Source organism: Pseudarthrobacter sp. 10T415 (assembly GCF_056394175.1).
In genome coordinates this window covers 451,592-566,934 of the sequence record NZ_JBFTHJ010000001.1, presented here as the reverse complement: position 1 = coordinate 566,934, position 115,343 = coordinate 451,592, and the positions used below count along the sequence as shown (strand labels likewise).

Sequence of the window (115,343 nt, the reverse complement as noted above, 5' to 3'; positions counted from 1 at the left end):
CCCGGGTGGTAGAGATGACCGGCATGCCCGAGCTCATCGCGCTGCTGCACAGCTTCGTCGGACTGGCCGCGGTGCTCGTTGGCTGGAACGGCCACCTTCAAGCCCCGGACCTGACCGGAGCCCTTAAGGACGTCCACCACGCCGAAGTGTTCATCGGCGTCTTCATCGGAGCGGTCACCTTCACCGGCTCCATCGTGGCGTTCCTGAAACTGTCGGCCCGGATGAAATCATCACCGCTGATGCTGCCCGGCAAGAACGCCATCAACCTCGGCGCCCTCGCCGTGTTCGTCGCATTGACCGTCTGGTACGTCAATGACTCCCAGCTCTGGCTCCTGGTGGTTGTTACGGTGCTTGCCCTCGGACTGGGGTGGCAGTTGGTGGCCTCAATCGGCGGCGGCGACATGCCCGTCGTCGTGTCCATGCTCAACAGCTACTCCGGCTGGGCCGCGGCCGCGGCAGGCTTCCTGCTGAACAATGACCTGCTGATCATCACCGGTGCACTGGTTGGTTCCTCCGGCGCCTACTTGTCCTACATCATGTGCAAGGCCATGAACCGGTCCTTCATCTCCGTGATCGCCGGCGGCTTCGGCATCGCCGCCCCCGCCAGCAAAGGAGACACAGACCAGGGAGAGCACCGTGAAATTACGGCCGAGGCAACAGCCGAAATGCTCACCAACGCCTCGTCAGTCGTGATCACCCCCGGCTACGGCATGGCAGTCGCCCAGGCCCAATACCCCGTGGCCGAACTCGCACACCAATTGCGCGAACGGGGCGTGAACGTCCGGTTCGGAATCCACCCCGTCGCCGGACGCCTGCCCGGGCACATGAACGTCCTCCTTGCCGAAGCCAAGGTCCCCTACGACATTGTGTTGGAAATGGACGAAATCAATGACGACCTCGACAGCACCTCCGTGGTCCTGGTCATCGGCGCCAACGACACCGTCAACCCCGCCGCTGCAGAAGACCCCGGCAGCCCCATCGCGGGAATGCCCGTCCTCAAAGTGTGGGAAGCCGAAAATGTCGTCGTGTTCAAACGCTCCATGGCCGCAGGCTACGCCGGAGTCCAGAACCCACTGTTCTACCGTGACAACTCCCAAATGCTCTTCGGCGACGCCAAACAACGCGTCGAAGACATCCTCAAAGCCTTCTAGTTCCCCAGCCCTCTTCTTCCGCGGGAATGTCCTCGACCGGGATCTGGTCCGGGCACCTGCTCTCACCACCTATGGACCGAGATGAGAGACGATGATTCTGCACCGCTTATTTCGCACCAGCAGTCCGATCAACGGGACACCATCGAATGAGCCGGAGCCGGTGCTCAAGACTGAACAAGCACCGTCGCAGCCAGCGAGTTTTATCGACGAGATTATTGCGTCATCGTGGGTAGGACTTCACTACAGGCATGAGTTTTTGCTCCATCACAAGCACGAACTTTTGGAACACCACCATGCGGTGTATCGAACTAAGACCTGACCTGTCGGCGCCAAATCACTCCGCGGCGGCGACCCCGAGGTCCGAGGCATGGCCGCTGATGGTGCGGGCGAGGTCGATGTCGCGGCTGGTAATCCCGCCGACATCGTGGCTTGAGAGAGTGACGCTGACCTCCAGGTAAGTGAGCGTGAGGTCGGGATGGTGGTTGGCCTCCTCGGCGGAGGCGCCAATGCGGTTGACGAACTCCAGGCCGGTCGAGAACTTTCGGGTCCTGAAGGTGGCGGTGAGGGCGTCACCGGTCAGGTGCCAGCCGGTGAGTCCGGCTTCGGCAAGCTCGGCGGTGGACAGCTTCCGTTGGGGATCAGTCATAGTGACATCATGGCTCCGAAAGCCCCCCGTGGGCTACCGCTGGAGGAACCGCGGGAAGGCGGTGGACGCACCGACTTTATCGAGGACGACGGCGGGAGTCATCCTCCCGCCGTCGTAAGCCCTACGGCTTTCTCCCCAGAACGGTTAGCGCGGCGCTCAGCCCCGAAGCTTGGAATGCTCGCCCAGTCGGTGCCATGAGCGGTTGTGGTAGACCAGAGCGTCGCCGGGTTCGCCCGCCTGGACGTCACGCATCACGCGGGATTCCAGGGCGTGAACGGCGACGATGGTGGAGGTCCCCACCTCCATGCGGTTGATGACGGCGCAGCGCACCCAGGCGCGGACATCGTCATACACCGCTTCACCGGTTTCAAGGGCCGACCAGCGGTGCGTCTGGTCAAAGCGGTCGACGCCGGGGGTCGCTCCAAACTTCGCCAAGCCGACGTCGTGCGCGTCCAGCAGGTGCACCACGACCGTTTCGGCGCGTGAAAGAACCTCGGACGCAGAGGACAGCGCCGAGACCGAGAAAATCAGCAGCGGAGGTTCCGCACTCACTGAAACCACCGACGATACTGTCAGCGCCACCGGTCCTTCGCCGGCATCAGCCGTGACGACAGCGACACCTCCCGGATGGCCACGGAACAGTGCTTTGAATTCGTCGGCCGAGAGGGAGGATGGCACGCTTTGCTTCGGAGCCTCGAGCCACGTGTCTGCCGGGTAGGCGTGAAACATCGTTATGACGCCCTGGGGGCGGAGCGGGCGAGTTCCTCCCGAACGATGCTCGTACCTGCGCTGAGAGCACTCAGCTTGGCCAGTGCGACGTCCCGGGGAAACGGTGCCATGCCGCAGTTGGAGCTGGGGATGAGCTTGTCCGCATCGACGAACTGCAGGGCCTTGCGGAGGGTGTCGGCGACCTCCTCCGGGGTCTCGATGGTCTCGCTTGCAACGTCGATTGCCCCGAGCATGACCTTCTTGCCGCGCAGGAGCTCGATGAGGTCCATGGGCACGTGGGAGTTCTGGGATTCCAGAGAGATGATGTCGATGCTGGACCTCTGAAGCAGCGGGAACGTTTCTTCATACTGCCGCCACTGGGAGCCGAGCGTCGCCTTCCAGTCATTATTTGCCTTGATCCCGTAGCCGTAGCAGATATGCACGGCGGTCTCCGCGCGCAGCCCTTCCGCTGCTCTCTCAAGCGCAGCCACGCCCCAGTCCTTGACCTCATCGAGGAAGACATTGAACGCGGGCTCGTCGAACTGGATGATGTCCACGCCGGCCGCCTCCAGTTCTTTTGCCTCCTGGTTGAGGATCGTGGCGAACTCCCAGGCCAGCTTCTCGCGGCTCTTGTAGTGGTCATCGTAAAGCGTGTCCACCATCGTCATTGGGCCGGGAAGCGTCCATTTGATCGGCTTGTCGGTGGTTGCGCGGAGGAACTTTGCGTCTTCCACGAATACCGGCCGCTCGCGGTGCACCGGCCCGACGACGGTCGGTACGCTGGCGTCATAGCGATCGCGGATGCGCACAGTCTTGCGCTGTTCAAAGTCGACCCCGCTGAGATTCTCGATGAAGGTCGTGACGAAGTGCTGGCGGGTTTGCTCGCCGTCGCTGACGATGTCGATGCCGCGCCGGCTCTGCTCGTGGATTGCGATGCGCAGCGCATCCTCTTTCCCCTCGCGCAGCGCATCTCCCTCCAGCTTCCACGGGGACCAAAGAGTCTCAGGCTGTGCGAGCCACGATGGTTTCGGCAAGCTACCGACAACGGTGGTGGGCAAGAGTGTGTTCATGATTGACGATTCTCCGTGGGTCAGTTGACGAGGGCGGGGTAGTTGGCGGTCCACTGGTCCAATAGATCCTTGTGGGGCGTGATGAAGTGCTCCTCCGTGTACTTCGCCTGTGTGATCGCAAGCTGGCTGCGCTCGACGCGGTCGTAAGCGATCTGGGTCCGCGAGTAATCCTGCTCGCCCAGGCTCGGCTGGTAGACGACGGCGGCGGCGGAGTTCGCGTTGTAGACCTCCGGGCGGTAGATCTTCTGGAACGTCTCCATGGTGCTGATCGTGCCGATCAGCTGCAGGTTGGAGTAGTCATTGAGCAGGTCGCCGCGGAAATAGAAGGCGAGCGGCGCAACGCTGCCTCGGGGCATGAAGTAGCGGACCTTCAGCCCCATCTTTGCGAAGTACGCGTCCGTCAGCGAGAAGTCGTCCTGCTGGTACTCGACGCCCAGGACCGGGTGACGGTTCCCCGTGCGCTGGTACGTTTTGCTCGTGGAGACGCTGATACAGACCACTGGCGGCTGCGGGAAGCGTTCCTGGCATTCCGGGGAATCGAGGAAGTGCTGGAACAGTTTGCCGTGAAGATCGCCGAAGTCCTCGGGAACGGTGGGCTTGCCGGAATCACCTGCTGCGGCCGGCAGTACGACGCTGAAGTCAAAGTCACGGACGTAGGAGGAGAAATTGTTCCCCACAATCCCCTGGTGGCGGACCCCGTTCAGCAGGTCGACGATCTGGATGTCGAGAACCTCGAACAGGGGGAACTGCTGATCCGTACCTTCCGCGGTGAACTGTATCTGCACGGAGACGATATTAAGCTCGAGCGTGTAGCGGTCCCGGTCCGGGTTGTCCCAGTCTGCGAGATCGTTGAAGCGGCGCCGCATCATGGTCAAGGCGTTGCGGAGGTTCTCCTGGCGGTGCTCGCCCCGTGCGAGGTTGGCGAAATTCGTGGTGATCCTGGAGCCTTCCGACGGGGAATAGTCCTCGTCGAAGCGGGTGGTGGTGATCTTGAAGGTAAAGTCGTCTGCCATGCGCTGCCAATCCGTTGTTGATGGGCCGGAGACGGCCTTCCAGAAGGGGACGTCTCCATGGTGCAACCTTTCAGGGGGTATCGGGTAACTAGGCGCTACTATGCGTTCATATAGACTTTGCCTATGGCACAGCTATCCAGCGGACTGACCCTGCAGCAGCTCCGCTACTTTATTGAAGTTGCAGCTGAGGGATCGATCTCCGCGGCTGCCGATCTTCTCTACGTAGCACAGCCAACAATGTCCGCAGCGATGAAGGACCTTGAGGCCCGGGTGGGCCGTGCGCTCCTGGTTCGCTCCGCCCGCGGGGTCACCCTCACCGCCGACGGGGTAGAGTTCCTCGGCTATGCGAGGCAGGTCGTGGAGCAGTTCGCTCTCCTCGAGCAGCGCTACCTTGGCAGGCCACCGAGGCGGCGTCTGCTCGGGGTCTCAACGCAGCACTACTCGTTCGCGGTGGACGCCTTCGTCCGGATGGTCAAGGCCAGTGAGGTGGCCGAATACGAGTTCTCGCTCCGGGAGTCCCGCACTTGGGACATCATTGAGGATGTCCGGACGCTCCGCAGCGAGTTAGGCATCCTCTACCGGAACGATTTCAACCGGAAGATCATCGACAAGCTGCTTCGGGAATCCGGGCTTGCGTTCACACCGCTTTTCCTCGCCGATCCGCACATTTTCATTTCACGGAACCACCCGCTCGCCTCAAAAGAGCGTGCAACTCTCGCCGATCTCGCCGGCTTGCCGCGGCTTACCTTCGATCAGGGTGCGAACAACTCCTTTTACTTCGCCGAGGAGATTCTCTCAACCCTGTCCAGCAAACAGGAGATCCGGGTCTCTGACCGTGCGACAATTTTCAACCTCATGATCGGGCTCCACGGATACACAATCTCGACCGGCATTATCAGCGGGCAGCTCGACCCTTTGATCGTTGCCATCCCGCTCGACGTTGACGAACGCATCGAGATCGGCTGGATCGGCCACGCTGCGATTCCGCTCACCGACCAAGCGCAGAGCTACCTCAGGGAATTGCGGGCCGTCGTCGCTGAGTTCGGCGTAGCGCTAATCGACTGACTGCAGTCGAGCGGGCGGGTCTTATCCTCCAGTGATTGACGTAGCTGTTGCAGCCAAGCAAGTTTGCTGTTGTCACTCCGTACTTATTGCATCCTGAGGTTGTTTTGGTGGGCGGTGCTTTCTAGCTCTGCATCACCCAGGCAGAGCACGACGCCATGGTCGGCATCTTGAAAGGCTGTCAGTAAGCGGGTTTGAACAAGTGGCCAAAGTCAGGTTGGCTACTCAAGAAGACTACGAACCTCCTGTACTGGATCGGGGGCCCAGACATGGCAGACCGCCTGAAGTTTCGCCGATGATTGGCTGGAGAACGCGGCCGACCCGTCGTGAAGTGTGGGGGACCGTCCTCATCATCGCAGCGGCTTTCTGCGCTTGGGCGTACCAAGCCATCTACGACGAATACCGAGCTGGTGCCAGGGAGAAGCTGCTCCTCTACGTTGGCTTCCCTGGGCACTCCATCGCTTCGTGGTTTCTGGTGGTGGCAATCCTCTGCGGGGCTGTCGGGCTGTCCTCGCTTCTGCCGGCGTTGATCAGGCGCATCCCAAGAAAGGTCCCACGGCGGGTCGTAGGCTGGGCCGCGGGCGTCGCTGGTGTCGCCTGCGTGCCGTACTTCGGCCTCATGCTTCTTTTCTCCGGCCTTGGCGCGTTGGGGGTCAGCGACACCATGAAGATCACGGCAGCCGACGGACGGTCAGTTCTTGTCACGCAGGACGGTTTCGACGGTGATGCCGTCGACATCTACACCGAATACGACGCCCACCACTACAAGTGGATCCGCAGCGCACCCGAACTCTCCGGAGGGCCACGGGTGAAGGACCAGCACTGCCAACTGAACGATGCCATCACCGGCCTGCAACTCACCTGTGGGGTCCACACCTTGGTTCTGGACTCGACCAGGCAGTGACGGCCGCGCGAAGGGTGACCATGCAGGTATCCCCGTCCCGGCGTTGGCCGCGGCTGTAGCCGGACACATAGAATGCGAATGCTGTCCCCGATAGAAAGACCCTCGTGAAGCAGAGTATTTTCACCCGCGTCGCCCAGCTCGCCAAGGCTAACCTGAACGCCCTCTTGGACTCGGCTGAGGATCCCCAGAAGTTGCTTGACCAGATGGTCCGTGACTACTCGAACAACATCCGCGAGGCAGAGGCCGCGGTCGCGCAGACGATCGGCAACCTCCGGATGGCTGAAGACGACCACAACCGGGCCGTGAACGAAGCCAACTCTTGGGGCAGCAAGGCGATCGCTGCGTCCCGCAAGGCTGACGAGTTCCGGGCTGCCGGCAACAGCGGTGATGCGGACAAGTTCGATGCCCTTGCCCGGCTGGCTCTTCAGCGGCAGATGGCCGCCGAAACCACCGCCCAGGCCCAAGCGCCGGGCCTGGCCGCGCAGAACGAGGTCGTCGACAAACTCAAGAGCGGCCTGGACCAGATGCGTGGCAAGCTCGGGGAGCTGACCGCCAAGCGCAACGAGCTGGTCAACCGGGCGCGGGTCGCCGCCACCCAATCCCAAGTCAACGACGCCCTCAAGGCCCTGGACACCGGGGACCCGACGTCGGCCATTGGCCGGTACGAGGAGAACATCCGCCGCCAGGAAGCCACCGTCCGCGGCCAGCAGGAAATCGCCGCCTCTTCCCTGGACGCCCAGTTCGCCTCCCTTGAAGACCTCGGCGAGCAGACCGAAGTGGAAGCCCGCCTCGCCGCACTCAAATCCATGGACCGGAAGGCCGTCGACGGCTAAAGGAAACTACCGGGTTGTTCAAAGCGATCAAGTATGGGGAACTGGCCCGACCGCCGGAAGTCACGTCCAACGAAGACCATTCCGACGATGTAGACTCGTCCGCCGCAGGCCGATAGCCACCGGATCGGACTCTCGAAGACTGCTGCCTGCTGAAACGGAAAGATGAGCATCGCGGGGGAGTAGACCTGCTGGGTCGCGAGTCCTTTCCAGGGGCAGCACCGAGAGGCATCGCAGCTTTTGACCTGAGCCTATGGGGGCGTGTGCGGGGCGATACGCTCTGGGCGGATTGCCGACCCGAAAAGTGCAGGACTGTGCGCCACTCGCTGGCTATCCCGTCGTGCCGTTCCCGCGAGAATTCAGTTTCAGGCGCAACCTGGCAACGATCGCAGGCAGGCGCTCGAAAGGCTCTGGGGTCGACAACTCGAAGATTGCCTGGGCGATGAGGTCCCGGTCATTGGCATCGAACCTGATGTCATCCAGTGACTGGACCGTCTGGGCCCATTCCTCGAGGGAGGCATCGTCCAGGTCTCCGGCGACGTAGCGTGCCAACACGTGCTGGAGGTGGTGGACTGTGAGGATGACGGGCCTGACGCCAGTTCGGCCGCTGCCGGCAATGCTGCTCCGTACGCCGGTGAGGGGCTGACTAAACGCCACCAGATCCTTCAGGGCCGCTTCACGGCGGCCCATCCGTCTCCGCCGCACGAGGGCTCCGATTATCCGGTACAGGAAATAGAGGATGAGGAGGGCTGACATGGCTCCTACTATCGTGGCGGCCGGCCGTCCGATGACAGGACCACTTTCACAGAAGCTTTCCCCGTAGCCGGGCACGTAATCGACGCAGCGGCCAACCTCCATGAGGGACCACGGGAGCACGAAGAATGTCACCACAAGAATGCCCACTGCCCAGGGCCACGCTTCGCTCCAGGGCCACGACGGCTCTTTGCCCCGTTTCACCCTTATACGTCCAAGGTGGGGTTGGCGCCCCTTCTACTGGAGGTCCAGCGGACAATTGCCCAGGTTGCCGCCGAGAGCAGAACGACGACCATTCGGGTTTCCGTGCCGTTAGGGGCCATCCCGAGTAACTCCAGAACGTAGGAAATTGTAAAGACTGCGACAATCATCCCGGTGATGGCGCCGAGCCAGGCACGTGCGCTCATCGCTCGTCTCCGCTGGTGAACTCGACCTGGCTCTTCTGCTCCCGCCGCCCGTCCGCTTGGAGGATACCGTCACGTACAGCGGCGCGGATGACACTGTAGAGGACGTAGAAGAAGACGGCCGCAATGACCACAGTCAGGACCAGGCTGTCGAGGGGCATCATGCTGATCCTTTCTCGGGCCAATTCATTTGCACGTTGGTGGCGGCCTCCCGCAGCTTTGTGCCGTCCAGGACGACGGAGGTCTCCGGGAGCCCAAAGTCGAGCCACTGCGCCAGGAGACGCAGTTCTCCGGCGGGAGGCAGGGGCCATATCCACAGGTTGCCCGTCCCGGTCAGTTCATCCTCCCCACCGCCACCGCCGCCATTGTTCAGGACGATCGTTGGAGGCTCTGGTTCCTTCTCATTGCCTCGGAATCCGTAGGGGCTATGAAGCCCACTGCTGGCCTTGGACCCGTCGGGGAGCTCGATGCCGAACATCAGGCCCGTCGTTCGGGTCTGGCCGCGGAGAGGGCCGGGGCCGAACTGGAAGAACATGGAGTGCAGCGCAGACCAGTCCTCGTCGTCCTGCTCTCCGCGCCGGATGAGCCAGGACAAGCTGACGGAGCAGCCCGTGGAGAACACTTCCGCACTGCGAACAGCCATGACAAGGCTCGGACTGCGGTGCAGAAACCTGCCCAAGTGCACGGCCGCGGGCAGCTCGTAGTAGGTGGGTGGCCCCATCCACGGAGGCGGTTCGTGCCGGGTTGACCGCGGCCGGGGCTCAGAATGGGGAACGGGGAAGCTCTGGAAAAATGTCAACGGAACCCTCTTTGCTGCACTGGCTGCGACCGACCAGCGGAGCAGCGGTCTGAGCCGCTCTGGATCCCCCAATCCGTCCTTACCGGCCCAGTCTAGCGGGGGCCCCGCAAGGACCGTCAGGACACGTCCGGTGCCTGCGCGGTGTTCGTCAGAGGACGGGAGCGTGATAGAGAGCTTATGGCCTCAACGGTGAGGATGGGGGCTACTCGGCGACCGGACAGGGGGGACGATGCCCTGAACAACTTCCCGAACGGGCCACCCTGCTGCCCGGCTACATCGAGTCGCTCACCCTGACGGGTTCACCGCCGTCGTGCGCTTCGAAAAGCCGGCACTCCGTTTAGACGCCCTTCACCGGGAGCTTGATAGTCCGTGTCCGGAAGCGTCAGCCATCTTCTGGTATGAGCCAAGCGTTGCCGAATTTCTGCGCAGGACCCGCTAAAGCACCACGGCTCACTGCTCATAAATGAATGAGGACAACCCGGCGTTGTCCCTGTGGGCAGGATGCTCCATCAGCTGACCTTTATACGGCATGAAGAAGAAGGCATCCAGGGGCGGCAGACTTTCAGCAGCCGGCCCGGGGCATGCCCGTTGGTCTTTTCCCGAACGCCCCTCACGGGGGTTCTGCGCCAATCCCCAGACTCGAATCGTGACGCACGTCCTGTGCGTCATGCTTGCCGGGCGGTTGTTGTAATCTATCTCTTGAATTCCGGCTCAGCAGGGGGGCTGGCTCCCGTCGCGTCGAATGGTCCTTGTTTGTCATCCCATGTTTCCCTGGGCGAGAGTGCGTCCAGTAACCTTCCGCACCATGCTTTTCTTGACTGCCCCACGGGACTGGTCGAATACTCCTTCGCCGATGACCGGTTTCACTGGTCTGACGGGCTTTACCGGATCTACGGCTATGAGCGCGGGGACGTCGTTCCGTCAATGGAGATGGCGCTGGCCCATATTGAGCCTGAGGACCGGGAAGCGGTCCAGGCATACTGGGATCATGTGTCGTCCCATGGTGGCCCTTCCTCGATTTACATCTCCATCCGGGACCGTAAAGATCGGCAGCACAAGCTGCTCTTGACAGCGGACTATATCCTCGACGGCAGCACACCGGTGGGCGTTTGGGGCGCGGTAGCTGACATTACGCAGTCCATCCATACCGACCGGCACCAGCTCGCCACCGAAGCCGTGGCCGCATCGGCGCTTAATCGGGACTTCATCGAGCAAGCCAAGGGCATCCTCATGGGAAAAACCGGGATCAGCGCGGACAGAGCATACGAGCTGATGAACCAAATGAGTCAGGACAAGAACCTGAAGGTACATGCCATCGCCCGGGAAATCATAAACCGGGCAACCAGCCCCGGTGGCGACCCAACAGCTGAGAGAGCAGACGAATAGCCCCTGGGCCGCTTTCAGACGCGTGATGACTGACGGCTCTACTCCGTTGTGAAGTTCAGTCCCAGCGCTATTCCTCATCGGTTGTGCACTTACCCTTAGCCGCCATCGCAATTCTCTCAGCTGAAAGTTTGGCACGAGCGATACGCCTGGACAGGTGAGAAGCACAAGACGGGGATCCGCGCCCTGCACACATGTCAGTCAAGCCCAGCAGGTTCGCCCTTTACATGCACGGGCCAGCAAACCGCCCGCAGCAAGCGGGAAACCGACCGCCCACCGCAGGCGATGAAGTGGTGTCGACTTTTATGCGGGCAGTGGGATGTGCGGGTATTCCCGCTGCCGGTGCTGGAACTGCAGCACGTCCTGGTTCAGGACCACGCCGTCGCGGATTTCGATCGCACGGCTGATGGTCTCGTTTTCCGTCCACGCTGTAGGGCCGGTGATCACGGTTTCCAGGAAGGGCAGCAGTGCTTCGCTGATCTCCCAGCTGGAGGATTTCCAGAGGTATGAGGGGCTGTGGTCCACCGCGTAGTAATCGATGTGGTCACCAACGGTGAACATCGGTTCGGCGAAGGTGGTGGTTTTCGCCCAGCTGAAGCCCATACCTTCATCGCAGGAAACATCCACGATCAGGCTTCCGGGCCGGAAAGCGTCCAGGTCCTCGGCCCGCAGGTACGTCAGGGGTGCGTTGGGGTTTTGCAGGGTGCAGTTGACCACGATGTCACTGGCGGCGAGGAAGGGCGCCAGTGGGACCCGCCCTCGTTCAGTGATGACCTCGCTGAGGAAGGGTGCTTTGGGGTCGTGATCGAACTGGACGATCCGAACGGAATGGATGGGCGAGCCCACGGCGGCGATGCCGCGGTTGGTCAGGACCTGGACGTCATGGATGCCGTGGGCGTTGAGGGCCGTGACGGCGCCTCGGGCTGTTGCGCCGAAGCCGATGACGACGGCGCTGAGTCGCGGGCCATAGTCTCCAGTGGAGCCGGTCAGGGCCAGGGAGTGCAGCACGGAGCAGTAGCCCGCCAGTTCGTTGTTCTTGTGGAAGACGTGCAGCCCGAATCCGCCATCGCTGGCCCAGTGGTTCATCGCCTCGAAAGCAATCAGCGTGAGTTTCTTGTCGATCGCCAGCTGGGTAATGGCCCGGTCTTGGACGCAGTGCGGCCAACCCCAGAGGACCTGACCGTCATGGAGTTCGGCGAGGTCTTCGGGCTGCGGCTTGGGCAGGAGGACGATGTCGGCCTCCTCCAACAGTTGAGCCCGCGGGGCGATGCGGCCCACGAGTGGTGCCAGGTGGGAGTCCGGCAGGCCGAAACGCTCGCCGTAACCTTCCTCGAATATCAGGTGCTGCCGGATTTCGGGGTCGATCCGGCTCAGGTGAAGCGGGTGAATCGGCAGGCGCCGTTCGTCAGGTTTTCGGGTGCCGGACAGGACGCCGAGGCTTAGGTAACCGGTCATGCCGGTCACTTCCTGGTGGGGCTGGTCGACTTGGCGGTGGCCTTGTCCCCGGATGAGGGGGGTGCCGCCGCGGCCTTTTTGTCGGCGCGCTTTTCCTTGATGGTTTTTGCGGACTTCTTGGATGCTGTTTGGCGGGGGGATTTGTCAGCCATGATTGCTCCTGTAGCGGAACCGAGAGGTTCCTGACTTCGAACGATACAGGTACCGGCCTAACCCGCCCTCGGAGCCGCCGAGCGGATCCCGAAGTGTGGGCCGATTGTGGAAGGTGTGGCGGCAGGATGGGTCACGAATGCGTCGTCCCTGCAGTGGCTCCCGGGTGGCTGGCCTGCCGGGTAGCGGCCAGGGACGCATGGCTTAGATGACCGCCAGGGCGCCCTTGGAGCTTTCCACAAGAACGGTGGTGGAGGCGGGAAGATGCCTGACCTCGCCGTCGATTTGGCAGGGAACGGCGTCCCGTGTGGCGAAGGCGTATCGGCTGACGCTTGGTTGGTTCCCGAGTCCCAGGGTAACGGCCCGAAGGGTCATCAGGGCCATCTTCCAGCGGCCGGAGTGAGGTAGCGTCACGACCTCGAATCGGCCGTCATCGGGGCCGACGGACTCGCTGACTGTCCCATACTTTGCCATCCGCGAAATGTTGGCCAGTATCAGGCTGTCCAATCGGGCGGTGGCCCCGTCTGCCCGGACGAGCTCGAACGGACTTAGGTGCGTGAGCGTGCGTGCCACGGACACGAGTTCGAGGATTTTGCCCTTTCCGCCGCTCTCGATGCCGATTGCCATCAGCGGCGTAAGCCCGAAGCCGATATACGAGTGGGCGTAGTGGACCTGTTCACGCTGACCATCCCCAAAGGTAATGCGCAGCAGGTCGATGTGACGGACCGGGTCGTTCCGGACAGCCTCCGTCAGTGGCCTGTCAGGCATGCTGCGGTGGTGGTCGTTGGCGTTACCTGCCGCGACGACGGTGCACACAGCTTTGTTGCCTGGAACGTCCATCACCCCATTGACGACCTCGTTGTACCCGCCGTCGCCGCTGACTGAAACAATGAGCGGGGACCCTGTGGCCGCGGCGGACCGTGCGAGGTCCCGTGCGTGCCCCGCAAAGCCGGTGGGCAGCACATCCACCTGCAGATCCGGTATGCCAGCAGCAAGCTCCCGTTGCAGGTCGGTGATCCTGGCGGTCATGCCGGCCTTGCCCGGGTTGAAGACCAACACGGCCCTGTCAAAGCGGTCTGCAGGTTGCCTGCCGCGGTAGCTCGCTGTCATCGCGATTCGCAGCTATCGACTGGCCAAGTCGTCTGCTACGCGGCGAAGGTCCTGGACCCACCCGGTCGAACGGCTGGGCGCTCCCGAATTGGCTTCAAAGTTGCCAAGCGCTTCGGCAATGCACTCCAGTGCTTCCGAGATATTGGCCTTGACCGCTACATAGCCTTCTTCCGAGCGGGGGTCGGAAGAAGCCGAAGCCAATAGTTCCGCTCCGGACTTGATGACCAGCGAAGCCTCATATTCGTTCACCCCTGCACCTCGTGGCTTTCCTCGTGTTGGACGTGCCGATACTGCTCGTCAGCACAACCATACAGCTGCGGTACCAGGCCGGGTTGATCGCCCGCATCGCCATGAAATGCCGTGTTCGAAGGGCCCCTGGTGAAGCGATGAGCGACCTGATTATCCGGGCGAGTTCCTCGGCGGAGGGTTCGACGGCGTCGGCTGCTTTCAGGAGCGCGGCGGACCGGGCGTCGTGGCCCAGGGCAGCCCACGCTGGATGGGCGGCGACGGCTGCTTCGTGGGCTCTTTCAGGTAGTCGGGATCGTGGTTATTGCGTCATCCACGGCACATTGGGGTGGGTCTGAGTAGGAGTCTGCGCCCGCTGGCGGGATCGCCTGACGCATCGGCTGGTCATTTGCTGAACACGATCGAGTCGAAGACGGCGCGTGCCTCTCTTGTCAGGTCAGGATTGATCGATTCGTGGAATTGGACCACCCAAAGCACTCCGCGCTGGCCGTTCATGTCGACCACCCGGTAGGTTTCGCGTTCAGCGGCGCTCGAGTACCAGCGTGTGCATTCGTGGGAGAGTGATGAGTGGATGCAGAACTTGCCGCGGTCGCAGGCTGTGATGTCCACGTCGCCCTTGACGGCGTGGTCGAACTCCACGCCGGAGTAACCGCCCAACATGACCCTGACGGGGGGAGTGCTTGCCGTTGACGTCTGCGCCGTGATCGCGTCAACGAAGACATCAGGCGACGGACCGACCTCGACGAGCGCGTCCAGCCACGCGCATGAGTCCGTCGGCACATATTTGCCGGGCCACCAACCCACGAAGACCCCCCATTCATCCGGGTGATTCGGGTCGTCCTTGGCCAGACCTTCGCCGTCGGTGCTGGAGAACCCGTGACAATGAAGAGTTGCACGCGGATCATTGACCCGAGGGCCCCACAGCATCACCATCAAAACGATGAGGGCGATGCTGCCGCTGCAAAACCTTCAGAGCTGGACACGCTGCCGGAACTGCCGCGGAGTTTCACCCGCGTCGTTGAGAAAATGCCTGTTGAAGTTGGACAGATTCGAGAAACCGACCTCGTAGCAGATCTCGGAAACAGCCTTGTCACTGTGCTCCAGGAGCCGCCTGGCATGGGCCAGCCGGAGTTTTCTGACAAGGTCGCTGAAGTTCTGGCCCGTGGCGCGTTTGAAGTACTTCGAAAAGGTCGGCTCTGTCATACCCACCAGTTCCGCGGCCTCGGACATCTTCACGCTGCCGGCATGGTTGCTGAAGACGTACTCCAGGACAATGTCCACAACCGCAGCCGCCTGCCCGTCGAGCTGGGGCCGGAACCAATCGTCGGCAAGGTAGCGTCGTTCATTTTGCGGGGCCCGGGCCAGCACCACAAAGAGTTCCATCAGGTGGCCCAGCCGCGCCAGCCCGGCGCTGGCCCCCATCGCCTCGATCGAAGCGGCCGCCGCCGCCGCGGAGGGTCCCAGAAATTCGATTCCCCGCTGGGATTGCTCGAGCAGGGGCTTCACCTCGGCCATTTCAGGGACCAGTTCAGCCGTCTGTTCCACCCATTTTCCGTCGAACTGGATCACTGCGTCCCTGTTCTCCAGCACTTCGCCGGCTTCGAGGTCGCTGACCCAGTCGTGCGGCAGCCCGGATCCGACGAGAGACACATGGCCTGCCTCGAACGTGCCGATGTGGTCTCCCACAATGAACTTGCCTGTGCCTTTGCGGATCAGGTGGATTTCGTACTCGGGGTGGTAGTTCCAGCGTGCCACTGGACTGGGATAGCTGTGCTCCACCCACCGCACCGAGTGTTTGGGATCGGGTGGAACTATCTCACGGTTGGCGCGCATGCCCAGCAGCCGCTCGGCCAGCCGGGCGGCGGCTCCATCGGCAGTGTTCGCGGCAGTCATGGTGGTTCTCCGTACCATCGGGCGCCTATGCATTCTGGACGCATTTTCCAAGGTCCTTCCCCAGAGTAGCGCGATACACGTCAAGCACGGCAGAAAATTAGTATCAGAAAGCGGCAACCAGGACGCTAGTTGTGCCTCGCATCACGGGCCTACCCTTGAGGTACTTCAACGGCCCAATCCGATCCCGATGGACCGCCCACGTTTAGCCGACGCCCCTGCGCAGCAGTGAAGGTATTTCGGCTCCGCACCTCCCCGAAGAACAAAGGAGTCCTTAATGCGCCCGAAAACGCGCGCCGTAATCCTGTCAGCCGGAGTCCTCTGCATGGCCATGAGCGTCTCGGCCTGTGCAGGTGCCGGCGGGGGCAACTCCGCCGGAGACCCGAAAAGCATCAGCGTCCTGATGGTGAACAACCCCCAGATGGAGGACCTGCAGAGGCTCACCGCAGAAAACTTCACTAAGGAAACCGGAATCCGGGTCAACTACACCATCCTGCCGGAGAACGATGTCCGGGCTAAGATCAGCCAGGAGTTCTCCAGCCAGGCGGGACAGTACGATGTTGCCTCGCTGTCCAACTACGAGATCCCGTTCTACTCGGCCAATGGATGGCTCGCCCCGCTGGACGACGTCGCTGCCGATCCTGGCTTTGAGCAGGACGACATCCTGCCCGCCTACACCGCGTCCCTGACCGGTGAGGACGGCAAGCTTTACGGCGAACCGTTCTACGGCGAGTCCTCCTTCCTGATGTACCGCAAGGACATCCTGGACGCCAAGGGCCTGACCATGCCTGCCAAGCCCACCTGGGATGAGGTCGCCGCCATCGCCGCTAAGGTGGACGGCGCAACTCCTGGCATGAAAGGCATCTGCCTCCGCGGCCAACCGGGCTGGGGCCAGGTCTTCGCACCGCTGACCACCGTGGTGAACACCTTCGGCGGGACCTGGTTCGACAAGGACTGGAACGCGCAGGTCAACTCCCCGGAGTTCACCGAAGCAGTCGAGTTTTACACCACGCTGGTCCGCGAGCACGGCGAAGCCGGTGCCGCGCAGGCCGGGTTCACCGAGTGCCTGAACAACATGAGCCAGAGCAAAACCGCAATGTGGTACGACGCAACATCGGCCGCCGGCGCCCTCGAAGCCGAGGACTCCCCGGTGAAGGGCAAGATCGGCTATGCCCAGGCACCCGTGAAGGAAACCAAGTCCTCCGGCTGGCTCTGGACCTGGTCGTGGGCCATGCAGGCCGCGTCCAGGAAACAGGACGCTGCAGAAAAATTCATCGCCTGGGCCAGCTCCAAGGACTACGAAGCCCTGGTGGCGGACAAGCTCGGCTGGGCCAAGGTCCCATCCGGCAAGCGCATCTCCACTTACGAGAACACCGAATTCCAGAAGGCGGCGCCGTTCTTCGAAGCCGAGCGCTTCGCCATCGAGAACGCCGATCCCAAGAACCCCGGTGCCCAGGAACGCCCCGCCGTCGGCATCCAGTTCGTGGGCATCCCCGAATTCGCAGCCCTGGGCACCAACGTCTCCCAAGGCGTGAGCTCCGCCATCGCAGGCCAAGGGTCTGTGGCTGACGCGCTGGCCAAGGGTCAGCAAGCCGCCCAAAAAGTCGGCGACAAGTACAAGCAGCCTTAACCGAACCGCAGGAGAACATCATGACTACCGCAACGGCGCGCATCTCCCGCCCGGGACACACCGCAGCCAAACCATCCCGCAACGCCAGGTCACGTGAACGCGCCCTGGCCTGGGCACGGCGTGCACCACTGCTCCCGGCCCTGCTCTTCCTCATCATCGTCACCCAACTCCCATTCGTGGTGACGCTGATCATCTCGTTCTTGAACTGGAACAGCCTCAGCCCGGACAAGACCGCCTTCGCCGGCCTGGAAAACTACGCCACAGTCCTCACCGATCCCGACCTGCGCCAGGCAATCTTCACCACCATCCTCCTCACTGTTTCCGTGGTGCTCATCAGCCTGCTCATCGGACTCGGCCTGGCCCTGCTGCTGGATAAGAAGTTCATGGGCCGCGGCCTGGCCCGCACCCTGCTGATCGCCCCTTTCCTGGTGGTCCCCGTGGCCGCGGCCCTGATCTGGAAGCACGCCCTGCTCAACCCCACCTACGGCCTCATCAACGGCATCCTGACCTGGGTCTGGTCGCTGTTCGGCATCACAGCGGCGCCGCAGCTGGACCTGCTTTCACAGGCACCGATGATGGCTGTGATCCTTTCCCTGGTGTGGCAGTGGACACCCTTCATGATGCTCATCCTCCTTGCAGGACTGCAGTCCCGCCCCATGGACACTGTGGAAGCAGCCCAGATGGACGGCGCCACACCCTGGGCGATCTTCCGCCACCTGACCCTGCCCCACCTGCGCCAGTACCTGGAACTCGGCGGGCTGCTCGGCGCGATCTACATCGTGCAGAACTTCGACGCCGTCTTCACCCTCACTGCCGGGGGACTGGGCACCGCGAACCTGCCCTACGCCATCTACCAGACGTTCTACTTCGCCAACGAATACGGCCTGGCTTCCGCCGCCGGCGTCGTGGTGGTCATCGGCACCATCATCGTGGCCACCTTCGCACTTCGCACCGTCTTTTCACTCTTCAAGAAGGAGGCAGCACGATGAGCACCCTCACCCCCGCCGCACCGCAGAACACACCACCGGGTCCCACCGCACTCAACACCGGCCGTACCCGCCGTCGGGGCAAGGCACGCATGGACCCCACCCGCAACAACACCGCCGCCGGCATCGCCGCCTGGCTGCTGGCCCTCCTCTTCGCCGTCCCGGTCCTGTGGATGGTCCTCACCTCGTTCCACTCCGAGACCGACGCCGCCACCAACCCGCCGTCTGTCGCCGCGAATCTCACCCTGGACGCGTACCGGGAGTTCTTCGGCGAAACCTCCGGCGTCAGCCCGTGGCCGTCGTTGATCAACTCCGCCACTGCCTCGATCCTGTCCACGGTCCTGGTGCTGCTCCTGGCCTTCCCGGCCGCTTACGCGCTCTCGATCCGGCCGGTGAAGAAGTGGACCGACGTAATGTTCTTCTTCCTCTCCACCAAAATGATGCCGGTCGTCGCCGCGATCCTGCCGCTCTACCTCTTCGCCAGAACTGTGGGGGCCTTGGACAACATCTGGTTCCTGATCCTGATGTACACCTCCATGAACCTGCCCATCGCCGTCTGGATGATGCGCTCGTTCCTCGCCGAAGTGCCGGAAGAAATGCTGGAAGCCGCCCAGATCGACGGCGCCAACCTCCTGCTCATCCTCCGCAAGATCATCGCCCCCGTCGCTATGCCCGGAATCGCCGCCACCGCGCTGATCTGCTTCATCTTCAGCTGGAACGAACTGCTCCTGGCCAGGGTCCTCACGGGCGTTGTCGCAGGCACGGCCCCGGTCTTCCTCACCGGCTTTGTCTCCGGGCAGGGACTCTTCCTCGCCAAAGTCTGCGCGGCCGCCGTCGTGATCTCCCTGCCTGTGCTCTTCGCAGGCTTCGCCGCCCAGGACAAACTCGTCCAGGGACTCTCCCTCGGCGCTGTCAAATAGCCCGCCAGTTCCCCACCACAAATTTTTTTCAAGGACTACTTCGATGACAACAACAACCGCACAGTCACCTGCCACCGGCTCCGGACTGCCCCCCACGATGCGCGCCAACATCCTCAAAAGCCAAGGCGACATGGCGATGGAAACCCTGCCCCTCCCGCAGCTCGACGCCGACCAGGTCCTGGTGCAGGTTGCCGCCGTCGGCGTGTGCGGCAGCGATGTCCACTACTACGAGCACGGCCGGATCGGCCCGTATGTGGTGGACCACCCGCTCATCCTCGGCCATGAACTTTCCGGCCGGATCGCCGCCGTCGGCAATTCCGTTGACCCCGCCCGCATCGGCCAGCGCGTCGCCGTCGAACCCCAACGCCCCTGCCGCACGTGCAAGCAGTGCAAGGCAGGCCGCTACAACCTCTGCCCGGACATCGAGTTCTACGCCACCCCGCCGATCGACGGCGCCTTCGCCGAATACGTCACCATCCAGTCCGACTTCGCCTACGACATCCCGGACAGCGTCAGCGACGAGGCAGCCGCCCTTATCGAACCGCTCTCCGTGGGCCTCTGGGCCTGCGAACGTGCGGAGATCAAGCCCGGCAGTAGGGTCCTGATCACCGGCGCCGGCCCCATCGGCATTATCGCCGCCCAAGCCGCCCGGGCCTTCGGTGCCACCGAAATCTACATTTCGGACATTGCCGAAGACCGGCTCGCGTTCGCCTTGGAACACGGCGCCACGCACGCCATCAACGCGAAGACCGACAGCGTCGAAGGGCTCGACGTCGACGCGTTCATTGACGCGTCCGGCGCACCGCAGGCGGTCCGTTCCGGGATCAAGGCAGTGGCCCCGGCCGGACGGGTGATCCTGGTGGGGCTGGGTGCCGACGACGTCGAGCTGCCCGTCTCGTTCATCCAGAACCGGGAGATCTGGCTCTCCGGCGTCTTCCGCTACACCAACACCTGGCCGCTGGCCATCCAGCTCATCGCTGACCGAAAAGTTGACCTGGACATCCTGGTCACCGGCAAGTTTGCCCTCGCTGAGTCCGAAGAGGCCCTCAAAGCCGGCAAGCAGCCAGGCCAACTCAAAGCCGTCGTCTACCCGGGCCGTTAGCGCAGCTCGTGATCGCACCCTGGAAAATGACAGGGCGGCGAGCGCAAAACCCGGAACGGTTCGGATCAACCTTGTTCGAGCATGTTCGAGTGCATTGTGACCCCCGATTCAGGCTCGTAGTCTCGGGGTGCCCGGCCTTCCTGAAGCTCCCGGCACACAGCACCCGACACCCCGACGATGAGGTCCCTCCATGGCGTTATCCGCACACAGAATCCGAAGGCCGGTAGCCGCCCTGGCAGCAGCCGTGACCGCAGCTGCCGGCCTGGCCCTCCTGCCGGCAGCTCAGGCAGCAGACTCAACTGCCGTCACCGTTACACCGAACCCTGCCAGCCGCGGGGAAGCTTTTGAAGGCTGGGGCACCAGCCTTGTCTGGTTCGCGAATGCGACTGCGGGATACTCACCGGAGCTGCGCGAAGCGCTGTACCAGAAGGTCTTCGGTGAGGACGGCCTGAACCTCAATATTGCCCGCTACAACGTGGGCGGCGGCAATGCCCCGGACGTCAAGGACTACCTCAACGATGGCAGCGCAGTGGAGGGCTGGTGGAAACCGGTCACTGAAGCTTCACCCGGCCAGCCGGCGTCCAACCTGTACAACCCGGACGGGAGTGTCGATAAGGCCCAGGCCAACAAACTCGCTTTCCTCAAGGCCTGGAACCCGGATGATCCTGCGTCCTACAACCCCGACGCCGATCAGAACCAGCGCTGGTGGGTGGAGCGTTTGGCCCAGGACCAGCAGATCACGCACTGGGAAGCGTTCAGCAACTCGCCGCCGTGGTTCATGACCAAGAGCGGGTACGTGTCCGGTCAGGTCAACACTGCCAAGGGCGAGAATCTGCTGCCCGAAGCGGAAGGCAAGTTCGCCGCCTACATGCGCCACGCCGTCGAACTTCTCGAAAACGGCAGCGGGATCACGGTGGACACCATCGATCCCTTTAACGAGCCCAACTCCGGTTACTGGGGCACGGACATCAACGCCGCCACCGGGAAGCCACCCACCACCTACACGCAGAAGCAGGAGGGTGCGCTGATCTACCCGGCGGCCCAGGACCGCGTGACCAAACTTCTCGCAGCCGAGTTGGCGAAGGGGAACACGGACGCCGTCATCTCCGCGATGGACGAGACCGACCCCACCAAGTTCATGACCAACTGGAACGGCTACAGCCAGGAAGCCAAAGACGCCGTGGCACAGCTCAACGTCCACACGTATGGCACCAATGACCGTCGCCGTGTCAGGGATCTGGCAGGCTCCACGGACAAGCCGCTCTGGATGAGCGAGGTGGGCGGTTTCTGGACCGGCAACCCCGCCCTGGGCGACTCAACCAGCGGCTGGGACCGCTCCAACATCACCAACGGTCTGGGCATCGCGAGCCGCATGGTCAACGATCTCCGCGAACTCGATCCCAACGCCTGGGTGTTCTGGCAGCCCGTGGAGGACACGTACAAACAGGAGAAGGCAGACAAGGGCTGGGGCTCCATCTACATCGACTTCGACTGCAACTACGCCGGCCGCGAGGGTTATTCGAACCGCCGGATCAACGACGGCGACACCCCGGACGCCGCCAAGTGCAAGGTCCTGACCAACCAGAAGTACAACACCACCCGGAACTTCACGCACTACATCCGCCCGGGCGACTTCCTCATCCAAAACAACGACCCTAAAACCGCCAGCGCCCTCCGGGCCGACGGCAACGGCGCCACACTGGTCCACTTCAATGACACGCCGACGCCGGAGAAGGTCACCATAGACCTCAGCCGCTTCGGCAGCATCGCGCCCGGCGCCAAGGTCACGCCTGTGGTCACCACCAAGTCGCCGCTGGACGACATCGAGAAGAACGCGCTGGTCAAGGGCACGCCGGTGCCGGTCAATGCCGGGACGAAGTCTGCGACGCTTGAGGTTCCTGCCGCGTCTGTGGTGACGTTCGTCGTCGACGGCGTCAGCGGAGTTTCGGGCGACGCCGCACCTGTGCAGGACGGCCATAGCTACCACCTCAGCGGCGAAGCGAGCGGCAAGTACCTGACTGCGGTCCCCGGTACCGGCGCATCGATCCAGGATCTGGGCTCGGATGCCGCGGGTGTTGCTCCGCAAATCTGGACCTTCAACGCAGTGGACTCCGGCGATGAGTTCGCCAACGACCGCCGCTGGGTTGTCACCGGCGCGGACGGGCGGGTTCTGACCGGCAGCGGCGGCGTGCTGAACGGGAGCCAATCGGGTGCGGCTTCGCTTGCTTCGCTGACGCTGGAGCAGGCCAAAGCCAGTCCTTCGGCACAGTGGATAGTGACGACGGAAAACGGCAGGCAATGGACCCTGGTGAACGCCGCCGCTGCCATCGCCCTTCAGGTTTCGGGCAACCAGACAGCGGCTGGGACACCTGTTGCCCTGGCCTCCTCAACGGGCACCACTGCAACAGCTCTGGCCAGCCCGCATCAAGCATGGGCGTTCACTGACATCGCCGATCTGAAGCTGCTGGGTGTCTCGCCCGTTGAGATGAGCACGCCCGTGGGGACAGCTCCCGTTTTGCCCACCAGCGTCACTCCCGTATATGAGGCCGGCCCCGGCAGGCCGCTGGCCGTGACGTGGACGCCCGTTGACCCTGCCTCCTGGCAGAAAGCCGGCAAAGTGACGGTTTACGGTTCCGGCGTGGACCCGTATGGTCAGGCATTCGAAGCTGTCCTGACCGTCACCGTAGGTGCTTACATTGCTACCGATCCCGTTTCGGTGACTGTTGGTGCCGGCGCATCCCTGGCTTCCGTGCAGGCCCTGGCTCCCGCTACTGTTCCTGGCCAGATCGCGGACGGACCTGCCCGAAACCCGCTGTCCGCCAGTTGGGATTGGTCTTCCGTGACCGAATCCTCGCTGCAAGCCACAGGGAAGGTGACAGTTTCCGGAACCGCCAACGGACTCCCGGCCACCCTGACCGTCATTGTGGTGGACCACGTTCCTGTAGCCAACATCTGCAAGGACGACCCCGCCACAACAGCCACAGCGTCCTACACCGAGGGCTCGTACATCGCCAGGAACACCTGCGACGCCAACGCCTCCACGCGCTGGTCCAACTGGGTGAGCGGCGGCCGCGTAGGCGATTCGTTGAGCTACGGCTTCGCACGCGATTACACCGTCTCATCGGTGACCGTCACGTCTGCGGAGAAGGCTGCAACAAGCCTCAGGGTCCAGTACCAGGATGCCGACGGCGCATGGAAAGACACATCGGCAGGGACCGTGACTGGCCTCTCTATCACATCGCCCATCACGGTCTCCTTTGACCCAGTGACCACCCGCGGCGTCAGGGTTTCCTTCGTCACCACGGCCTCATACACCAAGGTGGCTGAGGTGGCCATCGCCGGAACCCGTTTGGCTGACGCCGGGCTCGCCGACCTCGGCAGGCTCCTCGTCAACCAGGCGTCGGTGGTGGGCTTCTCTCCCGGAACCACCGACTATCGGGCGCTGACCCCGACGGCGACTCCCGCCGTCGTCGGCTACCCGCTGGACACGAACGCGAAGGTGACGGTCCTGCAGGCAACGGCGGAAAGCCCGACGGCGGTAGTCACCGTGACTGCCCCGGACGGAACCATAAAGGAGTACCGGGTGGCGGTGCCCACCGGCAAAGACGCGTGCAAGAACGATGGCTGGAAGACGAGCCCTTCGCCCGTGTACAAGAACCAGGGGCAGTGCGTGAGCAGCTTCGCCGCCGGTTTGTAGGACTCCGGACGCTACGAGGCCCCCTTCGACAGAGTCGCGAGGGGCCTCGTTGTATCAGGAAACGGTGAGTAGGGGCGCCGCTGCTCACCGTTGCGAGGAGTGGGTCAGTACTCCGAACCCGTCCCAAAAACAACAGTGTTCACACTCAATTCTGATTCTTGCTTGCGCCTGGGGTGCACTTCAACCGAGGAGTGGTGGCGTTGTTTGTCATACCTCGATGGGAAAGACGAGGAGAGACCCAGTGGCAGTCGCGACCAGCTTTCCGTTGGCGTCAATGACAGCTCCGTCGGCGAAGGCTACGCGCCTTCCTGCCTTGGACACGGTGCCTACACACGTCAACGTGCCGCTGTTGGCCCGCACGGATCGAAGATAGTTCACCTTTATCTCGATGGAGGTATACCCAAGCCCCTTTGGCAGTGTTGTCTGTACGGCGCAGCCCAGGGCTGAATCGAGGAGAGTGCACACCAGCCCTCCGTGAACAGTGCCGATCGGATTGTAGTGGGATTCATCCGGATCGCAGGTGAAGGTGGCTGTTCCCTGCGCAGCATGGACCAACGTCATATTCAGTAGTTGGCCCATGGGCGGGGGGCAGCTTTTTGCCCATCATCGAGTGCATGTATTCCAAGCCACTCATGCCCGGCATCGCTGCCACGCCAGGTGCGGGATCGTCCCATGAGATTAGCTTTTGGCGCTCTTTCACTGCTTCTCCTTTTGAGGTGCTATCCCGGGGCAAACGGCAACATCTTTCCCTGGTCGGGGGGGTGGCGCCTGACCGGGACATTGTGATCGCGGCTGCAGCGGCCGCTGTTCGTCCAATCTGTTCAAGGACTGAGGGTGCGCAGCCGTCGGTTCCGCGGGTGAGGAGTCCCAGTATGAGGGCGGACATGTAGGAGTCGCCGGCACCTACAGTGTACGCAACCTTCGAGATCACTGCCGGAATGCTGACAGGCGCTGGGGCATCGAAGACTTGCGGGCTATGGGGACACCTGCCCTGTGTGTCCTCGGTTTGAGGGTCGCTGGCAGGCTTGATTCGGAGGAAACGCCGGCCCTGGTAACCCGGCGTGCGCCCCTAGGGTCGCCTCCAGGATCGCTGCCTGGTACCCCGTGGTGGCGGGTTAGCATTAGGTCTGCCCGGGCTCTCCGGGATGGGCGAGTAAGAGGGGGTGCCCGGGTTGCGCTTGCACCGCGCCACAACAGCCTGCTTAGCCGCCTTGGCCATGCTGACGCTGACGGCCTCATCGTGCGATGAGCGGCCGTTCACGCGCGAGGACGCCATGGCTGTTCCGCACTCTGTGATCCAGGTTGGCGAGTATCGCGATAAAGACTGGGAGTACGTCGACAGCAACGGAGTGACGCAGAAGCTCAATAGATGCGAGGACGAAAGCCCTTGGACCGTCGAATACAGGTGCACGTCTCCTGATGGCGCTGTCGAGCTGACCTTCGATAACTCGAAATACGACAGGATGAAGGGTGCCGTACTCCACATCGATGACAAGGACGTGCCTCTCGACTGCATCAACGGCGGCTTTTGGACCGACGGGAAGATGTTCTGCATGCCGAACTCAGCGACTCCGGAGCCGACGAGGAACTAGATGCTTGGATCGGGCCCCTTCCGGGTCGCCTTGCTGCTTTCCCTCGAATTGCCCAATGGCAGCTTCAGCGGCGTGCTCGCCTGGCATTCCCTGATCCATCGGGCACCAGCGGCGCTGCCCATGGCTCCCACGGAGTTCCAACATGTTCTCTGGTCAGAAGGGCGCCTACTCGTGGGATCCGTTCAGGGAAAGGCCGGCGACGTGTTGGACAATGCAGCGACCGAGGCGTACTAATGGTCCATCGACCAGACGCGTATCGTTAGCACGCCGGGACGCCTCCCCGAAAGAGCCAGGTCACGGCGGACCTCTACGGACACGATTCCCGTCGCAGCCAAGGAAGCAACAGGGGCGACAGCATCCAATAACCCGGTGCCTCCAGTTCCACCGAAAGCCCAAGAATCGTGCAACACGCTTCGTTTTCCGCCCGCCGGCAACGCCAAATTTAACTGGTGATCCACGGTATCGCCGCCCTTTGCAACTGATCGGTGTCCCCGGGTTTTGTAGTCCACGCTGACGGTTGGGTCTCTATGCTGGCCTCCGCCATAATCTCGCTGTCAAAGCCCCAAAGGCTCTTTTCAAGCTGTCCTGGCGCGCCTAAGCTGCCCCCACGATCATCCACAGGAGGCACCAATGCGGACAGCAAAAGCACGGACGGAAACTGAGCAGGTTCGTCGTCTTCCGGAGAACCTCAAGTCTCAGCTCGCCAAGGGCGGGGAATGGGCCACCCCCGGGGTCCAGGCAGCCCTCCAGAGAGCGGTAGCCGGACTGGATACCGGAATCGAAACCGCCTCCCCGCGGCTTCAGGCGCTGTTGCGGCGGCTGGCAGATGAACTGGCCGGCAGCGTGGAGACCCTCACACCCAGGGTGCATGAACAACTCATGCGGGTCGGGCCACGAGCCGCTGCGCCGGTCCCGATCCAGACCAGGAAATCCCCGTCGCGGATCTGGTGGTTACTCACAGGAATCGCCTGCGCAGGAGCCGGGGCAGCGGTGTGGCAGTTCAGGAAGGCATCCAAACCCGAACCATCACCATGGGTCAACACCGAGGAACTGAAAGCCAACCGCGCTGATACCAACGTCGACGCAGACCTGACTTCCGGCCGGATGTAGAAGCGTGTTCCGGGAGAACCGGCATTAGGATCCGGACGCCTTCACGGCGCCCAGCCAATCAGCACCAGTCCTACAGCTTCGTAGACTCATGAGGGACCCCAAGGGTCCTGACGCCTTCATCTCCAGCTTGTCCAACGAGAAACTGGCGCAGATGCTGGATGCTCTTTACCGACGCCTTGATACTCCTGTGCCTGAACTGGGGACTGTTTATTGGTACGAAGCTTGCCTTGACCTGAGTCTGCGCGGGCACGGGCTGGACCGGACGCGATCGGATGAGGAGGCCTCCCACACATGAAGCGCCCCCGGGAGGACAAGCCACTTCCGGGGGCGTTGAGTTCAATACTGTCCGGCTGCAGCCTTCTGCTGGTGAAGGATCACCTCCTGTTCCTCTTCGCTAATCGCCGGCCCGGACAGTTGTGCTCTTGCGCTGTCATCGTGCGACGGGGATCTTGAGCGCTTCGACGAGTTCGGCGCACGGGCTCGCCGACCTGGGCAGGCTCCTCGTCAATGAGGCATCAGTGGTGGGCTTTACCCCCGGAACCACCAGCTACCGGTCGCTGAACCCGACGGCGACTCCCGCCGTCGTCGGCTACCCCCTGGACACCAAAGACAAAGTGGAGTGCAGGCTGCTGTTGTAGTGGTGAGCATGGCACCGGTCAGGCTGGCGGCCGGCTCACCATAGTCGGGGCAATCACGTCGAAACCCAGATGCGCTTCGAGGACATTCCGGACCGAGTTCCATTCATGCGGGCCGTAGCGGTCGTTGTTGACGTGACGGAGCTCCGCTTCGCCGCTGAACATGCTGACGAAGTACTGCATGCCCTGCCACGCGGGGAAGGTCTCGTCTTGGTCCCTGGACAGACGCCGGCCGATCTTGCTCGCGGCCGCTAAGAGACCGGTGGTACCGGCCCACTGCAGGGAGAATGGCGTTCCGGTGAGCTCGCTCATGGTGCGGGCGATACTTCGCGCCGTAACCCGGTCGCCGGCTATCTCGACGACGCGGGGCGCGTCCTCGTCGAGGGCGACAAGAGCGACGGTGCGTGCGACGTCGTCCTTGGTGGTGAAGTCGAGAATCTGGTCCGGTGAGGACCAGAACAGGATCCGGCGACGCTCGAACAGGATCATGGGCGCCTGCCCGGTGAGCATGTCTGCGAACGCTCCGTTCAGCACTGACGTCACGCGGATGGGGGCAGCGTCGAGTTCAGCGGCCAACTCGCGACGCAGCTCGAAATTCCGGTTGCTGCCCGGGGTGATCCGGCGATAATCCGCAGAGTAATCCGATGGGATAAAACGTGCCACCCCTGCTTCGATGGCGGCCGCGAGGAGCGCCCGCTGCGCGTCGATGATCACCGGACGCGCACCGCTCACGGCCGAGATCACTGTTTCGACGCCCGACAGGGCTGAGACGAGGCCGGCTGGATCTGTGTAGGCGACCTCGTGTATCTCCACCCGGTCATTCCCGCCGTAGATGGCATGGGCTTTCCCGCTTCCGGGGCGTGTCAAGACCCGGACCAGGCTGTCGCGGAGCAGGAGTTCGCTGACGATGCGTTGGCCAAGGTCTCCGGTGGCTCCGGCGACGAGAACCGTGATGTTTTTGATGATCTGCTCTTCTCGATAGCAATAGGCGGTGGGACGCGGGCGGGAGGGGCCGAAACCTCCAGGTCAATCGCCCATGTCGAAGTCTAGGCCGACGTCTTCCGGGGAGTGCAGTTCCCGCAAGAGAGTGAGGTGATCCGGGCAGTCGGCAATACGGCTGCGATCGGCATCGGGTCCCTGGCCACGACGGTGACGGAGACTCCAGCAGGCCGGTGTTGACAATGCCGCCTGGTATGTCGGCCTTTGCGTCAAACCTTGCCAATGACGAATCTAGAATCTACACTCTAGGGAACGGCCAGATGTGGTCGAGGTCACTGAGAGGGAAAGCAATGTCGCTTGCACTTGCCGCGTTGTCACACGCGCCATCATTTGGGAACGTCGATCCGGGCGGGACGATTTTCGCGGAAATAAATGAAGCCTTGGGAGAAGTCCGTTCGTTCGTTGAGGACTTCGCCCCGGACGTCACCGTCATCTTCGGCCCGGACCACTTCAACGGCGTGCTCTACTCGATGATGCCGCCGTTCGCCATTGGGGCGCAGGCTGTCGGTGTGGGGGACTACGGGACCGGTGAAGGTCCCCTCCCGGTGGATTCCGAGACGGCACGGGAGCTGCACGCGCTCACCATTGCGCAGGGGATCGACATTGCCCGTTCGGAGCGTCTCGAAGTTGACCATGGCGTCATGCAGCCGCTGGAATTCCTGTTCGGCCCGGGCTTTGCCAATCCGTTTGTTCCCGTGTTTGTGAACGCCCTCGGCAAGCCCCTTACTCCTATGGCCCGAATCCGCCTCATGGGTGAGGCCCTGGGCCGTGCTGCCCAGCAACTGGATAAGCGCGTTCTCCTTGTGGCCTCCGGCGGGCTCTCCCACAACCCGCCGATTCCCGAGTACGACGGCTCGCCGGAACCTGTCCAGCAGCGATTGGTCTCTTATGCACCGTCCAGAGAGGACCGGGCAGCCCGCGAAGGAAAGATCATCGAGGGCATCCAGGCAATCGCGGATGGCCGGGCATCCAGTGCACCCCTCAACGAAGAATGGGACCAAAAGCTGATGAAGGTGCTCCGCTCGGGTTCCCTGAGTGACGTGGACGGCTGGGACAACGACGAATTCATCGCTGAAGGAGGTAGCGCGGCGCACGAGATGCGTTCCTGGATCGCGGCCTTTAGCGCATTGTCGACGGCGGGCGCCTACAACATGGTCGTGGACCGGTATTGGCCGGTCAGGACGTGGGGCGCAGGTTTCGGCATCACAGCTGCTCTTCCCCAGAACTCATGACCCAGGTAACCATGTGGGGAGAGATTGCCGATTTTCCCCACACCCTTGAGTATGTCCAAGTAGGACCATGGCGTACGCGGGTGCTGACCGTGGGCGCCGGAGAACAAACCCTGGTCCTCCTCAACGGCACCAGCGGGCACATCGAAGCGTGGACCCACAACATCCGTGCGCTGGCGCAGAACTACAAGGTCATCGGTTACGACTACCCAGGGCATGGCTTTTCAACGCTGGCTGAAGCCGACTTGGAAATTCCGGACTACGAGGAGCATCTCCTGGCTCTTTTGGACGTTCTCGGCCTGGGTAGTGTGCACCTCCTGGGCGAGTCCCTCGGTGGGTGGATCGCCATCAAGTTCGCTGCGCACCACCCCGACCGCCTGCAAACCATAGTCCTGAGCGCTCCCGGCGGCCGCATGGTGGGCCCTATATCCATGGATCGCGTCAGCCCGGTGAGCCGCAAGGCCGTGGAAGACCCCAGCTACGAGAACGTCAAGGCACGGCTTCAAGTGGTCATCCACAATCCCGAACAGATCACGGACGAACTGGTGGAAGTACGCCGTGCCGTCTACAGCCGGCCGGGCTTCATCACCTCCATGGAGCACATCATGGCGCTCCAGGTTCCGGACATCCGTGCGCGGAACCAAGTGACCAAGGAAGACTACGCTGCCATCCCGGTGCCGGCCTTGCTCGTGTGGACGGACCATGAGCCGACCGGCGGCGTGGCAACGGGGGAGACCCTGGCGGCGGCAATCCCGGACGGCGAATTCGCGCTGATCCGCAACGCCGCCCATTGGCCGCAGTGGGAGGATCCCCGCACCTTTAACGAAAAAGCACTCGACTTCCTCAGTAGAAAGGCCTGATGAGATGCCGGACATCATTACGGAGATCGCTGACGATCTCTACCAGGCGCGGACAACGCGCACCCCTATCGAGTTCGTTCGCCACCGGCTGCCGGAGAAGGACAAGGACGCCGCCTACCGCATCTCCGAGCTCGTTACCCAGCAGCGCGAAGCCGCGGAAGGCCGCCGTCGTGTTGGCCGGAAAGTTGGCCTGACCAACCCCGTTGTACAGGCGCGCGCCGGCGTGGACGAGCCTGACTACGGCATCATCCTCGACAACATGGTCTTCGAATCCCCGGTCGAGCGGCCCTCGTCGGCGTACTTCCATCCCAAGATCGAAGCTGAGCTGGCGTTCGTCCTCAAGTCGGACATCCTGAATTCAGACCTGGCATCAGTGGAAGCCGCCATCGACTACGTGACGCCTGCAATGGAACTGGTTGATAACCGCTACCACAGCTACAAGATGGGCATCGTTGACACAATCGCCGACAACGCGGCCTGCGAAGGAATCGTCACTGGTTCGGTCCGCATCCCTTATGGCGAAGTCGATCTCAAGCAGGTGGAGATGGTCCTCTACCGCGGCGACGAAGAATTGACGCGCGGTGTTGGCGGAAACGTCATGGGCGATCCCATCAACGCAGTTCAGTGGTTGGCGGAGACTTCGTTGCGGATCGGCAAGCCCCTCCGCGCCGGAGAAATCCTGCTCTCCGGATCCATCGGATTGATCGTGGACTGGGATCCCAACGTTACGTATTCCGCGAAATACTCGCACGGGTTCGGAGACGTCGTCGCGCACCTGACGGGGCCTGCACATGCGTAAAGTGACGCTCGAAACCAGGGTGGCCATTGAGGCGCTCGTCGCGGAATTGTTGTGGCGGCTCGATCACGGCAAGGCGGACACAACCTGGGAGCTTTACACGGAAGACGCTGTATCCACGGGCCCCCTGGGCGACATGGATGGCCGTGATGCCATCAAGGCCTGGGGCGAACGCCGTGCCAAGGTCACAGGAGTTTTGGGCCGCCACCTCATCGGCGGCATCCGTTTGGAATGGGTAGGCGAGGAGCTCCATGGCTGGACGCAGTACCTGACATTCCGGGACTCCTCGGAGAACCCGCTGATGCCGGCCAGCGTGGGTGAGTTCCGGGAGGTCTACCGCACGGTAGACGGCGAGTGGAAGATCGCGCGACGCGAGATCAACCCCATTTTTGGCGGAATGAACGCTGCTGCGCACGCCAAGCGCCTGACGGAAAGCGCCGCGACATGAAGTGGGAGAGCCGTGGCGGCAAGCCGCCCGCACTCTTGCACCAGGCAATCCCTTCGCTCTCCGTCACGGAGTGGGCCCTGGCTGCCGGCTACGACGGCGTGGTGGTCGACTTGCAGCACGGCGAAGTTGGATTGGAATCAGCCTGCACCATGCTGAGGGCCGCACCCCGCGATTCCGCCTACAGCTATGCGCGGGTCGGAAGCCTTGATCCCGCCCCCATCCTTCGTCTCCTCGACAGCGGTGCACGCGGAATCATTGCCCCTACCATCGAGTCGGGCGAACAGGCACGAATGCTGGTGGAAGCCACTAAGTACCCCGGCGTGGGCAACCGTAGTCTCGGTCCCAGCAGACCTGCCCTCTACAAGGGAGAGTCCTACACCGAAGCAGGCAACCGCGAAGTGTCCACCATCGCCCAGATCGAAACAGTGGCCGGCCTAAAGAACGCGGAGGAGATCGTCACGACTCCCGGCCTGGACTCCATCTACATCGGTCCGGCGGACCTGGCCGTGTCTTTCGGCCTTCCGGGCAGGGGCGACTGGGAAGATGGGCCCGTCCGCGAGGCCATAGTCCATCTGGCTGCCTTAGCGAGGGAACACGGCGTGACCCTGGGTATCTATTCGGGCTCCGGTGCCTATGCAGCAGACCTTCTTGACCGGGAACTCGTCGACTATGTCGGCCTCGGCATTGACCTCGTATTCCTTAGCCGTGCGGCACAGGAATCCATTAAGACCCTGAGGGGCACAAAATGAGCGACCGCAAGGACGTAATTATCATCGGAGCCGGTCCGGTTGGTTTGACCCTGGCCAACCTCCTTGGCCAGTTTGGCGTCAGCACCGTGGTCTTTGAAGGCCGCGATGAACTCATTGACTACCCGCGCGCCGTCGGCATTGACGACGAGGCGCTCCGGACCATGCAGACCATTGGTTTGGTGGACAAAGTTCTGCCGCACACTGTGCCGGACCAGAAAATCCGGATCGTCAACGGCGAGCGCAAGGTGCTGGCGGAGATCAATCCCACCACCCGTGAGTTCGGCTGGCCCCGAAGGAACGGCTTTATCCAGCCCCTGGTTGATAAGGCCCTGCTCGAAGGCCTGGCGCGGTACCCCCACGTCGAAGTGCGTTTCGGATGCCGCGTTGAGGCTTTTGAGTCTGCTTCCGACGGCGTCACCGCCACGGTCAGCACGCCCACCGGTGAGGAGCGGGTTAGCGGCAGCTACGTCGTGGGTTGCGACGGCGGCCGGTCGCTGACCCGTCAGCATCTTGGGCTGGCCTTCGAAGGCGAAACCCGCTCCACGCGCGGACTCGTGATCGACGTCGCCAACGATCCAATCGGCACACCGCATGCGGTATTCGGTGGAGACCCCAGCCGCGGCTATGCAACGCTTAGCCTGCCCCACGGTATCCGGCGCTGGGAGTTCACGCTGTTCGAAGGGGAATCGGAAGAGGTGGCCGAGGACGACGAGTTCGTCTTCTCCCTCTTGGCCCCCCATGTGCCCGATCCCGCGAGCCTCGACATCATCCGCCGTCGGGTGTATGCCCACCACGCCCGCGTTGCGGAGAAGTTCCGCGTGGGGCGTTTCATGCTGGCGGGCGATGCCGCCCACGTCATGCCCGTTGTGGCTGGCCAGGGGTGGAACTCCGGCATTCGGGATGCCCTGAACCTGGGCTGGAAACTCGCAGCCGTGGTCCAGGGCAAAGCGGGCGACCGCTTGCTTGATTCCTACGAAGACGAACGCCGTGAACACGTGAAGGCCATGGTGGCACTTTCACTGAACATGGCGAATCTCGTGACGGACCACAACAGGCTGCGCACGGCTGTCCGCGATATGGCTGCTGCCGTGGTGGACCGGCTTCCCAAGGCCCGTGCCCGCCTGAACAGCCAAGGCTACAAACCGATGCCCAAATACGATCACGGCGTTGTGGTTCCGTCGAAGCTCCCCACGTGGAAGTCTCTCCCCGACAGGGAGGACGCGCCCCGTACTGTGGGAACGTTGTTCCCGCAGCCCACAGTCCGAAACGCGGACGGTGAGTCGGTCCTGTTGGACGACGCCACCGGCCAAGGGTGGCGAGTAGTGGTTTGGAACAACAATCCCACGGCATTCGTGAGTGAGATTGACGCAGAAAGGCTTGCGAGGTTCGGCGGTGTCCTGGTGCATGCAGTTCCGGCCACGCAGCTGCCGTGGGCCAAAGCGGCGGCCGCGCCTGGCGTGCGGGTGGTGGGCGACGAAAGCGGCCTGCTGAAGTCCTGGTTCGACGAGAGGCCCTTCTCTGCCATCATCGTGCGGCCGGACCACGTGGTGGCTGCTGAGTGCCTGGCACAGGAACTCAGTGCGGTCTTGGGCAAGGTTTTCAGCGTGGCCGACGCCACATTCGCTGCTCAAAACGCATAATGATAATAAGAATGCATAATCCGTTGACAAAGGCTTAGTTCACAAAATACTGTTGCTGCAACTCGCCAGCACAGGCAGTAGGCGGGAAAGCCCGCCCAGCGTTCACTCAAGGGAGAGCGAATCTCATGAACATCAAGAAAACCCGCACAGCTACCATTGCTGCCCTGGGCTTGGCATTGACCCTCAGCGGCTGCGCATCCGGATCCGTGGATGGGAGTGCCCCGGCAGCAGCAGGAAGCACATCCGAGGGACTCACCAAGGTCACCTACGGAATTTTCCCGTCCAACACCGTGGCAGCTTTCCAAGTCGCCAAGGACAAAGGCTTCTTCGAAAAGCATGGAATCGACTTGCAGCTGGTAGTGGGTGCGGGCAGCAGCGCGGCACAGTTGCCGGCGCTGGCAACCGGGGAACTGGACTTCATGCTGGCAAGCCCTGTTACGGCGCTGACGGCAGCAACGCAGGGTCTGGACGTACGAATTATTGAGGGTGTCACCCAGAACGACCCCAAGATCGTGGAAGATTCAACGGCAGTCGTTGTCGGAGCTTCATCAAACATCAAGTCTGCCCGCGATCTTGAAGGCAAAAAGGTCTCGGTGAACGCCTTGGGTGGTATCGGTGAGATCGGCATCCGTGAAGCAGTAGCCAAGGACGGCGGCGACCCGAAGAAGGTGACGTTCGTTCAGTTGTCCTTCCCGGAAGTTGCAGCCCAGATCGAAGCAGGCCAGATCGACGCCGGCATGGCAGGCTCTCCCTTCATGCAGCAGGTGGTGTCCAAGGGCGGCCGGGTGGTCAGTGACTTCATCCACGACACGGGCCTCGGCACGAACGAACTGGTTTCCATCTCCAGCGGCAACCTGGTGCAAAGCGATCCGGACAAGGTCAAGCGGTTCACTGAAGCCATGAAAGAGGCCCTGCCCTTCCTGGTCGAAAACAATGATCTGATCCGCGACGCCATGCCGGCGGCCCTCGGAACCGACCCCGCAGCCGCGAAGAAGGCACAGCTGTCCCTTTACAGCCCGGATATCTCGAAAGAGACCATCCAGCTTTTCGCGGATCTGCTCGTCAAGTATGGCATTGTCAGCACCAAACCGGACGTTGACAAGGTGATCTGGAAGCCATAAAGCCGCTGTCGGGGCCGCTCCCCCCTGCGGCCCCGACAGTCAACTGATCGCACAAATGAGAGCAGAAGAAACCGTGGAAACACAAACCCCAACCCTGAGCCGCGTGGCCGTGCGCTCCCTGCCCACGCGGGAACACTCGGTCCGCCGTGCTGCACGGTGGACTGCTGTTGGGCCGTATGTCCTGGGTGTCGCCGGCATCCTCGCCGCACTCATCGTCTGGGAAGCCTTCTCAGCGTTCGGCCCGGTCAGCCAGCACCACTTGCCACCACCATCGGTGGTCATCCCAACATTCCTTACCACATTGACCTTCACCCAATTCTGGATCACCGTCGGCCAGACCATGTGGGCCTGGTTCCTCGGACTCATCATGGCCACCCTGGGTGGGGTAGCGATGGGGCTGCTTATCGGTTCGAGCAAATTCCTGCGGTCGGCGACGCATACCACCATCGAGTTCCTCCGCCCGATTCCGGCTGTAGGCCTGATTCCCTTGGCTGCACTGCTTTTTGGCCCGAGGATCGGCGCCGAGCTCCTGATCGTTGTTTACGGGTGCTTCTGGATCGTCCTGATCCAGGTCCTTTACGGCATCACCGACATCGACAAAGTTGCTGATGACACAGTGCACACCCTGCGCATGACGTGGCTCCAGCGCGTGCGGTACCTCGTTCTCCCCACCCTCCTGCCGTACCTGATGACAGGCATCCGGCTGGCAGCGACTGTCGCCTTGATCCTGGCAATCAGCGCGGAGCTCATCGTCGGTACACCAGGCATCGGACGTGCTGTTGCCCAGGCCCAGCTCAATGACAACCCGCCGGCGATGATCGCCCTGATCATTACGTCAGGTCTTTTGGGAATCGTCGTAAACCTGATTTTCCGTTTCATCGAGCGAAAGGTGCTCTTCTGGCACAGCTCAGTCCGTTCGGAGGTGGCGGCATGATTGTCCTGAAGCGTTTGGGCATGTCGTTGGGCCTGCCGGTCATCCTTGTAGCCATCTGGTGGGCCGCAACGGCCCAGGGCGTCAATTTCTTTGTTCCCAAGCCCGATAAACTGGCCGACACTTTTGCCAAGGTGTGGTTCAGCGAGAAGTTCTTCACGGACGTGCTCCCGAGTCTGGGACGGCTCCTGGTTAGCCTCGCGATCTCCCTGGTGCTCGGCGTCGTCCTCGGGATCGCCATCGGACTCTCCCGAACTCTTCGGTGGCTCCTTGAACCGCTACTTGAGTTCATCAGGGCGGTCCCTTCAACAATCCTCATCCCGGTCCTGCTCCTGCTCATCGGCATTAATGACACGATGAAGGTGACGGTGATCGTCCTGGGCTGCCTCTGGCCCATCCTGCTGAATACGGTTGAAGGCGTGCGCTCCCTCGATGAAGTCCTGAAGAACACTTCGCTGGTCTACCGGCTCCGTGGCTTCAACCGCATCCGCTACCTGGTGCTGCCTGGAGCGATGCCGCTCATCATGGCCGGCATCCGGCACAGCCTCGCCGTGGGACTCATCCTCCTGGTMGTTTCGGAAATGTTCGCCTCGACCGATGGCATTGGCTACTCAATTATCAACTTCCAAAACCGTGTCGCAATCCCCGAAATGTGGAGCGGAATCGTCCTGCTGGGGATCATAGGTGTGTTGCTCTCGGTTGCATTCCAAGCGATCCAAAAGCGGGTTTTGGGATGGTACTACGGTCTTAAGGAGGCCTCCAATGACGGCTAACAAGTCGGACGTCCGTCTCAGTGTCCAGCAGGTTCGGAAGGTCTACGGCGTAGGCTCCCGCAACGAAGTGGAGGCTGTCAGGTCACTCAACTTCGATCTGCACGCCGGAGAGTTTGCCTGCCTCGTGGGTCCTTCGGGCTCGGGGAAAACGACGCTGCTGAAATGCATCGCCGGACTCCTCGAACCCACCTCCGGGGAGGTGGTGCTGGACGGCAAGCGCGTCTCGGGTCCAGCCGAAGGCATGGCGGTGGTGTTCCAGGAATACAGCCGCAGCCTCTTCCCCTGGCTCACCGTGGAAGAGAACGTCGCGTTGCCGCTGAAGACCTCTGGTGTGCCCAAGGCCGAACGAAAGGCACGTGTCAGTGAAGCGCTGGAGGCCGTCAGCCTTTCCCATGCAACCAAGAGCTACCCTTGGCAGCTGTCCGGCGGCATGCAGCAGCGCGTGGCCATCGCCCGGGCCGTGGCATCCAACCCAAGCGTCCTGCTCATGGACGAACCGTTCGCGGCCGTTGACGCCCAGACCCGTGGGGAGCTCGAAGACCTGGTGCGGGACGTATGGAAGCGACTCAACATGACCATCCTCTTCGTCACCCATGACATCGATGAGTCCGTTTACCTGGCGGAGCGTGTCCTGGTCTTGTCAAGCTCGCCGACCATCGTCCAGGCCGACCTCCACATCGACCTTCCGGACGTTCGCAGCCAGGCGGACACCAGGTCCCTTCCACGTTTCGGCGAGCTGCGCCATGAGGTCTACGAGGAAGTACAGTTCGCCAAGATCAATCCCGGAGGAGTGCGGACTGCGACGCGCGGGGAGTTGCACGCATGAGCCCCCGTGCGAGCGCCGACGTCAGCAGCAATGGGAAGAGTGAGACCGGCAAGCGTCGCCGCGTCCACCAGTCCACGCCGGAAAATGAACGCGCCATCCTTGAGGCCGTGCTCCAGCTGGCGGTAAAAGTCGGCTACGAAGGCACCACCATGGCCGAGGTGGCCCGGGTTGCCGGCCTGCCGATCGGTTCGGTCTACTGGCACTTTGAAAACAAGGAGGGTCTGTTTGCTGCACTGATCGACTACTGTTTCGAAAACTGGCAGACCCGTCACCGTGGACCAGAGAACAGGGCCATCCTCCGTACCAGCATCGCCGGATCCGCCGCCAATTCCACTGATCCCGAGCATGCGCAGGAAGCGTTTTGGATCATTGGCCTGCTCTTTGCCTTGGAGAAGAGGTTGGCAGGAAACGCTGCCCGCCAGAAGTACTTGGAAGTCCGCGAGCAGATGTATGAACTCATGGTGAAGGCCGTCACTCCGGGGCTACCGGAGGCAGCGCTCCGTGCCAAGCCCGATCTTGCGCGGAAAGTCGTGATGCTGGGCCGAGCCCTTACGGACGGTTTCTACATCTCGGCCTCCGCGGGAGACCAGATCGACTTCGCCGAAGCGGCCGAGCTCTCGGCGCTGGCCATGGACAAGCTCGTCAAGCACTATGCCGAGCTCGGAGAGGCGGCGGACAACGAGTGACAGCACCAGTCAAGGTAGCGCTGGTGGTGGGCGGTGGCCGCGGAATCGCGGGTGCGGCAACCAGGGCTTTGGCTGCTGACGGGTACAGGATTGCGGCACTTTCTCCCACCGGCAGTGCCATGGAATTGGCCCGCAGCCTCGGCGGGGTGGGCGCGGTTGGTTCCAACCGTTCCGTTGCTGACCTGAAGTTGGTAACGGACTTGGCGCTGGAGACCTACGGACGGATCGACGTCGTCATCAATAGTGCCGGCCATGCGGCCAGGAAGCCGGTGCTCGGGATCAGCGACGCCGAATGGGCCGAAGGCTACGAGATGTACCTCCTGAGCGTCATTCGCATGGCACGGATCGTCACTCCTCACCTGCTTGCCGCGGGCGGGGGATCGGTGGTGAACGTTTCCACCAGTTCCCCCTTCGAACCCAATCCGAACTACCCGGTTTCCGGCACATTCCGCGCCGCCCTGGCCGCTTTCACCAAGCTGTATTCCGATGAGTACGGTCCGTCCGGAATCCGAATGAACAGTGTCCTTCCGGGCTTTACCAAGGAAGACCCCGGCGCCGTGCCGGCCGAATGGACCACCCGAATACCACTGCGCAGGGCTGCCAGTTCCGAGGAAGTAGCCCGCGTCATCCGATTCCTCGCTGGTGAGGAATCGAGCTACATCACAGGCCAGAACATCCGAGTGGATGGCGGCTCGTCCCGGTCCGTTTAGGAGTGGGACATCTAGAGAAAGGCTTTAGCTATGGCAGTTGGTGTGATTGCCGAAATGGGCTATCTCGCAATGCGAACCCGGGACTACGACGAGTCCCTTGAACTGGCTACCGATGTCCTCGGCCTGCGCATGACGCTGAACGATGACAAGCGTGCCTACCTGTCCGCCGCGGACCGCCACCACGAGTTGGTTTACGTAAAAGGCGAAGAGGACGGAATCGACCACATCGGTCTTGTTGCGGACAGCCCGGAGGGGCTCGAAATCATCCGCAAGCGCCTGGAGGCGGCGGGGTTCCCCATCCTGACCCGTAGTCCACTGGAGCGGGAGATCGGCGAAGGCTTCGCTGTCCTCGGCCCGGAGGGCTACGTCTACCACGTCTACGTTGGGATGAAGGACTTCCGGCACGGTCCCGCATCCTTTGGCCCGGACCGGTATGGCCACATTAATATCCATCCCCAGAACCCCGGCTTAATGAAGGACTTCCTGGTGGAGTTCTTCGGCTTCAAGGTTTCCGATGTCATTGGCCAGGACTTCGCGTACTTCCTGCGGTGCAACCCGGATCATCACGGTATTGCCCTGATCAAGGGCCGCGGTTCCCTGCACCATCACGCGTGGCAGACCCAGTCGATCGCAGACCTCGGCCGTCTGGGTGACAGGTTGTTCGCCAAAGGTCGTCGGTTGATCTGGGGCCCCGTGCGCCACGGCGCAGGACACAACATCGCGGCGTACTACGTCGAGCCCAACGGCACCGTGGTGGAGCTGTACACCGACCTGGAACAGATCCACGACGTTGAACGTCCTCCGATCGAATGGGACCAGGACGACCGGACCTGGTTCAACCGCTGGGGCGTCTACAACGGCGAAGACTTCCGCTTGCACGGTGCCTTCCCCATTGCGTTGAACTGAGAATGGGCCGGGTTGCCCTACTCCTTGGGCAGCCCGGCTTCGGAGGCGGCGTGAAACTCGGCTTCTTCGATCACATCGATCGTTCGCATGTAGTGCTCACGCAGAAGCTTGGTGGCCGTCGGGGCGTCGCGGGCGACGGTGGCGTCGAGGATAGCCCGGTGCTCGGCTTCGATGTCCCGGGACTGGGCGCGTTTGTCCGGAGCGGTCCAGAGGCGGTAAAGGGCGGTAGCCTCGCCAAGGGTGGCTGCGAAGTCCTGCAGCAAAGGAACTGGGCAGGCTTCCAGCAACTTTGCGTGAAACGCCTGGTGGGCTAGGAACCAGTCAACCGAAATGTGGTTCGGGTCCTCGCTGGTGCGGCGCGGGGTCCGTTCCAAGCGGTGATGGACCGCGAGAAGATCGGACTCCCAGGTAACATCGCCCTGTTCGATGGCCAGCGTCAGGCCGTATTCCTCTACGCGGCAACGTAGTTCACTTAAGCCGCGCAATTCTTCAAGGGTGTATTCGGAGACGAAGAAACCTCTGTTGGGCCGGAACTGCAGCAGCTTTTCACCAGCGAGGCGTACCAGTGCTTCGCGGACCACCGTGGAACTGGCTGCATACCGCTTCGTGAGTTCGCCGACCTGGAGGTTGGTACCCGGGGCCCACTGCCCGGCAAAGATGTCGGCCCGCAACTTGCTCCGGACCACTTCGCTGATGGTTTCTGCGTTTGCTTGTCGCGCCATACGACAAGACTACACATACGCACTCATGCGTATGGAATGCATTCTTGACCTAAGAATGCATTGAACCTAAGGTTGAAATACCGGCAAGCCGCAGGCAATGGTGCCGGCACTAGAAAGGATTCACATGCGCTACGCGAGTTACTTGAACCAGGAAGGCCAGCCCACGTGGGGTCTTGAAGCCAACGGAGAGCTGTTGGACCTTGGTCCCAGTGGTGCCGACGTCGGCCCCTCACTGCAGCAGGCCATCCAGGAAGGCCTGCTGTCAGCTCCCCTGGAGAAGGACGAGGCGCCGGCCCAGCCCGTTGAAGGGACCACCTTCCTCCCCGTCCTGTCGGCTCCTGGCAAGGTCATCTGCATCGGCGTTAATTACCGGAGCCACCAAGAGGAAACGGGACGCGACTCGGTCGGCAAGCCCACCGTCTTCGCACGCTTCTCCGATACCCTGGCTGCCCACGGCGCAGACCTGCCGATTCCCGCCGAAAGCTCCATGTACGACTACGAAGGTGAGGTTGCTCTGGTGATCGGTGCCCACGCCGACCACGTCAAGCCCGAAGACGCCTGGAACTACATTGCCGGCTACGCCGCATTCAATGACTTCAGCGCCCGCGACTGGCAGCGCCACACGGGTCAGTGGACCCCGGGCAAGAACTTCCCGCTCAGCGGAGCCTTCGGTCCCTACTTCATGTCCGCCGAGGAAGTCGGCGACGTCACCGAGCTCGTGGTGGAAACCCGCGTCAACGGTGAGGTTCGTCAGCGCGCCGCCGTCGCTGACCTCATCTTCGATATCCCCGCCATCATCGAGTACGTCACCGCGTTCACCCCGCTGGCTCCGGGCGACGTCATTGTCACCGGTACACCGGGCGGCGTGGGACTCTTCATGGAGCCCCCTACATTCCTGGTCCCCGGTGACGTGGTCGAGGTTGAGGTCGGCAAGCTCGGCACCCTTCGCAACGTCCTCGTTGCTTAGGGATGCGTGGAGGAAACACTATGGATGACTTCGATGTTGCGGTTGTCGGGGCCGGGCCAGTTGGTCTGACGGCGGCGTTGTTGTTGGCCGACGGCGGTGCACGCGTTGTGCTGCTCGAAACCGCCACGGCGCCGGCGGACCTGCCGCGGGCTATCAGCATCGCTGATGAGACCTTCCGGACGATGGACCGGTTGGGCCTCGCGCAAGCGCTGAAAGCGGAATCGCTCTTGGGAACCGGCAGCCGCTACTTCGGGCTGAATGACCGGCCACTTGCGTCGTCCACACCTGTTCCCTCCCGCCTCGGGCATCCTGCGAAGTCGCAGTTCGACCAGCCCGTGCTGGAAGAACTGCTGTGGAACAAGGCCCACAACCACCAAGGGATTGAGTTCCTGGCCGGTGCCGAGGTAACTTCCATCAGCCAGAAAGCCGACGGGGCAACAGTCGGCTTCGAATCCGGCGCCGGTGCCGGCACCGTGACGGCATCCTGGCTTGTCGGGGCAGACGGTGGTCGCAGCTTTATCCGCGAGAGCCTGGGCATCGACCTGGTGGGTTCCACCCAGCAGGAACGATGGATTGTGGTGGACCTGCTCAACGTCCCCGGGGCACGCGAACCCTTCGCCGAGTTCCATGGCAACGGGACCCGCCCCTACGTCCTGGTTCCGGGAATCAAGGGCCGACTGCGGCTTGAGTTCATGCTGTTCGATCACGAAGACGCGGACGAAATGACGTCTCCGGAGAAGATCCTGGAGCTGTCCAGGCCCTTCCACCCGGAGCTCCGCGCCGAAGACGTCAGGCGTGCCGTGGTCTATGTCGCCCATCAGCGGCTGGCACGCACCTACCGTTCGGGACGCGCTTTCCTGATCGGGGATGCCGCACACTTGATGCCTCCCTTCTCGGGACAAGGATTGAACGCAGGCCTGCGGGACGCCCTGAACCTGAGCTGGAAGCTGCTGGAAGTGCTCCGCGGTGTGGGCACGGACCGCCTCCTGTCCACCTACGAGTCCGAACGTCGCACCCACGCGGCCAAGATGGTCAAGGTTTCACGCCGGACCGGTGCAGTAGTCATGGCCGTGGGCGCCTTCCGGACCAATCTCCGCGATGTTGCCTTCCGTACGGTCAGCCTGATTCCCGCCGTGTACAGGTACCTGGGGTCGATGCGGTTCATCACGCCGCCGGATTACCGCAACGGTGTGGCCATCAAGGCCCATCGCGGTGTTGATCGCCGAGTCGGAGCCTGGGTGGGGCTCGCCCTTAGCCAACCGTCCGTAGTTGATGATGACGGATCGGCGGCGCCACTCGACTCACATCTGGGGAGTGGGTGGGCGCTCATCACACTTGGGGCAGGCGGGGGAGGAACGTCCGAGAGCAGCAAGTTCTGGTCCTTGCTCGGGGCTCGCCGGATCACGCTCACGGGGAGTTCCCACGAGGCGCGCCGGAACGCTGATGAGCGGGTCCTGGTGGACGCCGGGAGTGTTCTCGCGCTTCCAGGGTTGTCCACACCGCACAACGTTCTCGTCCGTCCCGACCGTTACGTCGCTGCCGTGTTCACCGAGCAAGGTGAGCAGGCCGTGATCGACAAACTGCGTTCATACGTCAGTCCGCTGCCGCGGTCCTGACGAGTCAAGGAGGAAAAATGCCCAGCATGCAGGAAATGAGGTCTCAGACGATGCGGTTTGACGACCTCTATTGGGAAGCAAGTTCAGAGCGGATCGTCGAGGACGACGGTGAACTGGAAAAGATCGCCGCCCGGGCGGATCTTCCTGTCCTGCTCGCCGCCCTCGCGGCGGCGCTCGGCGACACCTCTTTCCTCAGCAGCGATCTGCAGCCTCCCTTGACCCCGGTTGATACCCAGCCCCATGCTCAAGGGGGCATGTCACCGGCCCAGCAGGGACGCGCCAAGGCACTGGCCTTGGAGGGCTTGCGCCAGCTGCGGGACAAAGCGATCAATAGCGTTGACCTGCTGGAGGACGGCACCGTAACAGAGCTCCTGGCCTTCCTTACGGGTGGCCGTGAGCACTGGTATGCGTCACTGAAGCATGAACTCGACCTCGCTCCGGACAAGGGCGGAGCTCCACAGTGGCATTTCGACGAGGTAGCTGAGGGACGCAGCTTCCCGGTTCTGATCATCGGCGCCGGGATTGCCGGAATTGCCGCCGCCTACCGGTATGCACAGGCGGGTGTGCCCTTCACCGTGGTGGAGGACGCCCCTACCCTCGGCGGGACCTGGGCGAAGAACACCTATCCGGGGGTCCGTCTCGACACGCCCACGTTCGGCTATTCGTATTCCTTCGCCCAGCGTGGTGACTGGCCCCACCAGTTCGCTGAAGGTGGAGACGTTTTGGATTATGTCCGCGATGTGGCCGAGCGTGCAGGCGTGGTGGAATCCATTGAGTTCTCCACCCGTCTTGTCCGCTTGTTGTGGGACGAAGAATCCCGCACTTGGCAGGCGACCACCCGCCTTAGCGGCGGCCAGGAGCGGGTCCGCACCTTTGCCGCCGTCGTAAGTGCCCTCGGCCAACTGGACCGGCCCAACATCCCCGACTTCGCCGGTGCGGAACTGTACGGCGGGGTAACCATGCACTCGCAGGAGTGGTCGCACGGCGTGGACTACCGCGGAAAGCGCGTGGCAGTCATCGGCACCGGCGCCAGCGCCTACCAGATTGTGCCCGCGCTCGCTGACGGAGTCTCCGGGCTGGTGCTCTTCCAGCGCAGCGCACCGTGGATGCTTCCTGCTCCGAGCTATCACGACGGCGTCAGTGACACCTTCGATTGGCTGCGGCGCAAAGTTCCCCACTACGCCCAGTGGTACCGCCTGTGGGTGACGCTTCAGGGAATCCCCGGCCGCATGCACACGGTTACCGCCGAGGACGGATGGCAGGGTGCGCCTTTGAGTGTTTCGGCCAAGAACCAGGAAGTCCGCGAAGTGCTGATCGAGCGCTTAGAGGAGCAGTTCGCCGACCATCCGGAACTGCTGGAGACCGCCATCCCGAACTATCCGCCGGGAGCCAAGCGGATGCTGCGTGACAACGGGGTGTGGGCCGCTGCCCTCAAGTCCGAGCGCACCACCGTGGTTACCGCCGGGATCGAGCGGTTCTCCGAGAAGGGGATCATCGACAAGTACGGTGTTGAACACGAGGTGGACATCGTGGTCTTCGCCACCGGGTTCAAACCCTCCGATTACCTCGACGAGGTGGAGGTTGTTGGTCGGCAGGGTGTGGAGATCCACGATTTCTGGAAGGGTGATGCCAGGGCCTACAACGGCGTCACTGTGCCCGGGTTCCCCAACTTCTTCCTGATCTATGGACCCAATGTTGGGGGAGTGGTGGCGGGAAGCCTGCACTTCATGATCGAGCGGGCCGTCGAGTTCTCCCTGAAGGCCGTCCACGAGGTCCTGCAGCGCGGCGCCTCCGCAATCGACGTCAAACCGGCGGCGCTGGACCGCTTTGTGGAATGGGTCGACGCCGGAAATCGCCGGATGGCCTGGGGGCAGCCCTACGTGCGCAGCTGGTACCAAAACGCGCACGGCCGGGTTTCCCAGGTGTGGCCCTACACCAACGCGGAGTACTGGGAAGCCACCGAGACGGTCAAGGCGGACGATCACGAGTTCCTTGCGTGACGGTTCTGCGGATTGATACACCAGCTGGGGAGGTCCGGGCGAGTCTCCGTGCAGGAGTAGTCGACGCGCCCGGACTTCGCTACGGCACGGCAGGTCCGGACCCCCGCAACAGCGAGGTTTCCATGGTGATTGCTGGTGAACCACAAACCCGCCCCGCAGCCTTTCCGCAGCGGCCGGGCACGCTGGACGGGTTGCTTGGCACTGCGCTGAGTGAACTTGAACAGCGTGAGGACGCTTTTACCTTGCGTGTCCAGGCGCCCGCGGGTGCTCACGGACTGCCGGTGCTGTTCTTCATCCCCGGTGGTGGTTTCACCACTGGCTCCGGGGAGTGCCGGTGGTACGACTCGCCGGATCTCGTGCGGACCGGCGGCTTTGTTCTGGTCACCGTCAACTACCGGCTCGGGGTGACAGGGCATTTCGGGTCGCTTGGGGACCCCTCGGAATCCACCAAACCCTTGCGAGACCTTCGCGCCGCACTGGCGTCGGTGCGGGAGAACATCAGCGCCTTTGGCGGAGACCCCGGGAAAGTCACCTTGGCCGGGGATTCAGCCGGCGCTTGGTACGCCTATGCCCTGAGCACGGACCCGTCAGTGCGGGGTTTGGCAGCGCAGACCCTGTTGATCAGCATGCCCCGCCTGGCGCCACTGCCTGTAGAGGTCTGGCTCAGCCATCGTGCTGCCGTTCTTGAAGCACTGGGGTCCGGGCTGGAGACTGCTCCTGTCCCGGCACTTCTTGACGCCCAGGAGGCTGCAAGGGCAAGTCTTCGGCCGTTCCCGTTCATGGCTGCGGAATCGGGGCTGGTTCCGGGGGACCTGGTGAGGTACGCGGCTTCGGTGCGAAGGATCCATACCCGTGCCCTGCTCATCCTCACTACTGCTGAAGAGTCCGCAGCGTTCCTGCGTAACCAGCCGCGGGACCAGTTCTCCGACGCGGGCGTGGACGGGTTCATTGAGCGAACCTTCCAGGATCCTGCCCTGGCCGCGGAAATGCTGGTGGTCCCGGGTGAAGAGGCCGACGCCTACCTCCGGATGGTTCGGGCCGCGACACTGGCCCAGTTCCGCACCCCCGCCCTCGAGATCGCCGCGCACTCACCTGTGCCGGCCCAGGTGGTCCGATTCGATCACCGAAGCAAGCTTGATGGCGCCTACGCAGCCCACTGCTTCCCGCTCGCCTTCATTTTTGACGGCACTGACCGTTGGGTCGATTCCCCGATGATGGTCAACGCCTCAGAGGTGGAAACTGCGCGGGTGACTGCTTCAATGCGGGAGCTGATTTGCCGGTTCCTGCATTGCGGAGTGGCCGAAAGCAGCCGCTACGACGCCGGGGCTCCGCGGTCGTTGTTCATTGACGCTGACGGGGTCCGGTGGGAGCCGGTCCGTGAAGCCGAAGTCAAGGTGTGGAGGTAGGGGTTTCCCGTCACCAGTGCTTACGCACTTCCCCATGGAAGTTGACCCACCTGCCCGCGTCAATGATTGTTTTGACGCGGGCAGGTGGGTCTTGGGATTCCGTGCATCAGTTACGGCAGGAACTCGTAGTCGCCAGCCTCGACGTTCTCAGTGATCCGCCAGTATTCGGTGGTCTTGAAAGGCCACACCTGGGAGACCCTGTTGAAGCGGTTCTTGTACCAGTTGGTCACGTAGGGCTGGCCCCACGTCATGCGGCGGTTCTCTGCGTCCACCCACTCAATATGCCGGTCGAGGGCTTCCTGTTTCAGGTCAAGCACAGCCTTGTCCCGCAGGAGGAGCTGGTGGATGGCCTCGACCGCGTACTCGGCGGCGCGCTCCATCATGAGGTGCAGGCCGCCCGCGGCCACCCCGGTGGTGTTGGGTCCCAGCATCATGAACAGGTTCGGGAAATGAGGCACGGTGATTCCTGCAAATCCCTTTGCATCTCCCTGCCAGTAGTCGTGGATTTCCAGGCCGCCACGTCCAATGATCTCAATGGGGTCCAGGTAGTCGGAGGGGCGGAACCCGGTCGCGTAGATCACCACGTCCACATCGATGTGTTCTCCCGCGCCGGTTACCAGCCCGGTCGGGGTGAACGCCTCCAGCCCGGATGACACCACTGTGGTGACGGGTGCCGTGAGCGCGGCGGCCCAGACACCGTTGTCGCGCAGCAGGCGCTTGGCCGACGGCGGGTAGTTGGGGATTGCTTTCTCAAGCAGGTCGGGACGGTCTTCGTACTGGAGCTCCATGCGGCGGATGACCTCTTGGCGGAAGGCCTCGTTTCTGGGGCTGACGCTCAGTGGCGCCTTGTCCCACCCCTCCTCGACCGTGGCGACGTTGATGCGACCTTCGATGCCAAGGGCCGTGACCCAGAGACGGTACCACTTGCCATAATGGGGAACCTTTGAATGAAGCCAATTAGCGGTCTCCGACATCGGCTCGTGGTAGCTCTCGGCGGGCAGCATCCAGGGCGCGCTGCGCTGGAAGACGTGGAGGCTCTCCACTTGGTCGACGATTGCAGGAATGATTTGGTAGGCGCTGGCGCCGGTACCGATCACAGCCACCTTCTTGCCGCGCAAGTCCACGGAGTCATCCCAGTCTTGCGAGTGCATCTGTGCTCCCGTGAATTCCTCCTGCCCGGGCCACGATGGAATATGAGGGTGGTCGAGCTGGCCGACGCAGGTGATGATGGCGTTGAACCGGCGGGTCTGCCGGGTCCCGTCCGTGGATCCGGTAGTTGCCGTCCAGGTCCTGGTCACTTCATCGAACTCCGCCTTCTCCAGCCAAGTTTGAAGTTCGAGCTCGTCGGCAAGCTTTGCGCGGGCCACCACTGTTTCCAGGTATTCAAGAACTTCCTCACCCTTGGCGAACTGATGAGGCCAGTCATCGCGCTGGGCGAAGGAAAAGCTGTACCCGTAGGTTGGGGTGTCCAGCCGGACTCCGGGGTAGTGGTTCTTCCACCACGTTCCACCAACCCGGTGGGAGGATTCAATCCAGGTGTAGGGGAGCCCTGCTTCCTTGAGTCGGTACGCTGCGGCGATGCCGGAGACGCCGGCGCCCACAATCAGCGTGTCGAAGGTCCGTCCTTGGGAAAGCTCCTCGAAAGACCAGTTGGCCGAGCCGTTCCTCTTGGGGCTGATGAGCAATTCATGCTGCATTTCTCCCGCCCAGCTCGGATCCGAGCTGGTGCGCCCGCCCGTAAACCAATCCAGGATGTAGTCCGCCTGTTCAGGCGTAAGTTCGTCCACGGTACGGATGTCTTCATCCCGCAGGCGTCCCAGCCCTTCGAAGGCAATCTGCCGGCCGCGGGCTACCTGGTCCTCGTCCAACCCTCCGTGGGGCTGCGTAGTGGCCCCCATTGGCGGCAACGGCGGGGAGAGATCCGGCTCGAGCAGCGATGTGTCCTTCAGTGCCGCGGCCAGCGCGGCCATGAGGACCGGTAGTTCAGCACCTTCAGCGAAGGCCCGCAGCTCCTGATCGTTCTCGGTGACCTGGGCGTAGGCGTCCTTGCCGTAAAGGTCTCCGTAGCGGGCGGGCGAGGTCCGTTCGTTGGTGGTTGCGGGCGTGGTCATGGCATTCATGAGTTTCCTCCTGCGCGCCATTACGGCGCGGGTTATTGACGACGTTGTCTCTTCAGGAAATAACGCGGTCTTAGCGCGTTTACTCTTGAGCTGAAGCGGGCGGTCCCGTCAGCCCCTGTGAAGGCGGAAATCGTCCTTGGCGGTGCGGATTTCGGCAACGATTTCGGTGATACGCGGGCGCATGCGCTCCGCCGGCCCGGAGACCGTTACGGCGCCCAGGACTTCCCCTTTGTCGCCGCGAACCACAGCACTGACGCCGATGACTCCGGGTTCGCTTTCTTCGTTGTTCAGGGCCCATCCGCGGTTGGAGATTTGAGCGAGTTCGGCAAGCAAATGGTCGCGGTCATGGATCGCCATGTCGGTACCGCTGGTCCAGCTCCGTGCCCCGGAAAACATCCGATTCACTTCTTCTGGGGGAAGGGCGGCCAGAAGGCACTTTCCAGCCGAGGTGATGTGGGCCGGAAGGCGGTGCCCCACCCTGGAAACGGCGCGGATGATGTGTGGGCTTTCCACGCATGCAAGGAACAACGCCTGGTCTTCCTTGAGGACCAAATAGTGGGCTGTCTCCCCGGTCTCCCTCGCCAGCCGGGCCAGGGTCGGCTCGATCTCGGTCCTGATGTCGCCCTTGTTCGTCAGGGTTTGTGCCAGTTGCATCAACGCCGGACCCGCAATGAATGACTTGTCCGTCGGATGGCGTTCCAGCAACCCGGCCTGTGCCAGCGTGGACACCATTCGGTGCGCCGTCGACCGGGCCGCGCCAAGTTCCTCGGCAACGTCGACGATGCGGATGCTGGACCTCGAACGCAGCATGAGGAGGGTGCGGGCGGCATTCTCAACCGACTCGATTGGATACCGGTAAGCCGGATCCGCCGGGGACTCCTCGGGGACGGTGACGTTCATGGGGCTCAGCCTCTTCGTATGTGGTTGGTCTGTAGTCAGCATAGACAGACTCCGGACCCCGCTGGCATTACGCACGGACGGCCCCTCCCACAAGCATGTTGGCCTCCTCATTTCCAGCCAGCGGCGGTGATTCCCGGGTGATGTAGGCGAGAAGCTTGACAAGGGATTCCTCCAAAGCCTCCGCGCCCTTGCCGGCGTCGAACACGTACGCGTCAGGCCGGACCAACACCCAATCGGCGTCAGCGGCACCCAACCAATCGGCGAAGCGGCTCCCTTGCTCAACTAGGCTGGTCATTGGCGGTGAGGCTTCAGCCGGCTGCGCGCTGATGGAAGCCATGGAGACGTCCAGCAAACTCAGGTGAAACTTCGCAGCGGTCGAGAGACCGTTCAAGATGTCCGGCTGAAGAGCCAGCAACGTCAACGAGGAGCCGAGCAGATCGTCCAAAAGGACGTCCTTCGTACCTGCAATGCGCGGTTGAACCGCCAGCCGGCCGCCAAGCGGGCCGTCCACGAACCCGGCTCCCAACCTCGGTTGGAACGGCGGATTGGCTTCCCTCCGCGCCTCAAGCCTGTGGTCCCTTACCGCTGCTTTGGCAGGATCCGTCTCGCAGACCATCTGACCCACACGAACCGATTCGGCGATGTACTCCGTCACATGGGGCCGCCGGCTTTCGGTGTAGGCGTCCAGGAATTCGATGGGAGCGATACCTTTCAAGACTTTGTCGAGCATCCAGGACAGCGTCATCGCATCCCGCATTCCGCTGATCATGCCCTGGCCCATGAACGGCGGCATCAGATGCGCCGCATCTCCCGCCAGCAACACACGGCCCCGGTTGAAGGTGGAGGCCACCAAGGAGTGGAACGTATAGGTAGTGGACCGTAGAAGCGTTGCCGTCTCCTCCGTAATCCATCGACGAAGCTTTGGCCAGACATTCTCCGGCTTTGCCGCCTCCACGGGATCGGCGCCATTGACGATCATGAACTCCCAGCGGTAATGGTCCCCTCCCAACCAGGCCATGTGCGAAGGCTGCGCAGGGTCCAGGACCTGGCCGGTGTCCGGGACTTCGGGGGCCTTGGCTCCCTTCTTCATTTCGACGTCAATGACCACCCAGGTCGCTTCGAATCCGAGGCCGTCCCTCGCGATCCCTGCCTGCTCCCGGACCAGGCTGTTGGCGCCGTCCGCCCCCACAACGAAACGCGCATGGATTGGTTCCCTGCCGCCGTCGACCGTTAACGCAACGCGGTCACCGCGATCGGATACTGTCCGCACGTTGGTCGACTGGCGCACGGTCACACCCGGGGTCGACTTGGCCGTCGCATCGAAGATGCCCTCGATGTCCGGCTGATAGAAGTGGTAGGAGGATTCCCAGCCACTTGGAGTTTGCCAGCCACGTGGCAGGTTGGACAGGACGCTCAGGTCGGCGCGGAGGAGCAGGTACTCGCGGGCCGGAACGATGGCTGCGTTGATCTCCTCCGCGATTCCCATGGCCTGCAGGATCCGCATCGCTTCATGGTCCAGGTGGCAAGCGCGTGGCAGCGGGTACAGGCCGGCTTGCTTGTCCAGGACCAGGATCGACCAACCTTGGCGTCCCAGCAGCGTGGCCAGGGTCTGACCCACAGGGCCATAGCCGACGATCGCGACGTCATAGTTCGTGGCTGCTTCCATCTCCTACTCCAGCCCCTGACGGCGGAACGACGCCGGCTGCGGAGTCTTGGCAATGGTGGTGCGCTGGGTTCCGAGGCCTTCGATTTCGATAAGCACGTCGTCGCCTGCCTGCAGCCACGGAAACTCACCCTCGCCGTGGGTGCGGCTCAGTTCAAGGATGCAGCCCGTGCCGCAGGTGCCTGAACCGAAGACGTCACCCGGGCGAACTTCGGTGCCGCGGCTCGCATAGGAAACCATCTCCCCGAACGAGTAGTGGACGTCAGCCCAGCTTGCCCGGGAGTACTCGATTCCATTGACCTTGAGGGACATGGCCCGGTCAAAACCGGCAGCCGTCCGGTACGGCTCCAGCTCGTCCTTGGTGACCAGCCACGGGCCGAGCGAGGTGGCCGTGTCCTTGCCTTTCGCGGGCCCCATGGAGAGGAGCATTTCCTCGTGCTGGATGTCGCGGCCGCTCCAGTCACAGAGGATGCTGTAGCCGATGATGGCGTCTTCGCCCTGCTCGGCCGTTAGGTCCTGCCCGCTCTTGCCGACAACTGCCGCGACCTCGAGCTCGAAGTCGAAACGCTCGGAACCCGGGGTCATCGGGATTTCGCCCTCGCCCTTGAAGTTGTAAGGGTTGGAGAAGTAGAAGACCGGAATCTTGTACCAGAGGGGATTCATCTCCAGGCCCCGCGACTTCCGGCCGGCCTTGACGTGTTGTTCAAAGGCATAGAAGTCACGGAAGGTCGGTGGCGTGGCAATCGGGGAGAGGTTACAGACGGTTGAAGGATCGACGACGGCGCCCGCCCGGATTGCCTGCTCGCCGGCCTTTCGCAGGGCTTCTTCGCCGTGCTGGATCAAGTCGAGCAGGTCATGGTGGCCATTGATGACCCGGTAGGTGTCGTTCATGACGACGCCAACACGGGGCAGCTCACCTTCGCTGGTGAATCGAACAAACTTCATGGCCTAGCGTCCTCCCACAAGCTGCGTGCTTTGGCGGTACTTGGAAGGCGTCGGGGCCAGTCCCAAGGCGCGGAATCCTTCGGGGAGGTAGTCATTCCACTGGTTCCACCACACTTCGCCGTCTTCCCACACCACTGGTTCGCGGTTGTCGTCATAAATCTGTTCGATGTCCGTGTAGAGCTCCACGACGTTTCCGGAGTGCTCCTTGTAGTAGCAGGCAATATTGTTGCCCGCGCCGTGCCGGACCGGCCCCCACAGCAGCTCCCGGCCCAGGGCATGGAGGCGGTCTCCGGCTTTGGTGAGGTCGCTGACGCCCTGAACCTCCCAGGCGTGGTGGTGGAAGGTGCCACGCCCTTGCAGGACGGCGATGCCGTGATGCTCGGTGTTGCAGCGAAGGAAGTAGCCCCTCGAACCGCCGGTGCCGATTACGTCCGAGACCCGGAAGTCGAGGACCTTGGTCAGGAATTGCACCATCCCGTAGTGGTCTTGCGGATGGAAGTTGAAGTGGCCGTAGCGGTTCGGACCGAAGCCCTTGGGTGCGACGCCGGCGTTTTGCAGGCCCATGGAAATTTCGAAGGCGAAGCCCTCCGGACCGATGAACGTGAAGCCATCTTCCACGCCTTCTCCGGTGGGCTTGTCGGAGACAACCAGGAAGCCTTCGTCCTCAACCCGCCGTCGGACATCCCTAAGCGCATCGCCGGTCGCGGCGATGAGGCCCAAGGCTTCCAGGCCGTCGACGTCGGACTCGACGTACGTCAGTTCATGGTGCACGTCTGCGGCCGCCAGATAGGAGACGCCGTCCGTCCGCTTCGTTTCCCGAAGGCCAAGGATCTGGGTGGCATCGAAGACGGACTGTTCAAGATTGGAGGTCCGGATTGATACCGGCCCCATTTCGGAAATTGCGCCCCACGACATTCTGTACCCACCTTTGGATAAATCGGATTCCTTGTTCCGTGCAGTAGAACCTGTTCCGCTGTACGGATGCTTGGGACCCTAGCAGCTCCGGAAAGACGGAGGCAACCCCCAGAGGTGGCGGAGACCTTTGGGCTTGTGTCGCAACTCACGCTCAAGTAGCGTGTGATCATTCCCTAGAGCAGAACATGTTCTGTTATGCGGAACTTCAAGATTTCCCCTCTACAACGACGTGACTTGGGAAAGGACATGACATGACAGAACGGACGCCATCGGTCATCAGCCCGGAACTGCACAGCAGCTCCCGGGAACGCCGACGAGTGGTCTTTGCGACCGTCGCCGGCACCACCATCGAGTGGTACGACTTCTTCCTTTACGCCACCGCCGCGGGCCTGATTTTCTCCAAGGTCTACTTCGAACCCGCCGGAGAAGCCGCGGCGCCGCTGCTTGCATTCCTGACGGTTGGCATCAGCTTCTTGTTCCGCCCGCTCGGTGCTTTCCTGGCCGGGCATTTCGGTGACCGTTACGGGCGCCGCGTGGTTTTGATGGCCACCCTGGTCCTGATGGGTGCTTCAACCGCCCTGATCGGCTTATTGCCTACCTTCGATTCGATCGGAGTCGTGGCTCCGATATTGCTGGTCCTGCTGAGGATTCTGCAGGGCATCTCGGCGGGAGGCGAGTGGGGCGGCGCCGCGCTTCTGGCCGTAGAGCACGCCCCAGCCCGCCGGCGTGGAATCTTCGGAGCCTCGCCGCAGATTGGCACACCCCTTGGACTGCTGCTTGCATCGGGCATGTTGGCCACAATGACCCTGATCGCGCCCGGTGACGCTTTCCTCGAGTGGGGATGGCGCGTACCGTTCATCCTTTCCGTGGCGCTGATCGCTATTGGCTATTACATTCGACGTCGGGTGGACGAGAGCCCGGTGTTCAGCGAGCTGGCCGAACGCAAGAAGGAAGCCCGTGCGCCGATTGTCGAGCTCTTCAGGAACCACTGGCGCCTGGTCCTCTTGGCGGCCTTGATTCCTTCCGCAAGCCAGGCTGCCGGCTACATGACTACGGGCGGCTACATCCAGCGCTATGCAACCGATCCCGCGGGCCCTGTTGGTTTGAACTCCGGAGAGGTCCTCTGGGTGGTCACTGCCTCGGCTGTTTCGTGGCTGATTTTCACCCTGGTTGGCGGTGGGCTCTCTGACAAAATCGGACGTCGTAAGACGATGCTCCTCGGATGGCTCCTGCTGGCCGCCGCACTCCTCTTCCTCTTCCCGTTGGTTAATACCGCCACCACCGTAGGCCTCTTCACCGGGCTGACCCTGGTAACTGTTGGCCTGGGAATGGTCATCGGCCCGTTGTCGGCGCACTACACCGAAATTTTCCCTGCGACGGTGCGTTTCTCCGGGGTCTCCATCGCCTACGCGTTGGGTGCCATCGTTGGAGGTGCGTTCGCTCCCACCATCGCCCAGGCCTTGGTGCAAGCCACAGGGTCAACCGGCGCCGTCACGGTTTACCTGGAAGCGATGGTCGTAGTGTCCATCATCGCCACCCTCCTGGTCCGCGACCGTACAGGAGTGCCCCTGGGTACAGAAGCGGAGGGGCGGGTTGAAAGGCCCATCCGCGGCGTCAACGCCTAAGATGTCGCGACGCTCAGAAAGCCTGCTGCCGGATCACCTGGAGCCGGACCAAAAGAAATTGTACGAAGCCATTACGCAGGGCACCCGGGCCCAAGGCCCGCAGCATTTTGCCCTGACCGATGGCCAAGGCCGTCTCAACGGGCCGTTTGGCGACTTCCTGTTGTCGCCGTCGGTCGGGATGGCGCTCCAGGCGCTTGGTGCCGCCCTGCGATACGAAACCGAGCTGCCCGACCGGGCGCGCGAACTCGCCATTCTCACTGTCGCCGCCCGCAAACGTTCAACTTTTGAGCGGGAGTCGCACGAGGCAATAGCGCGGGCCCTCGGATTCAGCCAGGAAGAGCTGGACGCGATCCAGCGTGAAGATATGACACCCTTCGACGGAGTTGAATCGCTGGTCGGCCGGACAGCCGCGTTACTGCTCGACGGCGACCTTGATGACTCTGCTTGGTTTGAGGCAGAGCAACTACTCGGCCAGCGCACGCTCTTTGAGCTGGTGACGCTGGTGGGCTACTACTCAACCTTGGCATTGCAGCTTCGCGTGTTCCGGGTCGGGCCCGAGATGGCGGCACACACCCCAATAGACGAGGCTGCCGCCCGTCGCTGACTGCGTGTCCGGACACGAAGGCCAAGATGGTACTTCGCGACGAATTGCAGCCGGGCACACGCAGCGGGATACATACAGCAGGGAGCGGCCGTCGACGGATGACGGCCGCTCCCTGCTTGGCTGGACTAGCTTAGGCGGTCGTGGCCGGGAAGCGGTCCCAGACCCGGTGGGCTGCCAAGAGTATGGTGAGCTCCGTGACCAGGGCCTCAGAGTCCTCGCTGGCAACGATTCCCGGGGCGTCCTGCGGTATGCCGGCAGCGGTCAACGCTGCTGAGCCTGCGCCCAGGGACGCGATGGCCTTGGCGTGCCGGAACGCCTCGGTCAACAGGAGCGTGGCCCGCGGATCCACCCGGCCGCCCGGTGCCCCGGCCTTCGCATCGAGCCCGGGTGCGGCGTCGGACGCCGGGGCTGCTGCCGAGGCGACGATGACGGCGTCGAACTCCGTGGAGCGTGCGGTGAGGTATGTCCGCTGTACGGGGACCCCGCCGTCGTCCTCCCGTCCAAGGAATCCGCCGGACGGCGCGATGACGAGCGGGACGATGCCTTGGGCGTCCAGGGCCTGGCGTACCGCGTTCACGGCAGCGAGGTCACTGTCCTCGGCGGCCAGGATTCCTACCACGCGGCCCGCGACAGGCCAGGTCTTGCCGATCTGTGAGAGGGCAGGGCTGGCCTCGGATGAGGGCGCCTGTTCTGTCGCTTCCGGGGCGGGGAGGCCGAGGCCTTGGGCCACCGCGGCGCAAAGCCCGGCGTCGATGTTGGCGAGGGCTGTGAGCTGCCGTTCCCGGATGGATTTCTCGTAGCACTTGCCCAGTTCGAACGTGTACGCCTGGATGATGTGCTCCTGTTCCACCGGGCTCAGGCTGCGGAAGAAGAGGCCTGCCTGGCTGTAATGGTCACCAAAGGAGGCCGGGTTCCGGCGTTCCTTGATGGCTGCGGCCACTTCCTCCGGCACGTCGATGAAAGCCCCGACATCTTCTCCGGCGAGGAACGGGCACCCGCCGTCCAGCGAGTTGGGCCGGTACGGGGCGACTCCGGCATGGACGGCCTGCTGGTGCATCCCGTCACGGAGCATGTCGTTCACCGGGGCCTGGGGCCGGTTGATGGGGATCTGGCCGAAGTTGGGTCCACCAAGGCGGGAGATCTGGGTGTCCAGGTAGGAGAAGAGCCGGGCCTGCAGCAGCGGGTCGTTCGTAACGTCGATGCCGGGGACCAGGTGGCCGGGGTGGAAGGCCACCTGCTCCGTCTCAGCGAAGTAGTTGGTGGGGTTGGCGTTGAGCTTCATGACGCCGATCGGCTGGACCGGTGCCAGTTCCTCGGGGACGAACTTGGTGGGATCGAGCAGGTCGATGCCTTCGAACATCTGGTCTTCGGTGTCCGGGAAGGTCTGGACGCCGAGTTCCCACTCCGGGTAGGCACCGGCCTCAATGGCGTCGGCGAGGTCCCGGCGGTGGAAGTCGGGATCCATGCCGTTGATGATCTGCGCTTCCTCCCACAGCAGGGAATGGACACCCTGCTTGGGCTTCCAGTGGAACTTCACCAGTGTGGTGCGGCCTTCGTCATTGACGAACCGGAAGGTGTGGACGCCGAATCCTTCCATCGTCCGGTAGGACCGGGGGATGCCGCGGTCTGACATGTTCCACATGGTGTGTGCCTGCGCCTCGGTGTGCAGGGAAACGAAATCCCAGAAAGTGTCATGGGCACTTTGGGCCTGGGGGATTTCCCGGTCCGGGTGGGGCTTGGCGGCATGGACCACGTCCGGGAACTTGATCCCGTCCTGGATGAAGAAAACGGGAATGTTGTTGCCCACCAAGTCGTAGGTGCCCTCGTCCGTGTAGAACTTGGTGGAGAATCCGCGCGTATCGCGGACGGCGTCGGCAGAACCCCGGGAGCCGAGCACAGTGGAAAAGCGGACGAAAACCGGGGTCTCCACGTCCTTGGCCAGGAAGCCCGCGCGGGTAATGTTCGCGGCGGTGCCGTAGGAACGGAAGACGCCGTGCGCGCCGGCGCCGCGGGCGTGGACGACGCGCTCGGGAATGCGTTCGTGGTCAAAATGGGTGATCTTTTCGCGCAGGTGGTGGTCCTGCAGCAGAATGGGGCCGCGGGAACCAGCCTTCAGAGAGTGATCGGTATCGCGGAGGCGAAGACCTTGGGCGGTGGTCAGGTACTGGCCCGACTGGGACCGTGCCGTTCCGGGCGCCCCGGTGGGGCTTCCCGTGGGCGACACCGCCTCAGGCCCCCGCTGGTCCGGCTTGGGCGGCAGGGGCTCCCGTGGAGTTGTCGGTTCTTCCAGGCCGGCCGGTTCGCTTGCCGGGACGCCGGGAATGTTGGTGCTTGTTTCTTCTGGCACGGTGCTTCTCCTTTGGGTGGGCAAACCTAGCAGTCCTCCGCCGAAACCGGGATACTAAGCGTACTTAGTACCCTAGGGAAGGATTTGCAGCACCACAACTTTCGGGAGGAATTCGAACACCGCGCTGGTTGTCTTCGGGGCGGGCCGGGGTCGCCCACGTCTATCTTCCGACGGCGGTTGGCCGCGCCAAGGAGCGCGGGCACAGGCCTTCCCGGGGGCTGCCGCAGGTATCAAAGTTCGGGATAAGAAAGTTTTTCGCTCGCCTAGGAAAGGACCTGGAGCAGCCGGTTCTTCGTTTGGATGGCGCATCTGCTGAGGTCGTCCAGATGCGCCCGCGCCATTCCGGGCAAGGCGGTGGTGACGTCGTGTTCGCTGGCGGTACGCAGCGCGGCCTGAAGGTGGCCTGTGAGTGCGGCCAGGCGCTCAGCGCCCACCATCTCACTCGAGCTCCGGAGGCTGAGTACGGAGTCCATCGCTCCTTCAAAGTCCGCACTGGTCAGGCATAGCCGCACGCGTTCGATTCTGCGGGGGAGCAGCCCGATGTAGTTCCGGATGAAGAGCCGCCATATGTCCGAGTCGTTGTCGTCCCCATCCCGCAGCCGGTCCAGAACGGTGCTTTCCAAAAGTGGATGTCCCAGGGCGTGCATTTCCTTCATTGAAGTTGTCCCGGCACTCCGGCTGTGGTCCGCCCCATCGCTTCACGACGGAGTCGGCGGATAGCCGGTCCGGAACGTGGGCTCCTATGTCGCTTGGTATTCCCTGGCAATGATCCGTGCACTTTTGCCCCCAATTTTCCTGTGTTGTTACCCGTTGCAAGTGCGTGATCGCGGGCCTACCCGCGACGCTACGGGCATTTTTGCGGATGGACACGAGTAGTCGGTACTCATATTGCTTACTAATTGAAAATAGCTCGAGCGAAGGGGCGGCAGGTGCGACATGACATGGCATGATCGTCTCGGAAAGAAGCGGACAGGGTAACGCGCCGTCATCGGTCAAGAACCGGGCGCAAAAGTATTGGGGGAGCAGTATGGAGCCGCAGAAACGTATGGGTCCGGAGTACCCGCATAAACCTCCCAATCCGCCCCAGCACCACTACGCACAGAATCCAAGGCCGTATCCCCAGCATTGGGCTCCTCCTCCACCCAAGAAAAGCAAGAAAGGCAGGACGGGATGGATCCTTGGCATCATCGCTGTGTTCCTGACTATCTGTGGAATTTTCGTGTTTGCCGGCTGTTCGGCCTTGGTGAGGGAGGTCAACGGAGGCGGCGGAAGTCAGGCCGAGAAGGCAGCGGCCATGAGCGCTGCAGTGGACAACGTACCGGGGGACGGTTGGACTGAAACGTATCGGTTTCAGCGAAAGGTTGACCCCGGTTGCCTTTCCATCGACACCCACTGCCTCAGACTGGAAGCGGCGTGGGCGGTTGACCACGAAGTAACCGTTGACGAAGTTGCCTCACGCCTTGGTCAGAGCATCGACGAGTTCGAGTTCGAAGGATCTGGTGACGGGACCTGCATGACGAACCGCGACAGCAACAGCATGACCCAGATTTGCGTGGGTGACAGCGCTGATGGCGGACATGGCGCCAGGGTCACCATGACGCGGAAGTAGCATGCAATGCGCAAGGTGCCCACACCCGGCTGACCGGGAGGCGCCCGTCATGTGAGGCTGGCCCCGCCGGCGGTCTCTCACTCACTATCAGGAAGAATGGACGCCGTGAGCTCCTCTGATACCGTCGTACCGCCAAAACGCCAGACCTTCTGGGCCCGTCTGGGAGGCTTCGCGTTCGTCGCGATCTTGCTCCTGGCGGGACCGGTGCTGATCGGGATCGGCTCCTCGGTGACCGATTCGGATGAGGAGCTCGCGCGCACCGGCATTCACGCCACAGGCTCCATTGTGGACTTCGCCGACGTACGGAAGGCGTCGAACCGAAAAATTACTGTGGAGTACATGGCGGCTGACGGCCTTGGTTACTCGACTTTTGCTTCCGTTGACCATGACCAGCACCCCGTGGTCGGCGGGGACGTTACCGTGATCTACAGTGATTCCAATCCCGGTAAAGCGGTCGTTGTGGGCTACGAGAGCAGCGGCGTTTCCGTGCGCGGCATCGGTGCCCTCTTCGTGCTGATATTCACCGTTCCTTTGGGCGTGGTCCTCGTGGTCAAAGGGCTCCGGAAGAACCGCAGGCAGCGAACCACCTAGCGTTCGCCCGAAGGGCGGCGTGCCCTGGACGCCTTCCTTGATGCCCTGCGCCAGGACCCTTTCCGTGGCTGACATCGGCTTACCGATGCCGCTCCCTGATGTGGTCAGGCCAGCAGCCAGCGCCACCAGCGTGGCCGCCCCGGCTCCGGTGTCGGTTCCGGTTCAGGTTCCGGTTCCTCTCCCAAGGCCAGCGCGGCCTGGACGATGTCGTCCACGGTGAGTGTCATGACCGCCTCACGGTCGAGCGCGTCGAGGCTTTGTTCCTCGTCGAGGGAGAGCCGCAGTGCCTGGCGGTTGATTGCCTGCTCGAACAGCGTGCGGGCGAACCGGGCGTTGCCGGAGTCCTCGCTCGCATGGAGTCCTGTGAAAATGCGGTGCAGCATCTGGTCCGCACCCGGTTCCAGGGTGTACTCGTGCTGGGCCAGCATCTGGTGGAAGATCGTCTGCAGTGCGTCCACGGAGTAGTCGGGGAAGGTGATTTCGCGGGCGAACCGGGAGCGCAGTCCGGGGTTTGAGAGCAGGAAGGACTCCATCAGCCTGGGGTACCCGGCCACGATCACCACCAGGCGGTGGCGGTGGTCCTCCATCCGCTTGAGCAGGATCTCGATCGCCTCGGGACCGAAGTCCATCCGGCCGTCTTCCGGTGCGAGCGCATACGCCTCGTCAATGAACAGGACGCCGTCAAGCGCACGCCGGATCACCCGGTCCGTCTTGATGGCGGTCTGGCCGACGTACTGCCCGATCAGGCCCGATCGGTCCACCTCGACCAGATGGCCTTTCTGCAGTAGCCCAACGGCCCGGTACATCTCGGCCAGGAGCCGCGCCACTGTGGTTTTGCCCGTGCCCGGATTTCCCAGGAACACCAAATGCTGAGAGGTGGCCACTTCCGGAAGGCCGTGCGCTTTGCGGCGGGCCTGGACCTGGAGCAGTGCGACGAGTGCGCGCACCTGTTCCTTCACGGTCTCCAGTCCGACCAGCGCGTCGAGCTCGGCCTGCAGTTCGGCCAGCGGACGGGCCGGCCCGGGCTTGGAGCCCATAAGGTCACCCATCAGGTCGTCGACGCGTTCCGAACCGGGCAGCTTGAGCTGATCGGTCAGGTGGCCGATGGTTTCGCGCAGGTCGTCGAGCGGATTGCGGCTGAGAGCCATGCATCAACTGTAGACCCCGATTCCCGGACGTGGAGGGTAGGGGAAGTCCCGGGTGGCAAGGGTCGCGGGATTTCTCGAATCCCGACTGCTTCCCACCGCTGGCAGCGGCGCTCCCCGGGTGGGATAATTTTGGTCATCCTTTGAATGAGGGGGGCCATCATGGCCGGCCTTGCTGCTCTTCGACCTGGCCGCCGCTCCCGGGCATCCATGCCCCGGCTCCTGGCGGTTTTGCTGGTGCTCGCGCTCGGGGTGCTGTTCGCTCCGCCGGCCCGGGCCGTCGACTATGGTCACGACGTCTCCTGGCCGCAGTGTCCCGGCGGGCTGCCGATGCCGCCGGACACCACGGAGTTCCTGGTGGTGGGGCTGACACGCGGGCTCGCCTTCACCGACAATCCCTGCCTGCAGCAGCAGTACCAGTGGGTGCTGGACCGCGGCGTCAGGGCGCAGGCGTATGCCATGGCAACGTTCCCCACCGCCGCCCAGTACGACACCTACGGCGGCGGAGGCCCTTACCCTGGAACCGTCCGTTCGGACCGGCTGCGCAACGTGGGGTACGCCGAGGGCCGCGCCGCCCTCGCGTCCCTCACCAGGGTGGGGTGGCGGCCGGAGCGGATCTGGGTGGATGTCGAGCCCCGCCCGGCACAGCCCTGGCCCAGCTCAACGGCCGCAGAGCGGCAGGAAAACCGGTACGTCATCGCCGGGCTCCTGGCCGCACTGGCTGACGCGGGGTTCCCGCACGGCTTCTACTCTTATGCGAGCGCCTGGGACGCCATCACCGGATCGTGGCAGCTTCCCGATGTGCCGGTCTGGTCACCGGCCGGGCGCCTCGACGTCGCCAGTGAAGCTTCAGACCTCTGCGTGAATCCCAGTTTCTCAGGCGGCACCGTCCACCTCACGCAATGGACCGACGGCACCTACGACTACGACATGACCTGCACGGGCGTCTACCAGGCCCATGTTGCCACCCTCGGCTGGCAGCCCAGCGTCTTCGACGGCGGCACCGCCGGCACCACCGGCCGGTCACTGCCGCTGGAGGCGTTGCGCCTCTCGGTGGCAGGAGACCGCCTGGCCGGCGACATCCTGTGGCGCGGGCATGTGCAGGACATCGGCTGGCAGCCATGGACGACGGCGGCGTCCCCCATCGGGACCACGGGTCTCGGTCTGCGGTTGGAGGCTTTGGAGTTGCGGCTGACGGGGGACCTCGCCTCGCAGTACAGCATCCGGTACCGCGCCCACGTGCAGAACGTCGGCTGGCAGCCCTACGTGGTTGACGGTGCCACGGCCGGCACCGTCGGGCAGGGCCTGCGGGTGGAAGCGGTAACCATCGACCTGGTTCCAAAGATCGCTCCGCAATTCACCGCCGTCTATGCCGCACACGTTCAGAACCGCGGCTGGACAACGAACGTCTCCGATGGCACGGTCGCGGGGACTACCGGCCAGGCCCTGCGGGTGGAGGCCCTCCGCCTCACCGTTTCCAGTACGGCTTATGGCGGCGACATCCAATGGCGGGGACATGTCCAGGACATCGGCTGGCAGCCGTGGACTTCCTCGACCAATCCCATCGGCACCACTGGGCAGGGGCTCCGCCTGGAAGCGTTTGAAGTCAGGCTCACCGGTGAGCTGGCCAACCACTACACCGTGTACTACCGCGCCCACGTGCAGGATGTGGGCTGGCAGTCATTTGCGGCCGACGGCGGTACTGCGGGAACAACGGGTCTGGGCAAACGGATCGAGGCCGTACAGATCATCCTGGCCCCCAAAACCGGCGGTTAGCCGGCAACCCTGGTACAGCACCTCCACGGGAACTGCGGACTTCAATCCTGCAAGTCCCGGTCCGGCTGCATGCTTGGCGGCGCCCCCGGCCACGGCGAACAGAAGTGTGAGTCCCGTGGTCATGGCGGGGTGTGCCAGGGCCTTGGAGGACGGGGTGGTCATGTCCAATTGCCTACGATCGTTTCGGCGCGGTCGGTGGCAGGGGCGGGAGTGGGTGACAGGGCCGAGATTCCTGCCCGCAGCTCGGCTGTCATGTCGATCTCGAGCGCCGCGAGGGATCCTTCGAGCTGCGCGGGGTTGCGTGCGCCCACGATCGGTGCCGTGACGCCCGGGTGGCCCATGGCCCAGGCGACAGCGAGCGACACAGGCGAGAACCCGGCGTCGTCCGCGAAGGCGGTGAAGCGCTCGGCGGTGGTCCGGTCGCTTTCGAGCCCGTAGCGGTCGGCGTACCGGGCGTTATCCACGAGCCGGCCGGCCGCAGGCGGCTGCCCGCCCCGGTACTTGCCGGTGAGCAGGCCGCCGCCGAGCGGGCTGTAGGTGATGACTCCCATGTTTTCGGCCTGGGCGAGCGGGAGGATTTCAACCTCGGCCTGTCGCTTGGCGAGGTTGTACATGGGTTCGATGAGTTCAAAGCGAGCCAGCGTCTCCCGGGCGGAGAGGCCAAGGGCGGTGGCGATCTGCCACGCGGCCCAGTTGCTCAGGGCAGGGTAGAGGATCTTGTCCTGCCGCTGCAGGTCATCGAGGGCGCGGAGCGTCTGCTCGATGGGGGTGCTGTCATCGAAGGCGTGGACAAAATAGAAGTCGATCCTGTCGGTGCCGAGCCGTTTGAGGCTTGCTTCGGCGGCCTGCATGATGTGGCGGCGGGAGAGGCCCTGGGCGTTGATGTCTCCGCTCGTGGGGAGGGTCCTGTAGTTCACGGGGTGTTCCTTTCGTTGAGTTGCCTGCTTGCGAGGGCGGCGCACAATGCGACCGCCGCCGCAATGAGGAGGCTGGCCATGAGCCCGGGGTGGAACGTGGCTGGCTCTGCCAGCAGGGCACCGAAGACCGCGACGGCGAGGGCACCACCGAACTGCCGGCTGGTGTTGAAGATCCCGCTGGCCGTCCCGGCCAAGTTCCCGGGCACGGCGTTGAGCAGCGCCGCCGTCATGGGCGGCATGACCAGCGGCCCGGCCAGCCCCACCAGCACCATGAGCCCTGAGACTACCCAGACGGGTGATGCAGCAGGGAGGAGGGCAATGGCGGCCAAGCCCACGGCCATAGCAAGGAATCCGAGCGTCACCAGGCGCCTGGCGCCGAAACGCTCAACGATGCGGGCGCTGAACGGGGTGATGATGAGTCCGGTCAGCATCATCGGCAGGAACGCGATCCCGGTCTGGAACGCAGACAGTCCGCGGTGTTGCTGCAGGTCCAGGCTCATCACGAACGGAAGCCCGTAGTACCCGACCATGAAGGCGAAGCCCGCGGCGGCGGCCACAAGGAGAGTGCGTGAGCGGCGGAGCTCCGGCGGTATCATGGGGTGCCGTCCCCGGGCCTGCCCGACGGCGAACGCGGCCAACGCGGCGAAGCCTGCGGTCAACGCGATGGCTACTTGCGGAGCAGCGAATCCGGCTGCTCCAGCCTCGATGACGCCGTAGGTGATTCCGCCCATGGCGAGCATCGCCGTCGTTTGTCCGATCCAGTCGATCGGTGCGCTGTGGCGGGCCGAGCGGGAAGTCATTGCAAGCAGGACCAGCGCCACGACGCCCACCGGGATGTTGATGAGGAAGATGAGCCGCCAGCTCGCCAGGCTCAGCAGCCCTCCGATCACTGGTCCGGAGGTGGACGCGATGGCACCACCCATGGCCCAGAAGGCAATTGCCCGCGCCCGACGCACCGGCTCGGGGTACGCTTCACCGATCAAGGCCATGGACGCGGGCAACATCAGGGCCGCCGCTGCGCCCTGCACGAATCGCGCCGCAACGAGGGCAACCATGCCCGGGGCGACACCGCACGCCAGCGACGCGATGAGGAACAGGACCAGCCCAATGCCGAAGGACCGCCTGGCGCCCAGGCGGTCAGAAAAGGCGCCGGCGGACAGCAGGAACGCAGCGAACATGAGCGTGTAGCCGTCCAGCACCCATTGGAGGCCTGTCATGCCTCCGCCGAGGTCAGCACGGATGCTTGGCAGGGCTACGTTCACCACCACCGCGTCCAGGGTGATCATGAAGAAACCCAGGACCGACGCCGCGAGGGCGGTGCCGGCACGCGGGCCTGAAGTGCCCGGACGTGTCTCCGGAGGCGCTGCGGGGCTGCCCAGTTTCATGGGGACTCCTGATCTGTGTTTAGTTCGGTCCGTCAGTGCCGAAAACCTTCTTTGCCACGGTCATGGCGGACATTGCCTTCGGCCAGCCGGTGTAGAAGGCCAGGTGGGTGATCGCCTCGATGAGCTCCTCCTCGGTTACCCCGTTGTCGCGGGCGAACGGCAGATGGAAGTTCAGCTGGTCGATGTTGCCCATGGCGGTCAGGGCAGCGACTGTGGCAAGGCTCCGGTCCCGCTTCGACAATTCAGGCCGCTCCCATACCTCGTCGAAGAGGACCCTGTCCGTGTAGTGCACAAGCCCCGGGGCAAAGTCTCCGAACGCGTTCTGCCCGCCGGTCCACCCGTTCTTCGATGCGCTGGTCATGGGTACGCTCCTTCTCTGTTAATGGGTCGCAGTTACTGGCTTTCCACTAACAGGACATCGCGGATTACCCGCCCGTGGGAGTCCCTGCTGAAGGATGTACCAGCAGGGCATCCCTCGCAGGCCCGGGTGGACGTAGGGTCTGTGTGTGGACAACAGGAATGAAGCACGGGAATTTCTTATGTCACGGCGGGCTAAGCTCGCTCCCGACCAGGCCGGGGTTGCCGTTTCCGGGCACCGGCGGGTGAAAGGGCTTCGCCGCAGCGAGGTCGCCGCGCTGGCGGACGTGAGCATCGAGTACTACTCGAAGATCGAGCGGGGAAACCTCACAGGGGTCTCCGACTCCGTGCTGGATTCAGTGGCGAGGGCGCTGCAACTCGATGATGCGGAGCGTGAGCACCTCTTCGACCTGGCCCGTGTCGCAAACGGCGCCGCCCAGCCGGTGCGTAAGCGTAAAGCGAAGGCCTGGGCTGCGAGGGAAAGCCTGACCCGTTCGCTGGATGCCATCACGAACGGCCCGGCCTTCGTTCGCAACGGCCGGATGGACATCCTGGCGGCCAATGCCCTCGCGCGCGCCTTCTACGGCCAGGTTTTTGATGGGCCCGGCCGTGGCAACCTCGCCCGCTTCAACTTCCTGGATCAACGGTCCCGGGAGTTCTACCCGGACTGGGAAGCTGCAGCGGACGTGAGCGTCGCGATCCTGCGGACCGAGGCAGGACGGGACCCGCACGACAAGGAATTGCACGACCTCGTCGGTGAACTCAGCACCCGGAGCGATGCTTTCCGCAGCCGCTGGGGCGCCCATAACGTGCGCCGGCACGGCAGCGGAACGAAGAACTTCCACCACCCGGACGTCGGAGACCTCACCCTCACCTATGAGGGAATGGAACTCACCGCCGAACCTGGACTGTCCTTTCTCATCTACACCGCCGAGCCCGGCTCACCGAGTGAAGACCGGCTGAAGCTCCTGGCCAGCCTCGCCGCGACGGCACGGCAGCAGGCAGCGGCCGCCTTGCCTGCCATCGAGGCCTCGCAGGAACCCAGTTAGCAGGACTGGTTCGGAAGTCAGCGGCTGGTCGGTGCAGCAAAGCACCTGTCGACGCGGCAACTGACCTGTCGTCCCAGCCAGACACGTGGACCTCCACGACGGCAGGGGCCTCATCATGGGACGTGCCTCTCAGCAGCAATCTGATGCTGTAACACCCGGTGAAGGGAGACGCAGGGAGGGTCTGCCATAACCCGTTACAGCAAAGCCCTGGCTACGGCTCCCGGAACCCGCTTTCATGAGACTGACCCAATCGCCGCTGATCCTGCTTCAATGCTGGCCGTGACGCCTGGCCCAAAGAAGCCAGGCCCGAAAAGGATGAGAAAACCCCCATGCCTCGTGCCACGTCCCCAACGACTACCGGGCCACACCCCAACGACGCCCGGCCGCATCCCGCCCACTGGGGAGGTGTCTTCGCGATGTCACTCTGTGTCTTCGCGCTGATTGCTTCCGAATTCATGCCCGTCAGCCTGCTCACCCCCATGGCCGCCGAACTCAACGTCACGGAGGGCCAGATCGGGCAAGGCATTGCCATCTCCGGAGTCTTTGCTGTCCTGACCAGCCTCTCGATATCAACACTGGCCGGCAGGATGAACCGCAAGACGCTGCTGCTCGGGCTGACGGTGGTCATGGGAATCTCAGGTGCGATGGTTGCGCTGGCTCCGGGATACGCCTTGTTCATGATTGGCCGCGCCCTCATCGGCGTGGTGATTGGCGGGTTCTGGTCCATGTCGGCGGCCACGGCCATGCGTCTGGTACCGCCCCACCAGGTGGCCCGGGCCCTGACCATCTTCAATGGAGGCAACGCCCTTGCCACGGTCCTGGCAGCCCCGCTGGGCAGCTACTTGGGGTCAGTCATTGGCTGGCGCGGGGCGTTCTTTTGCCTGGTGCCCATTGCCGTGATCGTACTGGTCTGGCAATGGATCAGCCTTCCCGCCATGAAGGCCGCCGAGCGGAGTCCGGGCACCGCAAATGTCCTCGGCATCTTCACCGCGCTCAAGAGCCCTCCGATCGCCTGGGGAATGGCAGCCTGCGGGTCGTTCTTCATGGGCCAGTTCGTCCTTTTCACCTACGTCCGACCTTTCCTTGAAACAGTGACGGTTATTGATGTGTCAGGCGTTTCCCTTGTCCTGCTGGTGATCGGTGGTGCCGGCGTCGTAGGTACCCTCCTGATCGGACGCGTCCTCCGTAAGGGCCTCTACCGCACACTTATTGCCATTCCGGCGCTGATGGCTGTCGTCGCCGGGGCTCTTGTGCCTTCGGGTGCCTGGGTGGCAGCCGTGGTGGTGCTGCTCGGTCTGTGGGGCCTGCTGGCCACGTCGGCACCTGTCGGCTGGTGGGCGTGGATCGCAGAAGCAATGCCCCATAACGCCGAAGCCGGCGGGGGCCTCATGGTGGCAGTAATACAGACGTCAATCGCCATTGGCTCCACTCTCGGCGGGCTGCTGTTCGACTCTGTAGGCTACCGGGGCGCGTTCTTGACGAGTGCCGCCCTGCTCCTGATCGGTTCCTGCCTGGCCTTCCTGACCGCCCGGACGGCACGACGGGACGCACCCTCGGCATCGTAGCGACCAGCCACGGAGGTGGATTCGCGGGTACCCGGGCGGATTATCGGCGCGCAAGCAGGCTGACCTGCGCCTCTATGTCCTGCAGAATCGCCGCGGTGGTCAAAGACGCATTCACGCTCGCGGCCATGGTGACGAACATGACTGCCGAGATGATCCGGGCCGTCGTTGCGGCGTCGCCGGTAGCGATGCGGCCATCGCGGCCCAGGGCGGCAGCGATGGCTTCCTCGGTCCGGGCAACGATGGAGAGGGCCTGGCCATGGTGCGGCTCGGCCGGATCGCCGAACACCATTTCCCGCAGGTAGAAGCGCCCGTTATCGACCTGGACACGGTTGCACTCCACGATGGGCCTCACGATGGCCATCACCGCACCCAGGACATTCGGAATGGTTTCAGCCTCGGCCCGGCCCCGCTCAAGTGCTTCGGCGTAGTGGGCGTTTTGCACGAGGAGGAGGAGTTCGCCCTTGTTCCTGGCATAAAGGAACAGGGTTCCGGCGCCAATGTCAGCCTTGTCGGCAATTTGCTGGGTAGTGACATCGTCGACCCCGTACTGGGCGAACAGTTCAGTGGCCGCGGCCGTAATGCGGTCCAGCTTCTCCTGCTTGTTCCGTTCCCTTCGTCCCAGCGGTTGAGGTGTAACAGGCATCCGATTCCTCTGGACTCAAACTGACTGGACTCAATATTGAGTATATCCAACCAGTCTTGGTGACACTTCCGGCCGGGATGTGCGCAGTGAGGCCGGCCAGCTCAGTTGGCGACTGTGACGACCGCCTTGCCGCGGAAGCCCCCCGCAGCCAGGGACTCCAGCGCCCCAGGCGTTTCGTCGAAACTGGCGACCTTCCCGACGACGGGGCGGAGTACGCCGTCGTCCACCAGTGCACTGATCTTTCGCAACTGGTCGCCGCTGGCCCGCATGAAGAGGAACTCATAGCTGACGCCGAGTTTCCTCGCCTGCCTGCGGACCCTGCTGCTGAGTGCTGCGATAGCCACGCGCAGTACGGGGTTCAGCCGGCCTTCGCGCGCAAAACCGGAATCCGGCGGCCCGGAAATTCCAATGGCCTTGCCGCCAGGTTTGAGGATACGCAGTGACTTTTCCAGAGTCTTCCCGCCGAGACTGTCCAGCACGAGGTCGTAGCCGCTGAGGAGTTGCTCAAAATCCTGGCTGCGGTAGTCGATGACAGTGTCTGCCCCGAGGCCGCGTACGAAGGCGGCGTTGTGGTGGCTCGCGGTGGTTGCAACTGTCGCACCCAGGTGCTTGGCGAGCTGGATGGCGATGGTGCCCACACCGCCGGCGCCGGCGTGAATGAGGACTTTTTGCCCGGGACGCACGTTTCCCCGCTCGACGAGGGCTTGCCACGCGGTAAGCGCGACGAGCGGCAGTGATCCCGCCTCCACCATGCTGATCGAAGCCGGTTTCAGCGCCACGTCTTCCTCTGCCATGGCAATCCGCTCAGCAAACGTGCCGATTCGGTCTTTGCGGGGGCGGGCGTACACTTCATCCCCGGGTTTGAACCCGCGGACGGCTGCGCCCACTGAGAGCACCGTTCCGGCAACGTCGTTGCCCAGCACCAGTGGAAACTTGTAGGGAAGGATCTGCTTGAACTCACCCGTGCGGATCTTCTCGTCCAGCTGGTTGAGGCCGGCGGCCTGGACTTTCACCAGCACGTCCCCTTCGCCAACTATCGGCTCGGCAACCTCAATTTCGCTTAGTGGTTCCTTGTAATTCTTGATACCAAAAGCCCGCATGCGTGTTGCTCCTTCTGGGTCGTGTTCATAGGGCTGACGTCGGGCCACTGCTACGTCGTGGCCCAAGGCGGTGCGGCTGCCTTTAGGCCTTGCTGCGCGCAAGTTGAGGGTAGAGCGCCTCGATGGGGGCACTGAGCCCGGCCTTGAGCTGCACAGACGTCTGGTCGGCGAGGACCTCGTAATCGCCCGCTTCGACGGCATCCAGCACCGTGGTGACCAGATCGGCCGGGTCCATCTTGGGATCCGTGGCGTGCGCAGCCATCATCGTGTCGACATAGCCGACATGGACGCCCACCACGTGCACCCCTTCGGGTGCCAGTTCCAGGCGCAGCGAGTTGGTGACAGACCACAGTGCTGCCTTGGTGGCACTGTATATGCCGCCAACGGCGTACCAGCTCATCGCGGAGTGGATGTTGATCATCGCGGACTTTTCCTTCGCTATCAGGACCGGTGCGAAGGCGCGGGCGAGGAACAGGGGGCCGAGGAAGTTCGTCTCGACGTTGGTTCGGATTTCCGCGTCGGAATGGGTAAGGATGCCCGGGGTAGCGACGCTGGCTCCAGCGTTGTTGATCAGCACGGTGACGTCATCCGCGGCCGTTACGGCAGCCTGTATTGAGTCCGGGTCCGTGATATCGAGGGCAAGCGGGACGATGCGCTCATCATCCCAGCTGCGCGGGGTACGGGCGGTGGCGTACACCTTGCTGGCGCCCCGGGCCAGGGCGCTGTGAACGAAGTGTGTGCCGATGCCGCCGTTGGCGCCAGTGACGAGTACGACTGCTCCATTGAGTGAATACATGGTGGAAACCTTCCTGGGCTGTAAACCGTGCGCGCCGGTTGGCGCGGAGGGTGCGGGGACCGGAAGGCCCCGCATACCACCCGGCATCTCTCCGGGTGACTACACTCATAACTGAGTGCGCTCAGCAAATATTCCCGGGGTTGGAGGAGGCAATGAGGCCGCCCCCGAATCGGCGTGCTGCAATCCACTCGGCAGGAAGAGGCATCGAGCGTCACCGGGGCGGGCGGGGAAGGGACCCGCCTGTCAGGCTGCCGGCCGTGGAGGCAGCAAATCGGTCAAAGACAGCCTGGTGAGTGACGTGGGCCCCGCCGCGGACAGGGCCGCGGCGTACCCCGGAGGGGCAGGAAGGAAAACCGCACCCAGTCCGTTCACCTGCGGGTGGGCAGGGCTTTCGGCGCGGAGGGTGGAGCAGTCGTCGTTGGCCGAATCGCCGGCCAAATGAACTTCGGCCGGAGGTACGCTGAGGCCGAGCCCGGCCGCCTTGAGTACTGCTTCCTTAGCCACCCAAAGTCGGAGCCGCGCGGGTATGTCACCGGGGGCAAGCGCTCCACGTTCGGCCGCGGACGCGACGTACTGGTCGAATCCGCTGTGCAGGGTGTCGGGAATGCGTTCGATATCCGCGCCCACCGGGGTGCCCTCAGGTCCTGCGGCCACCATTACGGCGCCCTTGCTCCGGGACAGGCTGAGGCTGGCCCCCGCGACTGCCGGCTTGCCGTGCCCCGTGCTCCCGCAGCCGCTGCACCACCGGGTGACTTCCAGCTGCCGCGCCTCAGCGAACCCCCGCCCCAGCCGGTGCGCAGCAAGCAAACGGAACAAGGCATGGGAGGCCAGATAGTCCAGGCGGTCTCCGGGGCGGGCAAAGCGCCGGGCGGATTGTGCTTCGGCAGGGGAGAGGCAAGCCGTCAAACCGCCAATCGGTCCGCAGGCAGCCTCAAGATCTGCAGAAAAGACGGTGAGGAAAAACGTGCCGGCAGCAGGGTTTCGGCCGTTCATCGCCGGCTGATGCGCCGGTACTGGGTAATGGCCAGCGGCGCGAACACCGCAATGATCCCGACGCTGCAGAGTACCGAGTAGAGCACCGCGTTATCCGCCGCCCAGCCGCCCGGAACGCCGAAGCCGGCGGGAGCCGCATTCCCGAACAGTTCACGCGCCGCAGTGGCGACGGCTGTGACCGGGTTCCATTCGGCGATGGTCCGCAGCGGGCCAGGCAGGGAATCCACCGAGACAAATGCCCCGGAGATGAACGTGACGGGGAACAGCCACACGAGGCCCAGGCTCTGTGCCACTTCGACGCTGCGGGCGGTCAGCGCAATCACTGCACCGATCCAGGACACAGCGAAGGCGAAGAGCAGCAGCAGGGCCAACGCCGCAAGAGCGGGGCCGGGTCCATTGGTGATCCGCCAGCCGATGGCCAGCCCGCACAGCATGGTGGCCGCTACGGACAGCACGCTGGTGGCGAGGTCGGAGGTGGTGCGGCCCAGGATCACGGCGCCGCGGGACATCGGCAGGGACCGAAACCTGTCGATGAGGCCCAGTTGCAGGTCCTTGGCCAGGTACACGGCCGTGAAGGAGGCGTTGAAGGTGAGCGTCTGCGCCAGGATTCCGCCGATCAGGAAGCTTCGGTACTGGTCGCCGCCGAGGGTGCCGCCGAACACGAAGCCGAGCAGCAGCACGAACATGACGGGCTGCACGAGGCCGGTCACCAGGGCACCGGGGGTCCGGAGGACATTGAGGAGGTTGCGGCGGGCAATGACAGAGCTGTCCCTCGCGGCTGCGGTAATGGCGGTCATACGGTCACTTCCTCCTTTTCGGCGCCGGTCACGGACGCGTCGGTGGCGTGGCCGGTCAGTTTAAGGAACACATCGTCCAGGGTGGGCCTGCGGAGCGAGGCCTCTTCCACTGCAAGGGACTGTGCGTCGAGTTCGGTCAGGATGCGCACCAGGGTGCGGTGGCCTTGCGGGGCGGCGATGGACACGCCCAGGTTCTGCGGATCCAGCTCGGGCCGGACGTCCGGGCCGGCGGCGGCGTGGAGCACGGCGGCTGCGGCGGGCAGGTCGGCAGCATGGCGCATGACGACGCCGATGCGTTCAGTTCCGGCATTTTGCTTCAGCTCTGCGGCTGTCCCCTCGGCGATGACCTTGCCGTGGTTGATGACGGCTATGTTGTCGGCCAGCCGGTCCGCTTCTTCCAGGTACTGGGTAGTCAGGAGCACAGTGGTGCCGTCGGCGACGAGCCGGGATACGACATCCCATGTGTCCAGGCGGCCGCGCGGGTCCAGTCCTGTGGTGGGTTCGTCGAGGACAACCACCTTCGGCCGGGCCACGATGGCACCCGCGAGGTCCAGGCGGCGCCGCATTCCGCCGGAGAAGGTTCCCGACCGTTTGGTTGCCACATCCGTGAGCCTGAAATTCTCAAGCAGCTCCGACGCCCTGGCGGAGGCCGTACGCCGGTTCATGCCGTACAGGCGTCCCACCATGTGCAGGTTCTCGAAAGCGGTGAGTTTTTCGTCCACGGCCGCGTATTGCCCGGAGAGGCCCAGGTTGCGACGCACCAGGTCCGGGGCCGACAGCACGGAGTGCCCTGCCACCCGGGCGTCCCCGCTGTCCGGAGCCAGCAGCGTGGTGAGGATCTTGACGGTGGTGGTCTTCCCGGAGCCGTTCGGCCCCAGGAGCCCCAGAACAGTTCCCTCACCGGCCTTCAGGGTCAACCCGTCGAGGGCTTTGAAGCTGCCGAAGCTCTTGCTGACGTTCTCTACGCGGATCACTGCGAAGCGGCGAGCTCGGAAACCTTGCGCGGTGCCATGTCCGTCCACGTCCGCGACACGTAGTCAAGGCACGCTTCCCGGTTGTCGGGGCCGAACATGGTCACCCACCCCTCGGGGACGGCGGCAAAGACGGGCCAGAGGGAGTGCTGCTGGTACTCGTTGACCAGTACGGAGAAGGTGGCGGACTTGTCATCGAACGGGTTCGTCATTATGACCTTTCCTGGCGTTTTTGGTGGTGTGCGGGGGCCCCAGGCGTCACAGGAGCATCATCTGTTATTCGGTTCCGCCGCCCAGGTGGATGGCCAGGGAATGCATGATTGTCTTGAGAGCCCGGTCACTGAGGAGCTGGGAATGCCTCTCGCCGACAGGAACATCGGTGATGGCCCCGGTGACGAACGGCGACCATGCATCGCTGCCGGGAGTGCCCGGCGGGACCTGCTCCGTGGCGCGGAAGAACAGCAGGTCACCGGTGAACAGTTGGGGCCGTTCGTCCCGGATCAGGCGTGCCAGCACCGGGAAGTTCCGGGCCATGGCCTCCACCGAATCCGTGGGGACCGTTCCTACCGGGTTGTGGTTGGCGCGCAGGATCTCCTGGGCGCGGTGCACGTCCATGCCTGTCAGGTTTTCCCCGGTGAGGTCGTAGCCCTGCGCTTCCAAGTAGCTCGCCCACAGCGCCTGGCCTTCGCCGGGAGCGGTGTTGTTTTCCTGGTTGTCCGGGAAGGCGTCGAGGATGGCCAGGAATGCCACTTCGTGGCCACGTTCCTGCAGCCGTGTGGCCAGCCGGTGGGCCAGATACCCGCCGAATGACCAGCCCAGCAGGTGGTACGGCCCCTCGGGCTGGACGGTGAGGATCCGGGCAATGTAGTCATCAGCCAGTTCCGTCAGGGTTGTGGCAGCCACCGGAGAGGTCCGGCCTGGTTCCATGCCTGGCATCTGCAGCCCGATCAGGGGCCGTTCGGGGTCAAGCTGCCCCAGCATGGAGGCAAATCCCCAGCCGATGCCCGACGCCGGGTGCACGGCAAACAACGGTGCCTTCGACCCGGCTGCCCGGAGGGGCAGCACCTCCCGCAGGCTGTCCGCGATGCTGGCACGCGAGCCGTTGGCTGCTTCGAGCAGCAGCCCTTCCACGGTGGGCGCCCGGAAGAGCGACTGCACCTGCAGGTCCGTGCCCAGGGCAGCGTTGACCTTTGCGACCAGCGGCTGCGCGAGGAAGGAGTGGCCCCCGAGTTCGAAGAACGACTCGTCAACGCCCGCCCGGTCAAGGGACAGCACCTCGGCGAAGATGCCGGCCACGGTCTTCTCCTGCGGGGACCGCGGCGCGCGGCCTCCTGTGCGCGCCGCGGTGGCGGCATCGGGGAGCGCGTTGGCATCCACCTTGCCGTGCGGCGTCAGCGGCACTTCCGGGATCACCATGACCACTGAGGGCACCATGTAGTCCGGCAGTGCCGCCTGCGCGTGGCGGCGCACTGCGTCAGGCAGGTCTTCCGCGGCCTCACCGGACGCGACCACGTAGCCCGCCAGCCGCGCTGCGCTGCCTTCACCCACTGCCCGGACCACTGCGGCCCTTACGCCCGGAGCACCCCTCAGGACCGATTCCACTTCGCCGGGTTCCACCCGGAAGCCACGGATCTTCAGCTGCCCGTCGTTGCGGCCGGCGAAGACCAGCCGCCCGTCCCGGTGGCGGTAGACCACGTCACCGGTGCGGTACATCCGTTCGCCGCCGCCGTGGAAAGGGTCCGGCACGAACCGTTCAGCCGTAAGGCCCGGGCGTCCGCGGTATCCCCGGGCCAACTGCGTGCCGGCGATATACAGCTCGCCGGCTGCGCCCGGGAGGGCGTGCTGCAGCCGGTCATCCAGGACGTAGAGCCGGGTACGGGGCGTGGGCCGGCCCAATACGGGCGCATCACTGTCGGCCACCGCTGCCACCACGGTATCCACGGTGGCTTCGGTGGGACCGTAGAGGTTCCAGGCCCGGACGCCGGGAAGCGCCGCCAAGGACGTCCACAGGCCGGCGTCGAACGCTTCACCGCCCAACGCGAGGCTGAAGGCCTCCCGGCCGCCCGGGTGGTTGGCCAGGTAGGCGGCGAACTCCGGTTCGGCCAGGAGTTGGCGCAGGTAACCCGGAGTGGTCTCCCAGGCACTGATGCCTTGGCGGACGAAGTACCCGGCGAGGGCCGTTGGGTCCCGGCGGAGGTCGTCGGAGAGCAGGTGCAGTTCATGACCGGCAGCCAGCCAGAGGACGGGATCCCACGATGCATCGAAGCCGACGCCCGTTGTGTGGGCCACCTTCCGCCTGCTGATGCCGGCAAGCAGCGTCTCCCGGTGGGAGGCCAGCAGCGCGGCCAAGGCACCGTGGCTGACCTCCACGCCCTTGGGCCGGCCTGTGGAGCCGGAGGTGAACATCACCGACGCAAGCTCACGCGGGTCCCTGACGCGGTGGGGCACCGGCGGCTGCGCGGTGGTGCGGGCCAGGTCTTCGATCAGGAGCACGCGGGGTTCAACAGCCAGCCCCGCCAGGATGCCGGCGAGCCTGGGCGCCACGGCGGAGCTGGTGAGCACTGCCTCGGGCGCGGCATCTTCGAGGATGGCGGCCACGCGCTCGTCCGGATACGCCGTATCGATGGGGTTGTAGGCGCTGCCCGCAAGCACCACTCCGAGGAGGGCCTCCACCGTGCCGGCGGACCTGGGCAGCATGACAGACACCAGGCCGCCGCCCGCGCCGGCTGCGGTGAGTCCGGCGGCGACGCGTCCGGCGGACGCCGCAAGGTCCGCGAAACTAAGCGAACCGGCGTCGGTCACAAGTGCAACGGCGTCCGGCGTGGCACGGACTGCCGACGCGAAGGCCGCCGGGATGTCCTGGTCGGCAGGCCCCGGGGCTTGTCCGGGTGCCTGGCCGGCCCCGGGGGCGGCAGTTCCGGCGAGCGAGCCCGCCGTTGACGCAACCAGGGCACGCGCCTCGTGCTCTTCCAGCAGCGGCAGCTCCGACAATGGCATGTCCGGAGCCGAGGCGGCCAGGTCCAGCAACCGAGTGAACCCTGCCGCCAGGCGCCGGGCGGTGCCCGGTTCGAACATGGCGGAGTTGTAGTCCAGCGTTCCGGCCAGGCCCCCTTCGGCATCCGGCCGAAGCGTGAAGGACAGATCGAACTTGGCCTCTCCTGTTCCGGCCTCCGGCTCGGGAACCACCGTGACGCCGGGAAGCTGGGGGACCGCCGGCATGTCACTGTCCACCGTGAGCATGGTCTGGAACAGGGGATGGCGGCCCAGTTCGCGTTCCGGTGCCGCTGCCTCCACCAGCCGTTCGAAGGGCACATCGTCATGGTCGAAGGCGTCCAGGATGCTGGCCCTGGACCGGTCCAGCAGGGTGCGCAGGCCAGGGTCGCCGGCGGCGTTAACGCGCAGCGGCAGGGTGTTCACGAAGAAGCCCACCATGGGGGCGAGCAGCGGATCGGCTCGGCCCGCGGTGGGCGAGCCGATCACCAGGTCCTCACCGGCGCCGGTCCGGAGCAGGTAGCCGGCAAGCCCGGCGTGCAGGGCCATGAACAGGCTGGCGTTCGACGACGACGCGAGGGTTGAGAGCGCCGTGACACTTTCAGGGGACACGCGGAAGCCCACCTGGCCGCCCGGTTGGCGTGCGGTGCGGGGCCGCTGGTGGTCAGCGGGCAGCATCAATTCGGGCGGGATCCCGGCGAGGGCGTGCCGCCAGTGGCCAACCTTTTCAGCCAGGGCGGGCCCGGCCAGTTGCTGCCGCTGCCATGAGCTGAACTCGGCGTACTGCAGCGGCAGGGGAGCCAGGGCCTGTGCGGCCGGCGCCCCGTCCGCGGCTGCGAGCGCCGCTGAGTACGCCGCGGAAAGGTCCCGCGCCAGCGGTGCCAGGGAGGCGCCGTCGCCGGCGATGTGGTGGATCACCAGGTGCAGCACCCATTGTGGTCCTGTCTCCTGCGGTGCTTCACCGGCCTCGCCGTGGATCCGGATGAGACCGGCCCGCAGCGGCACCTCGGTGCGGACATCGAAGCCGCGGCTTGCCTGTGCCTGCAGTTGGTCGCGGAGGTTGTCCTCGGATGTGGCAGTGCTGACGGCAAGGTTCATCGAGGACCCGTGGCCGGCGCTGCCGGTGGAAAGGATGTGCTGGCCGGGGACGCCGCCGGTCTCCGGGTATACCGTCCGGAGGACCTCATGCCGGTGGAACAGTGCCTTCACGGCGGAGGCCAGGGCCTGTTCGTCGAGGGTGCCGGTCAGCCGCACTGCCAGGGAGATGTTGTAGTCGGCAGCGCCTGGATCAAGCTGGTTGAGGAACCACATGCGTGCCTGCGCGTGGGACAGTTCCAGGTGCTCCGGCCGGGTGGCTCCAGCAGTGTCCAGCCATTCGCCGAGCGGCATGCTGGCGGTTCCAGCGTTCGCGGCCATGCCGGGCCCGTCAGCGTCTCCGGCGGCGACGGTGTCCGTCCCGGCGTCTGCCGTTCCGGGCCGCAGCGCGGCCAGCAGCCCGGCCGGGGTGGGGGCGTCGAACAGGGTGCGCAAGGGAAGTTCCCGGCCGAAGGCCGTCCGGATCCTGCCCATCAGGTCGATGGCCAGCAGTGAATGCCCGCCCAGGGCGAAGAAGTCGTCGCCCATGGAGACGTTGTCCACGGCCAGGACGGCGGCAAAAACGGCGGCCATGGCGTGCTCGTCCGGGGTCTGCGGTGCTGCTCCCATCCCGGCTGTTGATGCGGCGGGCGCGGGCAGGGCTTTGCGGTCCAGCTTGCCGTGCGGTGTCAGCGGTATGTCCGGGATGGGCATGAGGATGGCCGGGACCATGTAGTCCGGCAACCGTTCCGCAGCGTGCGCCCGGAGGTCCTCCGGTGCAGCGGCTCCGGTGTAGTAGGCGATCAGCCGGTGTGCCGGTTCGCCGTCGGGAAGAACCACGGCCCGGTCCACCAGTGTGTGGGCTCCAAGTGCAGCCTCGATCTCACCCGGTTCCACCCGGAATCCGCGGACCTTCACCTGCTCGTCGTTGCGGGCGACGAATTCGAGGGTCCCGTCGCTGGTTCGCCGCACCAGGTCGCCGGTGCGGTACATCCGGCTGCCGTCGGTGGCGTAGGGGTTGGCCACGAACCGGGCCGCTGTTTCGCCGGGTCGCTGGTGGTAGCCCTGGGCCATTCCGGCTCCGGCCAGGTACAGCTCTCCCGGGACGCCCAGGGGTACCAGGGCCAGGTGCTGGTCCAGGACCAGGGTGGCGGTGTGGGCGATTCCCGTGCCGATGGTGGGCCGGGGCCCCTGGATCCGCGCGGTTGCGGAATCCACGGTGAATTCGGTGGGCCCGTAGAAGTTCCAGGCGTCCACGCCGGGCATGCCGGACAGGGTTGCCCATAGCCCGGCAGGCACGGCTTCGCCGCCCAGCAGCAACAGCAGCGGCAGTGCCTGCCCGGTACCTTCGGTTTGGGAAACCGGCTCCGCACCGAGGCCGAACTGCAGGAGCTGGCCCGCGTAGGAGGGGGTGGTTTCCAGGACTCCGATGGCGTGGTCCTGGCAGTAGGACGCCAGCGCCTGGGCGTCGGTGCGCACGGCGTCGGCCACGATGTGAAGTTCGGCGCCGGCCACCAGCCACAGCATGGGGTCCCAGGCTGCGTCGAATCCGAGCCCAGCGATGTGGGCCACGGACACCGTTGCGCCCCGGGCTGCCTCGAACCGCGGGGCATAGAGCGTCCGGAGGTGGTGGGAGTAGAGGTTTGCCAGTGCACCGTGGGATACGGCGACACCTTTCGGCCGGCCTGTTGACCCCGAGGTGAAGAGGACGTAGGCGAGGTCTTCCGGTGCGGGCCGTCGCCCGGCCAGGTCTGTGTCAGCGACGCCCGTTCCGGCGGAGATCAGCATCTCCAGGGTGACTGTCCGGGCGGCCGGAACGGGGCCCGCCTGGCCCGGGCCCGCGGGTGCGGCGAGCACCATCGCGGGGCCGCCGTCGTCGAGGATCATGGCGATCCGTTCGGCCGGGTAGGTGAGGTCTACCGGGATGTACACCGCTCCCGCAGCAAGGACCGCGAGCGCGGCCGTGGCCACATCTGCCGTGCGGGGAAGGGCCACGGCCACCCTGTCGCCGGGCTGGATACCCAGCGCCACCAGGCCCTTGGCCGCAGACTCCACGCGTTGCCGCAGCAGGCCGAAAGTGAGGCCAGCGGCCGGGCCATCTGCGTCCACCACGGCGGACGCAGATGGGGTCCTGGCGGCGGTGGCCAGGAAGGCATCCACTACCGTTTGGCCTGTCCCGTCCCCTGGGCTGTACGCGGTGCCGCTGGCGCTGTGCGCCAGCACCAGGGCCTGCTGTTCAGGCGACTGGATCCGCAGCCTGTCCAAAGTGACGGTGGGGTCCGCGGCGAACTGGTCCACAACGGCCAGGAAGCCGTCGGCCAGCAGTTGGGCGGTGTCCGCGTTGAAGAGGGCGGGGTCGTAGGCGAGGGATCCGGTGAGGCCGCCGGACCTTTCGGCGAGGTCCAGGAGCAGGTCGAATTTGGCTCCGGCCGCCTCCCGGGCCTGGTCCGCCGTGGCTTCCAGGCCGTCCATGGCCAGTTGGGTGGTGGCGGTGTTCTGAAGGGTCAGCATGACCTGGAACAGGGGGTGCCGGTGCTGCGAGCGGGAAGGGTTGAGCTCCTCCACCACCCGCTCGAAGGGCGCATCCTGGTTGGCGTAGGCATGCAGGTTGGTATAGCGGACGCTCTCCACGAGTTCACCTGCGGTGGGGTTGCCGGAGGTGTTCGTGCGCAGGACCAGCGTGTTGACGAAGAAGCCCACCAGGCTGTCCAGCTGGGTGTCCGTCCGGCCGGCCACTGGGGTGCCCAACGGAATGTCGTCGCCGGCTCCGGCCTTGGTGAGCAGTGCTGCAAAGGCTGCCTGCAACACCATGAACAGGCTCGCGTTGTGCTCCCGGGCCAGGGCGTTGAGCTGCTCCGCCGTTTCGCGGCCGATGTTCAGGTGAACGGACGACGCCGGACCGCCGCCTGGGTGCGCAGCGTCAGTCCGGGTGCCGCGGGCGTGGTCGAACGGCAGCAGCAGTTCCTCCGGGGCGCCGCGCAGTTCGCGCGCCCAGAACTCCAGTTGCCGCGAGATGGGGCTTTCCGGATCCGACTCGCTGCCCAGTTCGGAGCGCTGCCAGAGCGTGTAGTCGGCGTACTGAACGGGCAGCGGCGGCAGGTCCACGTCCCTGCCCGCGGCGAGGTGGTTGTACGCGGCCGACAGATCCCTGGCCAGGGGAGCCAGGGACCAGCCGTCGGCTGCGATGTGGTGCAGGGTGACCGCGAGGACGTGGTGGTCCGGCGCCAGCTGGAAGAGGACCGCGCGCAGCGGCAGGTCCCGGGCCAGGTCGAACCCGCGCCCCGTCTCCGCAGCAAGCGCGGCGGGCAGCGCTGCGCTGGAGCATTCCACGGCAACCAAGGACGGCCGCCCCTCTGCCGGCGGCAGGATGTGCTGGGCGGGTTCGCCGTCAACCAGGGGGAACACCGTGCGGAGCGTCTCGTGGCGGGCGGTCACTTCGCCGAGGGCAGCAGCCAGGGCTGTGACATCCAGGGCCCCGCGCAGGTCCAGGACCACCGGGATGTTGTACGTCCCGGCCGCCGGATCCAGCCGGTTCAGGAACCATAGCCGGCGCTGGGCGAACGACAGCGGCAGGACTGCCGGCCGGGTGGCGGCAGCCAGCGGCTGGGCCGGAGCCGTACCCAGGTCCAGGGTTTCGGCGAGGGCCGCCACCGTTGTCTTCTCGAAGACTGTGCGGAGCGCGGGAGCCGTACCGGTCCGGTCCCGCAGCAAGGCCACCAGCCGGGTGGCCAGCAGTGAGTGCCCGCCCAGGTCGAAGAAGTCGTCCTCCAGCCCCACCGAGTCGAGGCCCAAAACGTCCCGGAACGCAGCGGCAACGATCCGTTCGGGCTCGTTACGCGGGGTAGCGGCGGAGGTGTCCTGTTCCGGTACAGGCAAGGCCTGGACGTCCAGCTTTCCGTTGGGTGTCAGGGGCAGGGCAGGGATGCTGGTGACGGCGGCGGGCACCATGTAGTCGGGCAGGTTGCGCCGTGCCTGGCGCCGAAGCTCGGCGGTGTCCAGCGGTTCCTGCGGCCCGCCGTCCTCCGTGGGCGCCGGCGTGACATACGCCAGGAGCTGGTCATAGCCGGCCCGGTTGGTACCTACGGTGATGGCTGCCTGGTCTACGCCTGGCAGGGCGCGCAGCACCTGTTCGATCTCGGCGGGTTCAACGCGGAATCCCCGGATCTTGACTTGGGCATCCAGCCGCCCCCGGAATTCAAGGGTGCCGTCATCCCGGCGGCGCACAATATCTCCGGTGCGGTACATCCGCGAGCCGTCCAGCGCGAAAGGGTCCGCCACGAAGCGTTCTGAGCTGAGCCCGGGCTGGTCCAGGTACCCGCGGGCAAGGTTGATGCCGGCAACGTAGAGCTCGCCCACGGCATTGTCCGGAACCGGGTTCAGACCGGAGTCCAGGATGTAGTGTCGGGTGTTTGCCACCGAACCGCCCAGGGTGGGTGCGGTGCCAACTTCCATGACCGCGGTGAGCGAGTCCACGGTGGTTTCGGTGGGGCCGTAGAAGTTGTAGGCGACAACGCCGTTGCGGCCTGCCAGGTCTTCCCACAGTTGGGTGTCCACAGCCTCGCCGCCCAGTGCCACCACAGACGGATGCCGTTCCTGGTCGAACAGTCCGCCGGCCACCAGTACCTTGGCGAAAGAGGGCGTGGTCTCGACGGAGTCAATGCCGGCCTCGGCCAGATAGGCGCTGAGTGCCTCAGGGTCCCGCCGGGTCGCGTTGTCCACGAGGTGAAGTTCATGGCCTGCCACCAGCCACAGGATGGGGTCCCATGACGCGTCAAAGGACAGCCCCGCGGTGTGCGCCACCCTCAGCTTGCGGCCCAGCCGGGCCTCCGCCGGGGCAAAGATGGTGTCGCGGTGGGAGGTGTAGAGGTTCAGCAGGGCCAGGTGTTCGACACCGACGCCCTTGGGCCGGCCCGTGGAGCCGGACGTGAATATGACGTACGCGAGATCCTGTTGGCCGGTGGCGGACGGGAGAGCCGAACCGTCCTTGCCGGCGAGGCAGGCCTCCATCAGGGCAGAGTCCAGGACCGTGACCGGGACGTCCGTGGCCAACTCCTCGTATCCCGGTGCCGGCGCGCTCCCCGCCCCGGACCCTGCCGCCGTAAACGCTGCCGAGGTGAGGAGCCTCAGGGGTGCAGCGTCTTCGAGCATTCCCTCCACGCGGCCCACGGGGTAGTCCGGATCCAGCGGAAGATAGGCGGCGCCGCACTTGAGGATGGCCATGAGCGCTATCGGCAGCAACAGGCCGCGGTCCAGCCGCACCGCCACCGTGCTGCCGGGACCTGCGCCGTGCCCGGAAAGGAACCTGGCCAGTTGGTTTGAACGGGACTCGAGTTCGGCGAACGTGAGAGTCCCATCCGGCGCCACAATGGCCGTCTGATGCGGCTGTGCCGCCGCGTTCTGCTGGAATTCCTCCACGACGGTGTGACCCGGCAGGCGCTGGCCGTGAGCCTGGCCCGCGGCGAGGAGTTGCTGTTCCTCGGCCGGGGTGGTCACCGGCAGGTCAGCCACCACCGCGTCCGGGCGGGTGGCCACATGTTCCAGCAGGCGTACGAAGCGGTCAAGGTGGCCGGCCAGCACATCCTGCGTGTACATCGCCGCGTTGGCTTCGAACTGGACTGTGGGCTGCGGTGCTGCACCGCCGGCGCCGAGGCCGTGGACCACGATGGAGAGATCGTCGACGGGCCCGGTGGAGAGGATGTTCATCGCGCCCCGGGCCTCGCCGAAGGAGATCGCGTCCAGGACGGGCAGGATGTTGACCGAAGGGCCGAGGTAACCGCCTCCGGTGTCCAGGTCCTCATAGCGGAAGCGCTGGTGGACCAGTGCGCCGCGGAGGCTGCGTCCCACCGCGGCCGCGGTGGCGGTAATGGTTTCGCCGGGGTCCACGGTGAGCTTGACGGGAACGATGTTCGACAGCATGGACGGCGTTGACTTCGCCAGATGTCCGCGCCGGGCCGTGACGGGCAATGCCACCGAGGCGGTGCGCTCACCGGTGATCCGGTGCAGGTACAGGGACGCGGCAGTCAGGATCAGCGCCGGCGCGCTTGCCGGCGCACCCTCGAGGGCCGTGGCCGCGGCGGGTGGGAGGACCATCGAAGCCCGGATCAGCGACCCCGCGGCACCGTTGGGCCGCCCGGCCAGGCCTGTGGCAGGAGGCGCCCCGGTAAGCTCGGCATCCCAGAAGGCGCGGTCGGCCGCGGCGCCGTCGGACCCGGCGTAACCCGCCTCAGCCGCCAGGAGATCCGTGAACCGTGCAAAGCCCGGACCTTCCCCGGTGGCCTGCCCGCCGCCGTCGTCCGCCAGGAGGATGTTGTAGAGCTCAGCCACCCGTCGCAGGACCAGGACCGCGGAATAGCCGTCCAGCAGGAGGTGGTGCACGCGCTGGTAGAAGAAATGACGTTCGGGCGCGAGGCGGATGAGCTCTGTATGGAGCAGGTGCTCCGATAAAGGATCCCGGGGGAGTGCCAGGTCGGCGTCCATGAGGGCCCGGGCCTGTGCTTCCGGGTCTGCAGCGCCGGCCAGATCGGTGACATCAAGAACGGCCGGCCGCGGACGCGGGTACTGGAACGGCCCGTCTTTGTCCTCGCTGAAGGCCATGGTGAGGGCCTCGGTGCCTGCAACCCCCTGCTTCAGGGCGGCCGCAAGGACATTATGGTCCAACGGACCGGTGATCTCAACAAACTGACCGATCTGGAACATCGGATTCTCCGGTGCCAGCTTCTGCGCATACCAGATGCCACGCTGGGCCTGGGTCAGGTCCAGCCGCAGAGCTGGGCGGGCAGGGGAGTTCAGTGCGTCGTGGGACATGTTCCTTCTCGGGATCTCTGGGCCGGCTGGCACGTCGGGGGCATGGCGAAGCACCGCTGCCCGGCGTGGAGGCCGGGCAGCGGTGGGTCAGGCGGGGAAGGTTACTGGAACTGGCCGAACTGGAAGGGGCCGGTGCCGCCCAAGTCCACCAGTGGGCCGTCCACTACGGGACCGTTGATGACGCCGCCGTTCAAAATTCCGCCGGCGAGTACATCGCCCAGCAGAAGGGAGCCGGTGGCCTGCCGGGAAACTTCAGTTACGGGGCTGGACGCCGTAGCGGCCTGCGCGGGGAGGGTGGTTGCGGCCAAACCGGTCAGGGCCAGCAGGGAAGCGGCGGCGGTCCGGGTCATGGTCTTGGCACTCTGGTTCACGATCATCTCCAGTCAGGTAGCAAAAGTTTCCACACTCGTTCAGGTGTCATAAGGGCATTCGGACCTGACGCAGTACCGGATGGGCGGCAACGCCATGCAGGCCCATGGAGTCCCCCGGAGCCAGGGCTTCCGGGCAGTCGCTCCGGCTGAGGTTTCCGTGCCACACACGTATGGCCCGGCTGAAGTTTCCGCCGGGCCATACGTTCGTGGGTTGTGACCGCCTAGACGGCCGTGACCTTGATGAGCAGCGCGTGCTCCGGGTTGAGCATCGGCATCGGCAGGCCAACTTCGCCGAGGAACCGGCCGCTGGCCGTTGCACCGTCAGTGAGCCAGGCCGGTGGCTGCACCTGGGTGAACGTGTGTCCGTAATCGTTATCGCCGGGGGCCGGGAAGATGGGTTCCACCCGGTAGGTCCGGTCCGGGTCGAGTCCGGGCAGGCCCATCCGTCCCGGCTGCTCGGCACCCGAGGTGCGGGCACAGACAAAGGCGAACAGCGCCGCCGTCGTACCTTCCGCAGCGGGTTCCGCGGCCGCCACGCCGTGCAGCTGGTATGCCTCATCAGCGATGTCCGCGTGGACCGGGTGGCCGCTGTGGATCAGGCCCCGGTGCTCCTTGAAGAGCCCGACGACGCGCCGCAGCTCCTCCCGTTCCGCGCCCTGGACGCCGCGGACGTCCCATTCCATGCCGAAGTGGCCGAAGAAGGCGGTGATGGCACGGAAGGACAGGTCGTGCGTGCGGGCTGTGGTGTGCGAGGTGGTGGGGCCGATGTGGCTGCCCACGAGCTCCGGCGGAACCACGGCGCCGGTCCAGCGCTGGACGGCCTGCCGTTCCAGGGCGTCGTTGCAGTCCGACGCCCAGACACGTCCGGTCCGCTCCAGGATTCCCAGGTCAACGCGTCCGCCGCCGGAGGAGCAGCTTTCAATCTCGACGCCGGGATGGGCCTTGCGGAGCTCGTCGAACAGCCGGTAGGCGGCGAGGGTCTGTTCGTGGACGGACGCGCGGCCGGCATGGCCCTGTTCAACGATGTCCCGGTTCTGGTCCCACTTGAGGTAGCTGATGTTGTTCTCAGCCAGGAGTGCCGAGATCCGGTCGAAGACGTACTGCCAGGCTTCCGGATTGACGAGGTCGATGACGTGCTGGTTGCGCCATTCAAGGGGCAGCCGGCCGCCGTCCTTGTGGGCTACCGCTGAAGGGCCTGAAATCCAGTCCGGGTGGGCCCTGGCAACATCCGAGTCCAGGTTGACCATCTCCGGTTCCACCCACAGCCCGAACTCCATTCCCCGCGAGGTGACGGCTTCGATCAGCGGCGTCAGCCCGTCCGGCCACAGGGTTTCGTCCACGTACCAGTCGCCCAGGCCCGCGTGGTCGTCGCGGCGGCCGCGGAACCAGCCGTCGTCGAGCACGAATCGCTCCACGCCGAGGTCCGCTGCGGAATCGGCAAGTTCGATCAGGGTGTCGAGGTCGTGGTTAAAGTACACGGCCTCCCAGGTGTTCAGCACCACCGGGCGCGGCTTCGCGGCGGGAGCGCCGGCCGTGGAGGCTGTGCCGGCCGCGGCGGCAGGAAGGATGTGGTGCGGGCGGGACCGGAACCAGCTGTAGAAGGCCTCGGTGATGCCGTCCAGGCCGCGGTCCGAAAAGGCAGCGAACAGGGCAGGTGTGGTGTAGCTGCCGTCCGGCGCGAGGATGACCTCCGCGGAGCCCAGCAGTTCCGAGCCGCCGATCATGGTCCGTCCGTCGCCGATGGTGTCTGCGAACTGTTCATGGTTGCCGCTCCATGCCAGGTGGGTGGCCCAGACCTTGCCGTGCCGGTTGCCGAAACTTTGGGTGCCGGCGGCAAACAGGAGGGAAGAGTCGTGGCCGGTGCGGCCATGCCGTCCGGAGCGGACCCACGTGCCTTGCTGGATGGGCCGCCGCTGCGGGTGGCGTTCGCGGCACCAGCGTCCGGTCAGGTCAAGGAGTTCGACGGCGTCCGGCGCTACGGGGAGGACGGTGGCCAGTTCGTCCACCTGGAAGGGGGTGGTGCCGTTGTTGGTAAGGGTATGCCGCAGTTCCAGCAGGCCACCCGGGTGCAGTGTGAGGGCGGTGGCGACGCTGATGCCGGTGTCGGCATCGGCCTGGACAATGGTGGCCCGCCCGGGGCCTGCGGTGTCCACCGACGTGACGCGGAGGCGGGAAGAGAAATCCATGCCGGGGGCGCCGTCAGTGATCCGGTTGCCGCGGAGGGCAGGGCGGCCCCGCCAGGACGAGGAAGCCTGGGGGAGGAGTGCGGCCGGGACGCGGGCGTCCACGGAGGAATTTCCTACGGGCGTGGTGAGGACTGCGAGGTCTGGAAGTGCTGCACCCAGGTCCGCGCCCCAGTGGATGACCTCGGCCTCCCCGCTGTCGAAGCTGATCAGCAGGCTGGTGCCGGCGGAACGGAGGTGCAGGGGATCCATGGTGGTCTCTTTCGGTGTTCAGGGTGCGTCTTAAGTTACGCATAACGGGAATGCCAGGGAAGGGGGTGGCCGGGTGCCGCCGCCGCGAGGAGGAGGACGGCGGGACCCGGCCGGGTGGCTGCGACCACAAACGCAGCCACTTTTTTAGGGGTTACTTGAACAGCGCGTTGACCTGTTCGTTGGCGGCCGTCAGCGAACTGACCGGCGCCTTGCCGGACACTACGGCGTCCATGGCCGGTTCCATGATGCCCTTGACCTTGGCGGTGTTGTCCGTGATCGGGTACAGGAACGTGGTCTTGTTCTTCACGTGCTCGGTGAAGGCGGTGACGTCCACGCCCTTGGCCTGGAATGCTGCGGCTGCCTTGTCCGAGGATGCCTTCAGTGCGGGGAAGACCACGGCTTTAGACGCAACGACGTCCTGGCAGGCGGATGAAGCCAGGTATTCAACCCACTTGATGGAGGCGTCCTTCTTCTTGGTGCCGGCCCAGATGGAGTCTGCCAGGCCGTTGAACATGGAAGCGCGCTTGCCTTCGGGGCCCACTGGGGTGGGAGCGATGCCCACCTGGATGCCCTTGTATCCGGTGTACTGGCCGATCATCCATGAACCGTGGGCGTTGATGGCGGACTTGCCGGCGGCGAAGGTGTCAGCCATGCTGGCGCCGACGGTGGTTTCGAGCTTGGGCATGTAGCCCCTGTCCGCCAGGCCCGCAAACCACTGCATGCTGTCCTGGAATTTCGGATCGTCATAGTTGTAGTGGGTGCCCCACGGGTTCTTGTCCGTGTGGGACCAGCCGGTGGTGTTGGTGAGGTAGCTCCACTCGGTCTGGCCGGAGGAGTCGCCGCCGCCGTTCAGGCCCAGGCCGTAGACCTGGACGTTGTTCTTGTCGAACCCGGGCTCGTCACCGCGCTTGCCGCTCTTGTCCACGGTGAGGTGGGCGATGACCTTCTCGTAGGTGCCGCCGTCCTTGGGGTTCCAGGTGAGGTCCTTCATCTGGTCCTCGGAGATGCCGGCGGAAGCGAGCATGTCCTTGTTGTAGAACAGGCCGATGGTGTCCCAGTCCTTGGGCAGGCCGTACCGCTTGCCGTCCTGGCCCACCCAGAGGTCCGCGAGGCCTTCGTTGTAGGCGGACAGGTCCACTTTGTCTTTGTCCACTGCGTCATCGATGGCCAGGAGCTGCTTGTTCTCGGCGAGCTCGCCGTACCGGCCCAGGTGGTTGGTGAAGACGTCCGGTGCGGTGCCGCCCACGAAGCCGTTGGTGAGGGTGCTCCAGTAGTCGTCCCAGCCGCGCTGGGTGATCTTGACGGTGATGTCCGGGTTGGCCTTGGTGAAGTCGTCGGCGCACTGCTGGTAGGCGGGGAGCTGGTTGGCGTCCCAGAGCCAGTAGCTGATTTCGCCCTTGCCGGCTTCGGCCGAACCGCCGCCGCTGCCGCAGGCGGAGAGAGCGAGGACTGCTGCGGCGGCCGCAGCAAGGGCACCGGTTGCTTTCATTTTCTTCATGGGAGGTCCTTTCAGGGATGTTTTCGGGCAGGCCGCCATGGCCCGCGCGAGGTTGCAGGAGAAAAAAGGGGGTCTACTTGATGCCGGAGAAGCCGATGGAGTTGACGATCTTCTTGCCGAAGGCGGCGAAGAGGATCAGGACCGGCAGGGCCGAGACGAGGGTGGCGGCCATCAGGCCGGACCAGTCCGGTGCGCCCTGCGGGGACTGCGATTTGAAGACGCCGAGCCCCACCTGGAGCACGCGGACGTCATCCTGGGAGCCGACCAGCAGCGGCCAGAAGTACTCGTTCCACTGGCCGATGAAGGTGAGCAGGGCGAGGGTGGCGATGGGGGCTGCGGCGTTGGGCAGGACAATCTGGAAGAAGATGCGGAGGTGCTTGGCACCGTCGAGCATTGCCGCTTCCTCTACCTCGCGGGACATGTTCAGGAAGAACTGGCGGAGGAAGAAGATGGCGAACGGGGTCATGAACAGATAGGGGAGGACCATTCCGAGCATGGTGTTGAGCAGGTCCAGGTTCTTGATCAGCAGGAAGTTGGGCAGCGCCGTGAAGATCGGCGGGACCAGCATGGTGCCGAGGAAGAGGCTGAAGACGGCATTGCGGCCCTTCCAGCGGAGCCGGGCGAAAGCGTAGGCGGCCATGGCACTGAAGAACACGGCCCCGGCGGTGGTGATGGAGGAGAAGACAACGGAGTTGCGCAGGTAGATCCAGAAATCGATCGCGGCGCCCGAGCCGCCTTCGGCAACGGCCTCCGCGGGAGTCTGCAGGCCGAAAACCCGCTTGAAGGCACCGAAGGTGAATTCGGCCGGGAGGAGGCTGCCGGCGTTGGTTGCCAGCGCGTTGTTGGTGGACAGCGCGGTCCGCAGCACCCAGAGGAAGGGAAGGACGGAGACGGCGATGGCCAGGATCAGCAGGGCCCAGGCGCCGGCGCGGCGTGGGTTGAACGGACGGTGCTTTGCCGTACGACGGCGGCTGGCCGGCTTGGCCAGCGGCGCGCGGCTTGCGGTGGTGGTCATGGAGGACTCCTTAGTCCAGGTCCGACTCGTTGCCCTTGAGGAACTTCATCTGGATGAAGGCCACCAGGGCGAGGATGAGGAAGAGAATGACGGCGATGGCCGATCCGTAGCCGAAGTCCGACTCCGTGAAGGCGCGCTGGTAGATGTAGTACTGGATGACGCGGGTGGCGTTCACCGGGCCGCCGCCTGTGGTCACCGCGACGGTGTCGAAGACCTGGAAGGAACCGATGACGGTGACCACCAGGACCAGTACCAGGACCGGACGCAGCAGCGGGATGGTGATCTTCCGGAAGGTCTGCCATGCCGATGCGCCGTCCAGCTTGGCCACCTCGTAGACGTGGCCCGGAATGGACTGCAGGCCGGCGAAGATCAGCAGCGCGGTGTAGCCCATGTGCCGCCAGGTGTTAATCAGCGCCTGCGTGGGGATGGCCCATTCCTCGCTGCCGAAGAAGGCGGCCCGGGGCAGGCCGGCCCACTCGATGAACTGGTTCACCACGCCGATCTGGTAGTCCAGCATCCAGAACCACAGCAGGGCGGCAATGACGTTGGACATCAGGTAGGGGAGCAGCAGTGCGCCCCGGATGATGGTCGACTTGGCCACCTGGTGCATGAGCAGCGCCAGGCCGAGTGCCAGGGATGTCTGCAGCGCAATGTTTAGGATGACGTACTGGCCGGTGACGGCCAGTGAGTTCCAAAACAGGGGATCCTTGGCGATTGCCTGGTAGTTCTCCAGGCCGATCCATTCCGGATCTCCGAGGATGTTGTATTCCGTGAAGCTGAGGTAGATCCCGCGGATGGTGGGCACCAGGTAGAAGAGGACGAATCCGATCATGGCCGGTGCGATGAAGAACAGGGCAATCCTGACCTCGCTGCGGGTGCCGGGCAGCTTCCGGTTAAGCCGTGTTCGCTTGGGGTTTTGCTCCCCCGAACGGGGGCTCCTGGTAAGGGTGGTCATCTTCGACCCTTCCTGATTGTGTGATGTGCCTAACAACCTGAGCTGCAATCTACACGAGTAGATGGAGTGAGGCAAGAGATTAATTTATGCCCCGAAACGGCTTGATTTTTATGGCCTGGAGTTGTTGACTCGAGTAGAACAACTGAGTTCCCGCATTGGCAGGGCGGGAAACACATACTGGATTCCTGCTTCTGCGCCGCCACCGGCGCACATCCACTTCCACACAGAAGGAAAACAATGACGTTCTCAATCGGCATCGTTGGCGCCGGCCAGTTCGGCGGCCAGTTTGCCCACCTGTTCAACCTCCACCCCGGCGTCAGGGAGGTGTACGTGGTGGATGAGCGCCCGGAACGCGCTGCCGAGGCGGTGGATCGCTACGACCTCGCCGGTGTGAAGCCGGATTTTGAGGCCCTTCTGGCCTCCGATGTTGACGCCGTGGCCATCTTCACCCAGCGCTGGACCCACGGTCCGCTGGTTGAACGTGCCCTCCGCGCGGGCAAGCATGTCTACTCGGCCGTGCCCATGGCGGTGACGGAAGAAGAAATCGCCCGCATCATCGAAGCCGTCCGTGAAACCGGCCGGGTGTACATGATGGGGGAGACCAGCTACTACAACCCCGCCACCGTCTACGCCCGCGAACAGCACGCTGCAGGCAAGTTTGGGCGGATCTTCTACTCTGAGGGCGACTACGTCCATGACATGGACCTGGGCTTCTACGACGCCTACCAGTACAGCGGCGGCGACCGCTGGAAAGAGACGGCCAGCTACCCGCCCATGCTGTACCCCACCCATGCCATCGGCGGCGTCCTTGGCGCACTTCCGTCGCATGCGGTCAGCGTCAGCTGCTTCGGCGTGAAGGACGACCGCAATGACGGCGTCTTCGACAAGGACGTCAGCATGTTCGGCAACGACTTCTCCAACGCCACGGCCCTCTTTGAACTGAACGACGGCGGCGTGATGCGCACCAACGAAATGCGTCGCGTGGGCTACCCCTCCCACATCCGGGAGTCCCGGTTCCGCTTCTTCGGAACCGAGGCCAGCTTCGAACAGCTCGCCAAAGTCACGGTGTGGCAGGACAAGAAGAACGTCCACGACATCTCGGAACAGATGGAGACGCGGCCCAGCATTCCGCTGGACGATCCGTCCCTGGCCAATGTTGCGCCCGAACTGCGTGACGCATTCGTATCAGGGCTTGCTCCCGTGCACGACGCGGGGCGGCTGCCGGAGGAGTTCCGCGGCGCCCCTAACGGACACGAGGGCAGCCACCACTTCCTGGTGGACGACTTCGTCACCGCCGTCAACGAGGGAACGTTGCCCCCGGTCAACGCCTGGGTGGCCGCACGCTTCACCCTGCCCGGCATCGTGGCCCACGCCTCGGCGCAGCAGAACGGGGCGCGGCTTCCCATCCGCGACTTCGGCGACGCCCCGGCCAACCCCTAGGAGCCATGTACTCCATGACCATGTCGGCTGTGCCGGGGCCCCGGGGGCCTGTGACGCGTAAGGATGTTGCGCGGTTCGCCGGTGTGAGTACTGCCGTGGTGAGTTATGTGGTTAATGGTGGTCCGAAGCGGGTGGCGCCGGCCACTGAGGCGAAGGTCCAGGATGCCATCCGGCGGTTGGGGTACCGGCCCAATGCTGCGGCCAGGGCGTTGAAGCTGGGCTCGAGTGAGACCATCGGGCTGGTCATTCCGGATAACAGCAACCCGTTCTTTTCGTTGCTGGCGCACGCGGTGGAAGAGGCCGCGGCCGAGCGTGGCTATGCCCTGGTGCTGACCAACTCGGACGGGAACGTGGCTAAGGAGCGCCGGAACGTGCGTAACCTGGCGGCCCGGCAGGTGGACGGTGTGATCGTCTCGAGTGTGCTGATGGAGCCAGGGGTGGCGGACTTCGAGTCGGCGGAGGTCCCGGTGGTGTTGTTGAACCACAGTGCGGAGGCGCCGGGGTTCAACAGTGTGGGGGTGGACCTGGTGGCCGGTGCGCGGGCTGCCGTGGAGCACCTGATCGGTCACGGGCACACGCGGATCGCGTTGGCGATGGGAACGAACACGGGCAACTATTACGACGGCCGTGAGGAGGGCTGGTTGCAGGCCCTGGCCGGGGCGGGCCTGCCGGAGGGTCCCATTGTGCGGACCCCGTTCACGCGGGAGGGCGGTTACGCTGCGGGCAAGCGGCTGCTGGCCGGGGCGGAGCGGCCCACGGCTATTTTTGCGACGTCGGACCTGCAGGCCGTTGGGATCCTGCGGGCGCTGCATGAGGCGGGTTTGTCCGTACCGAAGGATATGGCGTTGGCGTCCTTTGACGGGTCGGCGGAAGCGGAGTACAGCTGGCCGCCCCTGACCACAGTCAGGCAGCCGGCCAAAGCCATGGCCGAAGCCGCGGTCAACGCCCTGATCGGCACCGGACGGGGCAACACCCCCGAGCACCTCATCTTCCCCGCCGACCTCCAGGTCCGCCAATCCTGCGGCTGCCGCCGGGAATGATTCCGCAGGGCGGCGGGCCCGGAGGCGCCATACCCGACGCCTCCGAGAACTCGAGCGCGCGGACGCGAACCCTTCCGCCGCCGTCGTGCGTTCTTGCTCCGGACTTCAGGCCAAGGCGCTCGTCAAGGCTGTGATGGCGGCGAGTTGGTCGTTGTCCAGGTCGACGTCAGCCGCGGAAGCGTTGGCGTGGAGTTCTTCGACAGACTCGGCCCCCACGATGGCCGATGCCACAGCCGGCCGGGACAGCAGCCAAGCCAGTGAGGATTGGTTGAGTGCCAGTCCCCACTCGCGGCTGAGCCGGTCGAGTTCGCGGGCCGTATTGATCTCGCCACTGGTAAAGCCGGGCCCTGCGAAGCGCTGGTCGCCGCTGACGCCCCGGTCAAGGACGCGAAGATCAGCAAGCAGGCCACCGTGCAGCGGGGCGTACGGGATGATCGAGACGCCAAATTCGTCGCAGGCCGGCGCCAGTTCCCGTTCGGCTGTGCGGTCGATCAGGTTGTACTTCACCTGGGTGGCCACGGGTCCGTAGTAGCGGCGGTCGTCGGCGAGCCACAAAGCGTGGACGAGTTGCCAGGCGGGGTGGTTGGACAGGCCGATGTAGCGGATCTTGCCTTGGCGGATGAGATCGTCGTACGCGCTGAGGGTTTGTTCGAGTGGAGTGTCGGGGTCGGGGTTGTGTGCGTAGTAGAGGTCGATGTAGTCCGTGCCCAGGCGCCGCAGGCTGGTCTCGACCTGCGCGATGATGTGGCGGCGCGACAGGCCGCCATCATTGATCCCGGGGCCAACATGGACCTGGGACTTTGTAGCGATGACTGCCTCATCGCGGCGGCCGCGCAGCGCGCGGCCGAGGATCTGCTCGGCGGGTTCGCGGTCTGCGGACGCCGGGGCGCCCGGGCGATCGAAGACGGGCATGTTGCCGTAGGAGTCTGCGGTATCGATGAAGTTGATACCAAGGTCGAGCGCCGCGCCGACCAGCCGGCCGGCTTCGCGCGCGTCGGGTGCAACGCCGAACGTCGCGGTACCGAGACAGATCCGGGAGACCTTGAGGCCGGTCCGGCCGAGGATGGAATACCGCATGAGCACTTCCCGGGTAGTCGTAGGGACCTCTTCTGGACATGAACCATAACCGAATGGTAGGTTTTCGTCAACGTCCCGGAAAAAGGAAGTGCCTGAATGGCCGGCAAGGCTGTCTCTGCCCCCAGGGGCCCATATAAAACAGGGGTGCGGCGGCGGGAGCAGATCGTGCAGGCGGCCCTGACGGTCTTTGGTGAGCAGGGCTTTGCCGGCGGATCCATCCGAACCATCGCCGAGCGCGTCGGTGTCTCGCATGCCACGCTGCTGCAGCACTTTGGCAGCAAGGAAGGACTGTTGACGGCGGTGCTGGAGGAGTGGGACCGCCAAACCGTTGAAACCGGCCTCTCGGGAGTTGAGGGGCTGGAGTACTTTCGGCGCCTGCCCCTGGTCATGAGCGCACACCTGGCCAATCCTGGCCTGCTCGAACTTTTCATCACCATGGCCGCCGAAGCGTCTAACCCTGCGCACCCCGCCCATACGTTCATCCGGCACCGATATGACCGCAACCTCACCACACTGGCCGGACACCTTCGCCAGGCTGCCGATGCGGGCGAAACAACGTCCTTAGCGCCGGCACAGATTGATATGGAAGTCCGCATTGTGACGGCCGTCCTGGACGGCATCGGACTGCAATGGCTGAACGACCCCTCCACGGACATCGTCCAGGCGGTCGCCACGTTCATGGACCGCACCATCGCCGACTGGAGCCGCCACTAGCCTGTGCCGTTCTGGTGACGCTTTCCGGCTCCTGCGGCGGGGCGAATCAGCGCTGCGTCGCGGGTGGACCGTGGGCCGGCCCCCAATTCTGGTACCGGCCCACGGCGGGGGCCGGTACTGCATTGGGCCACCCTCACCTGTTACCGCATCCTCGGTGCAACAGGTGGTCTTTAGCCCGTTTCCAGGGCAAAGCTACGGAGGGAAGCGTCGTGGATCGCTGAACCATTGATGGTTGGCGTAGAACTCACGGGGGCTCCCTTGCGCGCACTGTGCGGGCTGGCTGCTCAACCACGAGTAGCAACAAGATACCCCACTCGGCGCCGTCAAGCCACGGTGACGCCACTGATGTGTACAGATGAATTGTCCGCCGGTGTTGATGGTTTGATTAGTCAGTGCTCCGTATTCGACGTTATGTGGTTCTCTGCCTGTTCCTGATCTGCGTGGGCACCGCATTCTCGTTCTGGGCTGCCGGGAAGTCCGGTGCGGAGGACACCGGCCAGATCCTCCCACCGCCCCCGCTGGCGGGCGTGAAACTCGATGCGGGGCGTAGCGGAATGACAACGGCCGTCAACGTCACGGCAAGCCCGGATGCCCAGTGGCTCACGGATGCAGCGGCGCAGACCGGCATCCCTTCCCGTGCCCTGCGGGCCTACGTTGCCGCAGCCGCCTCGGCCAATGGATCTTCCCCGGCCTGCGGAATCGGTTGGAACACGCTGGCCGCCATCGGCTCCGTGGAATCGGGACACGGAACCCACGGCGGTGGCAGCCTGGACACGGACGGGCAGGCAAGCGGCGCCATTGTTGGCCCAAGCCTCGACGGCGAAGGATTCGCCGCAATCCCGGACACCGACGGCGGCGCACTGGACGGAGATGGCCAGTGGGACCGGGCCGTCGGACCCATGCAGTTCATACCCTCGACGTGGCGGCTGGTGGGTCGAGACGGCAACGGCGATGGAGCAGCGGACCCCTTCAACATCGACGACGCCGCCCTCAGCGCCGCCACGTATCTTTGCCTCAACGGCCGCGACCTTCGGACGTCCCAGGGGTGGACGCAGGCCATCTACTCTTACAACCAGTCCGATGCCTACATCCGCCGGGTCAAGGACAAAGCGGTCACTTATGCAACGGTGACCGGAACGCTGAGATAGATTTCGAGGCAGTTCCAGCCCCGGATTTCCAGGGGCCGGCTAGGTGTGTTCACCCCTTCGGGAACAACGGCGCAGCGGCGCACGTTGGAGACACGTCAAGTGAGCAGCCGGCAAGAGAAATGAGATGCACCCGTGGCAACCGATTATGACGAGGTCCGCTCCGATGTAAAGGAGTCCCAGGACCGTTCCCTGGAGGCGTTGCAATCTGCCAACGCCCCCGACGCCCGCAGCGTTGTTACCCAGTTGGACGAAGCGGATGCACTGGATGAAGGCCTGACCCCCGGTGGAGAAATCGTCTCTGAGGAACTGACAGTCCAGGTCATTCCCCAGGGCGCGGACGAATTCACCTGCTACTCCTGCTTCCTGGTCCGCCACCGCTCCCAGCTGGCGCGGGAAAGCAACGGCCATTCGTACTGCAGCGAGTGCGAGGGCTAAAGGCAGGAGCGCTGGCAACAGCGCCGCCAAGGGAGGTCGGCGGAACCATCGTTCAACGAAGGTGACCAGGGGACTGGCCTGTCCGGCTCCCGGGGCTTAGCCCAGGCGCAATGCCACGGCGAGGTCCGGGGCCAGCGACTTCGCGAACGTGTTCGTCATGTGGTTGTCGCGGTAGACAAGGACATTGCCAATAACCACCGGGCAGACGCCGTCGCGGCAGAAATGGCGGGACAGGTCGATCGTTTCAACCCCGGGAACACTGCCGGCGGCAGCCACCAGAGTGTCCGTACCTGCAAGGGCCTCGGCTGCGGACGTTGCGCATTGATCCTGCTTGCCGTGCTTCTGCAGGCATTCCACCGGATTTCCGCCGGGGTACGGCGGATCGGCGATCACGGCGACGCGCAGGCCCGCCCCGCGTAGCCGTGACAGGGACTGGACGTAACCGTCAGCCAGCGGGGATTCGGGGGACCAGTGCCACCCGAGCGCCTTGCGGTAGCCGTCCTCGCGCATCCCCGCCACCAGGACCAGATCCGGTTTCTGCCCGATAATCTTCTCGGCAGTGATGGCGTTCTGCGCCGAGCAGTTGGCATACACGGTGTCCGCGGAGCGTGGCGGCGTCAGCGCAAACGGGCAGCCGTTGCGCACCATCGCATGGATCCTGAGCGGAATCTTCTTCGACACCGCAACGAGCGGATCCACGAACTGGCCGGCGTGCGAATCGCCCACCACGACCACTACGGGCGCCTGCTGGTCCTGTGACCCGAACCAGCAGTCAGTATCAGGCACCGTGGCCGGATCGTAGACACCGCACGCGCCGACACTCGTGGCGGGAACGTCCTGCATCGCCACGGACGGATCCGGGCGGACGGGCATGCCCGCGGGAACGGCGGCGGGACGCTCGGACCACGCCTGGGCGCCGGGGTAGTCCCGGTCGGACAGGGCCGTGGACAGCTGGGCCCGCTTGACCTCAATAACCTGCCACGGCGCCCACGCCGCCACGGTCACCAGCACCGCGCTGCACATGGCAAGGACGTACACCTTCCGGTGGCCGCCCCACCCGGTGTTCCGGCTGGAAGGGTGCCGGAAGCGCTGCTCCACCCAGTAGTAGGACGCAGCTGCGAGCCCGAGGCTCAGCACTGCCAAAAGGATGGCCTCCCTGATCCGTGGCGCGCGGCCCAGCAGGGCCACGGCGAACACGATGACTGGCCAATGCCACAGGTAGAGCGAGTACGAGACGTCGCCAATGAAGGTCAGCGGACGGAGGCTGAGCACCCTGGACGCTGACCACGGAACGGCTGCCGCCGTGCTGCCTGACCTCAGGAGCAGTGCAGTGCCGAGCACGGGTATGGCGGCGATGCTGCCGGGGAACGGCATATCGGTGGTCAGGAAGAAGACGGGGATGACGACGGCGGCCACGCCCACCCAGCTGGCAAGGGCGGCACGGCGCCCGGTCAGGATGCCCATGGCCGGCACCAGGGCGGCCAGTCCGCCGACGGCCAACTCCCACACCCTGGTGCCCGTCACGAAGTAGGCCAGGGTGTGTTCGTTGTTGCTGAGGTAGATGCTGTACGCGAAGGACACCAGTGCCACCGCAGCCAGTGCGGGAACAATGAACGTGTCTGCCGCCCGGTTCAGGCGGCGGGCGGCCAGCACAAGGCCCAGGAAGAAGAACGGGATCACCAGGTAGAACTGTTCCTCGACCGCGAGGGACCAGAAGTGCTGAAGCGGTGACACTTCCCCAGTTGCCCCCGCATAGGACACCGCGGACAACGCCTGGTGCCAGTTCTGCACCTGGAGAAGCGAAAAGAGCACATCGGCCGAGATGCCCTGCCAGCGGCTCTGCGGAAGCAGCAGCACGGTCCCCAGCAGGACCGCCACCAGCACGGCGGCCGACGCCGGGAAGAGCCGGCGGATCCGCCTGGCATAGAAGGCGGGGACGGAGATCGACGAGTGCTTGGCAGCTTCCCGTGCCAGGGAACCGATGATCAGGAACCCTGAAAGGACGAAGAACACGTCGACGCCGATGAACCCGCCCGCCAGGGCCTCCGGCCGGAGGTGGTAGACCACCACGAGGCCAACGGCCAGTGCGCGGAGGCCCTGGATGTCGAGCCGTGGGGCGTGCCCGGTTCCGTTGTTGGCGCGCTTGACCGCGGAGGCATGCCTCATTGCGTCCCCTCTGAGTACTTCTTCAGTCCCGCGCCGTGCGCAGGGAAAATCAGGGGCGAGCGGAGGCTCGCCGACAGGAGATTCTATCGGATGCCGGGTGGTTACTCCGCGTGCCGGAGCACGTCCGGGAGTTCTTCGACGTACACCGTTTGCGGCGGTTCGAAGTAGATCACCAGCACCTCCTCGCCCACTGCGAAACCGCTCGCCTTGTCGAAGGGGTGTGCATGGAAGGCCATGGTTCCGCCGAGATAGGGCAACATGACCTCGCCGATGGTGCCGGGCCCGATCCGTCCCGTCACCCGGGCGATCTTGCCTGTCAGGCTGCGGTCGGCATTCCTGTGCATGGCCTTCCTAGGCGCCGGGAGCCGTTGGTGTCCGTGAGGAGTCTTCCTTGCCGTTGCGGAGTGCGGTGCGCAGTGCCGGCAGGTAGTCGCCGGCCTGGGCCAGGATCCCGCCGAGCATCTTGTTGACGCCCTCGCCGCCGTTCAGGACTGTCATTTGGCCAACGTGCGAGAAGGGTTCGGCGGCGGCCGCGATGATGGCGGGCATGTTTTCGGCGAGCTGCTGGGAAATCACGGCGTCCTGGTTGCTGGCCAGGGCTTCGGCCCGTGCCTTGATGCCGTCCGCCTCGGCCAGGGCCTTGGCCTTGATGGCGGAGGCGGCAGCATCGCCCTTGGCCTTGGTGGCCGCAGCCTCGGCCTCACCGGTGACCTTGGTGGCGCCAGCCGCAGCAGCCGCGGCGGTGGCGTTTGCCTGTGCCGTCATTTCCGTCCGGCGGGCGTTGGCCTGGGCTTCGAGCTCTGTGCGCCGTGCCAGGGCTTCTGCGGCGCTGATGTCTGCCGCCTTTTGCCCTTCTGCGTCGGTGCGCTTGGCATAGGCCTTGGCGTCTGCGGGCTTCCGGATGGTGGTTTGAAGCTTTTGTTCCTCGCGGTCCGCCTCGAGCTTGGCGACTTCGGTTTCCTGGACCACCACCTGCTGGCGGGCCGTGGCCTCCGCCAGCGGACCGGCCTGGGCAGCGTTGGCCCGGGCCCGTTCTGCGTTGGCCTGCGCCACCGACTGCCTGATGGCGGAAAGGCTTTGGGCGTCAGCGATCAGTGCCGCCGCTTCGGCCTCCTTCTCGGCCGCCTCCCGGTTGCGGGTGGCCTCGGCGATCCTGGCTTCCATCTTCACCTGGGCAATGTGCGGCTTGGCGATGTTCTGGATGTACCCGGTGGGATCCTGCAGATCCTTGATCTGCAGCGAATCCACCACGAGGCCGAGCTTCTCCATTTCCACGCCGCTGGCGCTGCGGACCTGCGAAGCGAGCTTGTCCCGTTCCCGGATAATTTCCTCCATGGTCATGCTGCCGATAATGGATCGCAGGTGCCCCTCGAAGACGTTGTAGACCTGGCTCTCCATTTTGGGCTGCTGGCCGAGGAAACGGCGGGCGGCATTGGCAATAAACGGTGGCGCGTCCCCAATCTTGTAAATGACCACCCCTTCCACCACCACCTGGATTCCCTGCGAGGTGACGCAGGAAACCTTGAGTTCCGTTTCATTCAGGGTCAACGAAAGTGGGCGCACGGTCTGCAGCCCGGGTAGTACCAGTGCCCCCTTGCCCGTCACGATCTTGAAGTCCATGCCGGCACGGGTATCCAGGGTTCCGCGGGTCAGCCCGGAAATGATCAGGGCTTCGTTGGGTTCTGCCACTTTCCACATCAGTTTGGTGGCCACCCAAATGAAACCAACGGCAAAAAGCACTCCCAGGATGATCGCAATGAGCGGGAAGAATGGTGAGAAGTCCGGCATGACCAGGTCCTTTCACGGGTTCGACAACCCGCCTCGGATAACGCCCCAATAATGCAGCTGCCCATTCCCGGCCGATCAATTTGTGCCCGTAACTGCCCATCCGCTGGCCAACTGTTGTAGCCAGTCTGATTGCGGCCTGCCGAAGAGTCCATAGCCCGGCCCCTGTTATTTGCCCGCGGCAACAAAACAGCGCACGACGACGGCGTCCGGGCCACGCAGGCAGGCCCGCCGCGCCGCCGTCGCGGCACAACGGGCCAGGTCCTCATCCGGGGGACGCCTCCCCGGACCCGGACCGGTGTCAACGGCCGAAGAGGTGTTCAGGATGCCGGAGCGGCCTCCGGAGGTGCGGCGTCCGAGCCCGCCCCGGGTTGCAGGTCCACTGCCTCCCGCTGCAGGGATGCAGGTGCGTCCGCGGCAGGACGTGTAACGCCGGTGCCCGTGGCCGGTGCCGGCGTGATGTTCTGGTTGATGTGGAAGAAGTTGTCGGGATCGTATTTGGCCTTGATTTCTGCAAGCCGCGCGTAGTTCGAACCCAGCGTCTCCTCGATGCGCGCTTGATCGTCCGAGTCCTGGAAGTTGAGGTAGCCGCCCGGCTCGGAGAACTCATGCAGTGCCGTCCAGTAATCGCGGACCCACGCGATGTTCGCCTCATTCTCTGAGGCGTCGGGCCACTGCCCTGCGATCACCGGCGCAAAATTGACGTTCCGGTGGGCGAAGGCCGTGGCTTCCGGAGCCACCCGCTGGACTGCCCCGTCAATCGGGTAGAAGTGGTTGGCCGTATGGATGCTCGGGATGCCAGGCGATTTCTCGACGGCGACGCGCAGCGCATCGTCGCTGAGGGTCCGGAGGAAATCGGCCTTCCAGTATCCCTGGAGTCCGGGAACATTCAGCCCGTCGAACATCATGTTCAGTGCGGGATAGGGCATGGGTGCGAAGAAGCTGCCCAGCGGTTCTCCTGCGTCCAGCATCGGCTGCCAGTGGGCGGGGCCGGCGTCGGGATCGCCGGTCCACATGCCCACGACGACCGTAACCGGCCGTCCATGCCATTCCTCGGGCAGGAACGGAACCGGTGGCCCCTGGTGGAAGCCCAGGAACGCTCCCATTTCCTCAGGTTCGGCGGCAATCCATTCGCGGTAGGCAGCACCCACGCCGGCTCCGGTGGACGCGTCGAAGAAGATGATGCCCACATGGACCATATCCACGGGGTGCAGCCGGAACTCGAGCGAGGTGACCACGCCGAAGTTGCCGCTGCCGCCGCGCAAAGCCCAGAAGAGGTCAACGTTCTCGGCGTCGCTGGCCGTCAGGAATGAACCGTCAGCCAGCACGACGTCGGCCCCGATGAGGTTGTCGCAGGACAGGCCGTACTTGCGGGCAAGGTAGCCGATGCCGCCGCCCAGGGTCAGTCCACTGACGCCGGTGGTGCCGACGATGCCGCCCGTGCTGGCCAGGCCGAAGGCGTGTGTGGCGTGGTTGTAGTCAGCCCACGTCGCGCCGGCTTCGACGCGCGCTGTCCTCGCTGCCGGGTCAACCCGCACCCCGCGGCGCGCCGAGAAATCCAGGACCAGACCGTCGTCGACCGTTCCGAATCCGGGGGCGCTGTGCCCGCCGCCGCGCACCGCAACATCAATGCCGAGGCCGCGGGCGAAGCGCACGGCGGCCATGACGTCTGCCGCCTGGGATACCTGCAATACCGCGGCTGGCCTGCGGTCGATCATGCCGTTGTAGACGTGCCGGGCCTCCTCGTAACCGGCGTCCCCTTCTTCGATGACCTGTCCGCGGACCTGTTCGCGGAGCACGTCAAAACGATCGCTACCCATGACAACTCCAGATGTGTACCAAGACCAGGGGGCAGCCGACTCCATACGGGGCCCAGCGGGGGCCAGCGCGCTGACCTTTTCGGTATACGCCCGGCCACCACCGCCGTCAAGGCTCAGGAACCCGCCCCTGCCCCCTATGTTCGGCCGGTATGGAGCCCGGCGATTTACGGGGCAACTGGCGCAGCGGGAGCCGCCTCAGCTTTGGGTTGGCGGTGGCGAGGACGGCTGCCGCTTCCTGCTGCGGGCACGCCGCACCCGCCAGATCACCACGGCAACGAGGCCAATGACCACGACGGCGGCAGTCACGTCTTCGCCCGCGGCCTTGGCTACGGCGCCATAGGAGTTGCCGGCGAGATAGCCGAGCAGCACGAAGCCCGCACCCCAGATGAGCCCGCCCGCGGCGTTGAAGGCCAGGAAGCGCGGATAGTGCATGCCGGAGACGCCCGCCAGTGCCGGCATCAGGGCCCGGAAGAGCGCCACGAACCGGCCGAGGAAGACTGCTGATCCGCCGCGGCGCCGCAGGAAGTCCTGGGCCTTGCCGAGGTTGTCGCGGTGCCGGAGCAGGAACCGGTTCTCCAGCAGCCTGGGGCCCATATGCTTGCCCACCTCGTATCCCACACTGTCGCCGATGATGGCGGCCAGCACCACCAGCCCCATCATGACGCCCAACTGCACCTGGCCGCGGCTGGCCACCACCCCGCCCAGCACGGCGGCCGTTTCGCCGGGAATGACGAAGCCGATGAACAGTGCGTCCTCGGCGAAGACAAGCAGGGCCACCAGCGTGTAGGCGAGCGCCGGACTCACGCCGAGGATCCCGTCCACCAGGCCGCTCACGGGAGCGCCGCCGCCACGGCCTGCCGCCATTTAATCTCCATGACTGCCATTGTGTACCCACTCCGGCGGATCCCGGCCGGGCAGGTCTGTCCGCACGGCATTTACAGATCTACACTGAAGCATTCCCACCGCGGCCAGGGCACGGACGCCTCGGAACAGATGATCAGCGTCAGATCGAAAGGGCCGGCCATGGGCAACGCCTCGGAGAAGGCAAACCGTGCAGTTTCCGGAGCGGCGTCGGCGAGCCGGAGCCCCGCGCTGCGGGTGTTGGCCCGGGCCGGATACGTCTTCATTGGGCTGCTTCACATCCTGATCGGGGTGATTGCCCTGCAGATCGCCGGCGGGCAGGGCGGCGAGGCTGACCAGACCGGCGCCATCGGGGCGGTGGCCTCAAAGCCCGGCGGCGTCTTCCTGCTGTGGGCGGGTGCGGTCGCCTGCGCCGCGCTGGCCCTGTGGATGGTCAGCGAGGCAGTTTTTGAGGCGCGTTCCCAATCGGAGTCCAAGAAGAAGCTGCAAAAAGCCGGTACTGCAGGCGGGAAGGCGCTGGTGTTCGGGGTCCTCGCCTTCACGTTCGCGGTGTTTGCCACCGGCGGAAGCAAGAGTTCAAGCCAGTCCGCCACCGACTTCACCGCGAAACTGATGGCGGCGCCTGCCGGAGTGGTGCTGTTGGTTGTTGTGGGACTCGCCATCATCGGCGCCGGCGGGTACTACGCCTACAAGGGCTTCAGCCGGCACTTCATGGAGGACCTGCAGGACCCCGGCAACGCCCGGACAGCCGTTGAATGGACCGGCAGCGTCGGGTACGTGGCCAAGGGCGTGGTGCTCGCCGTCGTCGGCGTCCTGGTGATCGCCGCTGCCGTCACCGCCGATCCGTCAAAGTCCACCGGCCTGGACGGGGGACTGAAGACGCTCGGCTCGCAGCCTTACGGCACCGTCCTGCTGGCTGTCATCGCGGTGGGGCTGGCCTGCTATGGGGTGTATTCGATGGCGCGGGCACGCTACGGACGCTTCTAGCCGCCTGCTGGCCGCCGGGCGCGGTGCACGCTCAGCCGATGGGCCACCACTCGGGAAGCAGTTCGCGCAGGTCCGCCAGGAATTCGTCCACCGGGCGGGGCGAGGCCTCCACCAGCCGGGACTCCATTGCGCCCACCACGCCGTAGGCGATGAACCGGGCAACCATGGGCTGCGGGACTTCCCGGCCGCCCGGTGCGGGTACGGCAATGGCGCGCCGTTCGAGCAGCAGGCGGACCGAACTTTCGAAGTGCGCTCCGAGCATGGCGTGCAGGCCGCCGGATCCGGCGTCGGTGACCAGTCCCCGGCGGTAGATGGCGCGGTGCCGGTCCAGGTGACGGACCACGTCGGCCGTGACCGCGCCGATGGCCGGGCCGATGTCGCCGCCGGCCGCGCTGAGGTGTTCCGCGCGGAGCACGTCCAGTTCGTCGGAAAGGACCTTCCGCAGCAGGGCTGCAGGGGAGGCTGCGTGCTGGTAGAAGGTGGACCTGTTGACCCCGGCGGCGGCTGCGACCTGCCCCGCAGCGAGCGTTCCGGCGTCGTTCTCCCCGGCAAGGTCCAGGATGGCGGAGGCCAGCTTTTCCCGGCTGCGAAGAGCCCGCGGATCGCGAAGCGCAGGTGCTTCGGGGTCCTGCTTCGGTTGCGATGTCATGCAGGTCACACTCCCGGGTGATCTTGGCCGCCGGCGGTGGATAAACCGCCACGTCGAGCGTACCGTTCTAACTATCCAACAAATGTCGGATAAATGACTTGGGCCGCTTCGTTGACAACCCGGCCCGCTGTGGAAAGGAAGCACCCATGTCCCGTTTTGACGGACGAGTCGCCATCATCACCGGAGGAGCCAGCGGCATCGGCCGGGCAACTGCCGTCCGCTTTGCCGGCGAAGGCGGGTCCGTGGTGGTTGCGGACATCCAGGACGAACTGGCCGCCCAGGTGGCCGCAGAGATCGGCGCCGCCGGCGGGCACGCGCGGGCCTTCCACCTGGACGTGACCAGCGAGTCCGGCTGGGCGGGCGTCGTAGCTTTCGCCCTTGAGGAATTCGGCAGGCTCGACGTACTGGTCAACAACGCGGGCATCGGCGACAACCAGGCCATCGAAGACACCAGCCTTGAGACGTATGCCAAGGTGGTGGCCGTGACGCAGACCAGCGTATTCCTCGGCGAAAAGGCCGCAGCGGAAGCCCTGAAGGCGTCCGGCAACGGTGCCGTGGTCAACGTGTCCTCCATGTTCGGCATCGTGGGTGGCTTCGGAACCTCTCCCGCTTACGCGGCGGCCAAGGGCGCCGTTCGCACCCTGACCAAGAACACCGCACTCGGCTGGGCCACCCAGGGAATCCGCGTGAACTCCGTCCACCCCGGCTTCATCGACACCCCGATCCTCGGTGACACGGACCGGAAGCTCCTGACGGACACCACGCCCATGGCCCGGCTGGGCCGTCCCGAGGACGTTGCCGCCGTCATTCTCTTCGCCGCCAGCGACGACGCCGCGTTCATGACCGGGTCCGAACTGGTGGTCGACGGCGGCTACACCGCCCGCTGACCGGACCGCCTCCGGGCATCCAACCAAACACCATGCAGCAGAAACAGGAAGGGCATCGCATGCGCGCGATCGTATTCAAGGAATGGCAGCAGTTTCCCGCACTCGAGGACGTGGACCGGCCCACCCCCGGTCCAGGCGAGGTGCTGCTGAAGGTGGCCGGTGCCGGAGCCTGCCACTCTGACGTCAGCATCTTCGAGGACTTCACGGCCGAAGTTCCCGGGAACATGACCAAGGGCTTCGTGCTGGGCCACGAGAACTCGGGGTGGGTGGAGGAATTGGGCGCGGGAGTGGGCGGCATTGAGGTGGGTGCCGCCTACCTGGTCTACGGTCCCATCGGCTGCGGCCACTGCAAGGCCTGTTCCCGCGGCCAGGACACCTACTGCGAGAACGCCGCAACCAACCCTTACCTGGGTATCGGCCTGGGCCGCGACGGCGGCATGGCTGAGTACGTCACGGTCCCCGTCCGCAACCTGATCCCGCTCGGCGATGCGGATCCCATCGCGGCGGCACCGCTGGCCGACGCCGCCCTGACTCCGTACCACGCCATCAAGACAGCACTGCCGCACCTGAACGGCGGCGGACGCTATGCGCTGGTGGTGGGGCTAGGTGGCCTGGGACAGATCGCCGTCCAGATCCTCAAGGCCCTGACCGGAGCCACCGTCATTGCCACGGACATGAAGCCCGAGGCGATGGCCAAGGCCGAAGCGGCAGGGGCCATCACGGTTCCCGGCGGCCCGGACCAGGTGGCACGGATCCGGGAAATCACCGGCGGCCGCGGCGTGGACGCCGCCTTCGACTTCGTCGGTGTTACTCCGACGATCGCCACCGCCACCGGTTCGATGGCGGTGGGCGGGCGGCTGACCGTCGTCGGGATTGCCGGCGGCGTACACGAATGGACGTTCTTCAACACCCCCTATGAGTCCACCATCACCAACACCTATTGGGGAACCATCGAGGAACTCCACGAAGTGGTGGACATGTACCGGGCGGGGCAGATCATCCCGGAAATCGAAACCTTTTCCCTGGATGACGGACTCACCGCATACCGGAAGCTGGCGGACGGGCAGCTGAGTGCCCGCGCCGTGGTGGTTCCGCACCAGACCTAGGACGTGGTGGCCGGGCTGAACGGTCCGGCCACCGCTTACAGACCAGAAGGCCAGCGGGAGCACCCGCCGAAGCGCGTACCTGGCCGGGAATATGGTGGAATCCCTCGATTAGGGGGAGGACGGGGATTACCGTAGAGGGGTGACTGACCGTCCCGAAATCTCCACTGTTGGCGAACTGCGTGCCGCGGGTCATGTCCTCAAGGACCTGCGCCACGAAATCCGAGACAACCTGCTGGCCGCGCTCGCGGACGGGCGGGATCCCTGGCCCGGGCTTTACGGGTTTGGCCGAACCGTCCTGCCCCAACTGGAGCGGGCGCTGATCGCCGGGCATGACCTGGTGCTGCTGGGCGAACGGGGCCAGGGCAAGACCCGCGTGCTGCGCACGCTGGCCGGACTGCTCGACGAATGGTCACCTGTCATCGACGGCTCAGAGCTGAACGAACACCCCTATGAACCGATCACGGAAGCCTCGCGGGCCCTTGCCGACTCGGAGGGGGACAGGCTGCGGGTCGCCTGGCGGCACCGCTCGGAGCGGTACGTGGAGAAGCTCGCCACCCCGGACACCTCCGTGGCGGACCTCATCGGCGACGTGGACCCCATGCGGGTGGCCGAGGGCCGCCGCCTGGGCGACCCCGAAACCATCCACTACGGACTGATTCCGCGCTCCAACCGCGGCATCATCGCCATCAACGAACTTCCGGACCTTGCCGAGCGGATCCAGGTGGCCATGCTCAACGTGATGGAGGAACGGGACATCCAGATCCGCGGCTACGTGCTGCGGCTGCCGCTGGACGTCCTGGTGGTGGCATCGGCGAACCCCGAGGACTACACCAACCGCGGCCGGATCATCACCCCGCTGAAGGACCGCTTCGGAGCCGAGATCCGCACCCATTACCCCATCGAACTGGAGGATGAGGTTGCCGTCATCCGGCAGGAGGGGCGGCTCGTGGCGGACGTACCGGCCGTCATCCTGGAGATCCTCGCCAGGTACACGCGTGCACTGCGGCATTCACCAGCCATCAACCAGACGTCCGGAGTCTCCGCACGCTTCGCCATCGCCGGCGCGGAGACTGTGGCAGCCGCGGCCCTGCGCAGGGCCAGCCTCCGCGGTGAGGACCAGGCCGTGGCCCGCATCATCGACCTGGAACCGGCCGTGGAAGTCCTCAGCGGCAAGCTGGAATTTGAATCCGGGGAGGAAGGCCGCGAACAGGGCATCCTTGACCACCTCCTGCGCACCGCCACCGCAGAAGCCGTCAGGGCCCACTTCCAAGGCATCGACATGGGGCCGCTCGTGGCCGCGCTCGACGGCCACAGGACCGTCACCACCGGCGGCCAAGTGACGGCGAAGGAGTTCCTGGGCAACCTCCCCTCGCTGAACGGATCAGGGTTGTACGACCTGATTGGCAAGCGAATGGGTGCGCAGAACGACGGACAGCGCGCCGCCGCCGTCGAACTGGCCCTCGAAGGGCTGTACCTCGGCCGGCGGATCTCCAAAGAGGCCGACGACGACGAAACGGTCTACGGCTGACACCAGGCCTGCAGCCACAACAGGAGGCAGCATGACCCTTCACGACAGGTCACGGTACGGCCGGTACGCCGGTGGCCCGGACCCGCTGGCACCGCCGGTTGACCTGGCCGAGGCACTCGACGCCGTGGCCGAGGACGTAATGGACGGCTACTCGCCCCGCCATGCCCTGCAGGAGTTCCTCCGGCGCGGCGGCCGGGACCGGGACGGCCTGGACACCCTGGCCCGCCGCGTGCAGGAACGACGCAGGGACCTGCTGAACCGGCACCGGCTGGACGGTACGCTCGATGAGGTGCGCAAACTGCTGGACACTGCCGTCCTGGAGGAGCGCAAGCAGCTGGCCAGGGACGCCATGATGGACAACACCGACCGCGCCATCCGGGAGATGCAACTGCAGAACCTGCCGCCGTCCACGGCAGCGGCCGTCAACGAACTTGCCTCCTACGACTGGCAGTCGGGCACCGCCAGGGAAGCGTACGAACGCATCAAGGACCTCCTGGGACGCGAAGTCCTGGACCAGCGGTTCGCCGGCATGAAGCAGGCCCTGGAGAACGCCACAGACGAGGACCGCGAAGCCGTCAGCGACATGCTCCGCGCCCTGAACGGACTCCTGGGCAAGCACCGCCGGGGCGAGGACACCGCGGCGGACTTCCAGGAGTTCATGGCAAAGCACGGGCAGCACTTTCCCGAAAACCCGCAGTCGGTCGAAGAGCTGGTGGACGCGCTGGCCAAACGGTCCGCCGCCGCACAGCGGCTCCTGCAGTCCATGTCGCCGGAGCAGCGCGAAGAGCTGATGCGCCTCTCCGCCCAGGCCTTCGGCTCGGCCGGCCTGATGGACCAGCTCAACGAACTCGACGGAAACCTCCAGGCGCTGCGGCCCGGCGAAGACTGGAATGGTTCGGAGGCCTTCGACGGGCAGGAAGGCCTGGGCCTGGGGGATGGCACTGGAGTCCTGCAGGACCTGGCGGAGCTGGACGGACTGTCGGAACAGCTGTCGCAGTCCTACAACGGCTCACGCCTGGACGACCTTGACCTCGACTCCCTCACCCGCCAGCTGGGGCCGGACGCCGCCGTCAGCGCCCGCACCCTGGCCGAGATCGAGCGTGCCATGGAGGACGGCGGCTACCTGCGCCGGGGGCCCGATGGCGACCTCCGCCTGTCCCCACAGGCTGTGCGGCGGCTCGGCAAGTCCCTGCTGCAGGACACCGCACGGCAGCTGTCCGGGCGGCAGGGGCAGCGGGACACCCGACTGGCCGGAGCGGCCGGAGAGCAGACCGGTTCCAGCCGTCCCTGGGAGTTCGGGGATGCCGAACCCTGGGACGTCACCCGCACCATGACCAACGCGATCCAGCGCACCATGTCCGACGGCGGGAACCCGGCCCGGGAACTCCGGCTCACCCCGGAAGACATCGAGGTGGCCGAAACAGAAGCCCGCAGCCAGGCCGCCGTGGTGCTCCTGGTTGACGTGTCCTTCTCCATGGCCGCCGAGGGGCGGTGGGTGCCGATGAAACGGACGGCCCTGGCACTGCACCACCTGATCTCCACCCGGTTCCGCGGCGACCGGCTGCAGCTGGTCACGTTCGGCCGCTATGCGCAGTCCATGGACATCGGTGAACTTACTGCACTGCCGGCACTCCGGGAGCAGGGGACCAACCTGCACCACGGGCTGCTGCTGGCCGGGCGCTTCTTCCGCCGGCACCCGTCCATGCAGCACGTCCTGCTGGTGGTGACCGACGGCGAGCCGACGGCACACCTGCTTCCGGACGGCGACTCATGGTTCAACTGGCCGCCGGACACCGAAACCATCCGCGTCACAGTCGCCGAGCTGGACCGGCTGGGGCGCTCCGGCGTGCAGGCCACGTTCTTCCGGCTCGGTGACGACCCGGGGCTGGAACGCTTTGTGCAGCGGATGGCCCGCCGGATCGACGCGCGGGTGGTGGCGCCGGACGTCGGCGGCCTGGGCGCCGCAGTGGTGGGGGAGTACCTGCGCGCCCACGTCCGCAGCTCCTACAGCGACACCGACTGGGCCCTCTAGCCCGGACCTGACGCTCGCGGCCGGCTAGTGCCCGCTGTTCGGGGCCTTGCCGTTTGGAGCCTTGCTGTTTGTAGGCCTGCCGTCCCCGGCGGCAGGGGTATCCAGGCCTGCCTCCGAAATGAGTTCGGTCAGCCAGGGGCGGTGCTCGCGGTGGAACGTGAGGCCCTCCGGCAAGCCCTGGACGGTGGGTTCGGAGCCTGTGATGTCGATCGTGATCCGGCCGCCGGCCAGTGGCGCGTTGGTGATGTGCAGGTTTCCATAGGATTCGGGCAGGGCCGGGTCCATCCAGAAGCCGCCGCGGGACACGTGGGCGTCGTACCGCATCAGGCTGGTGATCAGCATGATCGGAGTGGTGGCCGCCCAGGCCTGCGGCGAACAGGCGGTGGGGTACGGAACCGGCTCGGCCACCTGCTCCCGGCTGAAGCCGCAAAACAACTCCGGCAACCGGCCGCCGGAAAACTCTGCCGCTTCAAGCAAGGCTGTGGCGATCCGCTGGGCCTCCTCCACGAAGCCGTAGCGCATCAGGCCGGCCGCGATGATGGCATTGTCGTGCGGCCAGACTGACCCATTGTGGTAGCTGGCCGGATTGTAGGCGCCCATGTCGGAAGCCAGGGTCCGGACGCCCCAGCCGCTGAACATCTCCGGTGACATGAGCCGTTCCGCCACCATCGGCACCTTGTCATCATCAACGATCCCGTGCCACAGGCACTGCCCCATATTGGAGGCACACGAGTCCACCGGCCGTTTGCGGCCGTCCAGGGCGATCGCAAAGTACCCGCGGTCCGGCAGCCAGAATTCCTCGTTGAACCTCTTCTTGAGCTGGGCCGCCTCATCGGTGAGCCGGGCAGCCAGCGGTGCGTCCCCGGCGTCGTACGCCATCCACGCCCGGGACAGCAGCGCGGAGTACACCAGCGCCTGTACCTCGCACAGCGCGATGGGCGGTTCGGCCAACGTTCCGTCGGCAAAATTGATGCCGTCCCACGAGTCCTTCCAGCCCTGGTTGAGGAGGCCCTGGTCATTGAGGCGCGAGTACTCCACGAAGCCGTCGCCGTCCTTGTCGCCATAGTTCCGGACCCAGTCCAGGGCGCGGTCGGCGTTGGGCAGGAGCGCGGCGATGCTGTTCCTGCCGAAACCCCAACGGCTCACCGACGCCAGGGTCATCACGAACTGCGGGGTGGCATCCACGCTGCCGTAGTACACGGACTTGCCGCCCAGCGCCAAGCCTGACGAGACTCCCAACCGCACCTCGTGGAGGATCTTGCCGGGCTCCTCCTCACTCATGGGGTCCACCACCTTGCCCTGGCGGTCCGCCAGGGTCTGCAGCGTGCCCAGCGCCAGCGACGGGTCCACGGGCAGGGCCATTTCCGATGCCCACAGGGAGTCGCGCCCGAACAGGGTCATGAACCAGGGCGCTCCGGCTGCCACCACGATCCGTTCCGGATGGGCAGGGTCCGTGATCCGAAGTGCGCCGAGATCGTCATAGCTGCGCCGGAGGGTCCGTTCGATGGACCGGTTGGTCATCTGCAGCCTGGGGATCCGCGATACCCATTCCTGATGCCGAAGGTCGCTAGGCGACGGTCCGTGTCCGGCCGGCCGCCGGATGTCCTGCCTGCCGGTGGGGGCGACACTTAGCCGGGTGGTCCACAGGCCATGTCCGGGGACCACGGCCTGGTAGGTCAACCCGCCCGCGGTGGCAACCCCGCCGCGGCCCCGCACCAGGACCGCCTTCCGGAGGTCCTGCCAGGCGGCGCTGATGATGAGGGAATCGCCGTCGGCCCCGCGTGCCTCCCGCCACCGCCGCTGGACCCTGGCCTCCTTCACCTCAAAGAGGTCGGCAAAGTCCGCATCAACGCTGAACGTCACGAGGCAGGGGACAGGCTCGGATGAGTAGTTCCGGACGGTCACCTCCTCGACCATCCCGGCGGCCACTTCCCGCAGCCGCTCCACGATCAGGGGGCTGTCCGCGTACCCGTCCGCCCGGGGAACGCGGCCTATGAACAGCGCCCGGTAGGGTTCCTTGGTTTCTGCCGTCAGCGGCTCGAGGGGCAGCCCGTTCACCGCCAGGGTCCACCCGGAAAGGATGCGGGTATCTTCGTGGAACACCCCGTGCGGAAGCTCCGGGCGGATATCGCCGTTGGCGGCGGAGATGCAGAATGATGAGCCCTCCACCAGGGGACGGTCCCCGCCCCCACGGGCCCCGCCGCTGTGTCTGCGTTCCATCCAGCCATGTCCGCTCCTTTGACGGCGACGACGGTCTCCCGGCGGAATAGACGCTACGCCTCGCGCAGGGCCGGCAAAAGGGGCGGACCCTTGAACCGGCGCCCCTCCGGGCATAACATGGCGGCCACATCCACGCCGATCAGTCCAAGGAGCCGGCCATGGGCGCCACACCTGCTGAAACGTCACCAGCAACCCTGATGGTGGACCTCATCATCTCGCTGGACGGGTATGCCTCCGCCGAGGGGTGGCCCGGCTGGTGGGGACTGGAAGGGCCGGAGTACCTGGCCTGGCTGGACGAAGAGGCGGCAAAGAACTACACCTTCCTGCTGGGGGCCAATACGTACCGGCTGATGTACGGCATGTCTGCCCAGGCAGCGGCCGACCGCACCGGGTTCTCCGCGGAGGAGGGCGCCAGCCTCACCGGCCTGGCCGCCGTGCCCAAGATAGTGTTCTCGTCCACATTGCAGGCGCCCCTGGACTGGCCGAACTCCACCCTGGTCACCGGGGACGCCGTGGAGGCAGTCCGTGAGTTGAAGCGGACCGCAACAGGACCGCTGAGCACCCTTGGCAGCCTGAAGCTGACCCGGTCATTGCTGGCCGCGGGCCTGGTGGACCGTTTCCGGCTGGTTGTCTTCCCGGTAATCACCGGCGCCACCGGCCGGGAAAGGATCTACGACGGTTATCCGGACGTGATGCTGGAGATGGTGCAGAGCAGGACCTTTGACGGCCGGCTGCAGTTGCTGGAGTACGTTCCCACGGTGCTCACCGGCCCGCCCGGCAGCAGGTGACCGGAGCACGCTGCAGGAAAGAGTGTCACCGGAAGACGCAAATGCTTGAACATTGAACTAACGGGACGTAGGATTTAGTTCAAGCTTCAAGTATTTCCCTTTCCGATAGCCGAGGACCCCCATGACTGCTGTTGCCCATGCCCCGTTGCCGCACGCCGCCCTCCCCGCGGCCACCGTCCGCAGCCGCGTCACCGTCCCGCTTCGTTTCCCGGACGGGTATTCCACGACGGCGGAGATCCTCACCTTCCACGGCCTGGCGGACGGCAAGGAACACCTGCTGCTGGCTCTTGGGCCCTGGGAGCAGGCTCTCCTCAGCGGGGAACCGATGGTCCGCCTCCACAGCGAATGCATGACCGGCGATGTGTTTGGCAGCGAGCGCTGCGACTGCGGCCCGCAGCTGCGGGAAGCTGCCGAAACCATCACGGGCGCCGGCGGCTTCCTCCTCTATCTCCGGCAGGAAGGCCGCGGTATCGGCCTGTACTCGAAGCTCGATGCCTACGCCCTGCAGGACCAGGGCCTTGATACCTACGATGCCAACCTCGCGCTGGGCCACGGTGAGGACGAGCGGGACTACTCCGCCGCAGCACAAATGCTCGAGGCACTCGGCGCCACCAGCATCCGGCTCCTGAGCAACAACCCGGACAAAGCCCGGCAGCTGACCGCTTTTGGCATTGGCGTCGGCGAAAAGGTTCCCACGGGTGTCCACCTGTCCGCCGCGAACAGCCGCTACCTGGCCGCCAAACGTGACCGTACCGCCCATACCCTGGACCTGGATCTTGACCCGCGCGTTGGACGGGGCCGCGGCACAGGTGCCGAACCCGCCGTCGTACCCAGCATGGCGAAGGGTGCCGGCGAGGTGCCCGGCCACGAGGAAATGCTCGACCGTGTGGCGGCTTTGGTGCCCGCCCTTCGGGCGGCGGCCGAAGAAACCGAGGGGCTGCGCCGCCTCCCGGAAGCCACGGTTGACAGCCTTGAAGCCGCCGGGGTCTTCAGGATCCTGGCACCTGCCGCGGTGGGCGGCTATGGACTGGGCGCGGAAACGTATGGCGAGGCAGTCCGCCGCCTGGCCCGGGGATGCGCCTCCACGGCCTGGACCGCAGGCCATCTCGCTGAGCATGCCTGGATGCTGGCCCGCTGGCCGAAGCGGGTGCAGGAAGAGGTCTTCGCCGGTGGCGGGATGCCGCTCGCGGCCGCGACCAGCGCACCCGTCGGTGCTGCCCGGAAGGTGCCCGGCGGCTACGCGGTCTCGGGCCATTGGAGCTTCGCCTCCGGCATCATGCATTCGGAGTGGGCGCTGCTGGCCGTCCAGCAGGACGGCCAGCGGCTGCAGGCACTGGTTCCCCTCGCCGACCTGGAACTGGTTGATGCCTGGCACACGGACGGGCTCCGCGGCACCGGCAGCAACGACCTGCGCGCCGCGGATCTGTTCGTTCCGGAATACCGGGTGATGGACTGGGCACTTCTCAGCGCGGCGGACAACCCCGGCAGCCTGATCCATTCCGAGCCCCTGATCCACACTCCGATGGCCACACTGCTGAACTTGGTGGCTCCGGCGGCGGCACTGGGTTCGGCCGAATATGCGGTGGAACTGTTCCGTGAGCAGCTGCTCGCGCCGAAGGTCAAGAACGGCGTCGAAATCCGCCCGGCCGATTCTCCGCTGGCGCAGGCACGCTACGCCCGGGCCGCGGGACTGCTGGCCTCGGCGCAACAGCACTGGGAGGCAGGGCTCTCCGCCGTGGCGGCCTCGGTGCAGCAGGTGTCCGAGAGCCTGCAGGCGCCAGGCCTGCCGGAGGGGGAGAGGGCCGCGTTCCGGCTCTTGCTCGCCCTGAGTGCCCAGGCAGCGCAGGAAGCCGTCCGGGTCGTCCTCGCCGGTTCGGGCGGCAGCGCCCACCGGCTGGGCCACCCCCTGCAGCGCATCCAGCGCGACGTTGGTGTGCTGCTGAACCATCCCACCCTGGGCATTGATCCCATCCTGGAACAGGCCGGCCGGGGGTTGCTGGGGCTGGGCTTCACCGCCCCGTCCTTCTAGGGCACCGGGTGGCGGCGGTATCTTGCCGCTGCCACCATTTCGGG

At 64.8% G+C, this 115,343-nt stretch carries 96 protein-coding genes and 3 pseudogenes (1 of these 99 cut by a window edge); 49 read left to right on the top strand and 50 right to left on the bottom strand.

Going from position 1 to position 115,343, the window contains the following annotated elements; translation table 11 throughout:
- A protein-coding gene (pntB, locus tag AC1DBN_RS02605) for a Re/Si-specific NAD(P)(+) transhydrogenase subunit beta (protein WP_477722517.1) crosses the window boundary here: on the top strand, positions 1-1,151 show its 3' portion. The gene continues 325 nt to the left of window position 1, outside the view; 1,151 of the gene's 1,476 nt are visible here — the last part of the coding sequence; its start codon lies beyond the left edge, outside the window; it ends in the stop codon at positions 1,149-1,151.
- Between the two features lie 334 nt (positions 1,152-1,485).
- Here pntB and AC1DBN_RS02600 read toward each other — a convergent pair whose 3' ends face one another.
- The 4 genes from AC1DBN_RS02600 to AC1DBN_RS02585 all read right to left on the bottom strand — a co-directional run bounded on the left by AC1DBN_RS02600 (position 1,486) and on the right by AC1DBN_RS02585 (position 4,588).
- Positions 1,486-1,797, bottom strand: coding sequence for a 4a-hydroxytetrahydrobiopterin dehydratase (locus AC1DBN_RS02600; RefSeq protein ID WP_091719755.1), 312 nt, complete (start codon positions 1,795-1,797; stop codon positions 1,486-1,488).
- A 156-nt stretch (positions 1,798-1,953) separates the two neighbouring features.
- Positions 1,954-2,526, bottom strand: coding sequence for a flavin reductase family protein (locus AC1DBN_RS02595; protein WP_314213314.1), 573 nt, complete (start codon positions 2,524-2,526; stop codon positions 1,954-1,956).
- Positions 2,527-2,528: 2 nt separating this feature from the next.
- Complete coding sequence (locus AC1DBN_RS02590; protein WP_091719761.1) at positions 2,529-3,575, bottom strand: methionine synthase; 1,047 nt, start codon at positions 3,573-3,575, stop codon at positions 2,529-2,531.
- Between the two features lie 20 nt (positions 3,576-3,595).
- Positions 3,596-4,588, bottom strand: a complete 993-nt coding sequence (locus tag AC1DBN_RS02585) for a DUF1852 domain-containing protein (protein WP_091719763.1) — start codon at positions 4,586-4,588, stop codon at positions 3,596-3,598.
- 123 nt (positions 4,589-4,711) lie between these two features.
- Here AC1DBN_RS02585 and AC1DBN_RS02580 point away from each other — a divergent pair, with 123 nt between their 5' ends.
- The 3 genes from AC1DBN_RS02580 to AC1DBN_RS02570 all read left to right on the top strand — a co-directional run bounded on the left by AC1DBN_RS02580 (position 4,712) and on the right by AC1DBN_RS02570 (position 7,387).
- Positions 4,712-5,653, top strand: a complete 942-nt coding sequence (locus AC1DBN_RS02580; protein ID WP_477722516.1) for a LysR family transcriptional regulator — start codon at positions 4,712-4,714, stop codon at positions 5,651-5,653.
- A 616-nt stretch (positions 5,654-6,269) separates the two neighbouring features.
- Positions 6,270-6,554: a hypothetical protein gene (locus AC1DBN_RS02575; protein ID WP_314213309.1), complete on the top strand. Its 285-nt coding sequence runs from the start codon at positions 6,270-6,272 to the stop codon at positions 6,552-6,554.
- A gap of 104 nt (positions 6,555-6,658) precedes the next feature.
- A complete protein-coding gene (locus AC1DBN_RS02570; RefSeq protein WP_477722515.1) occupies positions 6,659-7,387 on the top strand; it encodes a PspA/IM30 family protein in 729 nt (242 codons plus the stop codon).
- Positions 7,388-7,714: 327 nt separating this feature from the next.
- Here the strand turns inward: AC1DBN_RS02570 and AC1DBN_RS02565 are convergent, their stop codons facing one another.
- From AC1DBN_RS02565 to AC1DBN_RS02555, 3 genes are all read right to left on the bottom strand, one after another.
- A complete protein-coding gene (locus tag AC1DBN_RS02565) occupies positions 7,715-8,140 on the bottom strand; it encodes a hypothetical protein (RefSeq protein ID WP_157693451.1) in 426 nt (141 codons plus the stop codon).
- 400 nt (positions 8,141-8,540) lie between these two features.
- Positions 8,541-8,702, bottom strand: coding sequence for a hypothetical protein (locus AC1DBN_RS02560; protein ID WP_172829948.1), 162 nt, complete (start codon positions 8,700-8,702; stop codon positions 8,541-8,543).
- On the bottom strand, positions 8,702-9,184 hold the full coding sequence (locus AC1DBN_RS02555; RefSeq protein WP_091723964.1) for a hypothetical protein: 483 nt from the start codon (positions 9,182-9,184) through the stop codon (positions 8,702-8,704). Before AC1DBN_RS02555 ends, AC1DBN_RS02560 begins: the two co-directional genes overlap by 1 nt.
- A gap of 909 nt (positions 9,185-10,093) precedes the next feature.
- Here AC1DBN_RS02555 and AC1DBN_RS02550 point away from each other — a divergent pair.
- A complete protein-coding gene (locus AC1DBN_RS02550) occupies positions 10,094-10,726 on the top strand; it encodes a PAS and ANTAR domain-containing protein (protein WP_091719779.1) in 633 nt (210 codons plus the stop codon).
- A 300-nt stretch (positions 10,727-11,026) separates the two neighbouring features.
- Here AC1DBN_RS02550 and AC1DBN_RS02545 read toward each other — a convergent pair whose 3' ends face one another.
- The 6 genes from AC1DBN_RS02545 to AC1DBN_RS02520 form a co-directional block, all read right to left on the bottom strand.
- The gene (locus AC1DBN_RS02545; RefSeq protein WP_390896644.1) at positions 11,027-12,178 is read right to left on the bottom strand and encodes a N(5)-(carboxyethyl)ornithine synthase; all 1,152 of its coding nucleotides are present in this window, start codon (positions 12,176-12,178) and stop codon (positions 11,027-11,029) included.
- A gap of 5 nt (positions 12,179-12,183) precedes the next feature.
- Positions 12,184-12,330, bottom strand: a complete 147-nt coding sequence (locus AC1DBN_RS02540) for a hypothetical protein (RefSeq protein WP_172829950.1) — start codon at positions 12,328-12,330, stop codon at positions 12,184-12,186.
- A 202-nt stretch (positions 12,331-12,532) separates the two neighbouring features.
- Complete coding sequence (locus tag AC1DBN_RS02535) at positions 12,533-13,438, bottom strand: diacylglycerol/lipid kinase family protein (protein ID WP_091719784.1); 906 nt, start codon at positions 13,436-13,438, stop codon at positions 12,533-12,535.
- A 12-nt stretch (positions 13,439-13,450) separates the two neighbouring features.
- Positions 13,451-13,687 carry a hypothetical protein gene (locus AC1DBN_RS02530; protein ID WP_197676713.1) on the bottom strand — a complete coding sequence of 79 codons (237 nt, stop codon included), beginning with the start codon at positions 13,685-13,687 and terminating at the stop codon, positions 13,451-13,453.
- A gap of 381 nt (positions 13,688-14,068) precedes the next feature.
- Positions 14,069-14,488 carry a hypothetical protein gene (locus AC1DBN_RS02525; protein WP_231994255.1) on the bottom strand — a complete coding sequence of 140 codons (420 nt, stop codon included), beginning with the start codon at positions 14,486-14,488 and terminating at the stop codon, positions 14,069-14,071.
- A gap of 165 nt (positions 14,489-14,653) precedes the next feature.
- Positions 14,654-15,577 carry an AraC family transcriptional regulator gene (locus AC1DBN_RS02520; protein WP_091719787.1) on the bottom strand — a complete coding sequence of 308 codons (924 nt, stop codon included), beginning with the start codon at positions 15,575-15,577 and terminating at the stop codon, positions 14,654-14,656.
- A gap of 274 nt (positions 15,578-15,851) precedes the next feature.
- On the opposite strand from AC1DBN_RS02520, the gene AC1DBN_RS02515 reads away from it, so the two are divergent.
- From AC1DBN_RS02515 to AC1DBN_RS02495, 5 genes are all read left to right on the top strand, one after another.
- On the top strand, positions 15,852-17,204 hold the full coding sequence (locus AC1DBN_RS02515; protein WP_091719790.1) for an ABC transporter substrate-binding protein: 1,353 nt from the start codon (positions 15,852-15,854) through the stop codon (positions 17,202-17,204).
- Between the two features lie 20 nt (positions 17,205-17,224).
- A complete protein-coding gene (locus AC1DBN_RS02510; RefSeq protein WP_091719793.1) occupies positions 17,225-18,193 on the top strand; it encodes a carbohydrate ABC transporter permease in 969 nt (322 codons plus the stop codon).
- Positions 18,190-19,110 carry a carbohydrate ABC transporter permease gene (locus tag AC1DBN_RS02505; RefSeq protein WP_091719796.1) on the top strand — a complete coding sequence of 307 codons (921 nt, stop codon included), beginning with the start codon at positions 18,190-18,192 and terminating at the stop codon, positions 19,108-19,110. Before AC1DBN_RS02510 ends, AC1DBN_RS02505 begins: the two co-directional genes overlap by 4 nt.
- A gap of 43 nt (positions 19,111-19,153) precedes the next feature.
- Positions 19,154-20,212, top strand: coding sequence for an NAD(P)-dependent alcohol dehydrogenase (locus AC1DBN_RS02500; protein WP_477722514.1), 1,059 nt, complete (start codon positions 19,154-19,156; stop codon positions 20,210-20,212).
- Positions 20,213-20,456: 244 nt separating this feature from the next.
- Positions 20,457-23,909: a discoidin domain-containing protein gene (locus tag AC1DBN_RS02495; protein ID WP_477722513.1), complete on the top strand. Its 3,453-nt coding sequence runs from the start codon at positions 20,457-20,459 to the stop codon at positions 23,907-23,909.
- 207 nt (positions 23,910-24,116) lie between these two features.
- On the opposite strand, the gene AC1DBN_RS02490 is transcribed toward AC1DBN_RS02495, so the two are convergent.
- Both AC1DBN_RS02490 and AC1DBN_RS02485 read right to left on the bottom strand, forming a co-directional pair.
- Complete coding sequence (locus tag AC1DBN_RS02490; protein ID WP_314213406.1) at positions 24,117-24,470, bottom strand: PaaI family thioesterase; 354 nt, start codon at positions 24,468-24,470, stop codon at positions 24,117-24,119.
- Between the two features lie 184 nt (positions 24,471-24,654).
- Positions 24,655-24,861: pseudogene (locus AC1DBN_RS02485) on the bottom strand (PfkB family carbohydrate kinase); the annotation flags it as partial.
- 265 nt (positions 24,862-25,126) lie between these two features.
- On the opposite strand from AC1DBN_RS02485, the gene AC1DBN_RS02480 reads away from it, so the two are divergent.
- The 3 genes from AC1DBN_RS02480 to AC1DBN_RS02470 all read left to right on the top strand — a co-directional run bounded on the left by AC1DBN_RS02480 (position 25,127) and on the right by AC1DBN_RS02470 (position 27,249).
- Positions 25,127-25,501, top strand: coding sequence for a hypothetical protein (locus AC1DBN_RS02480; protein WP_477722512.1), 375 nt, complete (start codon positions 25,127-25,129; stop codon positions 25,499-25,501).
- Between the two features lie 630 nt (positions 25,502-26,131).
- Positions 26,132-26,611, top strand: coding sequence for a hypothetical protein (locus tag AC1DBN_RS02475; protein WP_091719807.1), 480 nt, complete (start codon positions 26,132-26,134; stop codon positions 26,609-26,611).
- A 449-nt stretch (positions 26,612-27,060) separates the two neighbouring features.
- On the top strand, positions 27,061-27,249 hold the full coding sequence (locus AC1DBN_RS02470; protein ID WP_477722511.1) for a hypothetical protein: 189 nt from the start codon (positions 27,061-27,063) through the stop codon (positions 27,247-27,249).
- Between the two features lie 18 nt (positions 27,250-27,267).
- Here AC1DBN_RS02470 and AC1DBN_RS02465 read toward each other — a convergent pair whose 3' ends face one another.
- Positions 27,268-28,212: an NmrA family NAD(P)-binding protein gene (locus AC1DBN_RS02465; protein ID WP_477722537.1), complete on the bottom strand. Its 945-nt coding sequence runs from the start codon at positions 28,210-28,212 to the stop codon at positions 27,268-27,270.
- 215 nt (positions 28,213-28,427) lie between these two features.
- Between AC1DBN_RS02465 and AC1DBN_RS02460 the strand changes: the two genes are divergently transcribed.
- From AC1DBN_RS02460 to AC1DBN_RS02400, 13 genes are all read left to right on the top strand, one after another.
- Complete coding sequence (locus AC1DBN_RS02460; RefSeq protein WP_477722536.1) at positions 28,428-29,477, top strand: 3-carboxyethylcatechol 2,3-dioxygenase; 1,050 nt, start codon at positions 28,428-28,430, stop codon at positions 29,475-29,477.
- The gene (locus AC1DBN_RS02455; protein ID WP_477722510.1) at positions 29,474-30,334 is read left to right on the top strand and encodes an alpha/beta fold hydrolase; all 861 of its coding nucleotides are present in this window, start codon (positions 29,474-29,476) and stop codon (positions 30,332-30,334) included. Before AC1DBN_RS02460 ends, AC1DBN_RS02455 begins: the two co-directional genes overlap by 4 nt.
- A 4-nt stretch (positions 30,335-30,338) precedes the next feature.
- A complete protein-coding gene (locus AC1DBN_RS02450) occupies positions 30,339-31,133 on the top strand; it encodes a 2-keto-4-pentenoate hydratase (RefSeq protein WP_091719816.1) in 795 nt (264 codons plus the stop codon).
- The gene (locus AC1DBN_RS02445; RefSeq protein ID WP_091719818.1) at positions 31,126-31,578 is read left to right on the top strand and encodes a nuclear transport factor 2 family protein; all 453 of its coding nucleotides are present in this window, start codon (positions 31,126-31,128) and stop codon (positions 31,576-31,578) included. Before AC1DBN_RS02450 ends, AC1DBN_RS02445 begins: the two co-directional genes overlap by 8 nt.
- Entirely contained in the window at positions 31,575-32,327 is a 753-nt protein-coding gene (locus AC1DBN_RS02440) for an HpcH/HpaI aldolase family protein (protein WP_091719821.1), read from the top strand. Before AC1DBN_RS02445 ends, AC1DBN_RS02440 begins: the two co-directional genes overlap by 4 nt.
- The gene (locus AC1DBN_RS02435; protein ID WP_091719824.1) at positions 32,324-33,967 is read left to right on the top strand and encodes a bifunctional 3-(3-hydroxy-phenyl)propionate/3-hydroxycinnamic acid hydroxylase; all 1,644 of its coding nucleotides are present in this window, start codon (positions 32,324-32,326) and stop codon (positions 33,965-33,967) included. The genes AC1DBN_RS02440 and AC1DBN_RS02435 overlap by 4 nt, the downstream gene beginning before the upstream one ends.
- 125 nt (positions 33,968-34,092) lie before the next feature.
- Positions 34,093-35,088, top strand: coding sequence for an ABC transporter substrate-binding protein (locus AC1DBN_RS02430; protein WP_091719826.1), 996 nt, complete (start codon positions 34,093-34,095; stop codon positions 35,086-35,088).
- A 73-nt stretch (positions 35,089-35,161) separates the two neighbouring features.
- Positions 35,162-36,022 (top strand): ABC transporter permease, encoded by an 861-nt coding sequence (locus tag AC1DBN_RS02425; protein ID WP_231994257.1) that lies wholly within the window; start codon positions 35,162-35,164, stop codon positions 36,020-36,022.
- Entirely contained in the window at positions 36,019-36,792 is a 774-nt protein-coding gene (locus tag AC1DBN_RS02420) for an ABC transporter permease (RefSeq protein WP_091719832.1), read from the top strand. The genes AC1DBN_RS02425 and AC1DBN_RS02420 overlap by 4 nt, the downstream gene beginning before the upstream one ends.
- Positions 36,782-37,618, top strand: coding sequence for an ABC transporter ATP-binding protein (locus AC1DBN_RS02415; protein ID WP_314213265.1), 837 nt, complete (start codon positions 36,782-36,784; stop codon positions 37,616-37,618). Before AC1DBN_RS02420 ends, AC1DBN_RS02415 begins: the two co-directional genes overlap by 11 nt.
- Positions 37,615-38,304 carry a TetR/AcrR family transcriptional regulator gene (locus AC1DBN_RS02410; protein WP_091719836.1) on the top strand — a complete coding sequence of 230 codons (690 nt, stop codon included), beginning with the start codon at positions 37,615-37,617 and terminating at the stop codon, positions 38,302-38,304. The genes AC1DBN_RS02415 and AC1DBN_RS02410 overlap by 4 nt, the downstream gene beginning before the upstream one ends.
- Complete coding sequence (locus AC1DBN_RS02405; protein WP_091719838.1) at positions 38,301-39,014, top strand: SDR family oxidoreductase; 714 nt, start codon at positions 38,301-38,303, stop codon at positions 39,012-39,014. The genes AC1DBN_RS02410 and AC1DBN_RS02405 overlap by 4 nt, the downstream gene beginning before the upstream one ends.
- 30 nt (positions 39,015-39,044) lie before the next feature.
- Complete coding sequence (locus tag AC1DBN_RS02400; RefSeq protein WP_091719841.1) at positions 39,045-39,920, top strand: VOC family protein; 876 nt, start codon at positions 39,045-39,047, stop codon at positions 39,918-39,920.
- Between the two features lie 17 nt (positions 39,921-39,937).
- On the opposite strand, the gene AC1DBN_RS02395 is transcribed toward AC1DBN_RS02400, so the two are convergent.
- The gene (locus AC1DBN_RS02395; RefSeq protein WP_091719844.1) at positions 39,938-40,642 is read right to left on the bottom strand and encodes a GntR family transcriptional regulator; all 705 of its coding nucleotides are present in this window, start codon (positions 40,640-40,642) and stop codon (positions 39,938-39,940) included.
- Positions 40,643-40,766: 124 nt separating this feature from the next.
- On the opposite strand from AC1DBN_RS02395, the gene AC1DBN_RS02390 reads away from it, so the two are divergent.
- The 4 genes from AC1DBN_RS02390 to AC1DBN_RS02375 all read left to right on the top strand — a co-directional run bounded on the left by AC1DBN_RS02390 (position 40,767) and on the right by AC1DBN_RS02375 (position 46,631).
- On the top strand, positions 40,767-41,609 hold the full coding sequence (locus tag AC1DBN_RS02390; RefSeq protein ID WP_091719846.1) for a fumarylacetoacetate hydrolase family protein: 843 nt from the start codon (positions 40,767-40,769) through the stop codon (positions 41,607-41,609).
- 2 nt (positions 41,610-41,611) lie between these two features.
- Positions 41,612-43,225: an FAD-dependent monooxygenase gene (locus AC1DBN_RS02385; RefSeq protein WP_091719848.1), complete on the top strand. Its 1,614-nt coding sequence runs from the start codon at positions 41,612-41,614 to the stop codon at positions 43,223-43,225.
- A 17-nt stretch (positions 43,226-43,242) separates the two neighbouring features.
- Positions 43,243-45,225 (top strand): flavin-containing monooxygenase, encoded by a 1,983-nt coding sequence (locus tag AC1DBN_RS02380; RefSeq protein ID WP_477722509.1) that lies wholly within the window; start codon positions 43,243-43,245, stop codon positions 45,223-45,225.
- A gap of 122 nt (positions 45,226-45,347) precedes the next feature.
- Positions 45,348-46,631 carry a carboxylesterase family protein gene (locus tag AC1DBN_RS02375; protein ID WP_477722508.1) on the top strand — a complete coding sequence of 428 codons (1,284 nt, stop codon included), beginning with the start codon at positions 45,348-45,350 and terminating at the stop codon, positions 46,629-46,631.
- Positions 46,632-46,741: 110 nt separating this feature from the next.
- On the opposite strand, the gene AC1DBN_RS02370 is transcribed toward AC1DBN_RS02375, so the two are convergent.
- From AC1DBN_RS02370 to AC1DBN_RS02350, 5 genes are all read right to left on the bottom strand, one after another.
- Positions 46,742-48,751 (bottom strand): flavin-containing monooxygenase, encoded by a 2,010-nt coding sequence (locus tag AC1DBN_RS02370; protein WP_477722507.1) that lies wholly within the window; start codon positions 48,749-48,751, stop codon positions 46,742-46,744.
- A gap of 108 nt (positions 48,752-48,859) precedes the next feature.
- On the bottom strand, positions 48,860-49,651 hold the full coding sequence (locus tag AC1DBN_RS02365) for an IclR family transcriptional regulator (RefSeq protein WP_477722506.1): 792 nt from the start codon (positions 49,649-49,651) through the stop codon (positions 48,860-48,862).
- Between the two features lie 67 nt (positions 49,652-49,718).
- The gene (locus AC1DBN_RS02360) at positions 49,719-51,317 is read right to left on the bottom strand and encodes a bifunctional 3-(3-hydroxy-phenyl)propionate/3-hydroxycinnamic acid hydroxylase (protein WP_314213249.1); all 1,599 of its coding nucleotides are present in this window, start codon (positions 51,315-51,317) and stop codon (positions 49,719-49,721) included.
- A 3-nt stretch (positions 51,318-51,320) separates the two neighbouring features.
- A complete protein-coding gene (locus AC1DBN_RS02355; RefSeq protein ID WP_314213247.1) occupies positions 51,321-52,259 on the bottom strand; it encodes a fumarylacetoacetate hydrolase family protein in 939 nt (312 codons plus the stop codon).
- A 3-nt stretch (positions 52,260-52,262) separates the two neighbouring features.
- Complete coding sequence (locus AC1DBN_RS02350) at positions 52,263-53,150, bottom strand: VOC family protein (RefSeq protein ID WP_314213246.1); 888 nt, start codon at positions 53,148-53,150, stop codon at positions 52,263-52,265.
- Between the two features lie 275 nt (positions 53,151-53,425).
- Here AC1DBN_RS02350 and AC1DBN_RS02345 point away from each other — a divergent pair, with 275 nt between their 5' ends.
- Positions 53,426-54,799: an MFS transporter gene (locus AC1DBN_RS02345; protein WP_477722505.1), complete on the top strand. Its 1,374-nt coding sequence runs from the start codon at positions 53,426-53,428 to the stop codon at positions 54,797-54,799.
- Between the two features lies 1 nt (position 54,800).
- Entirely contained in the window at positions 54,801-55,403 is a 603-nt protein-coding gene (locus AC1DBN_RS02340) for a carboxymuconolactone decarboxylase family protein (protein ID WP_314213242.1), read from the top strand.
- A gap of 130 nt (positions 55,404-55,533) precedes the next feature.
- Here AC1DBN_RS02340 and AC1DBN_RS02335 read toward each other — a convergent pair whose 3' ends face one another.
- Together AC1DBN_RS02335 and AC1DBN_RS02330 are read right to left on the bottom strand one after the other, a co-directional pair.
- Entirely contained in the window at positions 55,534-57,750 is a 2,217-nt protein-coding gene (locus tag AC1DBN_RS02335; protein ID WP_314213241.1) for a catalase, read from the bottom strand.
- 263 nt (positions 57,751-58,013) lie between these two features.
- Complete coding sequence (locus tag AC1DBN_RS02330; protein WP_157693456.1) at positions 58,014-58,406, bottom strand: Hpt domain-containing protein; 393 nt, start codon at positions 58,404-58,406, stop codon at positions 58,014-58,016.
- Between the two features lie 638 nt (positions 58,407-59,044).
- Here AC1DBN_RS02330 and AC1DBN_RS02325 point away from each other — a divergent pair.
- A complete protein-coding gene (locus AC1DBN_RS02325; RefSeq protein ID WP_477722504.1) occupies positions 59,045-59,359 on the top strand; it encodes a hypothetical protein in 315 nt (104 codons plus the stop codon).
- A 105-nt stretch (positions 59,360-59,464) separates the two neighbouring features.
- A complete protein-coding gene (locus tag AC1DBN_RS02320; protein WP_091723967.1) occupies positions 59,465-59,950 on the top strand; it encodes a DUF3592 domain-containing protein in 486 nt (161 codons plus the stop codon).
- A 104-nt stretch (positions 59,951-60,054) separates the two neighbouring features.
- On the opposite strand, the gene AC1DBN_RS02315 is transcribed toward AC1DBN_RS02320, so the two are convergent.
- Entirely contained in the window at positions 60,055-61,098 is a 1,044-nt protein-coding gene (locus AC1DBN_RS02315) for an AAA family ATPase (RefSeq protein ID WP_091719867.1), read from the bottom strand.
- Positions 61,099-61,257: 159 nt separating this feature from the next.
- On the opposite strand from AC1DBN_RS02315, the gene AC1DBN_RS02310 reads away from it, so the two are divergent.
- Positions 61,258-62,871: a hypothetical protein gene (locus tag AC1DBN_RS02310; protein WP_477722503.1), complete on the top strand. Its 1,614-nt coding sequence runs from the start codon at positions 61,258-61,260 to the stop codon at positions 62,869-62,871.
- 158 nt (positions 62,872-63,029) lie between these two features.
- Here AC1DBN_RS02310 and AC1DBN_RS02305 read toward each other — a convergent pair whose 3' ends face one another.
- The 3 genes from AC1DBN_RS02305 to AC1DBN_RS02295 are packed head-to-tail and all read right to left on the bottom strand — an operon-like array spanning position 63,030 to position 65,534.
- Positions 63,030-63,788, bottom strand: a complete 759-nt coding sequence (locus AC1DBN_RS02305) for an aldo/keto reductase (protein ID WP_477722502.1) — start codon at positions 63,786-63,788, stop codon at positions 63,030-63,032.
- Positions 63,785-65,173 carry an MFS transporter gene (locus tag AC1DBN_RS02300; RefSeq protein ID WP_314213219.1) on the bottom strand — a complete coding sequence of 463 codons (1,389 nt, stop codon included), beginning with the start codon at positions 65,171-65,173 and terminating at the stop codon, positions 63,785-63,787. The genes AC1DBN_RS02305 and AC1DBN_RS02300 overlap by 4 nt, the downstream gene beginning before the upstream one ends.
- Before the next feature lie 19 nt (positions 65,174-65,192).
- Complete coding sequence (locus AC1DBN_RS02295; RefSeq protein ID WP_314213217.1) at positions 65,193-65,534, bottom strand: carboxymuconolactone decarboxylase family protein; 342 nt, start codon at positions 65,532-65,534, stop codon at positions 65,193-65,195.
- A gap of 145 nt (positions 65,535-65,679) precedes the next feature.
- Here AC1DBN_RS02295 and AC1DBN_RS02290 point away from each other — a divergent pair, with 145 nt between their 5' ends.
- Positions 65,680-66,579, top strand: coding sequence for a helix-turn-helix transcriptional regulator (locus tag AC1DBN_RS02290; RefSeq protein WP_314213215.1), 900 nt, complete (start codon positions 65,680-65,682; stop codon positions 66,577-66,579).
- 329 nt (positions 66,580-66,908) lie between these two features.
- A complete protein-coding gene (locus tag AC1DBN_RS02285) occupies positions 66,909-68,144 on the top strand; it encodes an MFS transporter (protein WP_477722501.1) in 1,236 nt (411 codons plus the stop codon).
- Positions 68,145-68,184: 40 nt separating this feature from the next.
- On the opposite strand, the gene AC1DBN_RS02280 is transcribed toward AC1DBN_RS02285, so the two are convergent.
- The 13 genes from AC1DBN_RS02280 to AC1DBN_RS02220 form a co-directional block, all read right to left on the bottom strand.
- Positions 68,185-68,787 (bottom strand): TetR/AcrR family transcriptional regulator, encoded by a 603-nt coding sequence (locus AC1DBN_RS02280; protein WP_314213208.1) that lies wholly within the window; start codon positions 68,785-68,787, stop codon positions 68,185-68,187.
- A gap of 101 nt (positions 68,788-68,888) precedes the next feature.
- On the bottom strand, positions 68,889-69,887 hold the full coding sequence (locus tag AC1DBN_RS02275) for an NADP-dependent oxidoreductase (RefSeq protein ID WP_314213205.1): 999 nt from the start codon (positions 69,885-69,887) through the stop codon (positions 68,889-68,891).
- Between the two features lie 82 nt (positions 69,888-69,969).
- A complete protein-coding gene (locus tag AC1DBN_RS02270; RefSeq protein WP_314213202.1) occupies positions 69,970-70,683 on the bottom strand; it encodes an SDR family oxidoreductase in 714 nt (237 codons plus the stop codon).
- Between the two features lie 243 nt (positions 70,684-70,926).
- Positions 70,927-71,676 (bottom strand): 4'-phosphopantetheinyl transferase family protein, encoded by a 750-nt coding sequence (locus tag AC1DBN_RS02265; RefSeq protein WP_314213200.1) that lies wholly within the window; start codon positions 71,674-71,676, stop codon positions 70,927-70,929.
- Positions 71,673-72,473 (bottom strand): ABC transporter permease, encoded by an 801-nt coding sequence (locus AC1DBN_RS02260; RefSeq protein ID WP_091719894.1) that lies wholly within the window; start codon positions 72,471-72,473, stop codon positions 71,673-71,675. The genes AC1DBN_RS02265 and AC1DBN_RS02260 overlap by 4 nt, the downstream gene beginning before the upstream one ends.
- Positions 72,470-73,447, bottom strand: a complete 978-nt coding sequence (locus AC1DBN_RS02255) for an ATP-binding cassette domain-containing protein (protein ID WP_091719896.1) — start codon at positions 73,445-73,447, stop codon at positions 72,470-72,472. The genes AC1DBN_RS02260 and AC1DBN_RS02255 overlap by 4 nt, the downstream gene beginning before the upstream one ends.
- Positions 73,444-73,656 (bottom strand): MbtH family protein, encoded by a 213-nt coding sequence (locus AC1DBN_RS02250; protein ID WP_045730439.1) that lies wholly within the window; start codon positions 73,654-73,656, stop codon positions 73,444-73,446. Before AC1DBN_RS02250 ends, AC1DBN_RS02255 begins: the two co-directional genes overlap by 4 nt.
- 64 nt (positions 73,657-73,720) lie before the next feature.
- Positions 73,721-84,313: an amino acid adenylation domain-containing protein gene (locus tag AC1DBN_RS02245; RefSeq protein ID WP_477722500.1), complete on the bottom strand. Its 10,593-nt coding sequence runs from the start codon at positions 84,311-84,313 to the stop codon at positions 73,721-73,723.
- Positions 84,314-84,414: 101 nt separating this feature from the next.
- Positions 84,415-84,684 carry a hypothetical protein gene (locus AC1DBN_RS02240; RefSeq protein ID WP_157693458.1) on the bottom strand — a complete coding sequence of 90 codons (270 nt, stop codon included), beginning with the start codon at positions 84,682-84,684 and terminating at the stop codon, positions 84,415-84,417.
- A gap of 221 nt (positions 84,685-84,905) precedes the next feature.
- Complete coding sequence (locus AC1DBN_RS02235) at positions 84,906-87,119, bottom strand: alpha-galactosidase (RefSeq protein ID WP_091719904.1); 2,214 nt, start codon at positions 87,117-87,119, stop codon at positions 84,906-84,908.
- Between the two features lie 151 nt (positions 87,120-87,270).
- Entirely contained in the window at positions 87,271-88,617 is a 1,347-nt protein-coding gene (locus tag AC1DBN_RS02230) for an ABC transporter substrate-binding protein (RefSeq protein WP_172829953.1), read from the bottom strand.
- Between the two features lie 73 nt (positions 88,618-88,690).
- Positions 88,691-89,632: a carbohydrate ABC transporter permease gene (locus AC1DBN_RS02225; protein ID WP_091719907.1), complete on the bottom strand. Its 942-nt coding sequence runs from the start codon at positions 89,630-89,632 to the stop codon at positions 88,691-88,693.
- Positions 89,633-89,642: 10 nt separating this feature from the next.
- Complete coding sequence (locus AC1DBN_RS02220; protein ID WP_477722499.1) at positions 89,643-90,587, bottom strand: carbohydrate ABC transporter permease; 945 nt, start codon at positions 90,585-90,587, stop codon at positions 89,643-89,645.
- Between the two features lie 237 nt (positions 90,588-90,824).
- On the opposite strand from AC1DBN_RS02220, the gene AC1DBN_RS02215 reads away from it, so the two are divergent.
- Both AC1DBN_RS02215 and AC1DBN_RS02210 read left to right on the top strand, forming a co-directional pair.
- Positions 90,825-92,027 (top strand): Gfo/Idh/MocA family protein, encoded by a 1,203-nt coding sequence (locus tag AC1DBN_RS02215; protein WP_091719912.1) that lies wholly within the window; start codon positions 90,825-90,827, stop codon positions 92,025-92,027.
- 5 nt (positions 92,028-92,032) lie between these two features.
- Complete coding sequence (locus tag AC1DBN_RS02210; RefSeq protein WP_314213180.1) at positions 92,033-93,067, top strand: LacI family DNA-binding transcriptional regulator; 1,035 nt, start codon at positions 92,033-92,035, stop codon at positions 93,065-93,067.
- Between the two features lie 105 nt (positions 93,068-93,172).
- Here the strand turns inward: AC1DBN_RS02210 and AC1DBN_RS02205 are convergent, their stop codons facing one another.
- Complete coding sequence (locus AC1DBN_RS02205) at positions 93,173-94,144, bottom strand: aldo/keto reductase (RefSeq protein ID WP_091719914.1); 972 nt, start codon at positions 94,142-94,144, stop codon at positions 93,173-93,175.
- 96 nt (positions 94,145-94,240) lie between these two features.
- On the opposite strand from AC1DBN_RS02205, the gene AC1DBN_RS02200 reads away from it, so the two are divergent.
- The 3 genes from AC1DBN_RS02200 (at position 94,241) to AC1DBN_RS02190 (ending at position 96,441) form a co-directional block, all read left to right on the top strand.
- On the top strand, positions 94,241-94,858 hold the full coding sequence (locus AC1DBN_RS02200; RefSeq protein ID WP_314213175.1) for a TetR/AcrR family transcriptional regulator: 618 nt from the start codon (positions 94,241-94,243) through the stop codon (positions 94,856-94,858).
- A gap of 392 nt (positions 94,859-95,250) precedes the next feature.
- Positions 95,251-96,006 carry a lytic transglycosylase domain-containing protein gene (locus tag AC1DBN_RS02195; protein ID WP_091719920.1) on the top strand — a complete coding sequence of 252 codons (756 nt, stop codon included), beginning with the start codon at positions 95,251-95,253 and terminating at the stop codon, positions 96,004-96,006.
- Positions 96,007-96,138: 132 nt separating this feature from the next.
- Positions 96,139-96,441 carry a DUF4193 domain-containing protein gene (locus tag AC1DBN_RS02190; protein WP_056078803.1) on the top strand — a complete coding sequence of 101 codons (303 nt, stop codon included), beginning with the start codon at positions 96,139-96,141 and terminating at the stop codon, positions 96,439-96,441.
- A gap of 96 nt (positions 96,442-96,537) precedes the next feature.
- Here the strand turns inward: AC1DBN_RS02190 and AC1DBN_RS02185 are convergent, their stop codons facing one another.
- The 6 genes and pseudogenes from AC1DBN_RS02185 to AC1DBN_RS02160 all read right to left on the bottom strand — a co-directional run bounded on the left by AC1DBN_RS02185 (position 96,538) and on the right by AC1DBN_RS02160 (position 103,076).
- Positions 96,538-97,284 (bottom strand): SGNH hydrolase domain-containing protein, encoded by a 747-nt coding sequence (locus tag AC1DBN_RS02185; RefSeq protein ID WP_390896648.1) that lies wholly within the window; start codon positions 97,282-97,284, stop codon positions 96,538-96,540.
- Positions 97,285-97,557: 273 nt separating this feature from the next.
- A pseudogene (locus tag AC1DBN_RS02180) lies at positions 97,558-98,607 on the bottom strand (acyltransferase family protein); the annotation flags it as partial.
- A 101-nt stretch (positions 98,608-98,708) separates the two neighbouring features.
- On the bottom strand, positions 98,709-98,951 hold the full coding sequence (locus AC1DBN_RS02175) for a hypothetical protein (protein WP_015936959.1): 243 nt from the start codon (positions 98,949-98,951) through the stop codon (positions 98,709-98,711).
- Positions 98,952-98,958: 7 nt separating this feature from the next.
- Positions 98,959-100,395: a flotillin family protein gene (locus AC1DBN_RS02170; RefSeq protein ID WP_314213167.1), complete on the bottom strand. Its 1,437-nt coding sequence runs from the start codon at positions 100,393-100,395 to the stop codon at positions 98,959-98,961.
- Between the two features lie 317 nt (positions 100,396-100,712).
- Positions 100,713-102,212, bottom strand: a complete 1,500-nt coding sequence (locus tag AC1DBN_RS02165; protein WP_091719927.1) for an FAD-binding oxidoreductase — start codon at positions 102,210-102,212, stop codon at positions 100,713-100,715.
- Between the two features lie 195 nt (positions 102,213-102,407).
- Positions 102,408-103,076 (bottom strand): DedA family protein, encoded by a 669-nt coding sequence (locus AC1DBN_RS02160; RefSeq protein ID WP_477722498.1) that lies wholly within the window; start codon positions 103,074-103,076, stop codon positions 102,408-102,410.
- A gap of 159 nt (positions 103,077-103,235) precedes the next feature.
- Between AC1DBN_RS02160 and AC1DBN_RS02155 the strand changes: the two genes are divergently transcribed.
- Positions 103,236-104,060, top strand: a complete 825-nt coding sequence (locus AC1DBN_RS02155; protein ID WP_091719930.1) for a DUF1206 domain-containing protein — start codon at positions 103,236-103,238, stop codon at positions 104,058-104,060.
- A 31-nt stretch (positions 104,061-104,091) separates the two neighbouring features.
- Here AC1DBN_RS02155 and AC1DBN_RS02150 read toward each other — a convergent pair whose 3' ends face one another.
- On the bottom strand, positions 104,092-104,709 hold the full coding sequence (locus tag AC1DBN_RS02150; protein ID WP_091719932.1) for a TetR family transcriptional regulator: 618 nt from the start codon (positions 104,707-104,709) through the stop codon (positions 104,092-104,094).
- 146 nt (positions 104,710-104,855) lie between these two features.
- On the opposite strand from AC1DBN_RS02150, the gene AC1DBN_RS02145 reads away from it, so the two are divergent.
- The 4 genes from AC1DBN_RS02145 (at position 104,856) to AC1DBN_RS02130 (ending at position 110,262) form a co-directional block, all read left to right on the top strand.
- Positions 104,856-105,596: an SDR family NAD(P)-dependent oxidoreductase gene (locus AC1DBN_RS02145; RefSeq protein WP_091719934.1), complete on the top strand. Its 741-nt coding sequence runs from the start codon at positions 104,856-104,858 to the stop codon at positions 105,594-105,596.
- Between the two features lie 59 nt (positions 105,597-105,655).
- Positions 105,656-106,702: an NAD(P)-dependent alcohol dehydrogenase gene (locus AC1DBN_RS02140; RefSeq protein ID WP_477722497.1), complete on the top strand. Its 1,047-nt coding sequence runs from the start codon at positions 105,656-105,658 to the stop codon at positions 106,700-106,702.
- 139 nt (positions 106,703-106,841) lie between these two features.
- Positions 106,842-108,230: a sigma 54-interacting transcriptional regulator gene (locus AC1DBN_RS02135; protein WP_091719939.1), complete on the top strand. Its 1,389-nt coding sequence runs from the start codon at positions 106,842-106,844 to the stop codon at positions 108,228-108,230.
- A 31-nt stretch (positions 108,231-108,261) separates the two neighbouring features.
- Entirely contained in the window at positions 108,262-110,262 is a 2,001-nt protein-coding gene (locus AC1DBN_RS02130) for a vWA domain-containing protein (RefSeq protein WP_314213154.1), read from the top strand.
- Between the two features lie 24 nt (positions 110,263-110,286).
- Here the strand turns inward: AC1DBN_RS02130 and AC1DBN_RS02125 are convergent.
- Positions 110,287-112,490 (bottom strand): annotated as a pseudogene (locus AC1DBN_RS02125) (amylo-alpha-1,6-glucosidase).
- Between the two features lie 150 nt (positions 112,491-112,640).
- Here AC1DBN_RS02125 and AC1DBN_RS02120 point away from each other — a divergent pair.
- The gene (locus AC1DBN_RS02120) at positions 112,641-113,270 is read left to right on the top strand and encodes a dihydrofolate reductase family protein (RefSeq protein WP_314213152.1); all 630 of its coding nucleotides are present in this window, start codon (positions 112,641-112,643) and stop codon (positions 113,268-113,270) included.
- A 121-nt stretch (positions 113,271-113,391) separates the two neighbouring features.
- Complete coding sequence (gene ribA / locus AC1DBN_RS02115; protein WP_314213149.1) at positions 113,392-115,299, top strand: GTP cyclohydrolase II RibA; 1,908 nt, start codon at positions 113,392-113,394, stop codon at positions 115,297-115,299.
- The last annotated feature ends 44 nt before the right edge of the window (positions 115,300-115,343 follow it).

Bases quoted from the DNA above. Each gene is read 5' to 3' on its own strand.
- AC1DBN_RS02600 (WP_091719755.1), bottom strand. From the start codon at position 1,797: ATGACTGATCCCCAACGGAAGCTGTCCACCGCCGAGCTTGCCGAAGCC.
- AC1DBN_RS02595 (WP_314213314.1), bottom strand. From the start codon at position 2,526: ATGTTTCACGCCTACCCGGCAGACACGTGGCTCGAGGCTCCGAAGCAA.
- AC1DBN_RS02590 (WP_091719761.1), bottom strand. From the start codon at position 3,575: ATGAACACACTCTTGCCCACCACCGTTGTCGGTAGCTTGCCGAAACCA.
- AC1DBN_RS02585 (WP_091719763.1), bottom strand. From the start codon at position 4,588: ATGGCAGACGACTTTACCTTCAAGATCACCACCACCCGCTTCGACGAG.
- AC1DBN_RS02580 (WP_477722516.1), top strand. From the start codon at position 4,712: ATGGCACAGCTATCCAGCGGACTGACCCTGCAGCAGCTCCGCTACTTT.
- AC1DBN_RS02575 (WP_314213309.1), top strand. From the start codon at position 6,270: ATGCTTCTTTTCTCCGGCCTTGGCGCGTTGGGGGTCAGCGACACCATG.
- AC1DBN_RS02565 (WP_157693451.1), bottom strand. From the start codon at position 8,140: ATGTCAGCCCTCCTCATCCTCTATTTCCTGTACCGGATAATCGGAGCC.
- AC1DBN_RS02560 (WP_172829948.1), bottom strand. From the start codon at position 8,702: ATGCCCCTCGACAGCCTGGTCCTGACTGTGGTCATTGCGGCCGTCTTC.
- AC1DBN_RS02555 (WP_091723964.1), bottom strand. From the start codon at position 9,184: ATGGCTGTTCGCAGTGCGGAAGTGTTCTCCACGGGCTGCTCCGTCAGC.
- AC1DBN_RS02545 (WP_390896644.1), bottom strand. From the start codon at position 12,178: ATGACCGGTTACCTAAGCCTCGGCGTCCTGTCCGGCACCCGAAAACCT.
- AC1DBN_RS02540 (WP_172829950.1), bottom strand. From the start codon at position 12,330: ATGGCTGACAAATCCCCCCGCCAAACAGCATCCAAGAAGTCCGCAAAA.
- AC1DBN_RS02535 (WP_091719784.1), bottom strand. From the start codon at position 13,438: ATGACAGCGAGCTACCGCGGCAGGCAACCTGCAGACCGCTTTGACAGG.
- AC1DBN_RS02520 (WP_091719787.1), bottom strand. From the start codon at position 15,577: ATGACTGCCGCGAACACTGCCGATGGAGCCGCCGCCCGGCTGGCCGAG.
- AC1DBN_RS02515 (WP_091719790.1), top strand. From the start codon at position 15,852: ATGCGCCCGAAAACGCGCGCCGTAATCCTGTCAGCCGGAGTCCTCTGC.
- AC1DBN_RS02510 (WP_091719793.1), top strand. From the start codon at position 17,225: ATGACTACCGCAACGGCGCGCATCTCCCGCCCGGGACACACCGCAGCC.
- AC1DBN_RS02505 (WP_091719796.1), top strand. From the start codon at position 18,190: ATGAGCACCCTCACCCCCGCCGCACCGCAGAACACACCACCGGGTCCC.
- AC1DBN_RS02500 (WP_477722514.1), top strand. From the start codon at position 19,154: ATGACAACAACAACCGCACAGTCACCTGCCACCGGCTCCGGACTGCCC.
- AC1DBN_RS02490 (WP_314213406.1), bottom strand. From the start codon at position 24,470: ATGACGTTGGTCCATGCTGCGCAGGGAACAGCCACCTTCACCTGCGAT.
- AC1DBN_RS02480 (WP_477722512.1), top strand. From the start codon at position 25,127: ATGCTGACGCTGACGGCCTCATCGTGCGATGAGCGGCCGTTCACGCGC.
- AC1DBN_RS02475 (WP_091719807.1), top strand. From the start codon at position 26,132: ATGCGGACAGCAAAAGCACGGACGGAAACTGAGCAGGTTCGTCGTCTT.
- AC1DBN_RS02460 (WP_477722536.1), top strand. From the start codon at position 28,428: ATGCCGCCTGGTATGTCGGCCTTTGCGTCAAACCTTGCCAATGACGAA.
- AC1DBN_RS02455 (WP_477722510.1), top strand. From the start codon at position 29,474: ATGACCCAGGTAACCATGTGGGGAGAGATTGCCGATTTTCCCCACACC.
- AC1DBN_RS02450 (WP_091719816.1), top strand. From the start codon at position 30,339: ATGCCGGACATCATTACGGAGATCGCTGACGATCTCTACCAGGCGCGG.
- AC1DBN_RS02445 (WP_091719818.1), top strand. From the start codon at position 31,126: ATGCGTAAAGTGACGCTCGAAACCAGGGTGGCCATTGAGGCGCTCGTC.
- AC1DBN_RS02440 (WP_091719821.1), top strand. From the start codon at position 31,575: ATGAAGTGGGAGAGCCGTGGCGGCAAGCCGCCCGCACTCTTGCACCAG.
- AC1DBN_RS02435 (WP_091719824.1), top strand. From the start codon at position 32,324: ATGAGCGACCGCAAGGACGTAATTATCATCGGAGCCGGTCCGGTTGGT.
- AC1DBN_RS02430 (WP_091719826.1), top strand. From the start codon at position 34,093: ATGAACATCAAGAAAACCCGCACAGCTACCATTGCTGCCCTGGGCTTG.
- AC1DBN_RS02415 (WP_314213265.1), top strand. From the start codon at position 36,782: ATGACGGCTAACAAGTCGGACGTCCGTCTCAGTGTCCAGCAGGTTCGG.
- AC1DBN_RS02410 (WP_091719836.1), top strand. From the start codon at position 37,615: ATGAGCCCCCGTGCGAGCGCCGACGTCAGCAGCAATGGGAAGAGTGAG.
- AC1DBN_RS02400 (WP_091719841.1), top strand. From the start codon at position 39,045: ATGGCAGTTGGTGTGATTGCCGAAATGGGCTATCTCGCAATGCGAACC.
- AC1DBN_RS02395 (WP_091719844.1), bottom strand. From the start codon at position 40,642: ATGGCGCGACAAGCAAACGCAGAAACCATCAGCGAAGTGGTCCGGAGC.
- AC1DBN_RS02390 (WP_091719846.1), top strand. From the start codon at position 40,767: ATGCGCTACGCGAGTTACTTGAACCAGGAAGGCCAGCCCACGTGGGGT.
- AC1DBN_RS02385 (WP_091719848.1), top strand. From the start codon at position 41,612: ATGCGTGGAGGAAACACTATGGATGACTTCGATGTTGCGGTTGTCGGG.
- AC1DBN_RS02380 (WP_477722509.1), top strand. From the start codon at position 43,243: ATGCCCAGCATGCAGGAAATGAGGTCTCAGACGATGCGGTTTGACGAC.
- AC1DBN_RS02375 (WP_477722508.1), top strand. From the start codon at position 45,348: ATGGTGATTGCTGGTGAACCACAAACCCGCCCCGCAGCCTTTCCGCAG.
- AC1DBN_RS02370 (WP_477722507.1), bottom strand. From the start codon at position 48,751: ATGAATGCCATGACCACGCCCGCAACCACCAACGAACGGACCTCGCCC.
- AC1DBN_RS02365 (WP_477722506.1), bottom strand. From the start codon at position 49,651: ATGAACGTCACCGTCCCCGAGGAGTCCCCGGCGGATCCGGCTTACCGG.
- AC1DBN_RS02360 (WP_314213249.1), bottom strand. From the start codon at position 51,317: ATGGAAGCAGCCACGAACTATGACGTCGCGATCGTCGGCTATGGCCCT.
- AC1DBN_RS02355 (WP_314213247.1), bottom strand. From the start codon at position 52,259: ATGAAGTTTGTTCGATTCACCAGCGAAGGTGAGCTGCCCCGTGTTGGC.
- AC1DBN_RS02350 (WP_314213246.1), bottom strand. From the start codon at position 53,150: ATGGGGCCGGTATCAATCCGGACCTCCAATCTTGAACAGTCCGTCTTC.
- AC1DBN_RS02345 (WP_477722505.1), top strand. From the start codon at position 53,426: ATGACAGAACGGACGCCATCGGTCATCAGCCCGGAACTGCACAGCAGC.
- AC1DBN_RS02340 (WP_314213242.1), top strand. From the start codon at position 54,801: ATGTCGCGACGCTCAGAAAGCCTGCTGCCGGATCACCTGGAGCCGGAC.
- AC1DBN_RS02330 (WP_157693456.1), bottom strand. From the start codon at position 58,406: ATGAAGGAAATGCACGCCCTGGGACATCCACTTTTGGAAAGCACCGTT.
- AC1DBN_RS02325 (WP_477722504.1), top strand. From the start codon at position 59,045: ATGAGCGCTGCAGTGGACAACGTACCGGGGGACGGTTGGACTGAAACG.
- AC1DBN_RS02315 (WP_091719867.1), bottom strand. From the start codon at position 61,098: ATGGCTCTCAGCCGCAATCCGCTCGACGACCTGCGCGAAACCATCGGC.
- AC1DBN_RS02310 (WP_477722503.1), top strand. From the start codon at position 61,258: ATGGCCGGCCTTGCTGCTCTTCGACCTGGCCGCCGCTCCCGGGCATCC.
- AC1DBN_RS02300 (WP_314213219.1), bottom strand. From the start codon at position 65,173: ATGAAACTGGGCAGCCCCGCAGCGCCTCCGGAGACACGTCCGGGCACT.
- AC1DBN_RS02295 (WP_314213217.1), bottom strand. From the start codon at position 65,534: ATGACCAGCGCATCGAAGAACGGGTGGACCGGCGGGCAGAACGCGTTC.
- AC1DBN_RS02285 (WP_477722501.1), top strand. From the start codon at position 66,909: ATGCCTCGTGCCACGTCCCCAACGACTACCGGGCCACACCCCAACGAC.
- AC1DBN_RS02280 (WP_314213208.1), bottom strand. From the start codon at position 68,787: ATGCCTGTTACACCTCAACCGCTGGGACGAAGGGAACGGAACAAGCAG.
- AC1DBN_RS02275 (WP_314213205.1), bottom strand. From the start codon at position 69,887: ATGCGGGCTTTTGGTATCAAGAATTACAAGGAACCACTAAGCGAAATT.
- AC1DBN_RS02270 (WP_314213202.1), bottom strand. From the start codon at position 70,683: ATGTATTCACTCAATGGAGCAGTCGTACTCGTCACTGGCGCCAACGGC.
- AC1DBN_RS02265 (WP_314213200.1), bottom strand. From the start codon at position 71,676: ATGAACGGCCGAAACCCTGCTGCCGGCACGTTTTTCCTCACCGTCTTT.
- AC1DBN_RS02260 (WP_091719894.1), bottom strand. From the start codon at position 72,473: ATGACCGCCATTACCGCAGCCGCGAGGGACAGCTCTGTCATTGCCCGC.
- AC1DBN_RS02250 (WP_045730439.1), bottom strand. From the start codon at position 73,656: ATGACGAACCCGTTCGATGACAAGTCCGCCACCTTCTCCGTACTGGTC.
- AC1DBN_RS02245 (WP_477722500.1), bottom strand. From the start codon at position 84,313: ATGTCCCACGACGCACTGAACTCCCCTGCCCGCCCAGCTCTGCGGCTG.
- AC1DBN_RS02235 (WP_091719904.1), bottom strand. From the start codon at position 87,119: ATGGATCCCCTGCACCTCCGTTCCGCCGGCACCAGCCTGCTGATCAGC.
- AC1DBN_RS02230 (WP_172829953.1), bottom strand. From the start codon at position 88,617: ATGAAGAAAATGAAAGCAACCGGTGCCCTTGCTGCGGCCGCCGCAGCA.
- AC1DBN_RS02225 (WP_091719907.1), bottom strand. From the start codon at position 89,632: ATGACCACCACCGCAAGCCGCGCGCCGCTGGCCAAGCCGGCCAGCCGC.
- AC1DBN_RS02220 (WP_477722499.1), bottom strand. From the start codon at position 90,587: ATGACCACCCTTACCAGGAGCCCCCGTTCGGGGGAGCAAAACCCCAAG.
- AC1DBN_RS02215 (WP_091719912.1), top strand. From the start codon at position 90,825: ATGACGTTCTCAATCGGCATCGTTGGCGCCGGCCAGTTCGGCGGCCAG.
- AC1DBN_RS02210 (WP_314213180.1), top strand. From the start codon at position 92,033: ATGTACTCCATGACCATGTCGGCTGTGCCGGGGCCCCGGGGGCCTGTG.
- AC1DBN_RS02205 (WP_091719914.1), bottom strand. From the start codon at position 94,144: ATGCGGTATTCCATCCTCGGCCGGACCGGCCTCAAGGTCTCCCGGATC.
- AC1DBN_RS02200 (WP_314213175.1), top strand. From the start codon at position 94,241: ATGGCCGGCAAGGCTGTCTCTGCCCCCAGGGGCCCATATAAAACAGGG.
- AC1DBN_RS02185 (WP_390896648.1), bottom strand. From the start codon at position 97,284: ATGCAGGACGTTCCCGCCACGAGTGTCGGCGCGTGCGGTGTCTACGAT.
- AC1DBN_RS02175 (WP_015936959.1), bottom strand. From the start codon at position 98,951: ATGCACAGGAATGCCGACCGCAGCCTGACAGGCAAGATCGCCCGGGTG.
- AC1DBN_RS02170 (WP_314213167.1), bottom strand. From the start codon at position 100,395: ATGCCGGACTTCTCACCATTCTTCCCGCTCATTGCGATCATCCTGGGA.
- AC1DBN_RS02165 (WP_091719927.1), bottom strand. From the start codon at position 102,212: ATGGGTAGCGATCGTTTTGACGTGCTCCGCGAACAGGTCCGCGGACAG.
- AC1DBN_RS02160 (WP_477722498.1), bottom strand. From the start codon at position 103,076: ATGGCGGCAGGCCGTGGCGGCGGCGCTCCCGTGAGCGGCCTGGTGGAC.
- AC1DBN_RS02155 (WP_091719930.1), top strand. From the start codon at position 103,236: ATGGGCAACGCCTCGGAGAAGGCAAACCGTGCAGTTTCCGGAGCGGCG.
- AC1DBN_RS02150 (WP_091719932.1), bottom strand. From the start codon at position 104,709: ATGACATCGCAACCGAAGCAGGACCCCGAAGCACCTGCGCTTCGCGAT.
- AC1DBN_RS02145 (WP_091719934.1), top strand. From the start codon at position 104,856: ATGTCCCGTTTTGACGGACGAGTCGCCATCATCACCGGAGGAGCCAGC.
- AC1DBN_RS02140 (WP_477722497.1), top strand. From the start codon at position 105,656: ATGCGCGCGATCGTATTCAAGGAATGGCAGCAGTTTCCCGCACTCGAG.
- AC1DBN_RS02130 (WP_314213154.1), top strand. From the start codon at position 108,262: ATGACCCTTCACGACAGGTCACGGTACGGCCGGTACGCCGGTGGCCCG.
- AC1DBN_RS02120 (WP_314213152.1), top strand. From the start codon at position 112,641: ATGGGCGCCACACCTGCTGAAACGTCACCAGCAACCCTGATGGTGGAC.
- ribA (WP_314213149.1), top strand. From the start codon at position 113,392: ATGACTGCTGTTGCCCATGCCCCGTTGCCGCACGCCGCCCTCCCCGCG.